The organism is Microbacterium sp. C23T (assembly GCF_053345975.1).
In genome coordinates, this window is the sequence record NZ_JBKFBD010000006.1 from 1 (window position 1) to 113,953 (window position 113,953).

Here is a 113,953-nt window from a genome sequence, read left to right on the forward strand (position 1 = left end):
CTGTACGAGAACGGCACCCTCATCGCCACGAAGCTGCTCGACGCGAACTCTCCCAAGGCACAGCTGGCGACGGTCGACGTGTCGGGCAAGCCCAACGGCACCTTCGTGTACACCGGCGAGCTGAGCAACGCGAAGGGCACCACCGCGACCACCTCGGTCACGGTGAAGGTGAAGGATGCCGCCGCCGCGATCGGCGGCTGACCCTTCCGTCGCACAGCGCCCGGCCCCGCGAGGGGCCGGGCGCTGTGCCGTTCTCTTGCGATTCGGGCTACTTGAGGACCCGGCCACTCACCGCCAGCGTCAGGCGGCGCGGCATGACGCCGGCCGCCCACGCGCTGACCGCATTGGCGCGGCCGGAGACCACGCTCGGCGGCACGACGTCACGGTCGAGCTTGCGGAGGGTCAGCTCGACGACCTGCGCGGGCGTCTTGAACCGGCCGACCGCGGCATCGGCGCCGGTGACGTCGAAGAACTCGGTGCGCGTCGCACCGGGGCTCATCGCGATCACGCCCAGCCCCGACCCCTTCGTCTCGTATGCGAGGGCTTCGGTGAAGCTCAGCACGAAGGCCTTCGTCGCACCGTAGACCGCCATGTTCGGGCAGGGCTGGTAGGCGCCGGTGCTCGCGATGCCGATGAGCGCACCGCGGCCGTCGGCGACCATCTCGGGAAGCACCTCGCGTGTGATGGCCACGAGCGCCGAGACGTTGACCTGCACCATCTCGCCGATGCGCGCGGCATCCGCCTGTGCGAACGACCCCTTCATGCCGAACCCGGCGTTGCTGACGAGGCTCTGCACCCGGATGCCCCGCTCGTCGAGCTCGCGCCGAAGCACCGCGGCGGCGTCCGGCCGCGTGAGGTCGAGGGCGATCGGCGTCGCCCGCACGCCGTGATCACGGGCGAGGCGATCGGCGAGCTCGCGCAGCCGGTCCTCACGGCGCGCGACGAGCACGACGTCCGCGCCGCGCGCGGCGAACTGCGTCGCGTATTCGGCCCCCAGGCCCGAGCTCGCGCCGGTGATGAGCGCGGTGGTTCCGCGATAGTCCCTGGTCATGTCAGCAGGTTAGGCACCGACCGCGCTCGCGGATAGACCGCGGATGCTCTCCCCGCCCCGGCGGGTCGAGGCATCCATGGTCCTGCGGGTCAGGCGCCCTTGAGGCGCTCTGCGAGGTAGTCGTGCAGGGCGTCGAGCGGAACGCGCTCCTGGCCCATCGTGTCGCGGTCGCGCACGGTGACGGCGCGGTCGTCGAGCGAGTCGAAGTCGACCGTGACGCAGAACGGTGTGCCGATCTCGTCCTGGCGACGGTAGCGGCGGCCGATGGCGCCGGCGTCGTCGAAGTCGATGTTCCAGTCGCCGCGCAGTTGCTCCGCGACCTCACGGGCGATCGGCGAGAGCTGCTCGTTGCGCGACAGCGGGAGCACCGCGACCTTCACGGGCGCCAGGCGCGGGTCGAGCTTGAGCACCGTGCGGGTGTCGGTGCCGCCCTTCGCGTTCGGCGCCTCCTCCTCGTGGTACGCGTCGACGAGGAAGGCCATCATCGCGCGGGTGAGACCGAACGAGGGCTCGATGACGTACGGGATGTACTTCTCGCCCGAGGCCTGGTCGAAGTAGGTCAGCGACTGGCCCGACGCCTCCGAGTGCGAGGTCAGGTCGTAGTCTGTGCGGTTGGCGACGCCCATGAGCTCGCCCCACTCCTTGCCGGCGAAGCCGAAGCGGTACTCGACGTCGATGGTGCCGTCGGAGTAGTGGGCACGGTCCTCTTCGGGCACGTCGAACCGGCGCATGTTGTCGGGGTCGATGCCGAGGCCGATGAACCAGTCCCAGCACTCGTCGACCCAGTGCTCGAACCACTCCTGCGCGTCGGCGGGCGGCACGAAGTACTCGATCTCCATCTGCTCGAACTCGCGCGTGCGGAAGATGAAGTTTCCGGGGGTGATCTCGTTGCGGAACGCCTTGCCGACCTGGCCGATGCCGAACGGCGGCTTCTTGCGGCTCGCGGTGAGCACGTTCGAGAAGTTCACGAAGATGCCCTGCGCCGTCTCGGGGCGCAGGAAGTGCAGGCCCGACTCGTCGTCGACGACGCCGAGATAGGTCTTCACGAGGCCCGAGAACGCCTTGGGCTCGGTGTACTGGCCCTTCGTGCCGCAGTTGGGGCAGGGGATGTCGGCGAGGCCGTTCTCCGCCGGGCGGCCCTTGCGCGCCTCGAAGTCCTCGAGGAGGTTGTCTGCGCGGAAGCGCTTGTGGCACTGCAGGCACTCGACCAGCGGGTCGGTGAAGGTCGCGACGTGACCGGATGCCTCCCACACGCGCTTGGGCAGGATGATCGACGAGTCGAGGCCGACCATGTCGCCGCGGCCGCGCACGAACGTCTGCCACCACTGGCGACGGATGTTCTCCTTGAGCTCCGTGCCGAGGGGGCCGTAGTCCCATGCCGACCGGGATCCGCCGTAGATCTCACCCGCTTGGAACACGAACCCGCGGTGACGGGCGAGGGCGATGACTTTGTCGAGGCGAGACTGCTCGGCCACGGTGGCTCCAATGGTCGGGAGGGGATGCACGAGAGTGCGAGAAGCCGCTGACCGCGGCATCCGTCGATTCTAGTCGTGGTGTGCCGAGGGGCCGGCCTCGCCGTCCGCGCTCTTGAACGCGCGGTCCCACTCCTGCAGCTCCTTGCGGCGGCCGATGAGGCCGTCGAGCGACACCTGGAAGTGCAGCCCCCGGCGGGCGTTGACCTGCTTGATGTTCTCGACGAGCTCGGTCGAGAACGAGGTCAGCGCGGTGCGCACCTCGCGGACGCGGTCGACCGGGTCGTCCCACAGGTCGGGGTGCTGCAGGATGTCGAGCAGATAGTCGCGGTCGAGGGCCGCCGTGAGCTTGCGCAGCGTCTCGCCGTACTCGACGGCGGCCGTGGCGCGCTGCCCCTCCTCGCCCTTGCGGTCGAGGCGTTCGAAGAGCTCCGTCGTGTTGTTCGCGACGGTCACGATCTCGCTCGCGACCTCGGTCGCGTCGCGATTTCCGGATGCCCCGGCCGCCGCGTACTCGCCGCTCAGCGCCCGCAAGCGCCCGACGAGAGGGCGCACGGCGTCGGGAAGCGGCGCGTGGTGGCCGGGGGTGCCGCGGCGACCGCGCCGGCGGAGCACCGCCCAGAGCGCACCGCCCGCCGCGACGAGCACGACGAGACCCAGAGCGCCGCCGACGATGAGGCCGCCGTCGACGCCGCCGCTCGGCCCGGAGCCGGCAGGGGTGGCGGCGACCACGCGCTGCACGGTCTCAGTGAGCGCGGCATCCAAAGAACCCGCCGATGCCTCAGCCTCGTTCGCGATCCGCATCGCCTCGCCCTTGGGGAGCACGTTCGACCCGGCGACCAGATCCCCGCCCACCGCAACGATGACGGTGTCATAGGTCGGCGCCCCGGGGTCTGCCGGAGCGGCGAGGTCCCGCAGGATCTCGGTGCTCGAGCCCTCCAGCGCGGCGTTCGACGAGAAGACGGCGACGGCCACCGACGAGTCGCCGATCTGCTGATCCAGCTTCGCCTCGAGCGCCGCCGAGTCGGGAATCTCAGGCGAGACGTACACATTGCCCTGCGCGAGGGCTGTGGCCGCCTCGTCGATGTACCCCTCGGCGTCAGCGAGCGTCAGCATCCGTCCGCCGTTCAGAAGTTGTTGATCACGGACGCGAAGACGAGGTCGATCTTCGCGGCGTCGGACGCGTCGAACCACTGGCCGCCGGTCGCCTCGGCGATGCGCTGCAGCGCGCCGGTGTCGGCGCCTTCGCCGTACGCGATCGGGAAGATGCGCACCGGCGCCTCGTCGCCGCCCTCCTTGGAAGCGGCGCCGATCTTCGCGACGAGCGAGTCCAGCGAGATCTCGGAGTCGGTGTCCTGGCCGTCCGACAGCAGCACGATCGCGTTGATGCGCCCGGGCTGCGCCCGCGCGACCATCTCGTCGTAGGCCGCGGCGATCGCGTCGTACAGCGGCGTGCCGTCGCGGTGCGCGAAGCGCAGGTCGTCGAGCGATGAGTCCACGGACTCCCGGTCGCTCGCGAGCGGAGACACGTCGCGCAGCACGACGATGTTCTTCCCGGCCTCCGACTCGACGCCGGTGGTGAACGCCCACACGCCGACCTCGTCGGAGGAGCGGAAGTGGCCGAGGGTCGCCTGCGCGCCCTGGATCGCCCCGTCGAGCTTCGAGCGGCCGTCGCCGATCGCCTCGTCCATCGAGCCCGAGATGTCGATCACCTCGAGCACCGACGACGGCTTGCGGATCTGCGTCCACTGGTCGATCGCGGCCGACACCACGTCGACGGCCGGCTTCGGCAGCGTGACCGCAGGACCGGCGGGGTCGACGCCGTACTCGGCCGTGAAGAGGTCGCCCAGCGGCGCCGAGGCATCCAGCGGGCGGAAGCCGTACTCGGGCAGGATCTTCTGCGCCGCATCCGTCTGCAGGAAGGCCGCGAACGCCGCGCCCGCCTCGGCCTGCTCAGGCGTCACCCAGTCGGCGCCGAGCACGGTGATCGGGTTGTCGGACCACATCGAGCCGCCCGACGGGTACACCGCGACCAGCTTCTCCTTCGGCGGCGTCAGCGTTTCACCAGGCTGCACCGTGTGCGAGTCGGGGTTCCCCTGGTTGTAGTTGAGCAGCGAGGTCTCTTCGAGCGCCACCGCCGAGACGTACCCCGAGCCGCCGGCGCCGTTCTGGGTCTCGTCGTAGAGCCGCGTCAGCACCTTGCCGGTGGTGTCGCCGTAGTGGATGACGCACTCCTCGAACACGCGCGAGAACTCGGCCGCGGCGGCCACGTCGGCAGCGGTGAGGTCGGCGTTCTTGCCGGATGCCTCGTACGACTGCATCAGGATCGCCGAGAGCCCGGTCGTCGACGTGTTGGGATTCGTCTTCGAGATCTTGAACGAGCCCCACAGCGGCTTGCCGACGCTCGCCCAGCCCGCGGGGTCCTGGCAGAGCGCCTCGAAGTCGGCGATGCCGATCGGCGACGCCGGGTAGCCGAGCGCGTTCGCCATCGTCTCGGGCACGCCGAACACGACCGGCGTGTGCGTGAACGATTCGGGCTCGCCGACGAGGGAGGCGGATGCTGCGGCCGCGACGCGATCGGTCCACACCGTCGACGCGGGCGACCACATCGTGGGCCAGCGGCGCGTGTCGTCGTCGGGCCAGTCGCCGCCCGCCGTGAGGAACCGGGTCGCGTCGCCCGACGAGACGTTGATCGGATGCACGGTCGCGCATTCGGCGAGCTGCTCGTGCTGCGACGACTCCTTGAACGCGTCGGCCAGCGCGTCGAGCATGTTGACCTTCTCGGACGAGGTCGCCACGACGACGCTCGTGCAGCCGTCGTCGGCGAAGTCGCCGCCGCCCGACTCCTCGACCACGGGATCGGCGCCGAAGCAGCCGGTCAGCGCGATGGCCGAGGCGATCAGCACCGCCGCGCCCGTGAGCAGACGCGGTCGGATCCAGGCGAGGGGCGAGCTGTCGGCGGGCGAGCGCCGGCTTCGTGCGGGCATGGCAGAAGCCTAAGGCTCCCGGCCGCGGGCGCACAGACGAGCGGCACCTCCCCGGCCGCGCAGCCGCGGCATACCCTGGTCGCGTGGATCGGAGGTCGCGATGACCGAGCCCGCTCCGAGACGTCCCGGTCGCCTCTCACGGTGGCTCGCGGTCGCCCTGCTCGCGCTCCTCGCGCTGCCCGGGTGCACCGGCATGGCCCCGCACGAGGACGAGCTGTACGCCTCGGCGCGACAGGCGAACCTGCTCTTCAAGGAAGCCGTCGCCGCGCTGCTCGTCCACATCTCGGACGGCACCTGGCAGGTGCAGGAGTACGGGGACCTCCCCGTCGACTGCCGGGACGGCTACGCCTTCTCGCTGCACCGCACCACGTACGAGGGCTGGACGACCGACACCGACGCGCCGACGACGGCGGATCGCCTCGGCGAATGGCTGACCGCCCGAGGCTGGACGACGAGGCCACCCGCGCAGCACGCCGACGGTGAGGTCGTGGTCGAGGCGTCCGATCCCTCGCTGGACGTCGCGACGCTCACGATCGAGATCCGCGGCGGCGCGGGCAGGGCGGACGCGATCGGCGTGGGCGCCACGAGCACCTGCTTCAACGGCGATCCCGCGGAGCTGACCGCGATCCTCTACCCCGGGTGGCCCGACCATCCCGTCGCGCACTTGCCGCTGCCCGTCGGCGAGCTCGCCGGGGCGACGCCGATCTTCGGCTTCACCGAGGATGGTGAGCCGCGGTGACGTCGGGGGTCACACCTCCCGCAGCGCGTCGCGCCCGATCTCGGCGACGGAGGTGTGCCCCGAAAGCCCGAGGGTGATGTCGAGCTCGGCCAGCACGTTGCGCACCACCTCGCGCACGCCGGCCTCGCCCGCAACGCCGAGGCCGTAGGAGTAGGGACGCCCGAGCGCGACCGCCGTCGCGCCGAGAGCGAGCGCGATGAACACGTCGGAGCCCTGCCGCACGCCGGAGTCGAAGACGATCGGCACACGTCCGGCGACGCGCTCGGCGATCGTGGGCAGCACCTCGAGGGTCGGCACGGACTGGTCGATCTGACGCCCGCCGTGGTTCGAGATCCAGATACCGTCGACGCCGGCATCGAGCGCCCGGATCGCGTCGTCGGGATGCACGATGCCTTTCAGGATGATCGGCAGCGACGTCCACTGCCGGGCCTTCGACAGGTCGTCCCACGTGAGCGCCGGCGTCGAGAACACGTCGAGGAACGTCTCCACCGCAGCGCGCGGCAGCGGCGACCGCAGATTCTCGCGCACGCTGCTCGTGCCCGTGAGGGCTGCGCCCTTGCGCGCGATCCGCACCCCCGCCGCCACCGCTTGCGGGGTGACCTTGACCGGCGGCGGAGGCGGGGCGGCAGCATCCATCGCCGTTCCGGTCGCTGAGCCTGCCGAAGCGCGCTCGCGCACCAGCTGCTGGAAGACGGGGTCGCTCGTGTACTGCGCGATGCCCATCGCACGCGTGAACGGCAGGTACGCCAGGTCGAGATCGCGCGTGCGCCATCCGAGGAGGTGGGTGTCGAGCGTCACGACGACGGCTTCGCAACCGGATGCCTCGGCCCGGCCGAGCAGCGACGCGTTGAGCTCGTCGGACGCCGACCAGTACAGCTGAAACAGCCGCGAGCCGTCGGGCGCGGCATCGGCCACCGCCTCCATCGGGAAGGAGGCCTGGTTCGACAGCGTGTACGGGACGCCGAGCGAGGCCGCCGCCCGCGCCACCGCGAGGTCGGCGTCGGCGTGGGCCATCTCCATGACCCCGAGCGGGGCGAGCAGGAGCGGCGTGGGCCGCCGCACGCCGAAGAGGTCGATCGACAGGTCGCGCGACGACACGTCCCGCAGCGGCCGCGGCCACACCTGCCAGCGGCCGAAGGCGGCGCGGTTCGCGGCGACGGTGCGCTCCGCACCCGCTCCCCCGGCGATGTACGCGAACGCCTCGGCGCTCAGCGCCTTGCGTGCCACGGCCTCGAGGGCGTCGGTGTCGACCGGCACGCGAGGCCGGGTGCCGCTGATGCCGGCGCGGTAGATGTCGGACTGGGTCCAACGCGAGATGCCGCGCGACGCGGCGGCGGGGTCGTCGGGAGCGGCGCTGCGCTGAGCCATGCGGCCCAGCCTACGCACGACCGCGTGCGCGCCGAGCCCGCCGCCGACACGGTCCGTATACGCATCGGCGGCGGGGGTTTGGGAAAGCGCTCGCCGGGAACCCTAGGGCACCGGCCGCCGGCGGCGCAAGGTGTGCAGGTCAACTCGTAAAAACGTTTCACGAAGTTCTTGCCACTCGGCACGACGCCGTGCCAGACTGCGAGCGACCGAGTGCGGGAAACGCTTTCCGCGGTCGGGACAACAAATCGGACCGCGGCACCAGCGCGGTCCACACCGGACAGGGCTCGAGTCCGTACGCGCCCGGTTCACGACGACGGATGCCGCGATGCCGCGGCGTGCGCCGTCATCCTTTGCCGATGCTGACAACAGGAGGAACCGTGCCCCACGTGTCCGCACGCGCCGACGGCGCGACGCGACCCGCAGAACACGCCCCCGCGGCCCGCGCACCCCGCCGCGGGCTTCGACTCACCGCGATCGCCGGCGCCACCGCCGTGGTCGCGGCTCTCATCACCGCGACCCCCGCCGCGGCGTTGCTCCCCCCGGCCGACGACGGCGCCTGGCGCTTCGACTTCGGCACCGCGACGAGCGCCGTCGCCGAGGGCTGGCAGCAGGTGCGCACGACATCGCTCTACACCGCCGACGCCGGCTGGGGCATCACCGTGCCCGAGGGCGTGACGCTCTTCGACCGCGACCGCAGCACCGACGGCTCCCCCACCGGCCCGATGGAGGACGACTTCGTCGCCGGCACGAACTGGGGCTTCCAGCTCGACGGCCTGCCCGAGGGCGACTACGAGGTCACCGTGACCATCGGCGACGGCCTGAGCACGGCATCCGGCACCAACGCCACCGTGACCCTCGAGGGCGTCGCGCAGACCCGCATGACCTCGGCGCGCGGCCTCAACACGACCGCGACCTTCACCACTTCCGTCACCGACGGCCAGCTCACGGTGGGCTTCACCGGCTCGGGTCTCGGTGCCTACATCAACGGCCTGGTCGTCGCGCCGATCGTTCCCGACGCGCCGACGGGCCTCGCCACGACCCGCGTCGCCTGGAACGGCGTCGACCTCGCATGGACCGCCGTCGACGGCGCGACGACGTACCAGGTGCTGCGCGCGCCCGTCGCGAACGACACCGCCGGCGAGTTCGCGCAGATCGCCGAGACCACCGACCCCTCCTACAGCGACACCTCCGTCGCCGAGGGCGCTTCGTACGCCTACGCGGTCGTCGCCGTGGACGACGACGGCGTGGCCTCCGCCCCGTCGGCCGAGGTGCGGTCGGGCGTCATCCCCGAGCTCGTCGCGCCGGCCGCCCCGGCCGACCTCGCTGTGGCGCAGGTCACGCGCGACGCGGTCGTGCTCTCGTGGTCGGCCGTCGCGAACGGCGACGAGTACGTCGTCGAGCGCGCGGGCGCCGATGGCGTCTTCTCCGCGCTCGCGACCGTCACGACGCCGGGATACACGGATGCTGCCGACACGGCGCAGCAGTGGATCTACCGCGTCACCGCCCGCAACCAGGCGGGCTCCTCGCCGGCCTCGGCCGCCGTCACCTCGAACGTGTACACCGCTCCCGCACCGCTTCCCGCCGACGATGTCGTGACGTTCGACTTCGGCCCGGGCCAGGTGGCCGACGGCGCGCTGTCGGTGACGTCGGCGACGGCGTACAACCCGGAGTGGGGCTACGGATTCTCGACTGCGCCCACCTCGGCGACGCCCGATGTCGACCGCGGCGGCTCCGACGCGCTGCGCGGCGACTTCGTCGCCGCGGCCGGCTCGACCTTCGAGGTCGACCTCGGCGCCGGCGACTACTCCGTGCGCCTGGTCTCGGGCGACGCCCAGGCGGCGACCACGACCACCGTGACGGCCGAGAGCATCGCGAAGGTGCTGGCGAACCCGCAGGCCGCGGGCGCGTTCCTCGACATGTCGTTCACGATCGCCCTCGTCGACGGCACGCTGACGCTGCAGTTCGCAGGCGACGCGCCCGCCGTCAACGCACTGACGATCACGCGCCTGCCGGCACGTGTCGCCGGCGCCATCTCGACGGCGTTCCTCACCGGCGACTCGACCGTGCAGACCTACGACCCGATCGCGTACGCGCCGCAGGCCGGCTGGGGTCAGATGATCGACCGGTTCTTCGCCGACGACATCGCCTTCCAGAACAACGCCATCGGCGGCCGCTCGTCCAAGAACTTCATCACGCAGGGCCGTCTCGACGAGGTGCTGCGCAGCATCCGTCCCGGCGACTACCTCTTCGTGCAGTTCGGGCACAACGACGCCACCCAGGGTGTCGACGACCGCTACGCGAGCCCCGCGGACTACAAGGAGTATCTGCGGGTCTACGTCGACGGCGCGCGCCAGCGCGGCGCGACCCCGATCCTCGTCACGCCGGTCTCGCGGCGGAGCTTCGACGCGGCCACCGGCATCTTCAACGTGAGCTTCCCCGAGTACGTCGACAAGATGAAGGAGCTCGCCGCCGAGGAGGACGTGCTGCTGGTCGACCTGTCGGCATCCAGCCGCGCGTACCTGAACGAGATCGGGCCGGAGGCGGCGAAGGCCGTGTTCCTGCACGTCGATCCGGGCATCTTCGCGAACCGGCCCGCCGGCATCGTGGACGACACGCACTTCCAGGAGTACGGCGCGATCCAGATGGCGCGACTCATCGCGCAGGATGTCGCGCGACTGGACTCGCCGCTCGCGGCGAAGGTCTCCGACATCGCACCGCCCGCCGACGTTCCCGCGGCTCCGCAGAACGTCGTGGCCGGCGCGATCAGCAACGGCGGCGCGACGCTGCAGTGGGATGCCTCGCCGACGGCCGACATCTACAAGATCTACCGTCAGGCGGTGGCCGACACGGCCCCCGAGTGGACGCTCGTGGGCATGGTGACGCAGACGAGCTCGATCGTGCAGGGTCTCGCCGAGGGCACCGGCTACCGGTACCGCGTCGTCGCGGTGAACGGCCGCGGCGAGTCCGCGCCGAGCACCGCCGTGACCTTCACGACGAAGCAGGCGGTGTATAAGTACGACTTCCAGCTGGCGGGCAACCCCCTGATGGCGGGGTACACCGAGGTGAACCCGAACACGGCGTACACGGCCGAGCGCGGGTACGGCTTCCTCAACACCCTGGCCGCGAACGCCGGCCGTGACCGCGGCGCCGCGACGGGCTCGAACGACCTCGTGCGCGACTTCGTGCTCCCGGGCGACAGCTCGACCTTCGCCCTGGACGTCCCGAACGGCACCTACTCGGTGAAGACCTACTCGGGCGACTGGATCGGATCGACGCGCACGAGCTTCCGCATCGAAGGCAAGGAGGCGGGCACCGGCAACGCCGGCGCCGGCAGCGTCAACTCGACCCTGCGCGGACCGTACCTCGTCACCGACGGGCAGCTCAACGTCGAGGCGTACGGCGCCGCCGCGGGCACGCGCCTCAACGGCCTGGAGATCACGCCGATCCTCCTCGGGCCGGTGGGCCTCGAGGTCGTCGATGTGAACGCCGACCCGGCAGCGCCCAGCGTCTCGCTGGCGTGGGATGCCGAGCCCGGCCTCACCTGGAACGTCTACCGGAAGTCGCCGTTCGACGCCAAGCCGGTCCTCGTCGCGGCGGTGAGCGAGCCCGCATTCGTCGACACGACGGCTCGCGTCGGGCTCGACTACGCGTACCACGTGACCGCGGTCGACCAGACGAAGCTCGAGTCGGTGCCGTCGGCCACGGTCGAGGTCTCGTTCGTCGACGCCGACGTGACGCCGCCCGCGGCACCGTCGGGACTCGCGGTCGAGAGCATCGAGAAGCGCTCGGTGGAGTTCTCGTGGGCGCAGCCGCTGGGTGCGCTGTACTACCTGGTGTTCCGCTCCGAGGTCGAGGGCGAGCGCGGCGAGCTGATCGGCGTGGCCGACGCGAGCCGCTACACCGACACCGACGTGCTCACCACGATCCCGTACTTCTACACGGTGGTCGCGGTGAACGCGGGCGGCGCCGGCGCTGCGTCCGCGCAGCTCGGCACCGAGGCGGTGACGGTGCTGCAGCGGCAGGCCGAGTACCTCGATCGCGCCCCGGCGGCGGTGTCGACGGATGCCGGGAACCTGGTGTCGTGGCGCATGCTCGGCACCGATCCCGACAGCGTCGCGTTCCACGTCTACCGTGACGGGAAGCGGGTCACGACGGCGCCGATCACGGACTCGACCAACTATCTCGACGAGGCCGGGGGCGCAGCATCCGTCTACTTCATCACCAAGGTGCTGGACGGCGTGGAGACGACTGAGACGGAGTCCTTCGGCATGCAGACCGGTGCGTACCGGTCGGTGCCGCTCGACAAGCCGGCCGACGCCTACAGCAAGGACGGCCAGCCGTACACCTACTCCGCCAACGACACCAGCGTGGGCGACGTGGACGGCGACGGCCAGTACGAGCTGCTGGTGAAGTGGGACCCGTCCAACGCGAAGGACAACTCGCAGGCCGGGTACACCGGCAACGTGTACCTCGACGCCTACCGGCTCGACGGCACGCGGCTGTGGCGCATCGACCTGGGCGTGAACATCCGGGCCGGCGCGCACTACACGCAGTTCCAGGTGTACGACTACGACGGCGACGGACGTGCCGAGGTCATCATGAAGACCGGCGACGGCACGATCGACGGCGTCGGCCAGCCGATCGGCAACGCCGGCGCCGACTACCGCAACAGCTCGGGCTACGTGCTCACAGGCCCCGAGTACCTCACGGTGTTCAACGGCCTGACCGGCGCCGCGATCGACACGGTGGACTACGTGCCGGCCCGCGGTGACGTCGGAGCGTGGGGCGATGCCTACGGCAACCGCGTCGACCGGTTCCTGGCCGCGACGGCATACCTCGACGGCGAGCACCCGAGCGCGGTCTTCAGCCGTGGGTACTACACCCGCGCGGTGATGGCGGCGTACGACTTCGACGGCTCGAAGCTCACCCAGCGGTGGGTGCTCGACTCGAACGAGGACGGCAACGAGGGCTTCTACGGGATGGGCAACCACAATCTGTCGGTGGCCGACGTGGACGGCGACTCGAAGGACGAGATCGTCTACGGCTCGGCGACGGTCGACGACGACGGGCAGCTGCTCTACTCGACCGGCCTCGGCCACGGGGACGCGATCCACGTGTCGGACCTCGTGCCCTCGAACCCGGGCCTGGAGGTCTTCGCGGCCCACGAGGACATGGCCAACTCCGGCAACGTGGGCGCCACGATGCGCGACGCCCGCACCGGCGAGGTGCTGTGGTCGATCCCCGCGGTGAAGGACACCGGCCGCGCGGCGTCGGGCGACATCGATCCCCGCTACGAAGGGGCCGAGGGATGGGCCATCGGCGGCGACGCCGCGTGGAACTCTCCGGTCGGCCAGCTGAAGTCCTCCACGGGGGAGCTGATCGGCGAGAAGATCCCGGCGGCGAACTTCCTCGCGTGGTTCGACGGCGACCCGCTCCGCGAGATCGTCGACCACGAATGGAACGCGACCACGTCCCAGGGCGTGCCGACGATCGCCAAGTGGAACTGGGAGACCGAGTCCGCCGACGTGATCGTGAAGGGCGACGGCGCCCGGTCGAACAACTCTACGAAGGGAACGCCCAACCTGCAGGCCGACCTGTTCGGCGACTGGCGTGAGGAGATCGCGTGGCGCTCGGCGGACTCGAGCGAGCTGCGGATCTACTCGACCACCGACGAGACCGACCTGCGCATCCGCACGCTGATGCACGACCCGGTCTACCGCCTGTCGGTGGCATGGCAGAACACCGGCTACAACCAGCCGCCGCAGACGTCGTTCTTCCTGGGCGACGGCATGACCGAGCCGCCGGCACCGCGCATCGCCGTCACCGGCGACCCCTCGGGCGCGACGGACACCACGGCGCCGGTGCTGTCGGGGCTGCCCGCGGACGGCACGCTGCTGCCCAGCACGGGCACGTTCCCGGTGGGGGTGAGCGCGGACGACCCGGAGTCGGGCGTGCGCAACCTCGACATCGCGTTCGACGGCGCGCCGGTCGCACCAGGCCAGGTCATCGCTCTAGCCGACAAGGTGGGCGTGCACACGCTCACCGTCAACGCGGTGAACCACGACGGCCTCGTCACGGCCGCGTCGGTGCAGCTGCTGGTGTTCGACGACGAAGGCGCCACGGCCAAGCCCGGCCGCGGTGCGCTGTCGACGAACTCCGGCTGGGAGGACGGCCTGCACGACGGCACGTTCACGGTGTCGATGAACCTCTGGTCGGGGGTCAACGGCGCGGTGTACAAGCTGTACGAGAACGGCACCCTCATCGCCACGAAGCTGCTCGACGCGAACTCTCCCAAGGCACAGCTGGCGACGGTCGACGTGTCGGGCAAGCCCAACGGCACCTACGTGTACACCGGCGAGCTGAGCAACGCGAAGGGCACCACCGCGACCACCTCGGTCACGGTGAAGGTGAAGGATGCCGCACCCGCGGCGCCCGTCCTCTCCCACGACAACTGGGACAAGGACGGCAACTACACCGTCACCGCCAACCTGTGGTGGGGCACCAACGCCACCACCTACCGGCTGTTCGAGAACGGCACGGTGATCGACCAGCAGTCGCTCACCGCGGCCTCCCCGAACGCGCAGCAGGCGAAGACCGCCGTCGCGGGACGCGTCCCCGGCACGTACACCTACGTCGCCGAGTTCGCCAACGCCGCCGGAGCCACCAACTCCACAGCGATCACGGTCACCGTGAAGTAGCGGGACACCGCGAATGCGGCCGGTCGCCTTCGGGCGGCCGGCCGCTTCGCGTTGCCGGCCGCGTGACCCGGGGTCAGCCGCCGAAGCCGCACCAGGCGGCGACCCACGTCAGGATGCGCCCGCGCATCTCCTCGCCGACGAACAGCTCGACCGAACCGGACTCGCCCTCGAGCTCGACGGCCAGGTCGAAGATCGTGCCGCGCTTGTCCTCCTGGACGGCGTGCGGGTCGCATCGGAAGGGCACGATCGGGATCTGCACCACGATCGGCGCCACGTCCCCCTCGGCGACCTCGATGTCGAGCGTGTGAACCTCCTCCGAGGTGGCTCCGGCGAAGTCGATCAGGTTCGTGCGTCCGATGCCCTCGATCGTCACCGCCCCGTCGCCGGTCGGGCTGACCGTGAGCTCGAGCGCCGCAGGCGCGCCGGGTGCGGAGGGCTCGAAGCCGGTGAAGGCGAGGGCGGCAGCATCCGTCACCCTCTCGAGCAGGCACTCGCGGGCGTGGAGCTCCGCGAGGAACCCGAGGGGATCGGGAGCGGATGCCGTCACCTCGGTCGACGCGGCGTCACCGGTCAGCTCGAGCACGACGTGGGCCTCGCCGTGGTCGGGCGCGGTGCAGTCGACGGGCGGCAGCTGCACGCGGATGTCGACGGTGCCCCCGGGCGGCACGGTGCTGACGCGACCGGCGATCACGCGGATCGCGGGGCCGTCGAATCGCGCGTCTTCGACGCGGACCTCTCCGACCGTGAGCGGCGCATCGCCGCCGTTCTCGAGATGCACCTGGGCCTGGCGGCCGGCGACGTCCGAGCGCAGCTGCTGGAGCTCGACGGCGACTCCGGCGGGCAGCGTCAGCTCGGACTCGGGGCTCTCGGGCGACGCGGCGCACCCGGTCAGCGCCAGCGCACCCGCGAGCGCGACCACCCCGAGGCGGGGACGCGGTCGCGCCGGGGTCCGCATCGGCCTACCGCGTCAGCGTCTCGCGCGCGACGGTGAAGTCCTCGAGCGCCACCGGGTCGATGTCGACGCCCAGCCCGTGGCCGATCGGCACGCGTACGTGCCCGTCCTCGAGCACGGCGGGCTCGGTGACGATGTCGCGCGTGTAGAAGCGGCTCGAGGCCGAGACGTCGCCCGGCAGCGTGAAGCCCGGGAGCGCGGCGAGGGCCGCGTTGGCGGCACGGCCGATGCCGGTCTCGAGCATGCCGCCGCACCACACCGGCACGCCCGCCGAGAGGCACCGGTCGTGGATCTTCAGCGCCTCGAGATACCCGCCGACCCGACCGGCCTTGATGTTGATGACGGATGCCGAGCCCAGCGCGAGCGCGTCGGCCGCGGCCTTGTCGGACACGATGGACTCGTCGAGGCAGACGGGGGTGCGGAGGCGGCGAGCGAGCGTCGCGTGGTCGACGAGGTCGTCCTCCTGCAGCGGCTGCTCGATGAGGAGCAGGTCGAAGCGGTCGAGCTCGGCGAGGGTGTCGGCATCCGCCATCGTGAAGGCGGAGTTCGCGTCGACCTGCAGCGGGATCGCACCGAACGCATCGCGCACGGCGGCCGTGTCGCCGACATCGCGGCCGGGTTTGATCTTGATCTTGATGCGCACGTAGCCCTCGTCGAGATAGTCGCGCACGGTCTCGACGAGCGCGGCGGGATCGCGCTGGATGCCGACCGACACCCCGCTCGGCACACGGTCGCGCACGGCCCCGGCGTACTCGGCGAAGCTGCGCCCCTCTGCGCGCAGCGCCGCATCGAGCACGGCGAGCTCGAGTCCGGCCTTGGCCATGCGATGGCCCTTGAAGGGCTCGAGCACACCCGCGACCTCCTCGGGCGCGAGGCGCTCCCGGTCGAGGAGTGCCGGCGCGAGGAAGCGCAGCGCGACGTCCCACGCGCCCTGCGTGTACTCGCTCGAGTACAGCGGATCGGCCTGCGTGACGACTTCGCCCCAGCCGTCGCCGTCAGCGGTGAGCGCCCGCACGACGATGACCTCGCGCACCGTCTCGGTGCCGAACGATGTGGTGAACGGAGCGACGAGCGGCAGGTGCAGCACTCGCAGCTCGAATCCTTCGAGGGTGACGGATGCCGCCGGCCGGGCGATGGGCATGCGCTCAGCGTACGCCCGGCCGGCGACGGAGCGAGGCGGTCAGTGCGCGAAGCGCGCGGCCTGGACGTCTCGGAGGACCGGGACGTACGTGGACCGGGCGACCCGCGGCCGCCGACGACGCGGTTCTGCCGGCGCCGTGTGGTGCGCCGTTCCCCGCAGCGCGTCGCTCATAGCGACGATCAGGGTCTCGATGTGCTCGCGCATGATTCCTCCTCGTTCCCCTGAGAAGAGCCCGCGGTGCCGCCGGTGATACGTCTGTCTATCTGTCCGTCACGCTACGCCCGGGGTCCGACATCGGCCCCGGCGCCGGCCTGCGAAACACGGGGATCCCGCGGGAATCGGCCGGGCACGCGGCATCCGTCCGATTCCCACGGGATCTCCGATTCCTGCGGAGCCGATCCGGAGGTCAGGCGGGGAGCTCGGCGAAGGCGCGCACGGGGAAGGTGCCGAAGCCCTCGACGGCGGGCGGCGCCGCGGTGAACCGCGCGCCGCGCGGCGGCAGCGAACCGAGGTTCGTGAGGTGCTCGACGACGTGCACGCCGGCGCCGAGCAGCAGCGAGTGCGCAGGCCGCTCGCCGCCCGACTCGGTGTCGTCGATGTTCACCGAGTCGATGCCGACGAGCACCGCCCCGGCGTCGATGAGCCACTGGGAAGCCTCGCCCGTGAGGAACGGCGCCCCGGCTCCGTACTCCGGCTGCCCGAACCAGCGGTCCCAGCCGGTGTGCAGCAGGACGGCCGCGCCACGCACGTCGCGATCGGCGAGCGTGGTGGAACGGATGCCTCGGCGCGAGGCATCCCACGCGTCCTCGAGGTGGAACACTTCGGCGCGCAGGCCCACCAGCGACGACAGGTCGAGGCCCGCCAGGTCGCTGCCGTCGGCGTAGCGGTGGAACGGCGAGTCGAGGTAGGTGCCGGTGTTGCCGATCATGTGGATGACGTCCATCGCGAACTCCGTGCCCGGCGCGTACCGGGCGCGCGAGTCCTCGCGGGTGAGGTGGGGCGTGATCGTGGGCGCGGGAAGGCCGGGGTAGGTCACGAGCCCGGCGCGGATCGGGTGGCTGAGATCCACCACACGCGTTCCGCCGGCGGCCGGGGAGGCGGCATCCACTCCCCTGCTGCCGCGGTGCGGCTCCTCGACGATGCGCAGGCCCCGTAGTTCCACCTCGTCGACGAGGGCCAGCCCGAGGTGCGCGATCAGCAGCTGCGCGATCCCGTCCTCCGTGGCGTCTCGGCTCGGAAGGTCGAGCCGGAACCCCGTGCCGGCGAGGCCACCGCCGTTGGCGAAGCGGATGTCGAAGTCGAAGTGGGCGCGGTACTCGGGCATGCGGTCAGCGTAGGGGCGCAGCATCCGTCTCCCACGGCTGGATTCGGAGAATGGCAGGCGACTCCCGTCAGACGGCAGGAATGCTCCGGCTACTCAGGGACGGACGAGCAGGTACCCGCGCGCGTCGTCGAAGCCGCCGATGACGAGGCCCTCGGCCAGGTGCCCGACGAGCTGCTCGCGCACGCGCGTGCGCCAGACCGCGGCATCCACCGGCGTCTCACGGCGGAGGGTCTCGATGTCGTGCGGGATCTCGACCGAGGCGACCACGCGCTCGTCTTCGGGGGTGGGCACCGGCGGCGCGGCGAGCGCCCACGAGACCATGATGCGGTCGGTCTCGTCGCCGCGGTTGACACCGTCGTCCATCGGGCCGTAGTGGTTCACGAGGTATTCGGTGACCCGCGTGCCCAGCACGCGGAGGTTGAAGTGGGCGTTGCGGGCGACGAGCGGGTCGAACGTCCACGTGATGTGGCCGACGCCCCGCGCGAGGCCCCACTCCTGCTGGTGCCGTTTCAGCACGCGGCCGAGCCCCTGCGCCTGGTGGTCGGGGAGGACGCCGGTGATGTGACTGTGCATCGAGCGCGCGGCGGGCTCCGCGAAGAACGCGACGGATGCCCCGACCATGCGCTCCTCGTCGTACAGGCCGACGGCGTAATTGCCGGCGTGGGCGAGCGCGCGCAGCAGGTTCGGCGGCATGCCGCCCCGGTCGCCGCCCCACACCTCGGCGAGCACAGCCGATGCGCGGTGGACCTCTTCGACGGTGTCGAGGAAGCGGATGTCGATGCCGGGCGGCGTCGCGGTCTCGGCCATGTGCTCACGGTACTCCGCCGCTCGGGCGTTTCGTCTCGCTCGTTCCTCGCACGCTCGACGACGGGGCGGGGGCGGAGCCCGGTGCCCGCAGCCCCAGATAGCCTGAACTGATGGGCACGGGTGACGAGGATGCGAGAAGAAGACTCACCCGGATGCCTCGCCAGGGCGCCATCGTGGCGGTCCTGGCGATCGCGGGCCTCGCGTCCTCCTTCATGTTCACGCTCGTCGTGCCCATCCAGTCGAAGCTGCCCGAGCTCCTGAACGCGAGCCGCGACGACACCGCGTGGGTCGTGACCTCGACCCTTCTCGCTGCCGCGGTGATGACCCCGATCGCCGGACGTCTCGGCGACATGTACGGCAAGCGCCGCATCGTGCTCGTGCTGCTGGCGCTGCTGGTCGCCGGATCGGTGATCGCCGCCGCCTCCCCCGGCATCGTCGGCGTGATCATCGGCCGCACCCTCCAGGGCGCCGTGACCGGCGTGATCCCGCTCGGCATCTCGATCCTGCGCGACGTGCTGCACGAAGACCGGGTGGACTCGGCCATCGCCCTCATCAGTGCGACGCTCGGCGTGGGCGGTGCTCTGGGGCTCCCGATCAGCGCGTTCATCACCGAGCGCAGCGACTGGCACGTGCTGTTCTGGGTCGCCGCCGGCCTCGGCGCGATCGTGTTCGCCCTCGTGCTGTGGATCGTGCCGGTGAGCGCCCTGCGCACGGGAGGGAAGTTCGACTACCTCGGCGCGGCCGGCCTCGCGATCGGCCTCGTCGGCGTGCTCCTCGCGGTGTCGCGGGGCAACGAGTGGGGCTGGACCTCCCCCGTGGTGCTCGCGTGCGGCCTCGGCGGCCTCGCCGTGCTGCTGCTGTGGGGCTGGTACGAACTGCGCATCACGGACCCGCTGCTCGACCTCCGCGTCGCGGCGCGGCGGCCCGTGCTGCTCACCAACCTCGCCTCGATCGCGTTCGGCTTCTCGCTGTTCGCGTCGAACGTGATCTACCCGCAGATGCTCGAGCTGCCGACCGCGGCAGGCGGGTTCGGCCTGTCGCTCGTGGCCGCGAGCCTCATCGTGATGCCGGCAGGTCTCGTGATGATGGTGCTCTCGCCCTTCTCGGGGCAGCTCGCGCGCACGGTCGGGCCGAAGCTGCTCCTCGTCGTCGGCGCCATCTCGCTCGTCATCACCTACGGATTCACCCTGCTGTTCGCGAGCGAGGTGTGGCAGATCCTCGTGGCGAACATCGGCATCGGCTTCGGTATCGGCTTCGGCTACGCGGCGATGCCGATGCTCATCATGCGCTCAGTGCCGCAGTCCGAGACGGGCGCGTCGAACGGCCTCAACGCGCTGTTCCGCTCGCTCGGCACCAGCACCGCCGCCGCCGTGATCGGCGCGGTGCTCGCGACGTTCGCGGTGGAGGTCGACGGTGTGCCGGTGCCCGATCCGGCGGCGTTCCACATCTCGTTCCTGCTCGGCGGCGGGGCCGCGCTCGTCGCGCTGCTGGTCGCGCTGTTCATCCCGCGCCACCACGCGCCCCAGGAGCGGCATCCGTCCCTCCCGGAGTGATCCGGGTCGCTCCGCCTCACCTGAGGAGCAGCACCTCGTCCTCAAATGAGGACCTGAGCCGATATGCGGAGCCAAACCGGCCGAACGCTCCTCAACTCGGCACAGGTCCTCAACTGAGGACCGACGTCTCGGCGACGGGGCGAGCGGGCGGGGGTCAGCCGCGCAGCCGCGCGAGCCTCGAAGAGCCCGGCGCCAGCCGCTCCGCCACGGCCACCGCCGACACGATCGCGCTCTCGTGGGAGTCGGCGTCGGCGGTGTACAGCCCCGCGAGCGACACCCCGTGCCGCCCCTGCAGCGGGCGCAGCCGTCGCTGCGCGTCGAAGTACTCGGTGTCGATGAGGCCGTGACGGTAGGTCGCGGTCGCGTAGAGCGGCTGCGGCAGCTCAGCGTCGTACGTCACCCAGCTCTTGAACACGTCGACCCCGCGCGAGGGGTTCCAGATCAAGAGCGAGCTGTGCGCAGCATCCGTCCGCACGTTCACGACCGACCACGCGCGCTCGTCGCGCGGCATCAGCCGCCGGTCGCCGTGGATCGCGATCGTCGTGTCGAAGTACCCGAAGCGCGCGAGCTGCGAGGTCACCTCGGCGAACTCCGGCAGCGGCGCCAGCAGATCGTGCGCCGTGCGCGCGTCGCACGCGAACACGAGATGGTCGAACGGATGCTGCGCCCCGGCCGCCTCGACGAGCAGCGTGCCGTCGGCATCCCGCGTGACGGAATCGACCGGCGCGCCCGTGCGCAGGCTCGCGCGCTCGAGCGAGGCGACGAGGGCGTCGACGTAGACGCGGAGCCCGCCGGGGATCTCGCTCTGCTCGGGCGGCGTCAGCCCGCGCGGGAGGTTCGCGCCCAAGTAGTACAGCGCGTTGTATGCGGCGAACCGGCGGAAGTCGGAGAGGTCGACGCACCAGAACGCGAGCAGCAGCGGGGAGAGGAAGTCGTCGACGAACGCCTTCGGCAGCCGCTCGCGCTCGACGTACTCCGCGATCGTCACGGTCGTGTCGTGCTCGGCGAGGAACGCGGGCAGGCGCGACAGGAACGCCCGGAAGCGCACCAGGTGGACGATCGCGCGCGGCGTGAGCGACGCCCACACCGGCTGGCCGCCCCGGAACGGCGGCATCGCGACCGGCCGCGTGCCGTCGACCTGCGTCACCGTCAACGTCGCCGGGTACGTCGTGCGGGGCACCTCGAGCTCGTCGAGCAGCCGGTTGAACGCCGCGTACGCGGCGCTGCGCGCGAAGAACTGGAACCCGGCGTCGACACGGAGCGCCCGGCCGTCGACTTCGATGTCGACCGTGTGCGCGTGACCGCCGAGACGGTCGTCCTTCTCGAACAGCGTGACGTCGTGGTCCTGCTCGAGCAGCCATGCGGCCGCGAGTCCCGCGGCGCCGCCGCCGATGATGCCGATCCGCATGTGCGTGCCGTTCTGTGAGCCCCCGCTCAGACTAGGGCGTTCGCCCCTGGGGCTATCGCGCCCGCGCACCCCGTCGCTAGCCTGACGTCAACCGGGGGCGACGGGAGCGGGCGATGGACGGACGTGAGCAGGGCTTTCAGGGGGACGACGCGACGCGGGGAGATCGCAAGCCCGAGCAGGTACCGGTCGGCCCGCCCGACGGGGCCACGGCCGCCGCGGATGCCACCCGAACCGGCACGGTAGCCGCCGCGAGCGGCACGGATGCCGCGGGCACCACCGCGCCGGAGGACGGCGCCGACCACGACACCCGGTTCTTCGGGCAGCCCTGGGCCCTCGCGCACATCTTCGGCGTGGAGATGTGGGAGCGGTTCAGCTTCTACGGCATGCAGGGGATCCTGCTCATCTACATGTACTACTCGGTCGCCGACGGTGGCCTGGGCATCCCGGAGGCGACGGCGACCGGCATCGTCGGCGCCTACGGCGGCACCGTGTACCTCTCGACGATCCTGGGCGCCTGGGTCGCTGACCGGCTGCTCGGCTCGGAGCGGGTGCTCTTCTTCAGCGCGTGGGTCATCATGGCGGGCCACATCGCCCTCGCGCTGCTCCCGAGCGTGTGGGGGCTGGGCGTCGGCCTCATCCTCGTCGCCGTCGGCTCGGGCGGGCTGAAGGCCAACGCGACCGCCGTCGTCGGCACGCTCTACTCCCCGAAGGATCCGCGCCGAGACGCCGGGTTCTCCCTCTTCTATCTCGGCATCAACCTCGGTGCGTTCCTCGGCCCGCTCGTGACCGGGTTCCTGCAGAGCAACGTCGGGTTCCACTGGGGATTCGGGGTCGCGGCGATCGGCATGGCGATCGGCCTCATCCAGTACTCGTTCGGACGCAAGCAGTTGCCGGCGTCGTCACGGGTGGTCGCGAACCCGCTCCCCTCGAACCGCCGGGGCATGATGATCGGCATCGGCATCGCGGGGCTGCTGCTTATCGTGGTGCTCGTACTCACCGGGGTCATCCGCGCCGATAACCTCGCCGGCGTCGTGATCCTCGTCACTCTTGCCGCTGCCATCGCCTACTTCTGCGTGATCATCTCGTCGCGCGCGATCAGCGGCGACGACCGCTCGCGCGTCATCGGGTTCATCCCGCTCTTCATCGTCAACGTCGGCTTCTGGTCGTTGTACCAGCAGCAGTTCACGGTGCTGACGATCTACTCCGACAAGCAGCTGGACCGCACGATCTTCGGCTGGGAGATGCCGGTGTCGTGGGTGAACTCGATCAACCCGATCTTCGTCATCATCCTGTCGGGCGTCTTCGCCGCCATCTGGACGAAGCTCGGCAACCGCGCCCCGTCGGCGCCCGTGAAGTTCTCGCTCGGCGCGATGATCATGGGCGTCGCATTCCTGCTCTTCCTGCCGTGGGCGAACGGCGCGCCGAACTCGACCCCGCTCCTGGCCATCGTGATGATCCTCTTCGTGTTCACGATCGCCGAGCTGTTCATCTCTCCTCCGGGTCTTTCGGTGACCACGAAGCTCGCACCCGAGCGGTTCCACACCCAGATGGTGGCGTTGTACTTCCTCTCGATCGCGCTCGGCACCGCGATCGCCGGCTGGCTCGCCCAGTTCTACGACCCGACGAACGAGATCCCGTACTTCACGCTCCTCGGCGGCATCGCCATCGTGCTGGGCCTCGCCCTGCTCGCCGCGGTCAAGCCGGTGCTGAAGCTGATGCGCGGCGTGCGCTGAGAATCACGGATGCTGCGGCCCGCGGCATCCTGGACCCACGCCGTCCGGCCACTGTCAGTCCGAGATGAGGGTGCCGCCGTCGATCACGATGTTCTGACCGCTCACGAACGCGCCGGCGGGCGACGCCAGCCAAACGACGGCGCCGGCGACCTCCGCCGGCGTCCCGAAGCGGCCGAGCGGCGTCTTCGCGAGGCGCACGAGGGCGGCGGACGGGTCGTCGGTGATCGGCCGCGCGAAGTCCGTCGCGATGACGCCGGGCGAGATCGCGTTCGCCCGGATGCCGCGTGAGCCCCACTGCACGGCCAGATTGCGGGCGAGCTGGGCATTCGCGGCCTTCGTGACGCCGTAGCCCGACAACAGCCGGTTGCCGCGCAGGCCCGAGAGGCTCGACATCACGATGAAGGCTCCTCCGCCGCCCTCGGCCACGACCGGCAGCGCGAGGTCGGCCAGCTGTGCGACTGAGCGCACGTGGAGGTCGAACATGCGGTCGAGCCGCTCGATGGCGTCGGCGTCCGGGTCGTCGAGCGCGGCGCCGGCGTTCGCGACGACGGTGTCGAGCCGCCCGAATAGCCGCACCACGGTGTCGACGACACCGGCGAGAGCCGCGGCATCCGTCACATCGCACGCGACGCCGATCGCATCGGCGCCCTGGCCGACGAGGTCCGCCGCGGCGCGCTCGGGCTCCGACGACGCCAGACCCGCGAGCACCACGCGCGCACCCGCTGCGGCGAGCGCCTCGGCAGCCGCGCGCCCGATGCCGGTCGCGGCCCCCGTGACCACGGCGACCTGACCCGCGCACGAGAAGAGCCGCGCGGGTGCGAGCGGCGAGGATTCCATGTGCTCATCCTCGCGCGCGAGGCGCCGGCGCGGGTTCGGGGATTCCGATGCGCGGCATCAGCGGATGCCGGTTCCCGCCGCCGTCACGGCGGGCTAGCGTCGCGTCCATGACCAGGTATCCGGGGCTCCAAGGACGCACGATCGTCGTCACCGGGGCGGGAGGCGGCCAGGGCGCCGCAGAGGCGCGCGTACTCGCGGAAGCGGGAGCACGCGTCATCGCCACGGATGTGATGGATGCCGGCACCGCCGTTACTTCGAGCGTCGAGTACCGGCGGCTGGACGTGTCGGACGAGCGAGACTGGACGGCTCTCGCCGCCTCCCTGGCGGAAGTGCTCGACGGCGAACCTCTCCGCGGTCTCGTGAACAACGCCGGCATCACGCATCGTGCGCGGCTCGGCGCCGTCGAGCGTGCGGATTGGGACCGGGTGCTCGCGGTCAACCTCACCGGGCCCATGCTCGGCATTCAGGCGCTCGCGCCGCTCATGGGCCTGGGCTCGTCGATCGTCAACATCGGCTCGTCGGCGGCGCTCAATGCGCACTACCCCGTGGCGTACACGACGTCGAAATGGGGGCTTCGCGGCCTCACCCATGTCGCGGCGACGGAACTCGGGGCGCGAGGCATCCGTGTCAACGTCGTGCACCCCGGCTTCATCGAGACGCCCATGACCGCGAACGCACCCGAGGCGATGCGCGCGGCGCAGCTCGCCCTGACCCCGCTGGACAGGCTCGGGCAGGCGGACGAGGTCGCCGAGGCGGTCGCGTTCCTGCTGTCGGACGCCGCGTCGTATCTCACCGGAGCGGAGATCCCCGTCGACGGCGGTGCGACGTCGTCGGCCGGGGCCAAGTTCATGGCCGACCGCATCGCGGGCCGCTGACTTCGACCGCCACAACTCCTCAGAATCGGCGCCGCCTGCCCAGAACCGGCGCCAGGGCCCGTCCGCCGCTCGGATCTGAGGAGTTTTGGCGACGTCCGCCCGGTCAGGACCCGAGCGGGGTGCGGCCCTTCGCCCGGGCGGCACGCTCGGCGCCCGCGAGGATCTCCGAGTTGAAGAACTCCTGCTGCAGGATCACCGCGCCGTCCTGCACGCGGATCAGGTGCACGAACGACTGCGGGTAGGGCTCACCGAGGAACCGCGCCTCGTCGACCATCCGGCTCGTCACGAAGAAGAGACCGGGGTCGACGCAGTCGTGGATCACGAGGTCGGTGTGCACGACGCTCTCGAACATGCCGGCGTTCGCGTGGGTGTTGGCGACGATGTCGTCGCGGCCCTCCCACCGCGTCTTGGGCAGCTCGGACGGCGCGAACGGCAGCTCCTTCACGCCGTCCGGGTGCCACAGGGCGATCCGCTCGGCCGGGTTGTCGAGGTTCGAGGTGAAGAACGCCTCGACCACCGCACGGTTCGCGGCGCGGAGCGCGGCGTCCGCGCCGGTCACCGCGCGACTTCCTCGACCCGCGCGGCGTCCAGCTGCTCGACGAGCTTGCGGGCGCCGCGGACGGCGATCGCGACGCTCATGAGCGTCGGGTTCATCGCGTTCGCGGTCGGGATCGTCCCGTTGCCGCCGACGACGAGGCCGTCCACCCCCCAGACGCGCGACCACGGATCGGCGACCGAGGTGCCGTCGTCGGCCTCGCCGACGCGGTAGGTGCCCATGTAGTGCAGGCTCGAGCCGTTCGGCAGCAGCCGCGGCTCGGCCACGAACCGGCCGAGTGCCCGCCCAGCGCGGCGCAGCCGCTCTGTCGCAGCGGCGATCTCGGCGTCCTCGGCGTCCGTGAGCGCGTACTCGATCGTCATGTTCGGGAAGCCGCGGTAGTCGGGCTCATCGTCGTCGAAGGTGACGGCGTCCTCGTACCGCGGGCGCTTGCGCATGCCGTAGCCCATGTTGACGTAGCCCCACTTGTTGCCGGCCGCAGGGTGCGAGGGGTCGAGCTCGAAAGGCGGGTTCTCGGCGTACATGACCTGCAGGGCGAAGGGGTGGTCGGGCTCCGAGAACGGGATGCGATTGACCGCCGCGACAGGGTCGGCGGGATTGTGCGCCCGCCGCGCGAGCTCGTCCTCCAGGTCTGCCTCGGTCGCGAACCGGCTGATCTTCTCGGCGTCGATCGCCACCGTCGAGATGACGACGGGATGCTCGGTGAGGTAGTGGCCGAGGGCGGAAGGACGGATGCCGGAGGCCCACAGCAGCTGCGGAGTGCGGAAGGCGTCCGCGGCGACGACGACGGCGTCGGCCTCGAACGTGTAGGTCTCGTGCGTGCGCAGGTCCTCGACCGTCACGCCCGTGACCCGATCCCTGTCGCGCTCGATCCGTCGCACGAGCGACAGGTCGCGCAGCTCGAAGCGCTCCGCCAGCGGTGAGGCGGGGTCGATGAGCGGGCCGAGCACGACGTCGGCTCCGGCCCAGCGCATCGAGCCGTCGGGCTGGGGGTCGCCGGCCACGGGGAGCGTGCTCGGGCGGTAGCCCTCCGGCAGCTCGGCCGCGAACTCCTCCTCCAGGAGCGAGCGGATGCCGCCGCCCACGGCGGAGTCGGCGAACGCCGCACTCTGCACGTGCAGCAGGTCACCGGCGGCGGAGATGAGGTCGTCCCATTCGGCGTCGGCGATGAAGGGGATCTTCTCGCTGAACGCCGGCGATGGCGTCGCGCACGTCCAATGGGCCCCCTGGCCGCCGACGTTCGTCGCGGCGGCCGCCGCGGGGAAAGTGGCGGCGCGCGCGGATCCCGGCCCGCCGAAGTCGAGGAGGTGCGTCCCCTGCCGGGCCGTGAACATGCCCTCGACGACGACACCGGCGGGGATGCCGAGGCTCTCGCGGAACGCGCCGGACTGCGGCCCCTGCGACATCTCGCGGGCACGGGCCTTCTTGTCGGGGTCGGCGATGTTGCGGACGCTCTCCCCGGGGATCGCGGTGAGCTGCGGACCCGCCTCGAACATCACGACGCGCGCGTCGGGGCTGGTCTCGAGGATGACGCGGGCGTACGCGGAGCCGATCGGGCCGGAGCCGACGATGGCGACGGTGGGGGTGGACGACATGGGAGTACCTCTTCTGGTCACGCGGTGAGGGGTTCGGAACGGGGTGCCGGTGCGGGCTCGGACTCGTCCGAGAGGCGACCGGCAGGAAGGAGTACGGCGGCGACGACGCCGGCGGCGTAGGTGACGGCGAGCGCCGCGAACACGGGAGCGAAGACGCCGCTGTAGATCCCGGCGACCTGGTTCTGCACCACCGCGGACGCGTCGTGGACGAACTGTGGCGTCAGGGTCGCGGCATCGAGCGACGACGGGAGCAGCGCCGCGACGCCGAAGCCGATCACACCGCCGATGATCGCGGTCGCGACGGTCGAGCCGACCTGGCGCACCAGGTTCACCGTCGCCGTCATGCTGCCGGTGTCGCGACGCGGCGCCGCGCTCTGCACGACCGCGATGACGAGACTCATGAAGGCGCCGGTCCCGACCCCGACGACGGCCATGAGGATCATCGGCACCCACAGCGGCAGTCCCACCGGAAGGACCGACATGGCGAACAGCCCGGCGGCGCTCAGCGCGGTGCCCGCGATGCAGTAGACGCGGTAGTGGCCGGTGCGGCTCACGAGCCACCCGGTCGCGAGATTGCTCACCAGCATCCCGAACACGGTCGCGATGGGCACGAGACCCGACACCGTCGCGCTCGTGCGGTAGGCCATCTGGATGTACGTGGGCAGATACGCCGTGATCGAGAACAGGCCGATGCCGATGATGGCCGACAGCACTGTGCCGACCGCGATGGTCCGGTCGGCGAAGAGCCGCAGCGGAACCAGCGGTTCGGGCGCCCGCAGCTCGATGAGGAAGAACGCGGCGAACGCCATGCCCGCCACGACGAAGGCGACGACGGATGCTGCAGCCAGCGCGGGATCGCCGATCCACGTCACCGCGAGCACCAGAGCGACCATCGCGATCGCAAACGAGACGGAGCCGCCGACATCGAACCGGCGCCGGCCGAAGCCGGGCAGATGAGGCACGGCGACGAGCGCGAGCAGGAGCGCGGCGACGCCGAACGGGATGTTGATCCAGAACACCCAGGACCAGCCCCAGTAGTCCGTGATGAGCCCGCCGAGCACGGGGCCGACGAGGATCGCGACGGGGAAGGCGGCGCCGATGATCGCGAGATACCGGGGCCGCTCGCGCGGGGTGGTGACACGGGCCACGATCGTCTGCGACATCAGGTGCAGGCCCGCCGAGCTCATGCCCTGCACGACCCGCGCGGCGATCAGCTGCGGCATGTCCTGCGCGAAGCCGCACGCGAGCGACGCGACGAGGAACAGCACCAGGGACACCAGGAACACGGCGCGCGGTCCCACCGCGTCGCCGAGCTTGCCGAGCACCGGCAGAAGGACGGTGCTCGCCAGCGTGTAGCCGACGACGACCCACCCCATCTGGGCGAGGGCGCCGAGTTCTCCTGCGACGGTCGCGAGGGAGGTCGACACGATCGTGTGGTCGAGGGCTCCGAGGATCGCGACCGTCAGAAGGGAGACGATCAGGAGGCGAAGCCTCCACGGTGACATGCTCATACGCGTTCTGGCCCGTACGACCGGGCGATCGACGCGACGGGGTGTGCCCCTGGGCGGCCTCGCCACAGGGAACGGGCCCACGCGGGCCCCGACGTCACTGTCGATTCTAGCCATGCTTTAGTCGAAAAACAACTAAAGAATCAAGAACGCTGCCTTGCACGGGTGCGGGGGCGCGCCGCGGGGAGTGCGGGCGCGGGCACCGCCGCGCCCACGGTCCCGACGAGCTCGCCGATGCCCTCGACGGTCATGCGCACTTCGTCGCCCTCGCGCAGAGCGGGGATCGTCGAGCCCCTGCCCCACAGCTCGCCGAGGCACCCGCCGTTGCCGACCGTGCCGCTGCCGAGCACGTCCCCCGGGACGACCCGGGAGTTGCGCGAGGCGTACGCGACCAGCTCGGCGAACGGCCAGCCCATGTTCGACACGAGGTCCTCGCCGACGAGCTCGCCGTTGATGCGCACCTCGGCGCGGATCGCGAGGAAGCCGTCGGCGTCGACGTACTGCTCCAGTTCGTCGGCCGTCACGATCCACGGACCGAGACTGGTGCCGAAGTCCTTGCCCTTCGCCGGCCCGAGGCGCACCTTCATCTCGCGCGACTGGATGTCGCGCGCCGACCAGTCGTTCATGATCGTGTAGCCGAAGATGCGCGGGGCGGCGTCCGCCGCCGTCAGGTTCGCCGCGCCGACCCCGGGCGCGTTGCCGACGACGACCGCGACCTCGAGCTCGAAGTCGAGGCGCTCGGTGACCGGCGGGGCCACAGGCTCGTCCGGGCCGAGGATCGTGTGCGGGTTCGTGAAGTAGAACGTCGGCGCCTGGTACCACTGGGGCACGACCTCGCTCGTGCCGTCTACCGACGCGCTCACCCCCTCGACATGCTCCTCGAACGCGACGAAATCACGGACGGATGCCGGGACCACCGGCGCCAGCAGCCGCACGTCGGCGAGCGCCGTGCCGGGTTCACCCTTCACCCGGCCGAACGCGGCGTGCGCAGCATCCAACCCCCCGGCGAGGATGTCGGCGACGGTCTGACCGTCGGGGAACGCGACGACGCGATCGCCGATGACGAACCCCTCGACAGGCTCGGGGACCGCGGAGCCGGCCGAGGCGCCGTCGAGCCAGCGTGCGATCCTCATGCGGAGACCTTCGTGCGCAGCAGCTCGTCGGCGTTGCCGGCGAGGATGCGGTCGGTGATCTCGGCCGGGAGGTCGGCCGAACGCACGAACGTCACCGGGTCGTCGAGTCCCATGTCGAATGGGAAGTCGCTGCCGAGCACGACGCGCGAGCCCCCGGCGACCTCGACGAGGTGGCGCACGGCGATGGGGTCGTGCACGACGGTGTCGAACCACAGCTTCTTCAGGTAGCTCGACGGCTCGTGCGCGCAGCGCCGCGCCTCGGGACGCACCCGCCACGCCCGGTCGGAACGGCCGATCGCGAATGGCAGGTAGCCGCCGCCGTGGGCGACGACGATCTTGAGCCCCGGGTGCCGGTCGAGCACACCCGCGAAGATGAGGTGCGAGAGGGCGACGGCGTTCTCGGTCGGCTGTCCGACCGTGTTCGAGAGGTAGAAGCGATCGAGGCGCTCGTCGAGACTGCATCCGAACGGGTGCAGGAAGATCACGCAGCCGAGCTCGGCGGCGCGCGCCCAGAACGGCTCGAGCCGCTCGTCCGACAGCTCGACGTCTCCGGCGAACGACGAGATCTCGACACCCGCCAGGCCCCGGCCGAGCACGGCATCGTCGAGGTACTCGACGAGGTGCGCCGGGTGCTGCAGCGGCACGACGCCGAGGCCGACGAGGCGGTCGGGCGCCTGGGCGACGTGCTCGGCGATGAGCCGGTTCGTCTCCCCCGCGATCCACCCCGACAGTCCCTCGTTCGCCCACGGGTAGAAGTGGTTCGGCGAGACGCTGACCCACTGCCGGTCGACGCCCTGCTCGTCCATCGCGGCCAGTCGGGCGTTGACGTCGGTGAGCTTCGGGATCCGGGCGCCGATCATGGCGCCCGACGCCTGCAGGCTCTCGACGCCGTTGCGCCGGCGCTCGAGATCGGCGGCCGCGGCGACTTCCTCAGGCGCGCGGCGCTCGACCTCGGCGTGCAGCGCGGGCAGCAGCAGATGCGCGTGGACGTCGGTGATCATGCGGGCACCGCCATCTGGTGGGCGACGCCGAACATGAGACCGGCGACGTCGGAGTCCCGCACGCCGTCGAGCTGCCACTGGCCGAGCTGGACGGATGCCTCGACCACGGCCTTCGCGCGCGGCAGCCGGCGCGCGTGGAACTCGTCCCACAGCGCCGCGTCGACGGCGTCGCGTCCGGCGAGCAGCTCGGTGAGCACCAGCGCGTCCTCGAGGCCCTGCGCCGCGCCCTGCGCGATCGTCGGAGGGCACGAGTGCGCGGCGTCGCCGATGAGCACGACGCGACCGCGGTTCCACGGTCCCTCGACGATGTGCTTCGTGAACCACGTGTAGTTCGCGTGCGCCCCGCCCTCGAGGTCAGCGCGGATCGAGTTCCACGGGCCGTCGTAGGCACGCGACTCCTCGAGCATGATGCGGGTGGCGTCCTCGTCGGAGATGTCGAAGCGGTCCTGCGCCTTCTCGACGAGGAAGGCGTACATCGTGTCGTCGCCCGTCGGGGTGTAGCCGGCGATGTAGACCGGACCGCCGTAGTACAGCTCGCTGCGGACGACCTCGGCGGGCCGCGAGACGAACGAGCGCCAGATGCCCATGCCGGTCGGCTCGGGCTTGGTCTCGATGCCGATGAGCCCGCGGACGGCGGAGTTCAGGCCGTCGGCGCCGATCAGCAGGTCGTACGTGCCGGCGGAGGCGCCGTCGACGAAGACCTCGACGCCGTCGCCGCTCTGCTCGAGGCCCGTGACCTTGGCGCCGAAGCGGACGTTCGCACCCGCCTTCTGCGCGTGGTCGAGGAGGATGCGAGCCAGTGCGGGCCGCGGCATCCCCATCGCCGCCGGATAGTCGGGTCCGCCGGTCTTGACGTCCGGAAGCTCGGCGACGATCGGCGCACCCGGCCCGGGCGCGCGCAGGTTGAGCCCCTCGAAGGGGTAGCCGGCGGCGCGGATGTCGTCCCACGCGCCGAGTGCGTCGAACACGCGCAGGGCGTTGCCCTGCAGCGAGATGCCGGACCCGAGCGCGCTGAGCTCGGGCTTCGCCTCGAAGACGTCGACCTCGACGCCGGCCTTGGCGAGCTGGATGGCGGCGGCGAGTCCACTGACGCCGCTTCCGGCGATCGCGACCTTGTTCACTGCGGTCATGTCAGAACCTCTCTGTTCTTTGTGTCTTCGGGGTTTAGAGAATCGCGACGGGGTTGATCGGCGAGCCGACCGCCCCCGTGATCGGCAGAGGTGCCGCCGACAGCAGGAAGTCCCAGCGCCCGCGCGCCGCGCACGCGTCGGCGAGGGCGTCGAGATTCCACATCTCGCCGATCGTGAGTCCCATGTTCGGGATCACGACCTGGTGCAGCGGCTGGAAGGCCGGCGCGTCGAACTCGTTGGGTCTCACCTCGAAGCCCCACGTGTCGGTGGCGATCGCGGCGATCTCGGTGCGGTGCAGCCACCCGGCCGTGGTGAGCGACAGACCCGGCGCCGGGCCGCCGGCGTATTCGCCCCAGCCGTCGCGGCGGGTGCGGGCGTACTGCCCCGTGCGCACCAGCACGATGTCGCCGCGGCCGACCCGGCTCGAGGCGCCCTGCGCGGCGATGGTCGCCTCGAGGTCAGCGACGGTGATGGCGTAGCCGTCCTCGAGTTCGCCGGTCTCGGGTCGCAGGTGGCGGCCGACGTCGAGGAGGACACCTCGAGAGACGATGACGGATGCCGCGTGCTCGATGCCCGTGACGAGGTCGCCGTCGCTCGTGACGACGTCGCCCGCGCGCCGGCCGTTCCAGGCGTTGCCGTGGTCGAAGATGTGGCCGAGTCCGTCCCACTGGGTGGAGCACTGCAGCGGCATCGCGATCACGTCGTCGGCGCCGCCGATGCCGTGGGGGAAGCCCTGGTTGCCGCGCTCGGCGTCGGTGCCGGTGTCGGTCATGGTGTGCACCGGGTTGGTGCGCCGGCGCCACCCCTTCTGCGGGCCGTTCGTGTCGAACGCCTGCGCGAGCGAGACGACCTCGCCGTCCTGCACGAGGGCGGCGGCCTCGACGCGCTTCGCGGCATCGATGAAGTTGAGCGTGCCGAGCACGTCGTCCTGACCCCAGCGGCCCCAGTTGCGGAATGCCTCGGCGCGCGCGGCGATCTCGGCTGCGGGGTTCTGGCGGTCGAGGTCCGCGGGGCTCTCGCTCGGCGCGCTCATACCGCCGGTCCTTCCGCGAGGCAGCGGACGACCTGGGTGCCCAGGCCCGAGATGGAGCCGGTCATGACGTCGCCGTCCTGGAGGAACCTCTTCCAGTGCTGGCCGTTGCCGGGAGGGCTCCCCGTGAGGAGCAGGTCACCGGGCAGCAGGGTCGTCGTCTGCGACGCGGCGGAGATGAGCGCCGGGATGTCGAAGAGGAGGTCGCTCGTGGAGCCGTTCTGCATCGTGTCGCCGTTGAGATCGAGTCGCACCGTGAGGTCCTCCCCCGTGACGAACGGCGCCGGCACCAGGAAGGGACCGGTCGGGAGGAAGCCAGGGGCGTTCTTGGAGCGGAACCAGTCCGTGCCGATCTCCTTCATGTCCTTGCGGAACACGAGATCGCGCGTGGTGACATCGTTGACGATCGTGTAGCCGGCGACGTGATGCAGCGCATCCTCGCGGGAGACGCGGAACGCCTCGGTGCCGATCACGACGGCGAGCTCGAGCTCCCAGTCGTGCACCTCGCTGTAGCCGGGCAGCACGAGCGGCACGTCGTCGCCGACGACGACGGTCGGCAGTCCGAGGAAGAAGTACGGCTCGCCGTTCGCACGGCGGTCGTCCATCATCTTGGCAGCGAACTCGCGTGCCTCCTCGGGCGAGCGGGACGGGTCCTGCGTGAGGCCCGCCACGACCAGCTCGATGACGTGCTCGCGATAGTTCGCGCCCGCCTGCACCACCTGCCGCGGCTCGACCGGGGCGGTGAGCACGACGTCGGCCAGCGGCATCCACTCCCCGTCTTCTGCGGCCAGGGCGCGGAGGCGGTCCCAATCGGGGTGCGCCAGGAAGGCGTTGAGGCCGGCGGCGCCGAGCTGGTCGTCGGAGACCGCGCGGATGCGGTCGCCGGCGACGAGCCCGAGACGCACGGAATCGCCGTCGCGGAAGCGAGCGAGGGCGAAGGGGGCGGTCAGTCCGTGTGACGACGTCGTCATGTTCTCTCCAGATCCGTGGTTCGGAACGTGGTGCGAGGGTGGGGACGCCCGCGGCATCCCCACCCTCGAGCCTGTCAGCCCTGGCCGTGCTTGGCGTACGGGTTCAGCAGGGCGTCCTTGATCTCGTCCGGAACGCCCTCCTCCGTCGCCGACGGGCCGTCGGCGGGCGGGAAGGACTCCGTCATCGACATCGGCATGGCGCTGTTGCGGTAGAAGTTGTTCGACCCCTGCGACGGCTTCCACGTGTTGGCCTCCCAGTCGGGCACGTAGTTGCGGTAGCCGCCGGTGTTGAGCTCGATCCGCAGGCTCGAGGGCTCGCGGTAGTAGAGGAAGTTCTGCTCGCCGATGCCGTGGATCGACGGGCCGTACTCGATCGGGTAGCCGTTCTCGCCGAGGACGTCGGCCGCGATGAGCAGCTCCTCGCGGGTGTCGACCCAGAAGGCGTAGTGGTTCACGCGGCCGGCGCGGGTCGAGCCGTCGAGGACGACGCCGAGGTCGTGCGACTTCTCGTTGGTCGTGAGCACCGAGAACACCGAGATCGGCGCCTCGTCGAGCTGCGTGCGCGCCATGAAGCGGAAGCCGAGCACGTCGACGTACCACTGGACGAACGCGTCGACGTCGCTGGTCGCGATCGTGACGTGGTCGAGCTGGCGCGGGGCGCCTGCGACCTTGCTGCGACGCGAGGGGCGGTCGGGGTAGATCGACGCGGCGTCGCCCTCGGTGTCGTGGTGGCGTGTGACGTCCCAGTGCAGGGTCAGCGTGTGGCCCCACGGGCCGGTGAACTGGTAGGAACGGCCGATCTTGTGGACGTCGATCCACTCGCCCTGGATGCCGGCGGCCTCGACGCGCTTGGCGGCCTCCTCCAGCGCCTCGGGGCTCGAGGTGCGCCACGCGGCGGTCACGAGACCCGGCTCGTCGCCCGGCACGACCACGACCGAGTAGGCGTAGTAGTCGCCCCAGCAGCGGAGGTAGACGGCGCCGTCGACGCGGTCGACGACGGTGAGGCCGACCTGGTTGACGTAGAAGTCGACGGATGCCTCGACATCCGGCGACGTGATGGCCACATACGACAGATGTGACAGAAGCTTGATCATCTTCGATCCCTTTCGGTGAGTCATCGGGGTGATCCCGTCAACCACTTTCGCCGAACTCGGGCATATCGAGGAATCCCATATCGGCTATCCCTCGGATCACCGACGTTTATGCGGGGGACGCGGCACGGAGCGCCGCGGCGAGCGCCGTGTCATGGCGCAGCTCCGCAAGATCGGAGGGTCGCTCGGCCGTGCGCACCGCCGAGATCGCGCGGCGCAGGGCGACGCGCTCGGAGCTCTCGAAGAGCGCGGGGAGGATGCCTCGACCCGCGGCATCCGTGATGGCCACGACCGTGTCGAGATCGGCGTCGACCTCGACGCGCGTCGGGGCGATCGAGGTGATCCGCACGCGGCCGGGGGACGGTGCGCCCGGCTGCACGGCGGCGACGATCGACACGGCGGAGCCCTGCTCGGATTCGAAGAGAGCGAGCACGCGCCCGCCCCACGATTCGGTCGTCCGCGGCGCGAGCGGAGCGCCCACGATGACCCGCGCCCACCCGATCCCGTCGCGCAACGCCGGACCGAGCGTGCGCGCGGGCGCATGGCACTCGACGACGAGCGCGCCGGGAGCCGGGAGCTCCTCGATCGACACGCCCGCTGCGGCGACCATGTCGGCGCGGAGCAGCGGGCGCTCCACGATCACGGGGGTGGCACCGGCGAGCGAGGCGAGAGCATCGAGGGCCTCGATCGGGACGACGGCAGGCTGCGCGACGACGACCGCCGCCGCGCCGGCGGCGATCGCGTCCGAGGCGGCCACCCACCACGCGTCGGCCCCGGGGACGACGACGAGGGCGCCCTCGACGTCACGGCTCGCGACTGCGCTCTCGGGCAGCTCGGCCACCGCGACGCGGTACGCGTCGAGGTCGGTGCGAACGGGCGTCGTCATGCTGCGGCTCCGATCAGCTCCGCCGCGGCGTCCGCCAGCCCCAGGGCGTAGCGGGCGTCGTCGAGCAGTTCGTCGTACTCCACCGGCAGGCCGGCGTCGAGCAGCTCCGCGAGGGCGCGCCACTCCGCGACGTATCCGTCGGCGGGATCGTGTGCGTAGATCGTGTCGCGGCCGTCCGCCGCGCGCACGCGCACCCGCGCTCCGCCGGCGTGCACGAACGGGGGCGGGAAGCTGACGTCGAGCCGATCGGAAGCTGTCGCGACGGCGATGCGCCAGAGCGTGTCGGCGCCCTCCGGGAGCATCACCGTCGTGAGCTGGACCGGGACCCCGCCGGCCACGAAGCCGACCGCGTACCCGAGCGGGGGCAGCGCCCGCGCGAAGACGACGCGCTCGAAGCGCGGGACGAGATCGCGCACGAGCGGCAGATCGTGGATCGCGAGTCCGGTGAGAAGCTGACGCACGACGCCCGCCGCCACCTCTGGGCGCGTGAGGTCGGGCCCGCCCCGCCCGCCCGCCGCGACGGGCAGCTCGGTGACGAGCTGGTGATACCGCGTGTTGGGCGCCAGCGCGAGCGTGACGGAGATCGAGATGACCGGCCCGCCCGACGCCGTGAGGTGATGCTTGGCCCGGCCCCACGCCGGGTCGAAGTAGTGGTTCGTGCCGACGATGAGCGGCACGCCGGCGCGGCGGCACGCCTCGACGGCCTCTTCCGCCTCGGCGACGGTCGTGCCGATCGGCTTCTCGCAGAACACCGCGCGCTTGCCCGCGGCGACGGCCGCGATGATCTGCGCCGCATGCTGGGCGGGCGGGCTGCAGATCGCGACGACGTCCGCCTCGGGATCCGCCATGATGGCCTCGGCGCCCGTCGACGATCGGGCACCCCCGCGCGCCGCGAGTGCGGCCGCCCGGCCGCTGCCCCCGTCGGCGACGTGCACGACGCGGAAGGCGTCGCTCAGGCGCGCGAGGGTCGGAAGATGCAGTGCCGCCACTCCGGGACCCGCACCGATGATGCCCACACCACGAGCCATGGACGCCTCCTTACTTCGGCTGGAAGCGTACCTAAGTGTGAAGTCGTTTGACTATAGGTGTCACGATTTCCGTGTCTCGTGCGCGGTGTTATGTAAGAATCGACCATGGCCAGAGAGTCCACCCTGCGGTTCGGCGCACAGACCGACGAGATGACGAGCCTTCTCCGCATCGTCAACATGGTTCGCACCGGCGAGGCCGCGACCCGCCCCGAGATCGGCCGGGTGACCGGTCTCGGCCGCGGCGTCGTGACGCAGCGCGTCGACCACGCGATCGAGATGGGCTACCTCGCCGACGGCGAGTTCGGCCCCTCGTCGGGCGGCCGCGCACCGCGCACCCTCCGCTTCCGCGGCGACGCCGGACGCATCGTCGTCTGCGCCCTCGGCGCGCTCCACATCCACGTCGGCGTCGCACTCCTCGACGGCGACGTCATCGATCAGGAGCATTCGCCGTGGGACATCGCCCGCGGTCCCGCGGAGACGCTCGACAAGGCCCTGAGCATGATCGACGAGGTGCTCGCGCGCACCCCGGACGTGCCGGTCTGGGGCATCGGCGTGGGCGTGCCCGGCCCGGTGGACTTCGACAGCGGTCGCCCGGTCGCACCGCCGATCATGCCCGGCTGGAACGGCTTCGATGTGCGGCGCCGCTTCGAGCAGCGCTACGACGCCCCGGTGTGGGTCGACAACGATGTGAACCTGCTCACGTTCGGGGAGCGCGCCCGCCGCGACGACGACCGCCTCGATCTGATCTACTGCAAGATGGGCTCCGGCATCGGCGCCGGACTCCTCTCGCACGGGCGCATCCATCGCGGCGTCAACGGCGCGGCCGGCGACATCGGCCACGTGCGGGTGCGCGATTCGGATGCCCTCTGCCGCTGCGGCAAGATCGGATGCCTCGAAGCCGTCGCCGGCGGGTGGGCGATGATCCGCGACGCCCTCGCCGAGATCGAGGCCGGCGCCACGGGTGTGCTCGCCACCGCCGTCGCCGACGGGGAGGAGCTCACGCCCGAGCTCATCTCGATCGCGGCCGAGAACGGCGACGCGCTCGCGATCCGGCTCGTGCAGCGCTCGGCCCGCGTCGTCGGCGAGTCGATCGCCGCGCTCGTCAACATGTTCAACCCGTCGGTCATCGTGATCGGCGGCGCCATGGCCGGCGCCGGAGAGCTGCTGCTGGCCGAGGTGCGTCAGCGCGTCTACGAGCTGTCGCTCCCCCTCGCCACGCGCGACCTGACGATCGCGCAGTCCGTCAACGACCGGCGCGAGCCGCTGCGCGGCGGTGTCGAGATGGTGCGCGAGCAGCTCTTCGAGGTCACCTTCCCCCGCTGGTTCGGCGACGGGCGGCCCACGGTCGTGGCGATCCGCGGTGCGCTCGAAGCAGTGGCGTAGGACTCTCGTCATCGCCGGAAACTTCTTATAGAAATCGACAAAAGCGTGTAGCTTCCTGTCTGAAGCCGGCTCTGCCGGTGCCGACACAAGGGAGTGAACACGATGGCGTTGCCGCTGCTGCTGGACGATGCGCTCGTCGCGACGGATTCGGGCTTCGCCCTGCACATGAGCCTGCCGTGGATCCGGTCGATGCCCCTCGCCGCCGTGACCGACATCGCGGTGAAGGTCGACGGGACCCCCGTCTCCGTCACGGTCCGGCTCGATGAGCGCGAGGTCGAACCCGACGCCCTCCAGGCTGAGCAGGGCTGGTGGTTCATCCAGGACCGGCTCGAACTGCGCGGCGAACGGATGCTGCCTCCCGGCGCCCACGACATCTCGGTGTCGTTCGTGCTCGTAGTGCCGTATCTCCAGGCCGGGCCGTCAGGGCCGCTCGCCCTGCCGTTCCGCGCCGAACGGCCGCTCGTCGTCGGGGACGCAGCATCCACTCGCCCGCACTCGACCGCCGCGCCGGCGACGGTCCACGAGCCGGCGCGTGCGCCGCACGACGAGGTTCCCGGCGAGTGGACCGTCTCGGCCAGTGCGTTCAACTGGACGCCCGAGGTGATCCGCGCCGAACGGACGGCCGACGACATCGCGATCGGCGTCGTCGCGGACGGCGTCGCATCGACCATCGAGATCGAGGCGGGTCAGGTGTGGCGCTCGTTCCCCGCGCCGACGGGCGCAGAGGTGGATGCGTTCCGCGAGCGTCTGGCCGCGGAGGGCGGCGCCGTGACGATCGTCGGAGCGAGCCTCGACGACTGGATCTCGCCGACGCGCCGACGCACCGAGCGGGAGCGGCTCGCGTTCCTCGTGCCGCAGCTGCGGGCGGCCGCACGGCTCGGCGCGCGCGGCGTGCGCGTGCCGTTCGGTCAGGCGGGGCCCGAGCTCCTGCGCCTCGCCCAGCCGGTCCTGCACGAGTTGGACGTGGTGCTCTACGAGGAGATCCAGGGCCAGCAGACGCTCGACCAGCCCGCGGTCGCGGCCAACTTGGAGCTGCTGCAGGGGCTCGATGATCCCCGCATCCGCGTGCTCGTCGACATCAGCCTGCTCATGCCCTCGCTGCCGCCGTCGTACCTCGACGAGCTCCGCCGGGGCGGCGTCGACGACGAGCTGGTGCACCGCCTCGAGACCGAATGGCGCGCGCCCGAGACCCACCAGGCGGTGATCGCCACGCTCCGGGAGGGACGCGTGCCGCCCGCCGTCCACACGCTCTTCATGAATCTGCTCGTGCGGTTCGGTCGGTCGGACGTCGCCGACCTCGAGCCGCTGCTGCCGCTCACCGCCGGCGTGCACCTCAAGTTCTGGGATCTCGACGACGCCGACGACCGCGTCTCCGCGCCGATCGCGGACATCGGAGCGGCCCTGCGTCGCACCGGCTTCACCGGCACCCTCACCAGCGAGTGGGGCGGCCACGAGTGGCTCGACACCGATCCGGCGGCGACGACCCGCGCGCACCTCGCGCTTGCGCAGCGCGCACTGTCGGCCGTGGGCACGGCCCGCTGACCGCGGGTCGCTCGACGACGCGAAGGGGCCGGACGCGACGCGTCCGGCCCCTTCGTCGTCCCGCGACTCAGCCCTCGTGGTTGTAGTACGGCCACGGCAGGAAGCGCCGCTCACCACGACGATCCGGGCCATCGAGCGTGATCTCGCCGATCGCCGCCCACTCGACGCCCCGCGGGAACATGCGGATGAACTCGATGCGGCGGAACGTGTCGATGTCGTGGCCGATCGTGATGGTGAACGACCGGCCGGTGCCGTACTCGTTGATCCAGGCGATCGGCTGATCCGTGTTCATGCCGGGGAGCGCAGCGATGCCCTCCGGCGGGATCTCCACCGGGTAGTGCGACATCGGCCACATCGGGGCCTTCTCGTACGACTCGAGGTCGTCGTACGTCGTGAGGAGCACCTGTGCGCCCTCGGCGATCTCGACGCCGGTGAGGATGTCGTCGCCGGTGACCGTCCACCGGGCGCTGATGCCCTCGGTGATCGCGTGCCGCGGCTCGACCGTGTCGAGCTGCGCCTCGCCCCACGGCCGGGGCCGCAGTCCCCCGGCGACGGTGAGGCGGGAGCCGCGCATGACGTTGTACTCGTCGGGGTAGCCCCAGTCGTCCTCCTGCGCGGCGGACCCGTGGAACCACACGATGCCCTTGCCGTCGTCATGGACGAACTTCAGGAGCGCAGCATCCGTCTCCGCTCCGAAGCCGACCGCCTTCTCGTGGTAGCCGTCGCGACCTTCGAACACGACGATGACGACGTCGTACTTGTCGATGATGTCGGCGCCGAGTCCGCGTGGATCCTCGACGATGCGGACCCGGAAGCGCCCGGTGTCTTCGAGCAGGGTCGTGAGCCACTGGTTGTGCTGGCGGAAGCTGCGGAACTCGTTGTCGTGCTCGCGGGTCATGTGACCCGACAGGATGAGCGCGTTCAGGACATCGGTCATGCGGAACACTCCTTCGTGCAGGGCGTGCGAAGGCACGCCGAAGGACGCCCCGGCGGACCCGGGGCGCTTCGGGTCGAGGCCTAGTCGGCCTTGGTGGAGAAGGCGGCGTCGAAGGCGGCCGCGGGCGGGGTGATGGCGTTGAGCTTGCGAACGAACGCGATGGCCTCCGGGGCGCCCTGCAGGCGGTCCATGCCGGCGTCCTCCCACTCCACGGAGGTCGGGCCGTCGTAGCCGATCGCGTTGAGCGCGCGGAACAGCGGCTCCCACGGCACCTGGCCGTGCGCGGTCGACACGAACGTCCAGCCGCGGCGGGGGTTGGCCCAGGCCAGGTGCGAGCCGAGCACGCCGTTGCGGCCGTCGAGGTTGGTGATCGACTCCTTCACGTGCACGTGGAAGATGTGGTCGGCGAAGTCGAGCACGAACGCCACCGGGTCCAGCTGCTGCCACATGAAGTGCGAGGGGTCGAAGTTGATGCCGAAGCTCTTGCGGTGCCCGATCGCGTCGAGCGTGGCCTTGGCCGTCCAGTAGTCGTACGCGATCTCCGACGGGTGCACCTCGAGAGCGAAACGCACGCCGACCTCTTCGAACACGTCGAGGATGGGGTGGAACCGGTCGGCGAAGTCCTGGTAGCCGGCAGCGATCCACTCGTCCGACGCCGGCGGGAACATCGCCACCGCTTTCCAGATCGACGACCCGGTGAAGCCGGTGACGGTCTTCACGCCGAGCTTCGCCGCGAACCGCGCGGTCAGCTTCAGCTCCTCGGCCGCACGCTGTCGCACGCCCTCCGGTTCACCGTCGCCCCACACCCGGTCGTTCAGGATGTCGCGGTGACGCTCGTCGATCGGGTCGTCGCACACCGCCTGCCCTGCCAGGTGGTTCGAGATCGTCCACACCTTGAGGCCGTTGCGCTCCAGGATGTCCAGGCGCGACTGCACATACGCGTCGTCGTCCCAGCGGGACACGTCGATGTGGTCACCCCAGCACGCGATCTCGAGACCGTCATAGCCCCACTCCCCCGCAAGCCGTGCCACCTCCTCGAACGGCAGATCGGCCCACTGGCCGGTGAACAGGGTGATCGGACGAGGCATTGCTATCCCTTCACGGTGACGTCGGCATTGACGGAGACCCAGACGGAGTCGTGGGCCGAGCTCTCCTCGACGGCGGCGAGCACCCGTTGCACCGACAGCCCCTCGTCGAACGAAGGGTGCGGGTCGGTGCCCTCTGCGATCGCCGTCACCAGGTCCACGACCTGGTGACTGAACCCGTGCTCATAGCCCAGCATGTGTCCGGCCGGCCACCACGCCGCGACATACGGATGCGACGCTTCCGTCACGAGAATCCGCGTGAAGCCCTGTGTCGACTCCGGCGCGGTCCGGTCGTAGAACCAGAGCGTGTTGAGATCCTCGAGGTCGAAGCGCAGCGCGCCCTTGTCTCCCGACACCTCGATCGACAGGTCGTTCTTGCGCCCGGTCGCGAACCGCGACGCCTCGAACGACACCAGTGCCCCCGACTCGAGGCGGCCGGTGAACATCGCGACGTCGTCGACCGTGACCTCGCCGTACCCCTCGGCTGCGGTGCCGGAGAGACCGGAGCCCGATCCCTGCAGCGGCCGCTGCTTCACGATGGTGTCGACGACGCCGGAGACGGCGGTCACGTCGAGTCCGGTCACGAACTGCGTCATGTCGATGATGTGCGCGCCGATGTCGCCCAGCGCGCCGGAGCCGGCGTGCTCCTTCTGCAGACGCCAGGCGAGCGGCATCTCGGGATCGACCAGCCAGTCCTGGCGATACGCCGCGCGCACATGCGCGATCTTGCCGACGGCGCCCTGCGCGATGAGGTCGCGCAGGAGCGTCACGGCGGGCACGCGGCGGTAGGTGAATCCGACCATCGACCGCACGCCACGCGCGGCGGCGCGGGACGCGGCCTCGGCCATCGCCTCGGCCTCCTCGACGCTGTTGGCCAACGGCTTCTCGCACAGCACGTGCTTGCCGGCCTCGAGCGCCGCGATCGCGATCTCGGCGTGCGAGTCGCCCGGCGTCACGATGTCGACGATGTCGATGTCGTCGCGCGCGATCACCTCGCGCCAATCGGTCGCCGACTCCGCCCAGCCCCACTGGGCAGCAGCATCCGCCACCGCCTTCGCATTGCGGCCGACGATCACGGCCATCTCGACATCGTCGGGCAGCGAGAACACGTGCGGCGCCTGCCGCCAGCCCACCGAGTGCGCGGCGCCCATGAAGCCGTAGCCGATCATGGCCACGCGGAGCGTCATGCGAGCACGACCTCACGCTCGACCGGCACGCGGTTGGTGACGTACCGGCCGGGGCCGCCGTCGACGCCCGGCATGATCTGCATGTAGAGCAGGCGCATCGTGAGGACGACCTCGACGGTGAGCTTCTCACCAGGCTCCGGCGCCCGGCCGAGGTGGATCAGCACGTCAGGTCGATCGGCGACGAACCAGAGCGTCTCCCATTGCTCGGGGAGCTCCTCGACGCGATACTCGCGTCCGTTGAGCGCGAAGCGGAGGTTCTCGGTCGGGATCTCGACACCGTTGACGGATGCCGCGACCCCGTCGACCGCCGAGAGCCAGAGGCTCCGGTACCAGGGCAGTTGCACCGAGACGGCGAGACCGTCGTCCGTGCGGCGGACGTCTTTGTCGGCGAAGAGGGAATTGTGCGTGGCCATGGCTGTTCCTCAGGCGTAGGTGTCGGTGAAGTGCTCATGCGGCACGGGCGGTGCCGGCTCGAGCGTCTGCACGGTCTGCGGGCTGTACGGGTGGTTCGTCGACGCCACGGGCTCGTCGGCCGGCGGCATGAAGACGGGCTTGCCGTCGTCCCCGAAGTACATGAGATCGAGGTCGAACGCGCCCTGGTTCTTGAGGCCGAAGCTGACCCAGTTCTCCTCGAAGGGCGCGCGCGCCAGCTCGTAGCAGCGGAACTTCCAGATCTTCCACACGCCGTCCTGCTTGAGGAAGTCGATCGCGTACTTGCACCACACCCAGTGCGCCCAGACCTTCTTGCCGAGCACTTCCTCCGGCGAGTACATGTCGGGGAACGCCTCGGCGACCTTCGGGTCGGTCAGACCCGACTCGGTGCCGGCCATCAGCCAGACGCCCTTGGCGGTCTGCCCGTCTCCGGCGACCTCGATCACCGGAGTCGTGGTGGCGTGGAGGATGAGCTTGCCGACCGGGGTGGGCCGGTCGCGGTGGTAGCGCGTCACGCTCTCCCACGTCGTGTACTGGCCGGCGTTCGTGTAGCGGGCACGGATGCCCTCGGTGCCCTCTTTGACCCAGAGCGGAATGATGTGCTCGTCCTGGAAGGCGTTGTGCAGGTACATGTACCGGTTGAACAGGTTCTCGACCTGTCCGCGGTCCTCTGCCCGCTGGGCGAGCCTCGTCGCGACCTGCACCTGCTGTCGCAGGCCCGCGATCTCAGCCTGCAGCTCGCTGACGGATGCCTCGGCCACGGTGTCAGACACGGGCGGCCTCCTTCGCGGCGACGGTGTCTTCGATCGCACGACGCATGAGCGTGTGCTGCTTCTTGACGAGGTCGATGGGGTCGGCCTCACCGAGGTCGGAGAATGCGTGGCCCTCCCACTCGCTCGAGAGGTAGCCCTGGTAGCCGCCCTCGACGAATTGCCGCACGATGCGCGGGATGTCCATCGCGGGCTCCTCGCCGTCGGCGCCGATGTCGTAGAACTTCGCGTGCACGTGGAAGATCTGCGGCATGATGTCGAGCCACTCCTCCGGCGGCACGAGCCCGTGCATGTTGAAGGCGAGCCGCGTGAACGGACCGAAGGTGAGCGGGTCGACGCCCTCCCCTGTCAGGTAGTCCTCGAACTTCTGGTTGCGCACGTGCATGGGGGTCGGCTCGTGCCAGATCTCCTCCATGACCGGGAAGTGCTTCTCGTCCATGCCCATCTGGCCGAGGGTGCGCAGCAGCGTCGGGGACAGGCTGTGCATCGTCGACGAGAAGTCCGCCGTGAAGCCGAGGCGCTCGCTCTCGAGATCCGCGTAGACCTCGCGGATCTCGAGCACCTTCTGCTCGTTCGGGCCCGAGGGCGCGTGGATCTCGTAACCGAGGTACTGGTCGTACTGCTCGGCGAGCGGCAGGAGCCGTCGCAGCAGCTCCTTCCCCGCGGAGCGGATCACGATCTTCTTGAAGCCGAGCGTGTGCGCGGTCTTGAGCTGCCGTGCGAAGAAGTCGTGCTCCTCGTCCGGTGTCATGTCGCGGTCCTTGCGACGGCCCATGTCGAGGTTCGTGCCCACCGCGCTCGCTTCGAGGCCGTACTTCTCGAGCGACGCGAACCACAGCTTCACGAAGTCCTGATCGACGTCGGGATAGGTGCGCAGCAGCTGCGCGATGTTGAACTCGACGCCAGGCCCGATGCCGTTCTCAGCGACGGCGGCGATGAGCGTCTCGGGTGTGTAGAGCCCGGCCGCGAACTCGCTCGTCATCGAGTAGAGGGTGGTGCCCAGCTTGATGCCGGTGCCAGCGATTCCGTCGCTCATGCGTGTGCTCCTTCGGTGGTCGGCAGCCAGGCGGCGAGCTGACGGCGTGCCTCCGCAGCATCCGTCACCATCCGGCTCCCCGCGTTGGTCGCGGCCGAGCGCTGCACGGCCTGCTCACCGGCGATGATGTCGAAGGGCGACTGCCAGTGGTTCCAGTGCCAGCCCTCGTACTCGCTCGAGATGGCGCCGTTGTAGCCGTTCTCCGCCAGCAGGGTCACGAGGTCGCGCACCGGCACCGAGGGCTCTTCGCCCGACTCGTCGATGCCGAAGAACTTGCCGTGCACGTGCTTGATCCACGGCATGATCTCGAGCCAGTCGTCCACGCGTGCGGGGCCGAACAGGCCGGTGCCGTTGATGCCGAAGTCGATGCCGAGGTCGGGGCGGCCGTTCTGCGCCGCGAGGCCGATGAAACGACCGAAACGCTGGCCGTGGTCGGCCTGATCGGCCGGCGGCCCCTGCTCGTAGAACTCGTCCCACAGGTCGACGACCTTGCCGAGGAGCTCCTCGGAGGCGCCGCGGCGGCGGTAGGCCTCGAGCAGCGACGGCGCGAAGCCGCTGACGGTCGCGCCCCAGTCCATCGTGAAGCCGAGGAAGGGCGAACCGACCTTCTCGTAGCGGTCGCGCAGCGCCAGGATGCGCGGGTGCGAGGCGTACTGGTCGGCGTGCACCTCGAGCGCGAGCGTCACGCCGTACTCCTCGGCGATGGGCGCGAGCGCCTCCATCGAGTCGGGCTCGATCGAGATCTGCACGCGGGCGATCGGGAAGCCGAGCTTGGCCGCCGCCGCGATCTGCCGGCGCATGTACTCCAGCAGTTCGTCCTGGGTCAGCAGGCGATCGCGGTGGATGCCGATGTCGGCGTTCACGGCGAGCGAGGTGGTGACGAGACCGGTCTCGTCGACGAGGTCGCGGAACCAGCCGGCGAAGCGGTCGTCGATCTCGGGGAAGCCGCGGAAGCTCGAGAAGCCGATGATCTCGAGGCCCGGGCCGTAGCCGTCGGCGGCGACCTTGCGGATGAGGCCCTCGAGGTCGTACTCGCGGCCGTGGAAGGCGCGCGTGAAGCTGTAGAGCGTGACGCCCTGGATGGGCGAGCCGAGCGATCCCTGCCGACGGGCGGGGATCGAGGGAGGAGGAACAGTCATGCCGCCACCGCCTTTCGTGCGGTCATGGTCTTGTCGTCGTGCTCCTCGATGTGGAGCACCTCGTTCTCGCCGATGACGATGTAGGGGATGTAGAGGACGAGGCCGACCTCGACCTTGTGCTCGCCGTCGCCGGCGAGCTCGAGGTCGCCCGAGAGCACAGCGGAGTCGGTCGGGAACCACCAGTCCTGGGTGTTCGGCACGAGCTCGTCGAACGTGAAGGTCTGGCCGTTCATCCCCCAGCGGAGGGAATCGGCCGGCACCTCGACGCCGTCGACGGTGAGCGTGGCGCGGCCGATGCACGAAGCGGGCAGAGCGCGGTACCACGGCAAGCGAACCTCGACTGAGACGCGGGCGCCGTCGGTCGTGAGCGTTCCCTGCTCGATGATGCGATCGGGGATCACAGAGTCCTCCTTGACACTTAAATCTTGTTTCTACACTCTAATGTCTGAATTAGACATAAGCAAGCGATCAGCGCGGTTCGAGTCCGGACGCGCGGTAGATGTCGTCGACGATCTTCATCGTCCCCACGGCGCGGTCGGCGTCGAGGATGCTCGGAGAGCCCTCGCGCAGCACCGTCGCGAGATGCTCGAGTTGACCCACGTAGCTCGACTCGCCCTCGACGGCCCGCGCTTCAGCGAGCACCTCATCGTCCGCGGTGACCTGCAGCACCGCCCCCCATTGGGGAACGATGACGCTCGTCGCATCCAGCGTCGCGTCCGACCCCTGGACCCGCAGCGACATACTGCCCTTGCCTTTGCCGAGGAAGGACGCGCGAAGGCGCGCGGGCGCGCCGCCCGGCAGCTCGAGCAACGCGTCGGTCTGCAGGTCCACGCGAGGATCTGCCTCGGAGACGACGGATGCCGACGACACGACGCGCGGCTCACCCCACGCGGCGCGCAGCAGATCGGCGGCGTAGCACCCCACGTCCATCACGGCGCCTCCCGCGAGGTCGCCGTCGAGCCGGATGTTGCCGGGCTTCACGACGAAGTCGGGGATGCTGAAGTCGATGTCGACCTGCTCGACCGTTCCGAGCATGCCCGACCCCATCACCTCGAGCAGCCGCTGCGTGAACCCGTGCAGGCGATAGTGGAAGCCCACGAAGGCACGTCGTCCGGCCGCGTCGGCCGCATCCGCGATGGCGCGGGCGCCCGCCTCGTTGGCAGAGAGGGGCTTCTCGCAGAGAACGTGTTTGCCCGCTTCGAGGGCCCGGGTCGCCCACTGCGCATGGAAGGCGGGCGGCAGCGCGACGTAGACGAGATCGACGTCGGGGTGCGCCAGGATCGCGTCGTAGTCGCCGGACTCCGGAACATCGAGAAGGTCGGCGAACGCCCGAGCCCGCTCGGGGTCACGCGCGCCGACGGCGACGACGCGCACGTCCGGCACCTGGTGGGCCGGCTCGACCATCGCGCGCTCGGCGATACCGCCCGCGCCGAGGATGCCTACGCGCAGAGCGGAGTCGCCCGCGCCGCCTGACACCGTCATCGCCCGCCCCCTCCTGTCGTCATGCGGGACGACGGCACGCGCGCGGCGATCGCCCGTGCGCCGCTCACCGCGAGCGCGACCGACGTCAGCGTGGGGTTGCACGCCGTCGCGGTCGGGATGACGCCGTTGCCTGCGACGAACAGCCCGGGCACGCCCCATACCTCGCTGTCGGGGCCGCAGACGCTCTGGCCGTCGTCGGTCTCACCCATGCGCGTGGTCCCCTGGTAGTGCAGCGAGGCGCCGAGGGGCATCGTGAAGGGCCGGTCGCCGATCGGCTCGCCGACGGCCTTCGCGAGCTCGACGATCTCTTCCCGCGCCCGGTCGAGCACGGCGTGGTCGCGATCGGTGAGTGTGTAGTGCAGCCGCATCGCCGGCATCCCGTAGGAGTCCTTCTCGGTGTCGGAGAACTCGACGCGGTCGTCCCACTGCAGGTCCTTGGCGCAGAACAGGCCGAGCCCGACGATCGATCCGGGGATCACGGGGTCGTCGTCCGCGAGCGGCACCGGCGAGGCGTCGAGCTGCATGATCTGCCCGTGGAACGGCATCTCGTCCGTGAACGGCACCCAGCTGACCCCGCTCTGCTCGGAGAGGGCTCCGGATGCTGCGATCCCGTCCTCTGCGGGCGTCTCGACGTCGCGCAACCGCGAGGCGTAGACCACCTGCGTCTGGTCGTTGAGCATGCGGCCCAGTGCGGCGGGCCGCACCCCCGATGCCCACAGCACCTGCGGCGTGCGCAGCGCGTCCGCGGCGACCACGACGGCGCGGGCGCGCACCTCATACACCTCACGGGTGCGGAGGTCGCGCACCGCGACGCCGACGGCGCGGCCGTCCTCGACGATCACGCGAATGACGAGCGACTCGTCGAAGAGCGAGAAGTTCGGATTGCCACGCGTGACGTCGCCGAGAACCACGTCGGACCCCGACCACACCAGCCGCCCGTCCTCGCGCCGGTGCACGGCGAGCGGCATGCGCTGCACGCGCGCCGCTTCCTCGCGGCCGTCGTCGACGACGGCCGCGAGCCGGTCGCGCACGAGCGCGGTGAACGGCGCCGCGTCGAAGGCATCCGTCGTCACGCCTAGCAGGCGGTCACCCTCGTCAAGCAGCGCATCGAGGTCGGGAACGAACGCGATGCGCTCGCTGCCGCCGGGCCTCGGGCATGCGCCCGTCCAATGGGCAGCCATGCCGCCGACGTTGCTCGAGAACGCCGCGACCGGCAGACCGTCCTCGCCGTCGGCCTGATAGCCGTCGGCGAGGAGGTAGGTCCCTGGTCGGGCCCGCCGCATGCCGGAAGTGACGGCGCCGGGATTGTTCACGGTCGCCTCGCCCGCACCTGGGCCCTCCGACCGCCGCTGCGCCTCGGCCCGGACCTCGGGGTCCTCGATGTTCTTGACGTGCGCCCCGGCGGGGTCGGACACGGTCGGTCCGACTTCGAACATCGCGATCGAGGCATCCGGCGCCTCCTCGCTGAGGATGCGGGCGTACGCGGCGCCCGCAGGACCGCTGCCGACGATCGCGACGTCGACCGACTCCGGGTACCGACTCATGCCGAGGCCGCCAGCTCGCGGATGAGGGCGACGGATGCTGCCGACTCCTGTGTCGGGTAGTACTCGAGCCCGATCGGGCCGTCGTAACCGGCAGAGCGGAGGATGCCGAGCCGCTCGGCCCAGTCGAGGGACCCGGCGCCGGGCTCGCCGCGGCCTGGCGCGTCGGCCAGCTGCACGTACTTCACGAGGTCGCCCGCGTTGGCGAGCTCGGCGGCCATGTCCTCGCCCTCGACGGCCGAGTGGTAAATGTCGTACAGCACGCCGAACTGCGGGGACGCGACGCCGCGGGCGACGTAGACGGCCTCGGCGGTGCGGTCCAGGAGCGAGCCGGGGTGGTCGACGCGCACGTTGACCGGCTCGAGCACGAGCGTGATGCCGGATCCGTCGATCTGTGCAATGGCCTTCTGGTAGATCTCGATGAGCTTGTCGAGCTGCACCTGACGCTTCCAGCCGCCGAAACCCGTGCCGCTGCCGACGACGATGCGGGGGCAGCCGAGGTCGGCGGCGATCGCGACGCCCTCGTCGAGCTTGCGGAAGAACTCCGAGTGGTCCCACGGCGGGATCATGAACTGCGTGCGGGGCTCCGCGAGCTGGGCGGTCAGCTGCGTGCCGGTCTCTTCGAGCGCGGCCTTGAGTGCCGGCAGATCCTTGGGCGTCGCCGGGGCGTCCACTCCGGTGGGGCCCCACATCTCGACGGCGTCGAATCCCTCCGCCGCGGCCGCGCGCACGCGGTCGTGGTAGTCGCCGGCCTCCGTGAAGAGGAGTTCGATGTTGGGTGCGAGCTGATACATGGGTGAGCCTTCTCTCGGTCCCCGAGCGCGTCGAGGGGTCAGAACATCGGGTGGTCGTGGACGGCATGCACGGGGACCTGCTGCAGCACGTCCCAGTGCTCGACGATCCGGCCGTCCTCGAATCGGTAGATGTCCGCGACCGCGGCGTCCGCAGCGCCGGGTCGGGAGGCTTTCACGTGCACCATGGCGAGGTCGCCGTCCACGAGGATGCGCTGGATCTCGAACGTCGCATCGGGCGATCCGTCGAACTTCGGGGTGAGCATCTCGATGGCAGCGGCCGGACCGTCGCCGATGGTGGGGTTGTGCTGGATGTAGTCGTCCGAGACGAGGAAGGCGAACGCATCCGCCACACGCTTCTGCGTGTAGAAGAGGTCGACGAACGTCTCGAACGGCGCGCGATTGTCGGCGCCCACGACGGACCGGCCTCTCAGCCCTTCAGGCCGCCGGCGAAGCCCTGGATGAACTTCTTCTGGGCGAACATGTAGAAGAGCAGGATCGGGATCATCGAGATGATCACGACGGCGAAGATCTTGTTCCACGCCGACACGAGGCCGCCGACGTACGTGTACATCGCGACGGGCAACGTCTGGGTCGTCGAGCCGCCCAGGAAGATCAGCGAGTTGAAGAAGTCGTTCCAGACGATGAGACCCGCGAGGATCGCGACCGTGCCGGTGGCCGGCGCCATGAGCGGGAGCACCACCCGGAAGAACGCCTGCGTCGGCGAGGCTCCGTCGATGACGGCCGCTTCTTCGTACTCGGTCGTGAGGCCGCGGAAGAAGCTGGCGTAGAGGAAGACCGACAACGGCAGCAGGATGCCGATCCACAGCAGGATCATGCCGATCGCGTTGCCGGTGAGGCCCACTGTGCGCGCCCCGATGTAGAGCGGCACGGTGCCGAGCTGCGCCGGCAGGATGATCGCGATGAGCACCAGGTAGAACGTCAGGTTCGTCCAGGCGCGGGTGCGCCGCGTGATGACGTAGGCGGCGACCGAGCCGAACAGCACCAGCCCGAAGATGGCGCCCGCCGTGATGATCGCACTGTTGAGGATCGCCATCGGGATGCTGTTGCGTCCGCCGGTGGTCAGGACCTCGATGAACGCGTTGAAGTCGAGCGACTGCGGCGGCGCCATCGCGCTCGTCGTCAGCGCCTCCTGGTCGGTCTTGAACGCGGTGGCGATCAGGAAATAGAAGGGCAGCAGCCCGATGATCGTGATGATCCAGATGAGGACTTCCCGCACCGCGGTGAGCTTGGTGTAGCGGAACATGTCAGGCCTTTCGGGCGGCGTCGCGGTCGCGCGTCGCGTACTGCTGGAGGATCGCGAAGACGAGGATGATGAGGGTCAGCACGAGCGCGAGCGCCGAGCCGAAGCCGAACTGGCCGAGCGAGAACGCCTGCTTGTACACCTGGGTGGCGAGGGTCTCAGTGGCGCCGGCCGGACCGCCGGCCGTGAGCGCGAGGATCTGGTCGAAGATCCGCAGGCCCTGGATGATGCCGAGCGTCGTCGCGATCGCGATGGAGGGACGGATGCCCGGGACCGTCACGTGCCAGAACCGCTTGAAGACGCCGGCACCGTCGAGCGCGGCCGCTTCTTCGAGCTCGACCGGCACCGAGGCGAGGCCGGCCAGGTAGATCACCATGACGAAGCCGGTCTGCTGCCAGACGACCGTGAGCAGGATCGCCCAGATCGACCAGGTGGGATCCGCGAGCCAGACCTTCTGCATCTCCTCGAGGCCGATCGCGGCGAGGAAGCCGTTGAGCGGGCCGTTGAACTGGAAGATGAACTTCCAGACGTACGCGACGGCGAGCGGGCTCAGCACGACGGGCATGAAGAGCAGCGTCCGCAGGATGTAGCGGGTCTTCAGCGTGCGGTTGATGGCCAGGGCGAAGCCGAGGCCGAGGATGTTCGTGAGGATGACCGAGCCGAACGCCAGGAACAGCGTGTTGATCACGGCGCCGACCATGAGCGGGTCGTTGAAGATCCGCACGAAGTTGTCGAGGCCGATGAACTCCCAGTCACCGAGGCCGGTCCAGTTCGTGAAGGCGAAGAAGCCTCCCGTCAGGGTGGCCACATAGTGCACCGCGATGACGAGGATGATGGCCGGAAGGGCCCACCACCAGTGCCCGTAGCTGATCAGCGGGCGGCGGCCGCCGCGGGGGCGCGGCGTGCGTCGGGCTTCGGGTGGCACCGTGAGGGTGCGCGTCGCGTCTCGCTCGATCGTCACTGTCATCTACTCTCTGACCTCGTCGTCATGCGCCCCTTCACCGGCGGCGTCACAGCCACTATCACACACTTGTGTCGGAAGCACACATTAGTTCTGGCAATACCGGATATAAGTGGTTCGGGACCTCGCGGCAGGCCGTTCGTCGCGCAGGATGAGGAACGTGGCCGAGTCATCGTCGAGCGCGCCCGAGGGCCTCTCCTTCCTGTGGCAGAACTTCGTCGACCCGCCGGACCAGGCGCGCCCGCGCGCCTGGTGGCACTGGATGGACGGCAACATCGATCCCGCGGGCATCGTGCGGGATCTGACCTGGCTGCACGATGTCGGTGTGCGGGGTGTGCAGCTCTTCGACGGCGGTATGGGGGTTCCGCTCGTCGTACCCGAACCGGTGCGGCCGGGAACGGATGCCTGGCACGAGGCGATCCAGACGACGTCGCACACGGCGGCCGACCTCGGCCTCGAACTCGCGGTCGCGACGTCATCGGGCTGGAGCGCCTCGGGCGGTCCTTGGGTGGAGCCCGGCGACGCCATGAAGAAGCTGGTGTGGTCGGAGTGCGTCATCGACGGGGGCGAGCGCCGCGCCGTCGAGCTCCCGCCACTGCCGGCGGTCGCCGGCACGTTCCAGGACTCCCCGCGCCCCGGCGCGGACTCCCGCGAGCCGTGGGCGGTGGACTGGCGCGTGGTCGCGCTGCCGGCCGCGCCGGCGCAGGAGGTGCTGCGGCCCGACCGGGTGCACGGCTCCGCGCCCGTCGCCGATGTGGACCGACTCGTCGACGGCTCGTTCGACGGTGCCGTCTCGCTCCCCCGGGATCCCGACGCGTGGTCCTCGGCGTGGCTCGAACTCGACTTCGATGAGCCCGTGACGGTCAGCTCGGTCACGCTCGGCCTCCCCGGGCCGCGCGGGTTCGGTGCCGCGCCACCGCCCGAGGCGGTGCTGCAGGTGAGCGAGGACGGCGTCGTGCACCGCGACGTCGTCATGCTGCCCGCCACGACGGTGCCGGCGAGATCGGCGACCTTCGCCCCGGTCACGGGTCGCCGCTTCCGGCTCGTGCTGTCGGGCGCGAGCGCCGCCCAGGTCCTCCCGCCCGTCGCCGACGGCGTGCGGCTGCCGCCGGTGCTCCGCCGCAGCGACGCCTTCCTCGTCTCCGAGTTCGCGCTGCGCACCGGCGCCCGCGTGAACCAGGCCGAGGTGAAGGCCGGCTTCGGCGTCGTCCCGGACTACTACGCGATAGACACGACTCCCGCACCGGTCCCCACGGCTTCTCCACTCGCCGCTGACGCGTCGAGCGGAGCCTCCGGCCGCGTGGGCCCAGCTGCATCCCCGGCTCCGTCCGAGATCCACGACCTCACCGCCCACGTCGATGGTGACCGCCTCACCTGGGACGCGCCGCCCGGCCACTGGCGGGTGCTGAGGATCGGGGCGTCGCTCACCGGCCAGACCAACGGACCGGCACTGCCGGACGCGACCGGCCTCGAGGTGGACAAGCTCGACGGCCGCCGCGTCGCGGCGTACCTCGAGCGGCATCTCGAGCGGTTCGCCCCCGGTCGGTACGACGCCCTGCTCAGCGACAGCATCGAGGCCGGGGCGCAGAATTGGACCGACGGGATCCTCGAGCGCTTCCGCGAGCTGCGGGGCTACGACCCGACGCCGTGGCTGCCGACGCTCGCGGGCTATCTCGTGGGCGGGGCCGAGGCATCCGATCGATTCCTCTACGACTACCGGCGGACGCTGTCGGAGCTGCTCGCGACCGAGTATTACGGAACCCTCTCCGCCGAGGCGCACCGCCGCGGCATGACGTACTACGCGGAGGCGCTCGAGGACGGGCGGCCGCAGCTCGGCGACGACCTGGCGATGCGGGCGCACGCCGATGTGCCGATGGGCGCCATGTGGACGTTCGATCCCGAAGCCGGTCCGCGGCCGACGTATGTCGCCGACCTCAAGGGCGCAGCATCCGTCGCGCATGTCCACGGCAGGCGGTGGACGGGCGCCGAGGCGTTCACGAGCTTCGACCGCCCGTGGGCCTCGTCGCCGCGGAGCCTCAAGCACGTCGCCGACCTGCAGCTCGCGCTCGGCGTGACGCGCTTCTGCATCCACACGTCGCCGCACCAGCCGGTCGCTGCGCCGCCGCCCGGCATCGCACTCGCGCCGTTCCTCGGGCAGGCGTTCACCGCGAACGAGACCTGGGCGCAGATGGCGCGCCCGTGGATCGACTACCTCGCCCGGTGCTCGGCCGTGCTCTCGTCCGGCGAGCCGGCGGTCGACATCGCCGTCTTCGTCGGCGAGGAGGCGCCGGTGACGGGCCTCTACGACGCCGGCTTCGACACGACCGTGCCGGAGGGCTTCGACTTCGACTACGTCGGCGCGGACGCGCTGGCGCTGCTGCGGGTGGAGGACGGGGAGCTCGTCGCGCGCGGCGCACGCTACCGGGTACTCCACCTCGGCGGCTCGAGTCGGCGCCTGACGAACGAGAGACTGCGCCGGATCGCCGCGCTGCTCGATGCGGGAGCGACCGTTGTGGGCGCACGGCCCGAGCAGTCGCCGTCCCTTGCCGACGCCGATGACGAGTTCGCGCGGCTGTGCGACGAGATCTGGGTCCACCCGCGCGCCCGCGGCCGGGTCGTGGCCACGACGAGTCTCGGCGAAGCTCTGGGCACGCTGGGGATCACGCCGCACCTCGAGGTCGTCGGCGCGCGGCTGCGCACCATCGCGCGGGTCGTCGACGGGGAGCGCGTCACATTCCTCGCCAATCCGACCGCCGAGGCGGTGACCGCACGGATCATCGTGCCCGCCGAGGTGGCGGCACTCAGCGCGTGGGACCCGGTCGCACTCCGCACCGCGCCACTGGTCGACGTCGGCGCGGGCGGTGACCGCCGGTCGTTCGAGATCGCGCTGGCGCCGTTCGGCTCGGTGTTCGTCGTGCCGGGTGGCCACGGACCGACGGCGGCCAGGGGGACCGTCGACCGTCGAACGATCGAGGGAGCGTGGACGCTGGAGTTTCCCGGCCGTCCGCCGGTCGCGCTGCCCGACGGACCACGGCTGTGGACCGATATCGACGACGGGGCACGGGCGTTCTCGGGAACGGCGGTCTATCGCACGCGGTTCACGCTGACCCGGCAACCGGACGACGGACGGATCACGCTCGAGCTCGGGCGCGTCGGCGACATCGCCCGGGTGGTCCTCAACGGCGTCGAATGCGGGATCGCGTGGACGGAGCCGTTCCGCGTCGACGTGACCGCGGCGGTGCGGGCGGGCGACAACGCGCTCGAGGTCGAGATCGCGAATCCGTGGCGCAATCGACTCATCGCCGAGGCATCCGTCCCCACCGGCGAGATCTTCGCCCCGATGACGGAAGTGTTCGAGACGGACGCCGCGCCGCTGGCCGCAGGCCTTACGGGGCCGGTGGCCCTACTTCTCGAGATCACCCACTGACCTGGGCGAAATCGCGGATCACCGAAGCAATTGCCGCACATAAGCATCGCTAATGTCAGAAACCTACATATCGTGCGACGCTTGATGTGCGGCCCCGAGGCCGAGCCAGCAACCCGAGCTGGCGACAACGAAGTCACGAAAGGGTCGAAATGCCACAGCACACAGCCTCCCGGCCTCTCCGGTGGTCGCTTCTCGCGGCTCCCGTCGCCGGAGTCCTCATCCTCGCCGGCTGTTCCGGCGGCGGCGACAGCGGCGGAGACTCCGGCGACTCCGCCGACAAGGGGTTCACGCTCATGGTCGCCGAGGCGAACGACGCGGACAACTATTACGAGCAGCTCACCGACATGTACACCAAGGAGACCGGCGTTCCGGTCGAGGTGATCCCGTACCCGTCAGACGCGTACAACACGCAGGTCACCACACAGCTCCAGGCCGGCAACGCCGCCGACATGATGATCCTCGCACCGGGCACCGGCCAGCCGATCTCGGTGGTCACGCTCGCCGAGGCGGGCTTCCTCGAGCCGCTGGACGACACCAGCGCGGGCATCATCCCCGCGGGGAGCGAAGCGCAGTACACCGTCGACGACAAGGTGTACGGCCAGCCCACCGCGCTCGCCCCGGTCGGCCTCATCTACAACTCCGCCGGCGCCGAAGAGGTCGGCATCGACGAGTACCCGGCGACCTACGACGACCTGCTGGCCGCCTGCAAGACGGCCCGCGACGGCGGTAAGACCTTCACGGTCCTCGCCGGCGGCGTGCCGTTCAACACCGGCCTGTTCGCCCAGCTCATCTCGGCCACCCGCGTCTACGAGGGCACCCCGGACTGGAACGAGCAGCGGGCCGCCGGCGACGTGACCTTCGCCGACAGCGACGGCTGGCAGCAGACGCTCAACGACATCGTCGAGCTCAACGACACCGGCTGCTTCCAGGACGGCGCCGCGGGCGGGACGTTCGACAACATCACCGCCGGCATCGGCGGCGGCACGGCTCTGACCGCAGCGACGCCCGGTTCGGCCGCGGCCTCGATCGGCGGCGCCACCGGCCTCGACATCACGGTCCAGGCCTTCCCGCCGGCGGATGGGCAGGAGCCCTTCACGCTCGCCTCGGCGAACTACGCGTGGGCCATCAACGCCAAGTCCGACGATGCGGTGAAGACCTCCGCGCAGGACTTCCTCGACTGGGCCGCGCAGCCGGAGCAGGCCAAGACGTATGCCGATCTGGCGGGCTACGTGCCGATCACCGGCGTGACCGCCGACGACCTGCTCCCGAGCTACGCGCCGATCGGCGACCTGCTCGAGTCGGGCGCCTACACGGGTCTGCCGAACGCCAGCTGGCCGAACCCCGCCGTCTACGACGCGCTCGGCGTCGGGGTGCAGGGCCTCCTGACCGGCCAGAAGACGGTCGACCAGGTGCTCGCCGACATGGACGCGGCGTGGGGCAACTGACCCGCTGAAACCGCAGTGAACGATGCCGCCCGGGGGCCCCGCGCCCCGGGCGGCATCGTCATGGTTCCCGACCGATATCTCAGCCGTACGCGACCCCGCGTGCCGCGACCCCCGAAGGAGCACGACGTGAACCGATCCGCCCGCGTGCGGCGGCTGCTCGCCGAGATGACCCCGGCCGAGAAGCTCGGCCAGCTGCAGATCGTGTTCCGTCCGCGGCACGACGATGCCGCGGAGCTCATCCGGGGGGGCCTCGGCTCGATCTTCTGGCCCCGCTCGGCGGCGGCGACCAACGCGCTGCAGCGGGTCGCGGTCGAAGAGACGCGCCTCGGCATCCCCGTGCTCGTGGGACTCGACGTCATCCACGGCCAGCGCACGATCGCGCCCGTCCCGCTTGCGCAGGCCGCGACCTTCGACCCTTCGCTCGTCGAGGAGCTCGCCGCGCTCGCGGCCGCCGAAGCGCGCTCGGGCGGTGTCACGTGGACCTTCTCCCCCATGGTGGACGTGTCACACGATCCGCGCTGGGGCCGCGTCGTGGAGGGGTTCGGCGAGGACGTCCATCTCACCGCTGTCATGGGCCGCGCGATGGTGCGCGGCTACCAGGGCGACGACCTCGCCACCCCACAAGCGATCGCCGCGACCGCGAAGCACTTCGTCGCCTACGGTCAGCCCGAGGGCGGCCGCGACTACAACACGGTCGACGTGTCGGAGCACCGGCTGCGCAACACGTATCTCGAACCGTTCCGCGCGGTCGTCGACGAAGGCGCGGCCTCGGTGATGGCGTCGTTCAACACCGTCGCCGGCGTGCCGATGCACGCCAACCGGCGGCTGATGACCGGGGTGCTGAAGGACGAGTGGGGGTTCCCCGGCGTCGTCGTCGGTGATGCCGAGGGCGTGCGCAATCTGCTTCCGCACGGCATCGCCGAGGATCTGACGGATGCCGCGTCCCAGGCGTTCCGCGCGGGGCTCGACATCGAGATGGGCGGTGCCCCTTCGGAGGTGGCCGACACCCTGCTCTCAGCGATCGACCCCGCGCGCCTCGACGACGCCGTCGCCCGCGTGCTCGCACTCAAGGAGTCGCTCGGTCTCTTCGACTCTCCGTACGCGAGCGAGCCGAACGAGCTCACCGCCCCGACCGGCGCGGGGCGAGCGCTCGTGCGGCGCGCCGCCGCGGGGTCGTCGGTGCTGCTCAGGAACGACGGGACACTGCCGCTCTCCGCGCCCGCGCGCGTGCTGCTGACGGGCCCTTACGCCGACTCGACCGATCACCTCGGCGCCTGGACGCAGTCCTTCGGCGCGCATGCAGGGACCATCGCCGGCGAGTTCGCCGCGCGACGACCCGACGTCGATCTGCGGGTCGTCCCCGGCGTCGACTTCCTCGGCGAGGACGCAACCGGCATCGCCGACGCCGTCGCGGCCGCGCGGGCGAGCGACGTCGTCGTGGTGCTCGTCGGTGAGCCCAGCGCGCTGTCGGGCGAGGCCGCCTCCCGCAGCGACCTGCGCCTGCCGGGCCACCAGGAACAGCTGATCCGCGAGATCGCCGCCACCGGCGTTCCGTTCGCCGTCGTCCTCGAGACGGGACGCCCGCTGGTCGTCTCGGACTGGATCGACCTCGCGGGGACGGTCGTCGTCGCCTGGCATGGCGGCACCGAGGCCGCGGCCGCGATCGTCGACGTGCTGCTGGGTGACGCCGATCCCGCCGGACGCCTGCCGATGTCCTGGCCGCGGTCGGTCGGGCAGATCCCGATCCACTACGCGCACGAGAACACCGGTCGCCCCGCGACGAGCGGCGGATCGCTCACCACCGAGACCGCCGACATCGGCCTGCACGGCCCCGCGAACGTTCAGGACAAGTACACCTCGAAGTACCTCGATCTCGAGCTCGGCCCGGAGTTCCCCTTCGGCTACGGCTCGGGCTACGCGACGTTCACGCGCGCGCCGGCAACACTGTCCGCGGCCTCGATCAGCGGCGCCGAGCTCGACGCCGGCGCGATGCTGTCGCTGTCGGTCGAGGTCGCCAACACGTCGGCGCGCGCCGGCGACGAGGTCCTGCAGGTCTACGTCGAGGACGTCGTGGCCAGCGTCGCTCCGCCGGTCCGGCGGCTCGTCGCGTTCGAGCGCAGGACCATCGAGCCCGGCCGCACCACGGTGTTCGCCTTCGAGATCGGCCGCGATCAGCTCGGCTTCTGGGCTGTGGATGCTGCGCCCCCGGCGTTCGTCGTGGAGCCCGGCCTCTTCCGCCTGCACATCGGCGCCACACTCGCCTCGACCCAGGCCGTCGAGCTGCGGGTCGTCTGAGTCAGCGGAGCGGCCGGTACCGGAAGTCGCGGAACCGCACCGTCCCCGCGCCGGCCGCGTAGAGCGCCGGACGCAGGCTCAGCAGGTCGCCCATGGTGTTGGCGTGGTACCCCGATGTCTCGTAGCGGATCGCGTGACGCACCCACTCCCCGCCGGGCTCGCGGTACCAGCCCGTGACGATGTGCTCGTCGTTGCGGATCCGCAGCTGCAGACGACGCGCCTCGGGCGCCGGCTCGCGCCAGTGCGTGACGTGCCCGCCCGAGTAGCTCCGCATCCGATCCCCGTCGATCCCCATGCCGCAGAACAGCCGGTCGTTGAAGAAGAGGAGCAGCCCGCCCTCGGCCCCGTCGATCTCGACGTCGACCTCGACCTCGTAGGAGTGGTCGCCGACGACGAGCGCGAGCGGCGACGTGTCGCCCGGCCCCGTTCCCTTGCCCGCGAGCACCAGACCGTCGTCGAGCGTGAGACGCGCGGCCTCCCCCGGGGAGGGGGCATGGAAGGTCCACCGCTCACCGAGACGCAGATCGGCGAAGTCGTCGTCGAACCCGCGGGACGGGGAGGGGACGGATGCCTCGGCCGGGGCATCCAGCTCGCCTCCGATGTCATCCAGAGCGGCGGCCGGCCAGCCGTCCTCCGTCCACGCGATGGGCTCGAGCAGGATCTGGCGACCGAGCGTGCGATAGCCGTTCTCGTACCCGTGCGAGACCATCCACCAGCTGCCTTCGCCGGTGGAGAGGATCGTCGCGTGTCCGCGCGACCACCATTTCTCGGAGGCGTCCTCGGTGCGGGCGACGGGGTTGTGCGGACTGTTCTGCCACGGCCCATGGACCGAGCGGGACCGCGCGACGATGACCATGTGCCCCGTCGGCGGGCCGCCGGTACCGCCGACGGCGCTCACGAGATAGAACCACTCGCCGCGGCGGAAGAGCTTCGGGCCTTCGAGCGCGTACGCCTCGGTGATCCACTCGTCGGGGTAGCGCCAGCCGTCATAGACCTGCTCCAGCTCGCCGACGGTCGCAAGGCCGTCGTCCGTCAGGGCGATGCGGCGGATGCCGTTGACGAAGAGGTACCGCTTGCCATCCTCGCCGACGACGTGACCCGGGTCGATCGCCCACCGGATGCCCAGGTCGATCGGGTCCGACCACGGGCCTTCCATCGAGTCGGCGTGGATGACGAAGATCGCGGGCGCGTCGAGTGCCGACCAGGGCGCGGGGATGAACGGGATGTAGATGAAGAAGCGTCCGTCCACCTCGGCGATGTCGACGGCGAACGTGCTGCCGAGCGGCTCGGCGAGCGCCGAGCCGGCGTAGGTCCAGTTCACGAGGTCGGGCGACCGATAGAGCAGGAGCCCCGGTGCCGACTCGAACGACGAGTACGTCATCCAGTACTCGTCGCCCACCTTGATGACAGCGGGGTCGGGGCGGTCTCCGCCGAGGACGGGGTTGATGAAGGTGGGCCGCTCAGCCACAGGTCGCACTCCTCGCCACATCGCGCTGCGCAGCGATGATCCTGTCTTCGAGGTCGTCGGTCTCGTCGCCCAGGCCATGGGCGTCGATGTACTCGACGGTCGCGGCGAGGCCCTGCTCGACCGTCACCGATGGGATGAACTCGGGGATGTCGCGCTGCACCTTCTCCGCGCTGAAGAGCATGTTGTGGGCGAACACGCTCGTCGCGAAGAGGAAACGCTGCCGGTCGACCGTCTCGAGCACGTGCGCGGGCACGCCGACCTGCTCGACCTCGCGTCCCACGACGCGCATCGCGGCCGCGTGGAACTCCTCCCACGTCGTGTGCCGCGGGTGCACGAGGTGGTACGTCTGACCGACGCAGTGCTCCTTGCCCAGCGCCCCGACGAACGCGAGCGCGGCGTCGTCGACGTGGAGGAGGTGGTGCGTCGCGCGCCCGTCGCCGACTTTGATGATGGGCTTGCCGGCGCGCATCCGTGACACCCAGGTGCTGTCGATCCCGATCTGACGCAGCGCGCGGCGTGGGCCGTACGTCGTCGAGGGGCGCATGATCGTCACGGGGAACCCCGAACCGTAGTGGGCCTCGAGCAGCACGCGCTCGGCGTCGGCCTTCGCCGCGGCGTAGGGCACGGACGGCCTCGCGGGGTGGTCTTCGGTCACGGGCAGCCAGTCGAAACGCTCGCCGAGCACCGTCACCGTCGAGGTGTGGACGACGTGCCCGACGTCACGGAACGCGCGGATGCTCGACAGCACGTCGGCCGGCGTGAACGCGATCACGTCGATCGCTGCGTCGAACCGGCCCGCCTGGACCGCGGACTCGAACCGCTCCTCGTCGTGGCGGTCGACGACGATCGTCTCGACGCCGTCCGGGGGCGCCGCGGTCGCGCCGCGGTTGACGCAGGTGACATCGTGCCCCTCGTCCAGGAGCCGCCGCACGATGCTCGTGCTGATGTTGCCGGTTCCCCCGACCACGACGACCTTCACGACCGCGCCCCCGCGGCGAAACGCAGAGCGAGGCGGGCGAAGAAGTCCGCGAACAGCAGCCGGGTGTCGATGGTGTCGAACAGGGTCAGCGGCCGGGGCGAAGGATGCGGCCGATAGGTGCCGTCGTCGGCGATCCAGGGAGCATCGACGACGCGGAAAGAGCTCGACTCCGTCGCACCCGTGCTGATCAGCACCGGCGGGCTGTCGCCCATCGGCCAGATCGCCCCGATCTTCGCGAAGTCGGGCGGGTTGTCGAAGCAGCTGTAGAGCCAGGCGCCGAACTCGCCGGCGGCCTGGAGTTCGCGCTCCAGCTCCGCGATCGACATCAGGCACTGGCGGTAGACGTGCTGCGGCACCTGCGAGATGCGGATGCCCGACTCGTTGAAGACGAACTGGGCCGCTGCGACGTCGAGCATGAGGTTGTACTCCCACGCGCCGTTCGGATGCGCGCCGCCGCCGATCCAGACGAGCTCGGCCCGGTCCACGAGGGACGGGTCGGCGCGCAGCGCCGAGGCGATGTGGGTGAGCGGGCCGCCGGCGGCGATCACGAGCGGCAGCGGGTCGGCCCGCAGCGACTCCTCGAGGATGACGCGGGCGCCGTCGGTGGGCGCGGTGAGCTCGGCGAACGGCACTTGAACGTCGTCCGAGACAGGGGGCGGATCGGCGATGCCCAGGCGACGCATCAGCTCCCGCGCGGCGTCGCGGGCGGGGCTCCCGTCGGGGTACGGCATCCCTTCCATCGCGATCGAGGTGCAGGTCACGCCGACGACCGGCGCAGCCTCGGAGAGGAAGTGGTGGGCGAGTGCGAGCAGCCCGTCGGGGTCGCCCGCGAAGTCGTTGTCGACGATCACGCGCGCCCGCGCTGTCACGGGGATGCGCCGGTACGCGCGCCACGAAGACTCGGTGTGACTCATCGCTTCCTCACGGGACTCGGAGCAGGGTGACGCGCGCGGCCCCGACGCGATCCACCGGGACGACCTGAAGACGCTCGTCCCCATTGAGGACGCGACCGGGTGCGATCCGGCCCTCGTCGAGGAGCAGCTCGACGACGGCGTCGACCTCCACCGATCCCTGCGGTGCGGCGAAGTCGAGCTTCACGCCCTGGCCGATGACGATGAGTTCGTCCTCGGCCACGGCGAAGATCAGCGCGAACGGCCGGTGCTCGCCCGGCGTCGGGACGGGCTCACGCGGGAGCGTCTCGTCGGGGACCGGCAGCGCCTCGTCGGGAAGCTGCACGCCTACGTCGAGCAGGAAGTCGCGGACGATGTCGCTCAGCCCGCGGCCGCTCACGGTGAGGTCTCCGACCGTGGCCTCGGCCGGAGGGGCACCCTGCTCCACCACGACGGCGCCGATGCGCCGGGCCCGCTGGGCCTCGGCGATCTCCGGCTCGAAGGCGGTGAGGTGCGCGAGCATCGCGGCGACCTGGCCATCGGGGTTGGCTCCGTCGAAGCCGAATCCCGACCAGCCGACCGCCCGATAGGTTCCGATGGCGCGGGCGAGTTCTCCCGCGCGCAGTCTGCTCTCCGGCACGAAGAACGGCTGCGAACCGGTCGCGTAGGTCCGCATCGCCGCATCGGCGTCGTCCACGTAGATGTCGGGGCCGACGAGCGAGAGGGAGGGTGCCGCCGCGCGCCACACGTCGATGACGCGACTCGAGGGTCCGCCGCTCGGCCACTCACCCGGCTCATCCTGTCCGGGCTGCGGCCCCAGCCACGCGTTGGCGTACATCGGAATCCGTTTGACGGCCTGACCGCGCTCGGCGAGGTGCTGCACGTACGACGCGATCGACCACGCCATGAAGATCTCGTCGGCGCCCGAGCCGTCACCGAACACGTCGCCCCACGTACCCGCCTCACGCCGGCCGGCCTCCGCCCAGAGCGTGCGGAGCAGTGACCCCTCCTCGCCCTCGCGGGCGACGGCGATCAGCGGGGCCGGCACGTCGCGACGCCAGGCCTCCTCGGCGAGCTCGCTCCGGTCGCGGCTGTCGCGCAGGATCCCCGACTCGTTCTCGACTTGGACCAGCGCGACGACATCGGTGCGGTCGACCTCGGCGAGGTGTGTGATGAAGGCTTCGAACGCGGTGGCATCGGCATCGCGGAGCGCCTCGCTGAAGACCGAGAGCACGGGCGTCGGCATGACACCGGAATAGTGGAAGGCGCTCCCCCGGGTCTTGGCGTGCACCACGGCGCGCGGGAAGCGGGTCTGGTCCGCCCGCACCCACCGCGGCGCGTACGTCGACGTCGCGTTCTTGAACGCGCCGAACCACAGCAGCACGAGCTGCAGTCCCCGGCTGCGGGCTTCCTCGATCATCGTGTCCACGAGCGCGAAGTCGAACTCGCCGTCGCGCGGCTCGGTCAGCGCCCAGCTGACCGGCGCGAGCACGGTGTTCGCGTGCAGGTCCCGCGCGTGGGCGAACGACTGACGGATGGATGCCGTCGACGAGCTCGACGAGTTGTGCACCTGGCCGCCCAGCAGAAGACGGAGCTCGCCGTCCTTGCGCAGACGCAGGTCTTCCCCGAACGACCAGGCCGAGCGATCGCCGGCGCTCACTCCGCCCCGCCGATCCAGTCCGCGATCGCGTCGACCGTCGGGAGGGCCGTCGGGTCGGCGGGCTCGTTGATGTGGCCGTGGTCGGCGCCGGCCTCCAGGCGGAGGGTGACGTCGATCCCCGCAGCATCCAACTGCCGTGCGAAAGCCTCACCCGACGGACGCAGATCGTCGGATTCGCACACCAGCACGAACGTCCGCGGGAAGCCGTCGACCGGCCCGAGAGCGGCGAAGGCGTGCGGATCGTCGAGCGCCTCGACGGACCCCGCGAAGTTTAGTGCGAGGGCACCGTGCGGGGAGTCGGGATCGAGTTCCGCCGAAGCCGCCGGGCCGTTCGGGTGCACGACCGGGTAGACGAGCACGAGCCCGTCGGGCACCCGATCGCCGGAGTCCCGCAGCCGTGCGACGGCGCCCGCGGTCAGGTTGCCGCCCGCGCTGGCTCCACCGAGGTAAACGCTGTCTGTGCCGAACAGCTCCTCCGCGCGCGCGACGGCGTGACGCCAGGCGGCGAGCACGTCGTCCGAGGGATCGGGGAAGTGCACGTCTCCGAGACACTTGACGTAGTCGACCGCGAGCACCGGGATGCCGCGGGCCGCGAGTTCGAGCGCGACCCAGTGCGACTCCGGCATGTCGAGGTGGCCGCCGATGAACGCGCCGCCGTGCACCCACACCAGGGCGCGACCGGATGCCTCGGCCGAGGCATCCGTGTACAGCCGCGCCGGCACCGCGCGGGCATCCCCGTCGATCGAGACGTCGCGCGTCTCGACGTTCGCGAGGCGGGGGAAGCGGCGCTTCAGCGACTCCGTGTCGATGTCGGGGCGCGGGTCGGCCGGCTCGCCGTGCTCGCGGAACATCCGGAGCACTTCGGAGAGCGGCAGCGTGCGGACGTCGACCTCGGTGTCAGACATGGGCCGCCTGCACCGCGCGCATCGAGGCACGGATGAGGTCGTGCTGCCTGCGGACGAGCAGCAGCGGGTCGACCTCGCCGAGCTCGGCGAACGCGTGCCCCTCCCACTCGCTCGACCAGTAGCCGCGATAGCCGCCCTCGACGAAGACGCGGACGAGCTCCGGGTAGTCGATGGCGGGCTCCTGCCCGTTCTCGTCGATGTCGTAGAACTTCGCGTGAACGTGCTTGATCTGCGGCATGATGTCGGCCCACTCGCGCGGGTCGACGTGGCCGTGCATGTTGAAGGCGAGGTGCGCGAACGAGCCGAGACGGCCCGGGTCGAAGTCGCGGGACTTCAGGTAGCCGATGAACTCCTGCTGCCGCTCCTGCATCGTCGCGTCGGTGGCCCAGATGCGCTGCAGCTCGGCGAGCGCGTCGTCATCCAGGCCCGCGCGCTGCACGGCGCGCAGCAGCGTCGGCGACATGCTGTGCATCGTCGACGAGAAGTCCGCGACGAACCCGAGCAGCGGCGAGTCGAGCTCGGCGTAGGTGTCGCGCACCTTCAGGATCGGCTCGGCGTTCGGCCCCATCGGCGCGTGGATCTCGTACGCCAGCTGCAGGTCGAGGCGCTCCGCCACCGGCAGCAGCCGGCGCAGCAGCTCGGGCTTCGCAGACTGGATGCGCACCAGCGGGAACCCGAGCTTCTTCGCCCCCTGGAACATGAGCTCGCTGAACTCGAACTCCTCGTCCGGCGTCATGTCGCGGTCGCGCCGGCGGCCCATGTCGAGGTTCGCGCCGAACGAGCTCGCGTCGAAGCCGTGCTTGTCGAACGCGGCGCGCCACTGCGCGACGAACTCGTCCGACACGACCGGATAGGTCGGCAGCACCTGCGACGCGACGATCTCGATGCCCGGGCCGATCCCGAGCTCGGCGACGCGGTCGAGCAGTCCATCGAAGTCGTACCAGCCCGCGCGGAACTCGGCGCTCGCCGAGTACAGCGTGAGGCCGAGCTTGAAGGGGTCGGCCTCCGCCGCGGGCGGCGGAGGCGCGATGTCGGTCGCGGTCGCCAGGGGCGCAGCATCCGTGTCCGTCACTGTCAGTGTGAAGGACTGGCGCACGATGTTCGGCACGTACATGCCGGGTCCGCCGTCCTGGCCGGGTGCGATCTGCATGTACGGCAGCCGCAGCTCGCCGAAGATCTCGACCCGGTGCTGCTCGCCGAGCGCGACGGGCTGGTCGAGACGTGCGACGAGGAGCGGATGCTGCTGCAGGAACCAGAGTGTCTCGCTCTGCTGCGACAGCTCGGCGATGGCGTAGCGCGTGCCGTCGATCTCGAAGGCCAGGTCGTCCGTCCCGATCTCGACCCCGTCGACGGTGAGGCGGAGCGTCGAGACGGACGAGAGCCACAGGCTCCGGTACCAGGGGATGGTGAGCTTCAGTGCGAGGCCGTCCGGGTGCGGGCGGAGGCTGTCTTCGGCGATGAGTCCGTTGGGCATGGTTCTCTCCGGTTTCGGGCGGTTCGTCAGAGGGTGGAGGCGATGGAGCGGATGAGCGAGTGCTGGCGGCGCACCTGCTCGATCGAGCGCCAGGGGATGCGGTCACCCTCGTACTCGCTCGAGAGGTAGCCCGTGTAGCCGGCGTCCTTCAGGGCGCGGAGCACCGGCTCCCACGGGATCTGCTGGTCTTCGAGGTTCTCGTCGATGTCGTGGAACTTCGCCTGGATGAAGACGACGTACTTCGCGATGTCGGCGATGTCGGCGGGGTCGACCGCGATGCCGTCGAGGAACGCCGGGCGGCGGCCGGGCAGCTCTCCGGGCTTCAGCGGGATGGGCCGGTCCTGGAAGATGCCGGTGTCGAGCAGCAGCCCGAAGTGCTTCGTCCCGGTGCGCTCGATGAGGCCGATGTAGTCGTCGACGACCTCGTGCTTGATGGGCGTCGGCGAGTGGATCTCGGGGCAGATGACGACGTCGAGTTCGGCCGCGAGGTCGAGCGAGCGCTCGACGGACTCGGTCCAGATGGGGTGCGGGATGAGGTCGCTCGAGACGACGCCGATCTTGGGCCGCACGAAGCGGAAGCCGAGGCGCTTGGCCAGCCGCAGGTCGCGCTGCAGCATCGCGGCTCCCTCGGCGGCTGTCAGATCGCGCGCGTTCGCGCCGCTCGAGTGCAGGCGCGTGTCGATCCACGAGCCGTAGTTCGTCGGCTCGAGGGAGTACTTGTCGAGCAGTGCGAACCAGCGGTCGATCCACTCGGTCGTGGGCTCGGGGTACCGCTCGATGTGGCCCTCGCCGAGGATCTCGACACCGGTCGCGCCGACGTCCGCCACAGCGGCGAGCGCCGTCTCGAGGTCCATCACCGTGCCGAAGTCGGTCATGAAGCTGTAGAGGCTCACGCCGTACTTGAAGGGGCCGCCCTCCTCCGAGGAGGTCAGGGTGATGTGTCGCGAGACCTCGTACGTCGAGGGCTGGTGCTCCTGGGGGATGTACGACATGCGCAGGCGCAGCTGGATCGAGACCTCGTGCATGCCCTCGGGCAGGCCGCCCGGGTGCGGCACCGTCACGATCGCGGCTTCCTCGAGGGGCCAGCGCACGCCCTCCGAGTCCCACAGCTCCTGCAGCGAGTAGGTGCGACCGGCGAAGGTCCAGAGCGGCACGTCGGCGGGGACGTCGATGAGGTTCCCGACCCGTACCGCGACGCCGTCGATGAGGGATGCGGCCATGCCGCGGTACGACGGCATGCGCAGACGGAACTGGAAGCCGGTGGTCTCACCCCCTTCGCGCACATTGCGGAAGCCGACGGACTGGATGAGATCTCTCTCGAGAAGCATCGATGCTCGCTCTCTGGGTCGGGACCGCGCTGTCGCGGGCCGGGAGTCCCTTCGAGAGTAACAGCGTTAGGCATGATTTAGACATAAGTAAGTCTGATGTGCGCATAATCGCGACACCGTTCGCGCATCGTTGCGAACGATGCCACCTCCCCGCCACATAGATTGCACGGATACACTGGGCCGAGGCATCCCGAACCCGGAGGAGCACACCGTCGTGTCCGATCAACCGCTGCTCTCCCGGCTCGATCTGAACCTCCTGGTCGCCCTCGACGCGCTGCTCACCGAGCGGAGTGTGACGCGCGCGGCCGAGCGGCTGCACCTGAGCCAGCCCGCGCTGAGCGCCTCGCTCGCCCGGCTCCGAACCCACTTCAACGACCAGATCCTCGCCCGCCGCGGCAACACCTACGAGCTCACTCCGCTCGCTCTGCGCCTCACCGAGCACACGACGACGGCTCTCGAGGCCGCGCGCCGCGTGTTCGAGAGCCAGGCGACGTGGAGTCCGAGGGACTCGACCCGCGAATTCTCGATCTACGGCTCCGACTACGGCTTCGCCACCATCGGCAGCGAGGTGTCGCGCCTCGCGGCGGAGGCCGCACCCGGCGTGCGCTTCCGCTTCATGCTGCACAACCCGGCCATCGTCGACGACGCCCTCAACCGGCTGCGCTCCGCTGACGGCATGGTGATCCCGCACGGCTACCTCGTCGACCTCCCCTACGCCGATCTCTGGCGGGACGGCTGGGTGGTCGTGGCCTCCGAGTCGAACGAGCAGGTCGGCGACGAGCTCACGATGGACGTGCTGGGCGCACTGCCGTGGGTCTTCACCTACCAGTCGCGCACGGCCTTCACCTCGGCGGCCCGGCAGCTGCAGCAGCTCGGCATCGAGCCGCACATCGAGGCGGTCGTCGAGAGCTTCCTCGCGCTGCCGCACTTCATCGCCGGCACCAACCGCCTCGGCCTGATCCAGGCGGGCCTCGCCCATGTCGCCGAATCCGTCCCGGGCGTGCGCACGCTGGAAGCCCCTTTCGACGCGACGCCCGTCGTCAACGCCCTGTGGTGGCACCCCGTCCACGGCCGTGACCCCGAGCACGCCTGGATGCGCGGCATCTTCGAGCAGGCCGCGGCATCCGTGTCGAAGCGCCCGGCGTCCGTCGTGAGTCAGCCCGCCTGAGCGCCACGCTGCCGGCGGGACCTCAGGCGTTCCGACGCGCCGCCAGTCCGGCTCCCACCGCGGTGAGGCCGGCGGCGAGCAGCACGACCACGCCCGACACCGCCATGTTCGCCGTCGGCCCGTAGGTCGCGGTGAGCTGGCCACCGGCCCACGAGCCGCCTGCGATCCCGACGTTGAAGAGCACCACGATGGACGCGCTCGCGAGGTCGCGGAGGCGATCGGATGCTGCGCGCATGAGCGCCGTCTGGATCAGCGGGAACATCGCGCCGGTGCCGGCACCCCAGAGAGCCAGGGCGACGACCACGACGAACGTCGCGTGCGGCGCCGCGGCGAGGGCCGCGAAGGCGCCGACGAACACCAGCAGCGTCGCGGTGAGCGCCGTCCGCGGGAAGCGATCGGCGAGGCTGCCGGCCACCGCCACCCCGATCATGCCCGCCGCGCCGAACACGAAGAGCAGTGCGCTCGCCCAGCCGTCGGCGATGCCGGCCGAATCGGCGAGGTAGGGCCGGATGTAGACGAACGAGAGGAACTGCGCGAGGCCGATCAAGAGCCCCGCGATCCCGAAGGCGGCCAGCGGCGGGAGGGAGCGATCGTGACGCAGCGGCGCGCGCTCGCCCGCGGCCACGGGCTCGACCACCGACCGCGGAAGCCGACGGAGGACGACGGCGGCGAGCAGCAGCATCCCGATCCCCATCACCGCGAACGAGACGCGCCAGCTCGTCAGCTGCGCGAGAGCCGTCGCGACGGGGAGGCCCAGCACCGTCGCCGCCGTGCCCCCGCCGGTGACGAGCGCGAGCCCGCGCCCGAGCTGCGCACCCGACAGCAGCGACGACGCGTACACGATGACGATCGCCCAGAACACGCCGTGGGCCACGGCGGCGACGGCCCGCGTCGCGAACGCGAACTCGTACGTCGGCGCGAAGGCCGTCGCGACGTTGGCCAGGGCGAACACGGCGAGCGAGACGGCGACCACGATGCGGCGGTCGATCCGCCGCGTCGCCCGCGTGAGCGGGATGCTCGTGGCGATCACCACGATCGCCCACACCGAGACGAGCAGTCCGATGCGCAGCGGATCGACCCCGAAGTCGCGGGCCATCTCGGGCATGAGCCCGGCCGGCAGCGACTCGGCGGTGACGGTGACGAAGACCCCCAGCGAGAGGAGCAGCAGCGCCCCCAGCGGGAAGCGCGAGACGGAGGTGGCGGGGAGGGTGACGGATGCCGTGGACGAGGTCATGCAGCGAGGCTAAACTTTGACATCAATGTCAATGTCAAGCTTTCGCGCGACACGAATCGACACGGAGGGCATCGCGGCATGAAGATCGGCGAACTGTCGCAGCGCACCGGCATCCCCGCACGGATGCTGCGGTATTACGAGGAGCAGGGGCTCTTGGCGTCCGAGCGCTCGGCGAACGGCTACCGCGCGTACGACGAGGCCGACGTGGAGCGCGCCACGCGCGCCCGTGGCCTCGTTCAGGCGGGGCTGTCGACGCGCCTCGCGAAGGTCGTGCTCGACGTCGAGCGGCAGTGCGCGCTGGCGCAGCCGACGTGCTCGCGCGAGCTCGCCGAGATGCTCGCGACCGAGCTGTCGGCGCTCGACGACCGCCTGGCGTGCCTCACCAAGAGCCGTGACGCCGTCGCACGGTATCTCACCCTCACCCGCAACGGCGATCTGGTCGGCGCCGCGTAGCCCGCACCCGCCCTGGGCTACGGCTCGAGCGTGAGGGACGCGGCGATCGGCACGATCTCCTCGCGCAGCGCCATGATCTCGCGCACGTGCTCCTGAAGGCGCTCGTCCTCCGAGAGCTCGGGCGTCCACTGCGGGACCGGCTGGGCGACGCCGTCGGCGCCGGGCACGACGAACACGCTGAGGCACTGGGTCGTGAGCGTGCGGTCCTCGGGCGTGCGCGGGTCGGCGGTCCACACCCGCGTGCTGACGTGCATGCTGTGCCGGCTCGTGTAGACGATGCGCGCGTCGACGTCGACGAGGTGCCCGATCACGACCGGCGCGAGGAAGTGGATGCCGCCCGAGTAGACGCCGATCGCCGCACTCGCGTCGTCGCCGTCCTTCGCCCAGGCCGCAGCGACGGCGTAGCCGGCCTCGTCTATCCAGCGCATGACCGTGCCGCCGTGCGCCTTGCCGCCGAAGTTCACCACACCGGGCGGCGCGAGGAACTTCAGCGTGGTGCGCGGGGCCGTGGAGGCATCGGTGTAGTCCTCCTCGAGCATGAGGCGCTTGATCTCGGCGCGGGACTCGATGCGCTCGAGGGCCCCTTCGGCCAGCTTGTGGTCGGAGCGGCTCACCGGCGTCCACGCCGGAACCGCGGTGGGCCGCCCGTCGGCGCCCTTCGCCACGAAGACGAGGATGCACGTCGTCGCCGGCGTGTACAGGCGCTCGTTCACGTCGGTCGACGAGACGGTGACGACCACGTGCATGCTCGTGCGGCCGGTGTAGACGATGCGGGCCTGCACCTCGATGAGGCTTCCCGGCGCGATGGGCCGCCGATGGCGGACGTTCCCGACGTACGCGGTGACGCAGTACGCACCCGCCCAGCCGACGGCGCAGGCGTAGCCGGCCTTGTCGATCCACTCCATGACGCTGCCCGCCGCGACCGAACGGCCTCCCGCGGCGGTGTCGGCGGGGACGGCCATGAAGCGCATGGTGATGCGGTCGTCGCGGGCCGCTGCCCGGACCCCGGAGACGGTGCTCATGCCGTCAGGGTACGTCCGCGGCATCCGCCTGTCCCGTGCATGTCGCGCGCGATGGGCTCAAGAAGCGCCGATCCTTCGCACAGGGCAGAATCGAACAATGGCCGCCTCCCCGCACCTGAATCCCGACCACGCCTGCCTCATCGTCCACGGCAGCGACCAGCCGGGGATCGTGGCGGCGGTCTCGGCGATGATCACGCGCATCGGCGGCAACATCGTCGCGTTCGACCAGTACTCCGACAACCCCGAGGGCGGCGCGTACTTCCAGCGGGTCGTGTTCCACCGGCCGGGCTTCGCGGCCGACCGCCCGCACATCGAGGCCGAGATCGCCGAGACCCTCGCCGGCTTCGACCTGGAGTGGTCGCTCACCGACCAGTCCGTGCCCAAGCGCATGGCGATCCTGTCGTCGAAGCAGGACCACTGCCTCCTCGACCTGCTGTGGCGGCACCGCCGCGGCGACCTGCCGGTGACCGTGCCGATGGTGATCTCGAACCACACCGCCTCCGCCGAGGACGTGCGCTCGTTCGGCGTGCCGTTCTTCCACGTGCCCGGCGTCGCCGGTCCCGACAAGTCCGCATCCGAGGCGAAGATCCTCGAGCTCCTGCGCGGGAACGTGGATTTCGTGGTGCTGGCCCGGTACATGCAGATCCTGTCGGGCGACTTCCTCAAGGAGCTCGGGGTGCCGGTGATCAACATCCACCACTCGTTCCTGCCAGCCTTCATCGGCGCCGAGCCGTACAAGAAGGCCAAGGAGCGCGGCGTCAAGCTCATCGGCGCAACCTCGCACTACGTCACGGACGACCTCGACGAGGGCCCGATCATCGAGCAGGACACCGTCCGGGTGACCCACGCGGACTCCGCCGCCGAACTCGCCCGTCGGGGCGCCGACGTCGAGCGCCAGGTGCTCTCCCGCGCCGTGCTGTGGCACGCCGAGGACCGCGTCATCCGCCACGGGAACCACACGATCGTCTTCTGACACGGATGCCGCGGCCCGCGGCATCCGTCCCGTCAGACGAGGCGCAGCTCGGCGTCGATGGCGGTGGCGGTCTGCGTGAGCGCGGGCAGATGCCGCTCGAGGACGTGCTCGACGCTGTCGCGGGTGGCGCTGGTCGAGACGTTGACCGCGGCCACGACGTCGCCGCGGCGATCGCGCAGCGGCACGGCCACCGAGCGCAGGCCCGGCTCGAGCTCGCCGTCGACGAGGGCCCAGCCCTGTGCGCGCACGCGGTCGAGCTCGGCGCGCAGCTCTGCCGAGTCGGTCACGGTGCGCTCGGTGAGGGACGGGAGGACGGATGCTGCGAGCAGCCCGTCGCTCGCGGCATCCGGCAGCCCGGCCAGCAGCACGCGCCCCATCGACGTCGCGAAGGCGGGGAACCGGGTGCCGATCGTGATGCGCACGCTCATGATGCGCCGCGTCGGGACGCGCGCGATGTAGACGATGTCGCCGCCGTCGAGCACGGCAGCCGAGACGCTCTCGTCGACATCGCGTGAGAGCCGCTCGAGGTGCGGCTGCACGATCTCGGGGATCGAGAGGGCGGAGAGGTAGCTGAACCCGAGCTCGAGCACGCGCGGGGTGAGCGCGAACGTCCGGCCGACGGCGCTGCCGGTCCCTGAGCCGGTCGAAGGGCGGACGTAGCCCAGTTCCTCGAGGGTGCGCAGGAACCGCCCCGCGGCCGCGCGCGTGATGCCGGCGCGGCGCGCCACCTCGCTCAGCGTCAGCTCGGGGTGCTCCGCGTCGAACGCCCGGATGACCGCGAGCCCGCGCACGAGGGACTGGATGGTGTCGTTGGTGCGGGCCGCGTCGTCGGTCACCGGCTCACCCTATCCGCCGCGCCGCCCCGCCCTGCCGGGGTGTGGCGCAACTGCTGCAGTTCCCTGCACCTGCTGCGCCACGCGACGCAGCAGGTGCCGGAATCTGCAGCAGTCGTGTCACGCGTAGCTCCGGTTCAGCGCTCGAGAACGACGGCGAGGCCCTGACCCACGCCGATGCAGATCGCCGCGACCGCGACCCCGCCGCCGCGGCGGGCGAGCTCGTGCGCGGCGTGGCCGATGATGCGGCCGCCCGAGGCGCCGAGCGGGTGGCCGATCGCGAGCGCGCCGCCGTGGATGTTGAGCTTGTCGGGGTCGAGCTCGGGCCAGCCCGCCAGGCACGCCAGCGACTGCGACGCGAACGCCTCGTTGAGCTCGACGAAGTCCACGTCGGCCCACGTGCGGCCGGCGCGCGCGAGCGCCTTGTTCGCGGCCTCGATCGGCGCGATCGGGAACTGGTCGGGGTCGACGCCGTGCGCGGCGCGTCCGGTGATGCGGGCCAGCGGCTCCGTGGGCAGCACGCCCTCGCGGCCGAGCAGCACCGCCGAGGCGCCGTCGTTGATGGGCGAGGAGTTGCCGGCCGTGACGCTGCCCTCGCCGTCCGCCGCGAACAGTGCCTTGAGCCCGGCGAGCTTCTCGACCGACGTGTCGTCGCGGATGCCCTCGTCGCGGGCGAGCTCGACGCCGGGCACCTGGACGGTCTCGGAGTCGTAGACGCCCGCGGCCCACGCCTCGGCGGCGAGCCGGTGCGACCGCACGGCGAACTCGTCCTGCTGCTCGCGCGTGATCCCCCACTCGCGGGCGATCAGCTCGGCGGACTCGCCGTTGGAGATGGTCCAGTGCTTGGGCAGCTTCGGGTTGGTCATGCGCCACCCGATCGCCGTGTTCCAGAGCGTCTGGTTGCCGACGCTGGGCCACGGCCGCGGCGACTTCTCGACGACGTACGGGGCGCGGCTCATCGACTCGACGCCGCCAGCCAGCACGACGTCCACGTCGCCCGCCTCGATGGCACGCGAGCCCTGGATGACAGCCTCGACCGACGACGCGCACAGCCGGTTCACCGTCACGCCGGTCACCGTGGTCGGGAACCCGGCGAGCAGCGCGCCCATGCGAGCGACGTTGCGGTTGTCTTCCCCGGCCTGGTTCGCGTCGCCGAAGATCACGTCGTCGATGCGGGCGGGGTCGAGGCCGGTGCGCTCGATGGTCGCCTTCATGACGACCGCGGCAAGGTCGTCGGGGCGCACGCCCGACAGGGCGCCGCCGGCGCGGCCGAACGGCGTGCGGACGGCGTCGTACACGTAGGTGGTCATGTCATTCACCTTCCCGGATGCTGCGGGTCGAGGCATCCGTGAATTCCAGTCCTGTGAGCTCGGAGAGGAGCTCGACGGTGTTGTCGCCGAAGGCCTCGCGCACCGCGAAGCCGTCGGGCGTGACGTCGAAGACCGCGTGGTCGGTGTAGACGCGCGTGACGCAGCCGACGCCGGTGAGCGGGTAGGTGCACGCGTCGACGAGCTTCGACTCACCGGTCTTGGTGAGGAGGTCGGTCATCACATAGACGTTCTTGGCACCGATGGCGAGGTCCATCGCACCGCCGACGGCGGGGATGGCGCCGGGCGCTCCGGTGGACCAGTTCGCCAGGTCGCCGCCCTGCGACACCTGGAACGCGCCGAGCACGCACACGTCGAGGTGCCCGCCGCGCATCATGCCGAACGAGTCGGCGTGGTGGAAGTACGCGGCGCCCGCCAGGGCCGTGACGGGCTGCTTGCCGGCGTTGATGAGGTCGGGGTCGATCTCGCCGGCGACGGGCGACGGGCCCATGCCGAGCATGCCGTTCTCGGTGTGCAGGATGATCTCCTGGTCCTCGGGCAGGTAGTCGGCGACGAGGGTCGGCGCTCCGATGCCGAGGTTGACGTACGACCCCTCGGGGATGTCCTGTGCGATGCGCGCCGCGAGCTTCTCGCGGGAGATGCGCGTCGCCGTCGTTGCGGTCTCGGTCACTGGTCGATCTCCGTTCCGGATGCTGCGGCGCCGGCGAGCGGGCGCCCCTCGATGTCCACTCCCCCGACGAACGCGCCGGCGTCGAGCCACCCGCGCTCGCCCACCGCGACGACGCGGTCGACGAAGATGCCGGGCGTCACGACGGTCTCGGGGTCGAGCGAGCCGAGCGGGACGAGCTCGTCGACCTGCACGATCGTGGTGGTCGCGGCGGCGGCCATGATCGGCCCGAAGTTGCGCGCGGTCTCGCGGTACACGAGGTTGCCCCACCGGTCGGCGCGGTAGGCGCTCACGAGGGCGTAGTCGGCCTTGATCGGGTACTCGAGCGCGTAGGAGCGGCCGTCGATCTCGCGGATCTCCTTGCCCTCGGCGAGCTGTGTGCCCACGCCGGTCGGCGAGAAGAACGCGCCGATGCCGGCGCCCGCCGCGCGGATGCGCTCGGCGAGGTTGCCCTGCGGCACGAGCTCGAGCTCGATCTCGCCCGCACGGTAGAGCCCGTCGAACACCCAGGAGTCGTGCTGACGCGGGAAGGAGCAGAGGATCTTGCGCACCCGCTTCTTCGCGAGCAGGGCCGCGAGCCCGACGTCGCCGTTGCCCGCGTTGTTGTTGATGATCGTCAGGTCGTTCGCACCCTGCGCGATGAGCGCGTCGATGAGCTCGACGGGCTGCCCGGCGCGGCCGAAGCCGCCGATCATGATGGTCGCCCCGTCACGGATGCCGGCCACGGCCTCCTCGACGGAGCCCACGGTCTTGTCGATCACGAACCGCCTCCTTGCTTGTTCGCTGTGCGAACACATGTACGCTCTGCGACCAGTGTACGCGCGATGACGACATTTCGGAAGCCTCGAGCCGCAGCATCCGTCGCGCCTAGGTGGGTTTGGGGCGCACCACACCCGCTTGGGGCGCACTCCGCACGCCCCGAACGCGAGCCCCGTGCCCCGACCCGGAAAAGCGGGGCCGGCGCCCCGACCCCGGAAAGGGGACCGGCTACTCGGCCTCGGCGAACACGTCCTTCGCGATGCGGAACGCGGTGTTGGCGGCGGGGACGCCGCAGTACAGGCCCGCCTGGAGGATCACTTCCTTGATCTCGTCGACACTGAGTCCGTTGCGGAGCGCGGCGCGCAGGTGCATCGCGAGCTCCTCGTGGTGCCCGAGTGCGATGAGCGCCGTGAGCACCGCGACCGACCGCGACCGGCGGTCGAGGCCGGGGCGCGACCAGACGTCGCCCCACGCGACGCGGGTGATGAAGTCCTGGAAGTCCGCGGTCAGCTCGGTCGTTCCCGCGATCGCGCGATCGACGTGGGCGTCCGACAGCACCTCGCGGCGTACGACCATGCCCTGGTCGTAGCGCGCCTCGTCGGTGAGGCCCTCGCCGTCCGGCCGGCTCACGCGGCACGCTCCGCGGCGACCGTGTGGAAGAAGTCGAGCAGCACCGCCGCCGTCGCCGCCGGGGAGTCCGCGGGCGCCAGGTGCGAGGCATCCGGGATCCCGATCGCCTCGCCGTTCTGAACACCCGCGGCGGTCTCGCGAGCGGATGCCTCGGGCGTGACCGCGTCGTGATCGCCCCACACCGCGAGCACCGGCGTGGCGATCTCGCCCAGCCGATCGCGCACGTCGAAGACCGCGAGCGCGTCGCAGCAGCGGGCGTAGCTCTCGTCGTGGGTGTTCTGCAGCACGTGGAGCAGGCGCCCGGTGAGGTCGGGATCGCGCTCGATCGACCCGGGCGCGAACCACCGCTGCGCGGAGCCGATGATGAGGCTCGACGTGCTCTGGGCGCGCACCTGCGCCGCACGCTCGTGCCAGCCTTCGGGGGTGCCGATCTTCGCGCCCGAGCACAGGATCGCCGCGGCGTCGATGCGGTCGCCGTGGCGCAGCAGCAGCTCGAATCCGACGGCGCCTCCGAGCGAGACCCCGGCGTAGAGGAACGGCCCGTCGACCGCGTCGGCGACCGCGTCGGCGAGCTCGGCGATCGTGAAGCCCTCGGTCGACGCCGGCGCGGCGCCGTGGCCCGGCAGATCCCACGCCACGACGCGGTAGTGCTCGGCGAGCGCGGGGATCACGCGGTCCCACAGCAGCGTCGACGTGCCCAGCGACGGCCCGAGCACGAGCAGGGGCGCGGCGTCAGGGCCGACGGGGTCGGTGAGGGAGATGGCGGGGACGGTCACGCGTCCTCCTCTGCGGTGCGTGCGGCGGCCTCGTCGACGAAGCGGCCGGCGAGTCCGGTGTAGCGGGCGGGGTCGAGCAGGTCGGCGACGAACGCCTCGGGGGTCGCTCCGGCCCCTGCGGCGAGGGCGGCGACGTCGGGCGACGCCGCCAGGAGCCGGGCGAGGTCGCCGCCAGCGGCGGCCGCGGTCACGAGCTCCGACACGCGTGCGGCTCCCAGCACGGGCCCGAGCACGATCGAGAGGCGCTCCGAGACGATGAGCCCGCCCGTCGCGGCGAGGTTGCGGGCGACAGCATCGGTGTCGACGTGGAGCCCCGCGACGAGTGCGGCCGCGTGGGCGGTCGCTCCGAGCGCGAGGCGCAGGAGCTCGCGCAGCGTCGGCCACTCCGCGTGCCACGCGCCGTCGGGGCGCTCGTCGGCGGCGAGGGCCGACGCGAGATGCAGCGTCGCGCCGAGCTGGGGTGCGCGGAGCGCGGCCGAGCGGATGAGAACGGATGCTGCGGGGTTGCGCTTCTGCGGCATCGCCGACGATCCGCCGCCGGCGCCCTCCGCGAGTTCGCCGATCTCGGTGCGGCTGAGGGTCGCGACGTCGGTGGCGATCTTGCCGACGGCGTCGATCGCCTGCACCAGGGCGTCGCCCAGCTCGGTGACGGGCCAGCGGCTCGTGTGCCAGGGGGCTCCGGGCGCCGCGAGTCCGAGCTCGTGCGCGAAGGCGGCGGGCAGCGCGGCGGCCGCCTCCGTCCCGGCGATCTCGACGAACGATGCCAGCGTTCCTGCGGCGCCGCCGAGCTGCGCGGGCAGCTGGTGCTGCATGTCGTCGACGCGTGCCCTCGCGCGCTCGACACCCCGCAGCCAGCCGGCCGCGCGCACGCCGACGGTCGTGGGCACGGCGTGCTGCGTCAGCGTGCGCGCCGCCGCGACCTCGTCGCGCCGCGACCGGGCCAGCGAACGCAGCGACACCTCGGCGTGCACGAGCGCGGCGACGATCCGGCTCGTCGCCGCCCGGGCGACCACCATCGCCGCGGTGTCGACGATGTCCTGGCTGGTCGCACCGCGGTGCACCCAGACCCGCGCCTCGACGCCGACGCGATCCTTGAGCCGCCCGACGAGCGGGATCACCGGGTTGCCGCCGGCGACGGCCGCGGCGGCCAGCGCCGTGCCGTCGACACCGTGGTCGCGGCATCCGCGGAGCGCGCCCTGCCAGCCGAACTCCGTCTCGATCTCGTCGATCGCCTCATCGGGCGCGAGGCCGATCTCGCGGTACGCCCGTGCCAGCGCCACCTCGGCCGTGACGAGGGCGTCGAGGTACGCGGCATCCGTCACCGTCTCGTCATGACCGACGGTCACGGGCGAGAGCAGGCCCCCATCGAGTGCGGGCCGGTCACGGTCAGAAGGCAAGGAACACGGTCTCCTTCTCGCCCTGCAGGTGGAGGTCGTGGTGCAGGTTGCCGTCCGGCAGGCGCGTCGCGATGAGCGTAGCGCGCTCGTCGGCGTCGAGCGAGGACAGGAGCGCGTCGGACGCGAGGAGCTCCTCGTGCTCGGGCAGGTAGATGCGCGTCACGAGCTTGTCGGGAAGACCGCGTGCGAACACGATAACCGAGTAGAACGGCGCGCCGTCGTCGATCGGGCCGGGGTTGCGGGTCCAGAACTCGTAGCGGCCGACGTCGGTCGTGGCCGCCCGGCCGAAGCCCGTGAACGAGTGGTCGTCGCGGCGGAAGGCGCCGTGGGCGCGCGGGATGCGGCCGTCCTCGTCGGCGCTCCAGATCTCGATGACCGCGTCGGGGATCGGGTTGCCGGCGCCGTCGAAGACGGTACCGCCGAGCACGACCGCACCCGGGCTGTGCGGGAACACCACCTGGTGCTTCTTCTCGTAGTCGAGGCCGAAGGCGAAGAACGGGCCGACGGTCTGCCCCCCGGTGGCCTCGTGGGTCTTCGGGCCGAGGTCGCGGGCGGTGCCGGCCATCAGTGCTCTCCTTCTTCGGGCTCGAACCAGGTCGCGTCGGGGCCGTCGACGACGATGTCGAAGCGGTAGCCCATCGAGAACTCGGGCACCGACAGGTCGTGGTCGTACAGCCCGATGAGGCGGTCGCGGTCCTTCTGACGCCAGATGGTGTTGTAGATCGGGTCGAGCGGGAACAGCGGGTCGCCCGGGAAGTACATCTGCGTCACGAGGCGCTGCGTGAAGCCCGAGCCGAAGATCGAGAAGTGGATGTGTGCCGGCCGCCACGCGTTGACGTGGTTCTTCCACGGGTACGCACCGGGCTTGATCGTCGTGAACTTGTAGTACCCGTCGTCGTCGGTGACGATGCGGCCGGCGCCGGTGAAGTTCGAGTCGAGCGGGGCGGGATGCTGATCCCGCTGGTGGATGTAGCGGCCCGCGGCGTTCGCCTGCCAGATCTCGACGAGCTGGTTGGGGACCGGACGCCCCCACGAGTCGAGCACGCGGCCCTCGACGGTCATGCGCTCGCCCTGGGGCTCGCCGATGTGCTGCAGCGTCAGGTCGGACTCGATGGCCGCGACGTCGCGCTGGCCGAAGGCCGGCGACCACAGCTCGATCGTCTCGGGGTCGACGAGCTTCGGGTTCTTGGTGGGGTGGCGCAGCAGGCTCGACCGGTACGGCGGGAAGTCGTGCAGGCTCATGTTGAGCCGCTCCCCCGCCGCCTCACGCCGTGCGGCGGCGGCGTGGTAGTCGACGATCTCCTGCGTGATCTCGCGCTGAGTGAGCTGGTCGGGCGAGGCCAGCAGCGACTCAGGGGCCGCCGCCGTCTGCTCGAGCACCACCGACGACGAGAACGCCTCCTCGCCCTGGGCAGCGGTCTGGGCCTGTGTCATGAGGTCTCCTTCGACGACTCGGGTCGTCCCAGGGTCGCACCCTCGCGCGGACTCGCCGCCGTGGATTCCCGCTCAGTGGGAATCATGGATGCTGCGACCCGCCGCATCCATCCCCCGTCAGGTGCTCCGGAGGTCGTGGTGGAGGTCCTTCGCGGCCTGCACGACGAGAGGCCCGAGGCGCCGCTCGTCGGCGCGCGCGAGGTGCACGACGAGCCCGAGCGCGACCGGCGGCAAACCCTCGACGCGCGGGAGCGCGGCGGCGACCGAGACGTTGCCGAGGGTCATCTCCTCGCGGGTCGTCGCGTACCCGAGGGCCCGCGTGCGCGCGATGTCGGCGCGGAGCTCCTGCTCCGTCACGATGGAGTTGACGGTCTCGCGCTCGAGCGGAGCCTCGAAGTACTGCCGGAGCCACCCCTCGTCGCGCGTCGCGAGCAGCGCCTTGCCGACGCCCGTCGTGTGGAGCGGCCCGCGCCCGCCCATGCGGCTCAGCGTCGGGATCGACTGACGTCCCGTGAGGCGGCCGACGTACAGCGCGGTCGTCGTGGCGGGCGTCGCGCCGTCGAGCACCGCGAGGTGCACGTTCTCGCCGGTCGCCTCGTACAGCCGCACCATGTGGGGCAGCGCCGTCTCGCGCAGGCGCAGCGACAGCGGCGACAGCTCGCCGAGCTCCCACAGCCGCGGACCGATCGCGTAGGTGTGCCCGGGTCCTCGGGTGAGGAGCCCCTCGGCCACGAGCGTTGCGAGCAGGCGGTGCAGCGTCGACGACGCGAGCCCCGTGCGCGCCGCGAGCGTGGTCGCCGTGACCGCCGGCTCGTCGTCGGTGAAGCAGCCGAGCACCCGCAGCGTGCGCTCGAGCACGCCTTCGCCCTCCGCCATGGATCCTCCTCGTGCGACGTTACCCGCCCTGCGCTGCGGGGCAGCCTTGAGCCTCACCGGAATGGCAGAGTGGGCGCATGGCCAACTCGCCCTCCGGCGACTCGATGACCGACCGCATCGTGCGGGTGCTCGAGACGTTCACCGCCGAGCGTTCGATGCAGTCGGCGGCAGAGATCGGCCGCCGCGCGGGGCTGCCGTCGTCGACCGCGCACCGGATCGTCGACGAGCTCGTCGGCGCCGGCCTGCTGGAACGCGACGAGGACCGCCGCGTGCACCTCGGCATGCGCCTGTGGGAGCTCGCGCTCCGCGGCTCGACCGCACTGCGCCTCCGCCAGGCCGCGCTCCCCCACATGGAAGAGGTGCAGGCGCGCATCCGCGAGCACACGCAGCTCGCCGTGCTCGAGCAGGACGAGGCCCTCTTCCTCGAGCGCCTCTCCCACCCCGACGCCGGCGCCAATATCACCCGCATCGCCGGTCGACTGCCGCTGCACGCCTCGTCGTCGGGCCTCGTCCTGCTCGCTCATGCGCCGTCCGTCCTGCGCGAGCGTGTGCTCGCCGGCGGGCTCCGAGCCCTCGCTCCAGAGACGGTGACGGATGCTGCGCGCCTCCGCCGCTTCATCGCCGAGGTGCGCCGCGCCGGCGTGGTGGTGGCGCCCGGATCGATCGAGGCCGTGTCGACCGGCGTGGCCGTGCCGATCCACGACGCGGGCGAGGTCGTCGCCGCACTGTCGGTCGTGCTGCCGCGCGAGACCGACCCGGCGGCCGCGATCCAGGCGCTGCGCGAGGCCGCCGCCGGGATCGAGGCCGACCTGCGGGCCGACCGCCGCTGACTCCTCCCGGCGCCTCCGCGCTCCTCATTTGAGGTTCGGGGCCGAGCTGAGGAGCGAACCCGGCTCTCCCCTCCTCAACTCGGCTGAGATCCTCAACTAAGGATGCCGCGGCGGTCCCGATGAACGGGAATCTCGACGCACACCGCGCACGACGGGGTCACACTGGGCCGAGGCATCCGTTCCCGAACGTCGAAGGAGACGTCCATGTCCACGATCCGCACTCGCGTCGCCATCATCGGCGCCGGCCCGGCCGGACTCCTGCTGTCGCACCTGCTGGGGATCGCCGGCATCGAGTCGGTCGTCATCGACCAGCGCTCGCGCGAAGAGATCGAGACGACGATCCGCGCCGGGATCCTCGAGCAGGGCACCGTCGAGGTGCTCGACTCGTCAGGCGCGTCGAGCCGTGTGCGCACCGTCGGCAACCGCCACGACGGCATCGAGCTGCGCTTCGCCGGCGCCGGCCACCGCATCGACTTCGCCGACCTCGTCGGCCGGGGCGTCTGGCTGTACCCGCAGCACGAGGCCCTCAAGGACCTCATCGCGGTGCGCCTCGGCAAGGGCCAGGACCTCCGCTTCGGCGTGACCGCGCTGCGCGTCGAGGACGCGGCATCCGATCGCCCCCGCGTCATCGCGACCGACGCAGACGGCGCGCCCCTCGAGATCGACGCCGAGTTCGTCGTCGGCGCCGACGGCTCGCGCAGCGTCGCGCGCCAGGCGGTCACTGGTTCGTCGACCGGCGGATACTTCCGCGAGTACCCGTTCGCGTGGTTCGGGATCCTGTGCGAGGCGCCGCCGAGCGCCGACGAGCTCATCTACAGCAACTCGCCCGACGGCTTCGCGCTCATCAGCCAGCGCAGCGCCACGGTGCAGCGCATGTACTTCCAGTGCGACCCGAACGCCGACCCGAACGCCCTCAGCGAGGAGCAGCTCTGGGAGGAGCTGCAGAAGCGCGTGCCCGGCACGACGCTCAAGGAGGGCCCGATCTTCCAGCGCGACGTGCTGCGGTTCCGCAGCTTCGTCGCGCACGAGCTGCTGCACGGGCGCGTCGCACTGATCGGCGACGCCGCGCACACCGTGCCGCCGACCGGCGCGAAGGGCATGAACCTCGCCGTCGCCGACGTGCTCGTGCTCGAGCGGGCGCTGCGCGCCCTCCTCCTCGACAACGATGAGCGCCTCATCGAGGCGTTCCCCGAGAAGGCGCTGCACCGCATCTGGAAGGCCCAGCACTTCTCGTGGTGGATGACCAACATGCTCCACGTCGCGCCCGACGCGTCGGACTTCGACCGCCTGCGCCAGCTCGGCGAGCTGCAGTCGGTCGTGGAGTCGGAGGCCGGCCGCCGCTTCCTCGCCGAGGCGTACACCGGCTGGCCGCTCGAGGGCCTCGCCTGACGGGAGCTTGCGTCGCCGGCATTGCCGCTGAACGGGAATGACCGGATGCTGCGGCTCCCGCCTCGGCTATAGTCCGGTGCCTATGGCCTCACCGTCGCGGACCGCACCGCCCGAGCCGTCGCGGACGGCATCGGTGGCGATGCTCCTCGCGGCCGTGTGCCTGGTCGCGATGAACATGCGGCCCGCGATCACGGGGCTCGGGCCGCTCCTCGACCAGATCGGCGCCGACACCGGCATGTCGGTCTCGGCGCTGGGCCTGCTCGCCGCGGTGCCGCTCGTCGCGTGGGCGCTGTTCTCGCCGCTCGCGCACGACCTGAGCCGCCGGTTCGGGCAGCCGCGCGTGCTGCTGTGGTCGCTGCTGGTGCTTCTCGCCGGCACCCTCGTGCGCTCGATCCCCGGCCCGGTGGTGAGCCTGTGGATCGGCACGGCGATCATCGGCATCGGGATCGCCATCATCAACGTGCTCATGCCCGCCGTGGTCAAGCGGGAGTTCTCGGGCCACGTCCCTGCGGTGACCGCGGCCTACACCGCGCTGCTCGCGGGCCTCGGCGCCGTCTCGTCGGGCGTGGTCGTGCCGATCTCGCACATCGAGCTCGGCGGCGATCCGGCAGGGTGGCGCTTCGCCCTCCTCGTCACGGGGGCCGCGCTCCTGCCGTTCGCGATCGTCGCGTGGTGGTGGGCGCACCGTGGCGCCGCCCGCGCCCACGATCGCGCCTCGGCACCGCGCGGACGCACGGGCATCTGGCGCGACCCGATCGCCTGGCTCGTCGCCGCCTACATGGGCCTCCAGGCATCCATGTTCTATATGTTCGTGACCTGGCTCGCGCCGCTGTCGATGTCGATCGGACGCTCCGAGGTCGTCGCCGGCATCGACGTCATGGTCTACCAGCTGTTCTCGCTCGCCGGCTGCCTGCTGCTGCCGCTCGCGCTGCGCGGCGGCCTCGAGAGGTGGGCGCCCGCGCTCATCCCATCGCTCGCGATCGTCGGCGTCGCCGGCCTGATGATCGCGCCCGACGGCGTGCTGGTGTGGGGCTCGCTCATCGGCCTCACCGGCGGCGCGACGCTCGCGATGTCGCTCACGCTCATGGCCCAGCGCGCCCGCGACCACGACACCTCGGCGGCCCTGTCGGGGATGTCGCAGTCCGTCGGCTACGTCATCGCCGCTCTCGGCCCCGTCGCCTTCGGCGCCCTGCACAGCCTCACCGGCGGCTGGACGGCATCGCTCGCGCTCGTGCTCGTCGTGCTCGTCGCCTTGACGGCGGTCGGGGTGTTCGCCGGACGCGACCGCTACGTCCTCGACCGCCGCTGAGCTCCGCCGCCGCCGTTCAGGTGGCGCAACACGCGGGATCGACGCGCCCACCCCGCGCGTCGTGACCCACGAACGCTGGACGGATGCCGCGGCCCGCGCTCACTCCCCGGGGAAGGCGAGCGTCCGCAGCAGCGTGGCGAGCGTCGCGCGGTCTGACACCGAGAGGTCGGCGTGCACGCGCTCTTCGGCCGCCCGGGCCGACTCGCGCGCCTGGCCGACGAGTGCGCGGCCGGCGTCCGTCGCGACGACGACGTTGGCGCGCCGGTCGGCCGGATCAGGTTTGCGGTCGACGAGGCCGCGCGACTGCAGCTCGTCGACGAGGCTCACGACCTGACTCGGGTCGAGCCGGAGGAACTCGGCGAGCTCGCGCTGCGAGGGCCGCGCCTCTCCCGACGTCAGCACCAGCACGGAGTACGAGCGTGCCTTCAGCCCGTGTTCGGCCAGGGCGGCGTTGCCCGCGGCGAGCGCGATGGCATTCGCGCGCGCGAGCAGGAAGCTCACGTCGTCGGTCAGCGCCGACGCCCGCAGCCCCTGGGGGGCGATGGTGTCAGCGGCCTTCGGCATGCCCACGATGCTAGTCCAATTCATGGATGAACGGAATGATTGACTTTCTCAACAGTTGGGTCTTCAATGGATCCGACACGAAGGAGTTCACGCATGTCATCGCACGCACCGCTCGAGGGCAAGGTCGCCATCGTCACGGGCTCTGGCCGCGGCCTCGGCCTCGCCTACGCCCAGGAACTCGCCCGCCAAGGCGCCGCCGTCGTGATCAACGACGTCGACGAGGCCACGGCCGCCGAAGCCGTCGCCACGATCGAGGCGGAAGGCGGACGCGCCGTTGCGGTCGCCCTGCCGGTCGGGCCGACCGAGACCGCGAAGCAGCTCGTGCAGACCGCCGTCGACACGTTCGGACGCCTCGACATCCTCGTCACCAACGCCGGCGTCCTCCGCGACACGGTGCTGTGGAAGATGAGCGACGACGACTTCGACACCGTGATCAACGTGCACCTGCGCGGCACCTTCACCTGCGTGCGCGAGGCGGCGACCTGGATGCGCGAGAACGAGGTCGCGGGCCGCATCATCTGCATCGGCTCCCCCACCGGCCAGCGCGGCAACTTCGGCCAGACCAACTACGCCGCCGCCAAGGCCGGCATCGTCGGCATGGTGCGCACCTGGGCGCTCGAGCTCAAGCGGGCCGGCATCACCGCGAACGCGGTCATCCCCGTCGCCGCGACCGCGATGACCGCGACCGTGCCGTACTTCGCCGCCGCCGTCGAGGCCGATGCGGCGGGCGAGCCGATGCCCGCGTTCTTCCGCCACGACCTCGGGTTCGGCACGTCGGACGACGTCGCCGGGCTCATCGCGTATCTCGCATCGGATGCTGCCGCCGCCGTCACCGGTCAGGCCATCGGCATCGGCGGCGACAGGCTGCAGGTGTGGTCGCACCCCGAGGCGGTCTCGACCGCCTACAGCGACGGCGGATGGTCGTACGACGACCTCGCGTCCGGTTTCGCCGACGCCGCGGGGCCGCTCCAGTCCGTGGGCGAGAAGTTCCCGCCCCTCCCCGAAGAGCTGCAGCGCCCGGCCGCCGGCTGAGGATCGACATGACCCGCTATGAACCCGCGATCGACCTCGACGCGATCACCGCGATCGACGTGCACGTGCACATCGAGGTCGACCACCACGGGCACTCGTCGCTGCCCGACGATCTGCGCGACGCGGCGGCGAAGTACTTCAGCACCGACGGGCCCGACCCGGACCTCGACGGCGTGGCCGCGTACTACCGCGAGCGGAAGATGGCGGCCGTCGTGTTCACGGTCGACGCGCGCACGAACTTCGGGCACGCGCCGATCTCGAGCGCCGACATCGCCGAGGGCGCCGCCCGCAACAACGACGTGCTGATCCCGTTCGGCTCGGTCGACCCGCTCTCGCCGACTGCGGTCTCGGACGCCCGTCGCCTCATCGAGGACCACGGCGTCCGGGGCTTCAAGTTCCACCCCACGGTGCAGGGCTTCGACCCGTCCGACCCGGCGTACTCATCGCTGTACGAGACCCTGCAGGACGCCGGCGTCGTCGCGCTCTTCCACACCGGCCAGACCGGCATCGGCGCGGGCCTGCCGGGCGGGCGCGGCCTGCTGCTGGGCTTGTCGAACCCGATGCTGCTCGACCCGGTCGCGGCCCGCTTCCCCGAGCTGCAGATCATCATGGCCCATCCGTCGGTGCCCTGGCAGGACGAAGCCCTGTCGGTCGCGACGCACAAGCACAACACGTGGATCGACCTCTCCGGCTGGAGCCCGAAGTACTTCCCCGAGTCGCTCGTGCGGGCCGCGAACTCGTACCTCAAGCGCCGCGTGCTGTTCGGCTCGGACTTCCCGCTGCTCACCCCCGACCGCTGGATGAGGGATGCCGAGACCGCCGGCTCCTTCAAGCCCGAGGTCATGCCCGGCATCCTGAAGGACAACGCGGTGCGGCTGCTGGGACTGGCAGGCTGATATGCCCGCACTCGAGGCGGATGCGACGTTCGGGTTCGACCCGTACGCGATCGCGGCCGCGCACCTCAGCCCCGCTGCGCGGGCGGCGCTCGGGCGTCTTCAGCAGACGCTGGAGCGCAGCATCCGTCCCCTCCTCGCCGAGGCGTGGGAGACGGCGACCATGCCGCCCGAGGTGCTCGACGCGCTCATCCCCCTCGACCTCATGCAGCCGGAGGGGGTGGATGCTGCGGAGGCGGCCTCGTCCATGTACTCGGGCTTCCGCAACTATGTGCTGGCGCGCACCGACGTGTCGGTCGCGACGCTGTACAACGCGCAGTCGGGGCTCTTCCGCACCGCGATCGCGCTGGGCGGATCCTCCGCGCAGGCGGAGGAGCTCGACCCGCGCGTGCGGAGCTTCGAGCTGAAGGGCGTCTTCGCGCTCACCGAGCCCGAGCACGGGTCCGACATCGCCGGCGGACTCGCCACCACTGCGCGCCGTGAGGGCGGGGCGTGGGTGATCGACGGCCGGAAGAAGTGGATCGGCGGGGCCGCGGCATCCGATGTGCTCGTCGTGTTCGCCCGCGACGTCGACGACCACGCCGTCAAGGCCTTCCTCGTGCCGACCGACGCGACAGGCGTCCGGCTCGAGGCGATCGGCGGCAAGGTCGCGCTGCGCCCCATGCAGAACGCGCTGATCACCCTCGACGGCGCGCGCGTGACCGAGGCGGAGCGCCTCCAGAACGTGAACGGCTGGCGCGACGTGGCGCGGATCCTCCGCGCGATGCGCTCGGACGTGGCCTGGATCGCCGCCGGACTTCAGGCGGGCGCGCTCGATGCGACGGTGCGGTACGTCCGCGAGCGGCATCAGTTCGAGCGGCCCATCGGCGGTTTCCAGCTCGTGCAGGAGAAGCTCGCCCGCATGCTCGGCAACACCGTGGCGTCGCTGGCGCTGGTCGTGCAATTGTCAGCCCGTCAGGATCAGGGCGAATGCGCCGACGAGAACTCCGCGCTCGCCAAGCTGCAGACCGCTCGCCTCGCGCGCGAGACCGTCGCCCTCGGCCGTGAGGTGCTCGGCGGCAACGGCATCCTGCTCGAGCACGACGTCGCCCGGTTCTTCGCCGATGCGGAGGCCGTGTACTCGTACGAGGGCACGCACGAGATCAACGCCCTCATCGTCGGCCGCGCCCTCACGGGCGCCTCGGCATTCACCTGAACCGCCCCATCGAAGGAGAACCACATGACCACCACCGTCGACTACGCCGACGTCGCCGGCCTCGCCGGCACCGATCTCGGCTGGACCGAGTGGCTCGAGGTCACGCAGGAGCGCGTGAACCTCTTCGCCGACGCCACCGACGACCACCAGTGGATCCACGTCGACCCCGAGCGCGCGGCCGACGGCCCGTTCGGCGGCGCCATCGCGCACGGCTTCCTGTCGCTGTCGCTCACCGTGAAGTTCTGGTCGGAGCTGTTCGACGTCACCGGCGTGCGCACGCGCGTCAACTACGGCCTCGACAAGGTGCGGTTCGTGTCGCCGGTCAAGGTGGGCGCACGTGTGCGCGGAGGCGCGGTCATCGCCGAGGTCACCGAGGTCGCGGGCGGCTACCAGTTCGCCGTCGACCAGACCATCGAGATCGAGGGCGGCGGCAAGCCCGCCGTCGTCGCCCGCGGGCTGTACCGCTTCTACGCCTGACCCGGCCTCGCAGGCCGCATCCTCGAGGGAGAGGACACCGCAACGATGCACCAGGGGATCGGGTTCTGGCTGGCCAAACGGCGCCTGAAGGACCCCGAGAAGATCGCCGTCGTCTTCGGCGACGCCGAGCTCACGTATCGCGAGCTGGCGGACGCCGCCGACCGGGTGGCCGCCGCGCTCTGGCACCGTGGCATCCGCCGCGGCGACGCCGTGGCGTACATCGGCGAGAACAGCCCGCAGTTCCTGCAGGTCATGTTCGGCACCGCGCAGCTCGGGGCGGTGTTCGTGCCGGTCAACACCCGCCTGGCGGCCCCCGAGGTGCAGCACGTGCTCGTCGACGCCGGGGCGCGGGCCGTCGTGCTCGACCCGGAGTTCCTCGAGCGGGCGATGCCGGGCGTCGAGGCTGGCCGGATCGCGCACGTCATCGTCACCGGTGAAGGCCTGCCCGAGCACCCCGGCCTCGCGCGGCTCACCGCAGAGGCGCCGGGCGGGCACACCATGGCCGAGGTCGCGCTCGAGGATCCGGCGGCCATCATCTACACCTCCGGCACCACCGGGCGCCCGAAGGGAGCTGTGCTCACCCACGGCAACCTCACGTGGGTCGCGCTCAACTGCATCGTGGATTACGACGTCGTCTCGACCGACGTGTCGCTCATGATCTCGCCGCTCTTCCATGTGGCCTCGCTCGGCATGGGCGCGCTGCCGGTGCTGCTGAAGGGCGCGACGCTCGTGCTCGAGAAGGGCTTCGAGCCTGGCCGCGCCCTCGCCCTCATCCAGGAGCGCGGGATCACGATGCTCAGCGGCGTGCCCACGACGTACCAGCTGATGGCCGACCATGCGGCGTGGGCATCCACCGACCTGTCGACCCTGCGCAAGCTCACGTGCGGCGGATCGGCCGTGCCCACCCGTATCCTCAACGCGTACGAGGAGCGCGGGCTGTCGTTCTCGCAGGGCTACGGCATGACCGAGACCTCGCCCGGCGCGACGTCGCTCTCACCCACGATGACCCGCGAGAAGCAGGGCAGCGTGGGCCTGCCGCACTTCTTCACCGAGGTGCGCATCACCGACGAGCACGGCGACGTCGTGCCGCGCGGCACGGTGGGCGAGATCGAGGTCGCGGGCCCCAACGTCTTCCTCGGGTACCACGGGCTGCCGGAGGCGACAGCTGCCGCGTTCAGCCCCGACGGGTGGTTCCGCTCGGGCGACCTCGGCTATCTCGACGCCGACGGCTACCTGTACATCTCCGACCGCCTGAAGGACATGATCATCTCGGGCGGCGAGAACATCTACCCGGCCGAGGTGGAGAACCTCATCGCCGACATCGAGGGCATCTCCGGCGTCGCCGTCGTGGGTGTGCCCGACGAGCGCTGGGGCGAGGTGCCGTGGGCGGTCGTCACGCTCCGGGAGGGGGCCGAGGTCGACACCGAGATCGTCCGCGCGCACCTCGACGGCCTGCTCGCCCGCTACAAGCTGCCCAAGAACGTCGTGGTCGTCGAGGACCTGCCCCGCACGGCATCCGGCAAAGTCCGCAAGGCCGAACTCCGCGCCCGCTACGGAGAGAGCCGATGACGCACGAACCGCCGGTCCCGTCACTCGAGCGCGCGTTCGAGGTCGCTGCGGACCTCGGCCCGCTCGAGGACCACGGCATGACGCGCGCCGGCCACCGCCGCATCATCCCGGTGGTCGGCGGCACGATCACCGGCGAATTCACCGGCACGATCCTCTCCGGCGGCGCCGACTGGCAGACCGTGCGCGCCGACGGGTCGATCGAGGTCGACGGCCGCTACAGCGTGCTCGGCGACGACGGGTCCCTCCTCTACATCCGCGCCCAGGGGGTGCGCAGCGGCGATCCGGCGGTGCTCGAGGCGCTGCTGCGGGGCGACGACGTGGATCCCGGCGACTACTACTTCCGCGCCGCGCTCACGCTCGAGTGCGCCGCGCACCCCGAGTTCGAGCGCGCGGTGTACCTCGCGTCGTACATCCGCGAGGCGAACCGCGTGCGCTACGTCGCGTACCGCGTCACCTGACCCCGCGCTCGCGCCCCAGACCCGAGTCCCCGCCGCCACTCGCCCCGGCGAGCCATCACCCCACGACCAGGTGAACTCCGCGCGCACCACCACACACCCTTCAGCAGGTCAACCGCGCTTCTACAGGCGGCCCCGGGGGATCGCAGTCCTGAGGAACCCCGGTTGACCTGTTGAAGCAGGGGTGGAAGCGCGAACGGCGAGCGGCGGAGATGGATGCTGCGACCCGCTGCGGGGCATCCCGTCAGGCCACGAGGCCGGCGAAGTCGCGCACCGCGGGGAAGGCGAACTCGCGGTGCCGCCGCGTGAAGAGCTCGAACGAACGGTCCGCCGGCCAGTCGTCGCCCATGTACTGGCGCGGAAGGCGCGGGTCGGCGCGCAGCAGGGCCAGCCAGTCGGCGACCAGCAGCGTGCGCCCGGTGACGGCGGGGAGGTCGGATGCTGCATCCTCACGCTCCCAGTGCGCGATGAACTCCTCGTGGGCGGCCCGGATGCCCTCGATGTCCCAGGCGACGCGGACGGCCTCCGCCATCGGGAACCCGTCGAGCTCCGTCGCCGAGAATCCGCTGACCGAGCCGGCCGGCAGATCGGGGATGATGGCCCCGAGCGCGGCCGCGAGATCCACTGCCCCCGGCGCGATCCAGAGGCCGTCGCGCAGCACGGCGAAGCCGGACCAGGTGAGCGCCGCCCGCAGCCGGTGGCGCAGGTCTCGCAGGTGCTCCGGCACGCTGAAGGTCACCAGAGTCCAGCCCTCGCCCTGAGGCTCGAACGGAGCCGGACCGTTGACACGACCGGATGCCTCGCGCAGGACCTCGCTGCCGTGCCCCGTGAGTTCGAACCCGATCTCGCGACCCAGGCGACGCCGCTCCAGCATCCCGCTCTCGACCATGCGGTCGAGGTTGGTCCGCACCGCCGACGCCGTGACGCCGGCGCTCTCGAGGACGCCGATCAGCACGCTCGCGCGCAACGGCTCGAAGTAGCGGTCGCACACGAACTCGCCGAAGAACGCCAGCAGCAGCTGACGCGGCTTGCGGGTGAGGACCGACGCGTCCGCGGAGGCGATGACGCTCACGCGGCCTCCGGGCGGACGGCCTCGCCGCGCTTGGCGCGCTGGATCTGCTCGTAGACGTGGGTGCGCAGCTCCGTGAACCGGGGCAGCGATCGTGTCGTGATCTGGTCGCGCTCGGGGGCGAGGTCGATCACGAGGTCCTCCTGCACCCACGTCGGCGACTTCGACAGCACGATGACCCGCTCGCCGAGGTACACGGACTCGTCGATGTCGTGCGTGACGAACAGGATCGACATGCCGCGCTCGCGGTGCAGAGCCCGCACGAGGTCTTCGAGGTCGGCGCGCGTCTGCGCGTCGACGGCCGCGAACGGCTCATCCATGATGAGCACCTCCGGCTGGTACGCCACCGCGCGCGCGATGGCCACGCGCTGCTGCATGCCGCCCGACAGCTGCCACGGGTAGCTGCCCTTCGCGTGATCGAGGCCGACGGCCGCGAGCGCGTCGTCGACCAGCCGGTCGCGCTCGGCGCGCGCGAGCTTCTTGTGCTTCAGCGGCAGCTCGACATTTCCGCGCACGGTCAGCCAGGGGTACAGGCTGCGGCCGTACTCCTGGAACACGAGTGCCATGTTCGGCGGCGGTGCGGTGACGCGGCGCCCGCCGAGTTCCACGACGCCCGAGGTCGGTTTGAGCAGGCCCGCGATGCACTTCAGGAGCGTCGTCTTGCCGCACCCGGAGGGGCCTACGATGCACACCAGCTCACCGGCATTCATCCGGAATCCGATGTCGCCGATGGCCTCGACGCTGCCGGTCGACGATTCGTAGACCTTGCGCAGGTGCTCGACGTTCAAGAGCGTCTGTGCTGTCCGAAGCGAGTCAGGCACGCTCCACCTCCTTGATTCCGTGATACCAGCGCAGCACGCGTCTTTCGACGAGACCGAAGATCGCCGCGAGCAGGATACCGATGAGCCCCAGCAGCAGGATGCCGCTCCACATCTCGGCGATGAGGTAATTGCGCTGGAAGAAGACGATCTGATAACCGAGGCCTGACGACGCGTACGCCAGCTCGGAGATCACCATGAGGATCAAGGCGATCGAGAGCGACTGCCGCACGCCCGCCATGATGCGCGGGCTGGCGGCGGGGAGCACGAGGTAGCGCAGGCGCTCCAGGGAGGTCAGCGCGAACGACCGCGCGGTCTCCGTCATCACCGAGTCGGTGGCGCGCACGCCCTCGATGGTGTTGAGCAGGATCGGCCATACCGAGCCCACGACGATGACCACGATCTTCATCGCGTCGGTGGGACCCATCAGCACCACCACGATCGGCAGGAGCACCGGAGGGGGCACGGCGCGGAAGAACTCCAACATCGGCTCGAGCATCTCGCGGAGCCACCGGTTGAGGCCGATGACCGTGCCGGCGACGATGCCGACCACGATCGAGACGACGATGCCGATGGCGAGCCGGCCGAGACTGGGCAGCACATCGGTCACGAAGGCAGGGCCGATCCACGTCTCGACGAAGGCGTCGAGGATCTCCATCGGCGCCGGGAAGAACTTCGCGGGCGCGAGCGTCGCCCAGATGCCCCAGATCACCAGCAGGACGAGGGGCAGGCCGATCGCGTAGAGCGTGTTCTCGCCGATCTTCGCCCAGACGCTCGGCCGGCGGCGCGGGGTCACGACGGTGCTCGTGTAGAGGGTCACAGGATTTCCTCCCCTCGCACCGACTGGTGCCACGCGAGCGAGCGGCGCTCGATCGCGCGGAAGATGAGGTTGATGATGAGCCCGAGCAGACCCGTGACGATGACGAGGGCGTACACGGCCGGCCAATCGCCCGCAGACTGCGCGAAGACGATCTCTCGACCGAGCCCGGGGTTGCCGATGAACATCTCGGCGGTGATCGCGAGGATCAGCGCGACCGCGGCCGCGAGGCGGAGGCCCGTCATGAGGTACGGCAGCGCCGTCGGGAAGACCAGGTTGACGATGCGCGACCCCCGCGACAGCCCGAAGCTGCGCGCCGTGTCGCGGGCGACCGTGTCGACGTCGGCGACGCCGTAGAGGACCTGGATGAACACCTGCCAGAAGCTGGCGTAGACGATGATCACGAGCGCGGATTCGATCCGCAGGCCGAACATGAGGATCGCGAGAGGGATGAGCGCCACCGACGGAATCGGTCGCAGGAACTCCACGGTCGTGTGGGTCGCCCGGCGGAGGAACGGGACGAGCCCGATGACGGTGCCGAGCACGGTCGCCAGCACGGTGGCGATCACGAGGCCGATGCCCCAGGCGGTCATCGTGCGCCCGACGTTGCGCCAGAACTCGAGGTCGCGCATCTGCTGGCCGAGCTCGGCGAGCGTCGTGGTCGCCGACGGGAAGTAGCGCGGATCGACCATCCCCAGCGTCGGCAGCAGCTGCCAGGTGAGCAGGAACCCGAGGATTCCCGCGACGCCCAGCGCGACCTTGCGCAGCGTGCGCAGCTGCCGTGGGCTCCGCGGGGCGCGGGCGGGCACGGCTTCGGCGGTGGCCATGAGGCTCCGATCAGGAGGGGGCAGGAGGGTGCGCGAGAGGGGGACGGATGCCTCGGGGCCGAGGCATCCGCTCCCATCACGTCGTGCGGCTACCGCTGCTGGAGCAGGCGGTCGTAGTCGGGCTCGGCATCGATGTAGGCGAACTCGACGGCGAGTGCACCGAGGTCCTCGATACCGGCGCCGGCGAGATCCCACGTGAAGGTGGGGAGCGTGATGCCCGCCGCGGCCTCCTCCGGGATGTCGAGGTTGGTCGCGATCGCGGCGCGGACGGCGTCCTCATTGTCAGCCGCCCAGTCCAGCGCCTCGGCCATCGCCTCGGAGTACGCCGTCACGAGGTCGGGATCCTCGTCGATGAGCGCCTGCGTCGTGATGTTCGTGAGCACCGAGAGCCCAGGGATCGTGGCCTGGTACGGCTGCACGACCGACACACCGCCGCCACCGACGACCATCGCGCGGAACGGGTCGGGCGCCCACGCGGCGTCCATGGTGCCCGCCTCGAGCTGCGCCGGAACGTCCGGGAAGGCGACCTCGACGAACTCGATCGTCGAGGGGTCGCCGCCGTCGTCCTGGACGGCCTTGCGGATCGTCAGGTCGCCGGCGGCGCCGATGGTGTTCACCGACACCTTCTTGCCGGCGAGATCCGCCGGCCGGGTGATGCCGGAATCGCCCAGCGCGACCACCGCGTTGACGTCGGTCCCGTCGGCGAGGCTGTTCGCGTAATTGCCGACGATCACGACGCCGAGGTCCTGCTGGTCGGCGCGGATCGGACCGAACGGCTGGCCGATGGCGAATTGAATGTCGCCGCTGAGCAGCGCGGGGATCGCGTTCGCACCGCCCTGGGCGGGCACGACCTCGATCTCGAGGCCGTGCTCCTCGAAGATGCCCTCGTCGATGGCCGCCCACAGCGCGCCGGTCTCGGCGATGGGCAGCGCGGCGACGCGGACGGCGGTGAGCTCGCCCGAGCCGCCGGCGTCGCCGGTCGAGGTGGAGGTGGACTCGGGGTCGGCGGCGGAATCGGTGCAGCCGCTCAGGGCGAGCGCGGCGGCGGCGAGAACGCCGAGCGTGACAAGACTCTTCTTCATTGACGGGCCTCTCGTGACGGTGCGGGGGATGCCGGCGGCCGCGGTTCCGTCCAACGGGACTCGGAGTCCTCACCGCGGCGTGCCGGACACAAGTCATCGTCCGCCAGACGCGCATCATTGTCAACTGTTTTGTGACGCCCGTCACGATTTTATTGAACCATGGCCCGCGGCATCCGTTCATCGGAAGGACCTCTGCAGCCGGGACTCGCAGCGCCGGAGGATGGCAGAGCATCGCCAACCATTGGCTATTGCCATTACCTATGGCCATAGGTAATCTGACATCACTCCCCGCGGTGCGAAGGCGCCCGCGCCGAGGAAAGGACCTCGATCAGTGGCACACCAGACTCCCGTCTCCCCGCAGGCCGCAGCTCTCGTCGACGGCTTCTCGCTCGAGATGACCGGCAAGGACATCGCCGGACTCGAAGAGGCGCGCGACATGATCCCGCAGGGGACGAAGATCAACGTGACGTTCCTCGGCAACGAGGACCTCGAGATGCGCGTCGCCGCGGCGAAGGCGGTCAAGGAGATGGGCTTCGTGCCGGTCCCCCACCTCTCGGCCCGCCGGCTGCGGTCGCAGGCCGAGCTCGAGGAGTTCCTCGGCCGGCTGCAGGAGGTCGGTGCCACCGAGCACGTGTTCGCCGTCGGCGGCGACCCGGCCGAGCCCGAGGGCCCGTACCCGGACTCGCTCACCGTGATCCGCTCGGGCGTGCTGCAGAAGTTCGGGGTGCGCGAGGTCTCGATCGCCGGATACCCGGAGGGTCACCCCGACATCTCCGACGACGTGCTGTGGAGTCACCTCGACGAGAAGGCGCTCGCGCTCGCGCAGCAGGGAATGGATGCCGTGATCCTGACCCAGTTCGCGTTCGACACCGATCCCGTCATGACGTGGATCGACTCGGTGCGCGCCCGCGGGATCGACGCGCCGATCCGCATCGGCACGCCCGGCCCCGCCGGCATCAAGCGGCTGCTGGGGTTCGCCCGCCGCTTCGGCATCGGCGCGAACGCCATGATCGTGAAGAAGTACGGGTTCTCGCTCACGAACCTCATGGGCACCGCCGGACCCGACCGCTTCGTGTCGGACCTCGCCACCTTGCTCTCCGACGACCCGAAGTCGGGCGACGTGAAGCTGCACTTCTACACGTTCGGGGGCCTCGCCGCGACCTCGCAGTGGGCGCGCGAGTTCGTCGCCGCGCAGTCGTCCGGGGCGCGCCGATGACGACCCACCTCGATGTGCGACGCGATCATGCGTGCCTGATCGTGCACGGCCCCGACCGCTCGGGCATCGTCGCCGCGGTGACGGCGCTGGTGGCCCGCAACGAGGGCAACATCGTGACGCTCGACCAGTACTCCGACAATCCCGAGGGCGGTGAGTTCTTCCAGCGCGTGGTGTTCCACCGCCCCGACCTGCAGGCCGCCCTGCCGGCTATCGAGGCCGACCTCGACGACACGCTCGGGCCCCTCGGCATGGAATGGCGGATCACCGACCAGTCCATCCCCAAGCGCATGGCGATCCTCGCCTCGACGAGCGACCACTGCCTGCTCGAGCTGCTGTGGCGCCACCGCCGCGGGGAGCTCCCCGTCACCATCCCGATGGTGATCTCGAATCACACCAACACCGCGGAGGACGTCCGCAGCTTCGGCATCCCGTTCTTCCACGTGCCGTCGCAGGGACCCGACAAGTCCGCCGCCGAGGCGAAGATCGTCGAGCTGCTCAAGGGCAACGTCGACTTCGTCGTGCTGGCCCGCTACATGCAGATCCTCTCCGACTCGTTCCTCGAGAACGTCGGGGTTCCGGTGATCAACATCCACCACTCGTTCCTGCCCGCGTTCATCGGCGCGGCGCCGTACCGCAAGGCGAAGGAACGGGGCGTCAAGCTCATCGGCGCGACCAGCCACTACGTCACCGAGGACCTCGACGAGGGCCCGATCATCGAGCAGGACGTCGCCCGCGTCACCCACGCGATGACCGCGGCCGACCTGCAGGCCCGCGGCGCGTACGTCGAGCGCGCGGTGCTCTCCCGCGCGGTGCAGTGGCACGCCGAAGACCGCGTCATCCGACACGGCAACCACACCATCGTCTTCACCTGATCGAACGGATGCCTCGCGCCGAGGCATCCGTCATCCCCGAACTCCATCCCACGAACAGAGAGGTTCCCCATGGCGAAGAATCTGCAGGAGCTGCTCGACGCGCAGAACGCCGTCGAGATGCTGCGCAACTCGCAGATCGGCTCGTACATCTACCCGGTGGTCCCCGCGGACTTCCAGAACTGGATCAAGGAGCAGCGCGCCTGGCGCGACACGGCCGTGCTCTACGACCAGTCGCACCACATGGACAACGTGTTCCTGAAGGGCTCGGACGCGATCCGCCTGATCTCCGACACGGCTATCAACTCGGTGGCGACCTTCCCGGTGAACCGCGCCAAGCAGTACGTGCCGACGACCGCGTCGGGACACGTCATCGGCGACGGCATCCTCTTCCACGAGGCGGAGGACGAGTACGTCTACGTCGGCCGCGCGCCCGCGTCGAACTGGCTGCTGTACCACGGCGAGACCGGCGGGTACTCGAACCTCGACATCACTGTCGACCGCCGCTCGCCGTCGCGCCCGTACGGCGACGCGGTGAGCCGCCGGTACTACCGGTTCCAGATCCAGGGCCCGGCGGCGTGGAACGTCATCGAGAAGCTCAACGGCGGACCGCTCGAGCAGCTGAAGTTCTTCAGCATGTCCGAGATGCAGATCGGCGGCGCGAACGTGCGGACGCTCCGCCATGGCATGGCCGGCGCCCCCGGCCTCGAGGTGTGGGGCCCGTACGAGGACCACCACCGCGTGCGCGACCTCATCGTCGAGGCGGGCGCCGAGTTCGGGCTCGTCCCGGTCGGCTCGCGGGCGTACCCGTCGAACACGCTGGAGTCGGGCTGGATCCCCTCGCCGCTGCCCGCCATCTACTCCGGCGAGGCCGAGCGCGGCTACCGCGAGTGGCTCGGCGTCGACAGCTACGAGGCGACCGGCACCCTCGCCGGCTCGTTCGTGTCGGATGACATCTCGGACTACTACCTGACCCCGTGGGAGCTCGGCTACGGCTCGTTCGTGAAGTTCGACCACGACTTCATCGGCCGCGACGCCCTGGAGCAGATCGACCCCGCCACGCAGCGCCGCAAGGTCACGCTCGCCTGGAACGCCGAGGACGTCACGAAGATCTTCGCGTCGCTCTTCGACACCGAGGGCGAGAGTTACAAGTTCTTCGACCTGCCCCTGGCGAACTACGGCTCGGCGAACTACGACGCGGTGACCGATGCCGACGGCAACAACGTCGGATTCTCGATGTTCACCGGCTACAGCGCGAACGAGAAGCGCGCGCTGTCGCTGGCGACGGTCAACCCCGATGTGCCCGAGGGCGCCGAGGTGACGGTCGTGTGGGGAGAGCCGAACGGCGGCACCACGAAGGCCTCCGTCGAGCCGCACCAGCAGCTCGAGGTCCGCGCGGTCGTCTCGCCCGTGCCGTACTCGACGGTCGCCCGCCAGACCTATCACGGCGGCTGGCGCACGCAGTACCAGCCGGCCTGACCGACCACCGCACCACCGCTGAGACCCCAGCCGGCGGACGAGACCGTGGGTGAAACCCCGCGGTCTCGTCCGTCGACTGGGGTCTCACCGTCTTCGGCCCGCTACCCTCGGGCGAGGAAGGAGAGCATCCGATGAGTCTGCGCTACGCACTGCTGGCGATCCTGCGGGTCGGCCCGCTGTCGGGCTACGACCTGCAGAAGCAGTTCCACCAGTCGGTCGGCCACGTATGGCACGCGCCCGACTCCCAGATCTATCCCGAGCTGCGCAAGATGGAGGAGCTCGGCCTCATCGAGGGCGAGGAGCAGACGCGCGGCGAGCGCGGCACGCGGCGGATGTACCACGTGACGGATGCCGGTGAGCAGGCCTTCCTCGACTGGATGGGCTCTCCGCTCGACTACCAACGCGTGCGTGATCCCGCCCACCTGCGCGCGGCCTACCTCGAGGCCGCGACCCCCGCGGACGCGCGCACATTTCTCGAACGGCACATCGCCCAGTGGCAGGGCGAGCTGGCGCAGTGGGAGGGCGAGCTCGAACGCATCGACGCGGTCGCCAACCCCATGCTGGTCCGGCGCCTCGAGGTGACGGCCGACGCCGACCGCGAGCGCACCATCGCCTACAAGCGCTTCGCGTACGAGGGTCTCGTCGAGCGCGCCCAGGGCGAGATCGCCTGGGCCCGCCGCGGCCTGGACCTCGTCGACCGCCTCGAGCCCTGAGCCGCGGCCTGCGCGGGGCCGCGATCTCGGTCGCCCGGCGTGAACGCCGCATCCCCCGGGCAGATGAGTCGGCCCGGGGGATGCGGCGCGAGGGTCAGGGCTTGCCGGGCGCCTTCTTCACCTTCTGTGTCTCTGCGGACAGCAGCGTCTGGGAGACGCGGTCCTCCGCCGACACGGTCACCCGCACCCGGAGCTGCGCACCGACGAGATCGGCCGTGGGGGCGAACGACGCGTGCGTGGCCGCGGGGATCGGCGAGCCGTCCGCGATCCACTGGTACGCGACCACGGCGCCCGTCGGGGCGTCGACCTGAGCGGTCACCTGCTCGCCGACGCGGGGCGTGCCGGCCACCTGGGGCGTCGTCGCCGTCACCGTCTCGGTCGTCCCGAAGTCGAGCCACGTGCCCTCGAGCTCCGTGTAGCCCTGAGGCCGCTCATCCCAGTCGCACACGCCCGACGGGAACGTCGCGAGCAGTCGCGCCCACTGCGCATCGCTCATCGCGGGGTAGTCGCCGCGCACCGGCTGCGTCAGCGCGCACTTCAGGCCGTCTGCGATCAGCGGCATGCCCGCTTCCGCCCGCGGCTGCGAGTGGTAGGGGTACAGCGTGTTGCACACCGTCGACGGATCGTCGTAGTCGAGCGGCTCGGCGATGAACGCCATCTGCGCGTCGAAGCAGCCGTCGACGAGGTCCGCCGGCCGCGCGGCCACGGTGCGGGCACGGTCGCCCGGGCCGCCCGCCGCCACGATCGCATCCAGCCAGTCCTCGAGCTTGTCGAGTGCGGCCACGCGCATCTGGTTGGTGTTCGCGCCGATGTTCGCGCCCGTCCAATTGACGTGCGTGCCGGCGTCGCCGTGGGCCGCGATCATGCGCTCCCGGATGATCGCCGACCGGTAGCGTTCGTGGAAGTCCCCCGTCGGGTCGGTGTAGTTGCGGATCTCGATCACCGGCGTCCACGCGAGCCCGCCCGTCATCATGTTGATGCGTCCGGTCGCGTACGCCCGTTCGATCGCCTCGACGCTCGCCTCCGACCGCGCCGCCGTGCGGTTGCCGTCGATGCCCATGCCGCCGACCTGCTCGTTCAGCGAGACGAACTGCTCGACGCTGATCGCACGGCTCTGCACGGCGTTCCATCCGTATTGGACACCGACGTTGTCGGGTTCCACGCGCAGGCCGCGGCCCTCGGCATCCGTCCCGTAGACGTTCTTGACCATGTCCGCGATGGTGCAGCGGAGGCCGCCAGGATTCGCCGGCGACCACCGGTCGGCGACCGGGATCGCCCCGTTGCAGCCGCGGTTCGGGTCGTCGACGCCGTCGAACAGCGTGAAGCCGTTGCACGTGCCGGGAACCGCGTGTCCGGTGACCGCGATCTTCTGGGCGTTGGTCCAGCCGGCGCCGGTGGGCGAGTTCCAGTAGCTGGTCAGGCCGCGGCAGTCGTGGCCGCCGATCGTGGTCGACCGTTCGTCGGGGTAGCCGATCTCACCGAGGAGGCCGTCGAGGATGCTGGGGTAGTTGTTGGCCAGCAGCAGCTGCTGCATCGTGCCCGCCGATCCGCCGGAGCCGATCGTGTAGTCGATGGGGCCGAGCTGCTCGACCACGTGCTCCTTGACCATCATCGCGGTCTCAGCGCTCGTGACGTCGTTGCAGTTCTGCGCGTAGACGTTGAACGTCGCCGATGCGACGGCGTACCCGCGGCTGAGGAAGAGGTCGTTCTGCACTCCGCCCGTGCTGGTGCCCTGCCAGTAGCCGACGCCGCACGCACCGCCGAAGGTGTAGACGAGCTTGCCGTTCCAGCCGGGGGTCGTCGTCCACGGCGCCGGCTCGGGGGCACCCGGCACGTGGAGAACGGCGGTCTCGTACACGCCGCGGTTGATGGTGCCGCGCTCGATGCGCACGACGTACGGGACCGAGGTGCCGTCGACGGTCGTCGTCGCCAGGTTCGCCGGGGTGGACCCGTCGGTCGGGTAGTTCGCGAACTGCCCGGCCGTCGTGCGGTAGCGATAGGTCACCGAGGCGGATGCGACGTGGCAGTCCTCGTCCACCGGCCCGAGATTCCACGCGGATCCGGAAGCCGTGCAGTACATCGGATGCTGCGGCCCGGAGAACACCGGACCCGTGATGGGGTGATTCTCGACCTCGAGCGCCGCCTGCACCTGACCGTTCTTCTTGGTGACCTGGATCTCGCTGACACCCAGCGGGAGGCCTTCGACCAGCCCGATCAGGCGCCCGTCGACCGGATGGAATGCCTCGGTCACGTCGACGCCGGCGGAGACGACGCGGAAGTCATCGCGGGCGCCGGCCACCGAGACCAGCGCGTCGCCGCCCGAGACGCTGTCCGCGCGACCCGATTCGATCTGGATCGTGACCGGCTGAGCGGCGTTGACCGCGGTCGGCAGGGACAAGCCGGCGAGGATCAGACCCGCCGAGGCGAGCACCCCCATCGCGAGCGGCCCTGTTCTGGATCTCTTCATTGCACCCTCCGTCGACGTCGTTGTCACGGCGGCAGCATCGGCGCTGCCTCCTACGCGACAGAGTAGAAGTAGTCGTGACGCTCGTCAACGAAAGATCAAGTATTGGCCTCCATGGGCATCCTTCGCCGCGTCACGAGCTCGACGAGGCCGGCGTCGATCTCCCCGACGACGGCACGGAAGCGGTCTTCTGCCGCATCACCGAGGTCGTTGTATCGCTGCGCCCACGCGCGCCGGGTCGCCACTCGGGGCCAGTCGGCCGGCACGAGCTCGGCCGGCATGCCGGTGTCGAGGAGGCGGAAGGACTGCCAGCCGAGCATGAGGCGCATGCGCTCGGCGAACGCCACGACGGGCCCGCCCGGAGGCGACGACACGATGGCCGCGGCGAACCGCCGGTACTCGGCCGCGATGTCATCGAGGTTCCACGCCGATTGCGCTCCCCCGGCCACCGTCGTCTCCAAGGTCGCCCGCATGACCGTGACATCGCCCACGCCCAGGTCGCGCAATTCGGACATCGCCGCGGCGGCGCGGTCACGCGGCGAGACCCACACGCCGTCGTACAACGGGGCGAACCCGAGCCAGCGGAGCCGCGAACGCGCGAGGTGGCGGGAGGACCGCTCGGACTCCGGGATCGAGAACGCGAGCACAGTCCACAGGCCGTCCCACGCCGGCTCGACCAGCCCGAACGACTCCAGCCAGGCGGCCTCTTCGTCGACGACCGCCAGGGCTCGAGGCGCCAGGCGGTGGGTGGTCCGCCGGCCCGCGCGCTCGGCCTCCAGCAGCTCGCCGCGCACCATGCGCGCCAGCGTCGCGCGCGCCGCGGCCTCCTTGAGGCCGAGGTCGGTGAGGGCCGTCAGCAGCGCCCCCGTCGGGAGCGCCGGCTCGACCCCCCACCAGTAGTCGCCGAAGACGGTGAGCACTTGTCGAACGGGCGATACCCGGCGGAACTCGGGCGAGCCGGCACCGTCCTCGGCGAGAGTCATGCGTGACATCATCCCACCGGCGCCGATGGGATGACGTCGCGGCGGGTCAGTGGGCCATCGAGGCGAGCACCTCCGGGTCGAGGGTCGCGATCGAGCGGGTGTCCTGGAAGGCGCGGACGCCCTCGATGCCCTGCTCGCGGCCGAAGCCCGACTGCTTCATGCCGCCGAACGGGGCGCGCAGGTCGAGGCGGGTCGCGCCGTGGTCGTTCACCCACACGTAGCCGCACTCCAGCTGCGAGCCGACGCGCTGCGCCGCGTCGGGCGACGCCGTCCACACCGAGCCGCACAGGCCGCCCCACGTGTCGTTGGCGAGGCGCACGGCCTCGGCCTCGTCGTCGAACGGGATGATCGGGATCACCGGGCCGAACTGCTCCTGCGTCACCACGCGCAGCTCGAGCGACGGGTCGACGACGATCGCGGGTCGCACGAAGTTGCCGCCGGCCAGATCGCCGCCCGGCAGTTCGCCGAACTCGCGGACGTCGGCGCCGGCATCCTTCGCCTCCTGGATGATCTCGTCGACGAACGCCTTCTGCGCCGGCTGGTGCAGCGGCCCCATCGTTGTGCCCTCGTCGAGGCCGTAGCCGAGCTTCGCCGCCTCGAGGCGGGCGGACAGCCCGGCGACGAGCTCGTCGGCACGCGACCGGTGCACGAAGACGCGCTTGGCGTTCATGCAGATCTGGCCCGTCGTGTCGTAGATCGCCGCGTACAGGCGGTCGAGGTGGGCGTCGTCGAGGATCGCGTCGTCGAGGAACACCGCCGCATCGTTGCCACCCAGTTCGAGGGTCACGCGGGTGAGGGTCTTCGACGCCATCTCCATGATCCGCTTGCCGCCGCTGACCGATCCGGTGAAGCAGACCTTGGCGATGTCGGGGCTCTGGATGAGGCCGGCCATGTCCTGGTCGCGCCCGGTCACGACGTTGAGCACGCCGGGCGGCAGCTTCTCGGCCACACGCTGCACCACGCGGGTCGTCGCGAGCGGCGCCGAGGGCGGCGGCTTCACGATCGCAGTATTGCCGGCCAGCAGGGCGTGCGGGAGCGCGGCACCGAGGATCGCGATCGGCCAGTTGAAGGGCACGATCACGGTCACGACGCCGAGCGGCTGGTACGTCACGTCGGTCGACACCGGGATCGCACCGGGGATCGGCGGCAGCGTCTTGGACGCGTCGACCTCGTCGGCGAGCATGAGCGCGAGGTTCCAGCGGATCTCGAACACGAGCGCGTCGATCCACGCCTCCATGCGGATCTTGCCGTTCTCCTGTGAGAGGACAGCGGCGTCCGCGTCGCGGTCGTCGGCGATCCCGGCGATCGCCTCGGCCATCGCAGCCGCGCGCTCCTGCGGCGTGAGCGCCGCCCACGCCGGGAAGGCCGCCTTCGCCGCGGCGACGGCATCCTTCACATCCGACTCCGTCGCGGCCGCCGCCTCACCCACGACCGCACCCGGCTTGCCGGGATCGGGGATCGTCAGCACGTCCTCGGTGAACCGCTCCTCACCTCCGATGAACAGGCCCGTCCGGACCGAAGTCCCCATCGCCGTCTCGCCCATGGAACGCCCACCTCTCCGTGTTGCCCAACGTGGATCCGCCTCGGGTCGGCGCGGATCGACACCTCTCCCAGCGTGCCTCTCCCATGCGCGTGAATCAAGATTGTCGACGATTTTCGCGCGAATTTCGTATGAGATTCTTCGCGTTGAACGGCTTCGCGCGAGATAGTGTCAGTGCACGGACGAAGGCGCCGAAGGAGGTTGGCCGAGATGACGGATGCTGCAGTGCTGAGCGACGACGAGACGATCGAGCGTCCCGACCTGACACAGGTGATCCGCGAGGCGATCCTCGACGCGCAGTTCGCACCGCATCAGCGTCTCATCGAGGCCGATCTCAGCGAGCGCTACGGCGCTTCGCGGGCCTCCGTGCGCACGGCACTGCTGAACCTCGCCGGCGAAGGGCTCGTCGAGCGCCTGCCCAACCGCGGCGCACGGGTGCGGGCGATCACGGTCGACGAGGCGATCGAGATCGTCGAGGTGCGCATCGGCCTCGAGACCCTCTGCGCGCGCAAGGCCGCCGAGAACCTCTCCCCCAGCGACGCCGACGAGCTCCGGGCGCTGCGCGCCGACATCGAGGCCGCGATCGGATCGGGCGACCTCATGGCGTACTCGCGCCTGAACCAGGAGCTCGACCGCCGCATCCGCGACCTCAGCCACCACGGCACGGCGACCCAGCTGCTCGAGCGCCTGCGCGCGCAGTCCGCGCGGCACCAGTTCCGGCTCGCCTTCCACCCGGGGCGAGCCGCGACGTCGGCGCCGGAGCACATCGCGATCATCGACGCGATCCTCGCGAAGGACCCCGACGCCGCCGAGGCCGCGACCCGCGCCCACCTGTCGGGCATCGTCGAGGTCCTCCACGGCATGGAGTGAGCCCCATCCGCGCTCAGCGCACACGAGAAACCACGAACGCGCCGAGACACCACGGCAGGCGTGGTTCCTGAGCGCGAACGCGGTTTCTCGGCGCCCGAAGGGGGCGGACGGATGCCTCCGCCCGCCCCCTCGCAGGGCTCTGGTCACTGACCCCAGGACTCGGCCGGGGCGTAGCCCTTGCCGTTGTACTTCTGCACCTGCACGGTCGAGACGGCGGGCTGGCCGTCCTCGGTCGTGTCGACGCTGGAGCCCTCGAGCATGAGCGGTGCGACATAGTCCTTGATGCTGCGCAGCTGCGTCATGAAGTCGTCGCGCGTCGGCTCGGTCATCTTCGCGAAGACCTGCTCCAGCGTCGCGCCGACCTGGTACGACCAGACGCAGTGCGGGAACGCGGGGACGTCCGAGTAGTTCGCGTACTCCTTCAGTGCGCTGAGGAACGCGCCGCCGTCCTCGCTCTCGGCGAAGGTCGGCGCGGCCGCGGCCTGCGCGAACGCCACCGTGTAGACGCCGGGGAACGCCGCCGCCCCACCGGGCTCGAGGATCGCGGACGGGCTCGACGTGTTCGACGGGAGGAACCAGCTGGGCAGCCAGCCGAGCTCCTGCGTCTTCTGCAGCGACGAGATGACGAGCGGCGTGATCGACATGGCGTTGAAGAACACGTCGGCGCCCGAGCCGGCGAGCTCGGTCAGCTGCGCGTCGACCGAGGTGTCGGTGGCCTCGTACGTGAGCTCCTTGACGATCTCGATGTTGTCGGCGCCCTCGATGCCCTTCTTGAAGCCCTCGACGTAGCCCTCGCCGTAGTCGTCGTTCTGCGAGAGGATCGCGACCGTGTGGTCGTCGCTCGAGCTCGCCAGCAGCTTGCCGAAGGCCTCGCCCTCGTTCTGGTAGATCGGCACGAAGCCGAGCGACCACGGGCTCTCCTGCTGGTCGCTGAAGATCGGGTCGCCCGACATGATCAGCGCCTGCGGCACCTCGTCGGCGATCGCGGCCTCGCGCCACGCGCGGTTGGTGGGCGTGCCGAGACCCGCGGTCATCGCGAAGACGCTGCTCTTCAGCTGGTCGTAGTTCGCCTTGGCCTTCTGCGGGTCGTACTCGTCGTCGAGCGCCGTGATCTCGACCTTGCGGGTCTTGCCGTCGCCGAACTCGACGCCGCCGTCGGCGTTCTTGGCCCCGAAGTAGGCGGTGATGCCGGCGACGGTGCACGTGCCGGGACCGGCGGTCGGACCCGACAGCGGGGTCGTGATGCCGAGTGTGATCGAGGTGTCGGTGATGCCGGGGCTCGCCTGCGCCGTCCCGTCGCCGGTCTCGTTGGGCGTGCCGCCGCCGCGAGAGCAGCCGGCGGCGAGGACGGCGACGATGCCGATCCCGGCGACGACCGAGGCGACGCGCAACTTCCTGCGGTTCGTGCTCATGGGTCCTGCCTCTCTGTGTGGGTTATGACTGCGTCGGTGAAGGTGGGGGTGGGTCCGTGACGGCCGCGGTGTCTGCGGCGGCGGTCTTGGCGGAGACGGATGCTGCAGCATCCGTCCGTCCGGAAGGCCCGGTCGCGCCGCCTCGTGGGGCGCCGTCATCGCGGCGCCGGCGCCGCCACAGCCGCGGCAGCGACACCAGGCCGCCGGGGAGGATGAAGAGCACCACCAGGAGGATCGCGCCCTGGAGCATGGCGGTGATGTTGGGGTCGATGAGGTTCGTGATCTGCGGCAGCAGCACGTACCAGACACCGCCGAGGAGCGAGCCGATGATGCTGCCGGCACCGCCGATGACCATCGCGGCGAGCAGCTCGATCGAGTGGCCGAAGTGCAGCGTCTCGGGCGACGTGTACTGGATCACGACCATATAGAGGAAGCCGCTCACGCCTCCGATGAGCGAGGCGATCGTGAACGCCAGCACCTTGTAGCGGTAGGGCGAGACGCCCATGGATGCGGCGACCGCCTCGTTGCCCTTCACGATGGCGAAGGCGCGACCGTACTTGCCCCGCACGAGATTGCGCGTCAGCAGGAACGTGATGCCCCCGATGAGGATCACGATGTACAGCTGCCACTGGTCGTCGTAGAGGCCGGTCCACTCCGGCGCGCTCGAGAAGCGGGCCGAGGTGCCCTGGGATCCGCCGGTGAACTCCGACAGGCGCTTCGCGAGCGGAAGGCCCACGAGCGGGAGTGCGATCGTCACCATGGCGATCGCGAGGCCGCCGAGGCGCGCCGCGGCGAGCGCGACGAGGAGCCCGAACACGGCGGGCACGATGCACGCGAGGACGAACACGAGGACGATGTTCCAGTCCTGGTTGACGCCGTACGCCGTGACGTACGCGCCGACCCCGACGAAGAAGATCTGTCCCAGTGAGACCTGGCCGGTGTAGCCCATCACGACGTTGAGGCCGAGCACGGCGACGGCGAAGACGCCGATGCGCGCGATCGTCTGGTTGGCGAACTCGGGGAGGATCAGCGGCCCGACGACGAGCAGCACGACGACGAGGCCGACCCCCGCCCACTTCACCCAGGGGCGCGTCCAGAACTCCGCGGTCGAAGGCATCAGACGCGCACCACCGCTTTCCGGCCGAACAGGCCCTGTGGCCGCACGATGAGCACGACGAAGATGAGGATGAAGGGCACCGCGATCTTGAGGTCGTGCCCGATGAAGGGGACGTAGACGGCGGCGAGGTTCTCGAGCACGCCGATGAGCCACGCCGCCACGACGACGCCGATCGGGCTCGACAGGCCGCCGAGGATGCAGGCGGCGAGCGCATAGACGAGCGCGCCGTCCATCATCCCGGGGGTGAGGGTCAGCTGCGGCGCGACGAGCACGCCGGCGACGGCGCCCAGCACCGCGGCGAGGCCCCAGCCGACCATGAGGTTGCGACCGACGTTGATGCCCGAGAACGCGGCGGAGCCCGGATTGATCGCGACCGCCCGCAGCGCCAGCCCGAGCTTGGTGCCGAGGAACAGCGCCTGCAGCAGCAGCATGATCACGACGATGACGATGATCGTGCCGAGCGAGCGGACGCTGATCACGGCTCCCCCGATCTTGATCGTCTCCAGGGGGAACAGCGATGGGAAGAGCCGGTTGTTGTACGTCCAGATCCAGGCGCACAGTCCGGTGATGAAGGTCAGCAGGCCGATCGTCACGACGACGGCGGTGTCGGGGTCGCCGCGCTCGAACCGGCGGATGAGGTAGCGCTCGATGAGCGCGCCCAGGAAGAACGACGCCACGATCGCGCCGAGGATCGCGAGCACGATCGGCACGCCGAAGCCGTTGAGGGCCCACGCGATGTACGCCGACAGCACCGCCATGCCGCCCTGCGCGAAGTTGATGAGGCCGGTCGCCTGATTGACGAGCACGATCGCGAGGGCGAGTGCCGCGTAGATCGACCCGGTCGAGAGGCCGTCGATCACGAGCTGGATGAAGGTGCCCACCGTCAGCCTCCCAGGTACGCGCGGCGGATCTCGTCCATGCCCTTGAGCTCCGCGGTCGAGCCGGTCAGGACATTGCGGCCCGTCTCCAGCACGGTCGCGCTGTCGACGAGGGTGAAGGCGAGGTTGGCGTTCTGCTCGACGACGAGCATCGCGATGCCCGACTCGGCGCGCAGGCGCCCGATCGCCTGGTAGACGGTCTTGGCGGTGCCCGGTGCGAGACCGAGGGATGCCTCGTCCAGCAGCAGCAGGCGCGGCCGGGCCATGATCGCCCGGGCGATGGCGAGCATCTGCTGCTCGCCCCCCGACAGCGCAGACCCGTTCGAGCGGATGCGGTCCTTGAGCTGCGGGAACAGCTCGAGGCAGTAGTCGACGTCGGCCCGGATCGCCTTGGCGTCCTTGCGGCGATACGCGCCCACGCGGAGGTTCTCGCGCACCGTGAGGTCGGACAGCGTGCCGCGGCCTTCGGGCACGTGCGCGATCCCGAGCGCGGCGACCTGGTCGGGCCGGAGGCCCTTGAGGTCCTTGCCGTCGAACCGGATGGTGCCGGTCGAGCGGACGGTGCCCGACACCGCGCGCAGCGTCGTGGTCTTGCCGGCGCCGTTCGCGCCGAGGATGCCGACGGCACCGCCGTCGGGGACCGTGAGCGAGACGCCCTCGAGCACCTGCACGCGACCGTAGAACGCGCGCACGTCGGCGAGCTCAAGCAGCGTCATCGACCGCGTCCTTTCCGAGGTACGCCTCGACCACGCGCGGGTCGGACTGCGCGTCGGCGGCCGAGCCCTCCATCAGCTTGCGGCCGTGGTCGAGCACGACGACGCGGTCGGTGAGGGCGGAGATGAGGCCCATGTTGTGCTCGACGATGACGACGGTGATGTCGTCGTCGCGGACGCGCCGCACGGTCTCGATGAGCTGCTCGACCTCCGAGTGCGGGAGTCCCGCCGCCGGCTCGTCGAGCAGCAGCAGCCGCGGCTTCATGAGCAGGGCGCGGCACAGCTCGACGCCCTTGTGCAGTCCGTGCGACAGCTCGTCGGCCCGCGTGCGCGCGGCCCAGCCGAGGCCGTGACCCTCGAGGAGATCGAGCGCCTCCTGCCGGAGCGCCTTCTCGGAGCGGGTCGTGCGGGGCAGGCGCAGCGACCACTCCGCCGGTCCGCCCGGCAGTCGGCTGTGCGCGCCGAGCAGCACGTTCTCGAGCACGGTCTCGCGCAGCTGCAGGGCGGGGTGCTGGAACGTGCGCGCCAGGCCGTGCCGCGCGAGGGTCGCGGGCGGAGAGCCGAGCACCTCGTCGTCGTCGATCGTGATCGAGCCGGCGCTCGGGCGGTAGTGGCCGCTCACGCAGTTGAAGAGCGAGGTCTTGCCGGCGCCGTTCGGACCGACGAGGCCGAAGATCTGGCCGGGCTCGACGGTGAAGGTCACGTCCTCGAGCACCTTGACGCCGCCGAACTGCAGGCTCACGTCGCGGACTGCGAGCCGAGCGCCCATGGCCCCACCTTTCGCGTCGTCGCGTGGTCGTGGTCGTTCGAGGAGTCGAGTCCTCCCCGTGCTTGGGAAACTACGGATTCGCGGCGAGATTGTCAACGATTTTGGTGCGAAGTTCCGCGACCGTGATCTTCGACACGATGCTGTCCCGCGAGGCGCAGGGGTGCAGCATCCGTTTCCATTCAACGGAATCACCCTGTCGAGGCGGTCCGGAGCGCTCTTACGCTGACCGCAGCTTCCCCAACCCCGAAGGAGGGTCGACGATGACCACGATGACGGACACCCAGACCGAGTCGCTCGCCCAGGCGATCGACCGCGCCGGCAGCCCCGTGGAGCTGCTGCGCAACCAGAACTGGCCTGCGTTCACGTTCCCGGTGGCGCCGGAGTTCACGAACTGGCGCGACGAGCAGCGGGCATGGAACACGTCGGTGGCGCTCATGGACCAGTCGCACCACATGACGCAGCTGTTCCTCGACGGCGCCGACCTCATCCCGCTGCTGAGCTCGATCTCGCCCAACACGTTCGCGACGTTCCGGCCAGGGGTCGCCAAGCAGCTCATCTCGGTCAACCAGGACGGCTACCTCATCGGCGACGGCATCCTCTTCTACAACTCCGAGGGTCCTGAGGGCCTGGTGCTCATCGGGCACCACATCCTCATCGACTGGGTGCGCTTCAACATCGAGAAGGCGGAGGCGCTCGGCAAGGACGTGCGCTACCGGCTCGAGGCGAACTCGCACATGCGCCAGGGTCCGCCGACGTTCTACCGGTACGAGCTGCAGGGACCGCACGCCGACCTCGTGATGGAGAAGGTGTTCGGCGGGCCGGTGCCCGAGATCAAGTTCTTCCACATCGGCGACGTCGAGATCGCCGGACGCCCGGTGAAGGCGCTGCGCCACGGCATGGCCGGGCAGCCCGGGTTCGAGTTCTACGGCCCGTGGGAGGACAGCGAGGCCGTGCTCGAGGCGCTGATGGAGGCGGGTGAGGAGTACGGCATCCGCCGGGTCGGGGCGAAGGCGTACTCGTCGTCGCCGCTCGAGTCCGGCTGGGTGCCGACGCCGTTCCCCGCCGTCTTCGACGACGACTTCGCGGAGTACCGCGCGTGGCTGCCGGCGGCGCGCATCGGCTCGGTGGGCGGCTCGCTGTACTCGACCGACATCCACGACTTCTACATGACGCCGTTCGACATCGGCCTCGGCCGCTCGGTGCGATTCGACCACGACTTCCACGGGCGCGCGGCGCTCGAGAAGCACGCCGAGAACCAGCGCCGCCGCAAGGTCACGCTGATCTGGAACGCCGACGACGTCGCCGCGGTCGTGCGCTCGCAGCTCGAGCCCGGCACGCCCGCCAAGTACCTCGACTTCCCGAAGGCGCGGTACGGGCTCTACCAGATGGACGAGATCCTGAAGGACGGCGAGCGCGTGGGGATCTCGACGGATGCCGGGTACGTGGCGTACGACCAGCTCTACATGTCGCTCGCGACCCTGGACGCCGGCATCCGCGACGGCGAAGAGGTCGAAGTGGTGTGGGGCGAGGACCCGATCTCGCGCAAGGACGGCGTCGACGCCGATCACCGCCAGGTGCGCATCCGCGCGACGGTCGCGCCCGCGCCGTACCACGACTACGCCCGGACGGTGTATCGCCAGAACGCATCCTGACGCGCCGGGACGCGGCATTCTTGCACCAAAATCGTTGACAATCCCGGCCCGACTTCGTACGGTCCCTTACACCGGGGCCACCTCGCTCGGCTGACGCCCCGCCATCCCGCCGAGAGGGGGCGGAGCGTGACCGACAGACCGGTCGGCCGTGACGGGGTGTTCGAGCGGGCGCTCGAGCTGCTCGAGTGCTTCACGGCCGACGAGCCGATCCTCTCGGCGGCCGAGATCGCGCAGCGGACGGGGCTCGCGGTGTCGTCCGTGCACCGGCTGCTCGCGAAGCTGCTCACGGCGGGCTTCGTCGACAAGGTGCATCCCCAGCGGTACGCGGTCGGGCTGCGGCTCTGGAAGGTCGGAGAGCTGAGCCCGGTCCTGCTCGAATTGCGTGAGACCGCGCTTCCGCTGATGCTCCGGCTGTACGAGGCGACGGGCGAGAACGTCCAGCTGGCCGTGCTCGACGGGCGGACCCCGCAGACGGGGCGGGCGCTCTACATCGCCCGCGCCGTGGGCGTGTCGTCGTCACCCACGCTCACCCGGATCGGCGGGGCGTTCCCGCTGCACACGACCGGGGTCGGCAAGGCGCTGCTCGCCGCTCAGGACGCTGACTGGCTCGCCGCCTACATCCGCGGCGGGCTCGCACCGGAGACCCGGTTCTCGCTGACGACGGGCAGCGAGCTGGTCCGTGATCTCGAGCGATCACGGGCTCGCGGCTACGCCGTCACCCGCGAGGAGATGAGCCTCGGAACCGCCTCGGTCGCGGTCGCCTTCGACCGGGTCGCGCACCTTCCCGCCGCCGCGATCGGGGTCGTCACCGAGGTCCATCGATTCCGCGAGCGCGAGCTGAGCGCGATGGTGGCGGCATCCGCCCACCAGCTGCACGCCCTGCTCAGCGAGCGATTCGACCGCTGACACCCGCGGAGAGCGGACTTTCTCACTGGGTGCGAATCTGCGGGATGCCGCCACAAGCCCGGTCCTAGATTGACGCCAAAGGTGGCGACAATCCCAGATCGCCACCGATCCCCACTCAATGAGGAGTAGCAAATGCGCAGGATGAGATACGCGGTCGCGACCGTGGCCGCTGCCGCGCTCGTCGCATCGACGGCGACGGGT

At 70.7% G+C, this 113,953-nt stretch carries 100 protein-coding genes and 1 pseudogene (1 of these 101 cut by a window edge); 31 read left to right on the top strand and 70 right to left on the bottom strand.

Features of this window, described 5'->3' with window-relative positions; genetic code table 11:
• A pseudogene (locus ACLBXX_RS04770) lies at window positions 1-201 on the top strand (hypothetical protein); the annotation flags it as partial.
• Between the two features lie 67 nt (window positions 202-268).
• On the opposite strand, the gene ACLBXX_RS04775 reads toward ACLBXX_RS04770, so the two are convergent.
• The 4 genes from ACLBXX_RS04775 to ACLBXX_RS04790 all read right to left on the bottom strand — a co-directional run bounded on the left by ACLBXX_RS04775 (window position 269) and on the right by ACLBXX_RS04790 (window position 5,510).
• The gene (locus tag ACLBXX_RS04775; RefSeq protein WP_447657045.1) at window positions 269-1,051 is read right to left on the bottom strand and encodes an SDR family NAD(P)-dependent oxidoreductase; all 783 of its coding nucleotides are present in this window, start codon (window positions 1,049-1,051) and stop codon (window positions 269-271) included.
• A gap of 89 nt (window positions 1,052-1,140) precedes the next feature.
• Window positions 1,141-2,526, bottom strand: a complete 1,386-nt coding sequence (locus ACLBXX_RS04780; protein ID WP_447657046.1) for a glycine--tRNA ligase — start codon at window positions 2,524-2,526, stop codon at window positions 1,141-1,143.
• Between the two features lie 69 nt (window positions 2,527-2,595).
• A complete protein-coding gene (locus ACLBXX_RS04785; RefSeq protein ID WP_447657047.1) occupies window positions 2,596-3,639 on the bottom strand; it encodes a hypothetical protein in 1,044 nt (347 codons plus the stop codon).
• 11 nt (window positions 3,640-3,650) lie between these two features.
• Window positions 3,651-5,510: a substrate-binding domain-containing protein gene (locus tag ACLBXX_RS04790; RefSeq protein ID WP_447657048.1), complete on the bottom strand. Its 1,860-nt coding sequence runs from the start codon at window positions 5,508-5,510 to the stop codon at window positions 3,651-3,653.
• Window positions 5,511-5,610: 100 nt separating this feature from the next.
• Between ACLBXX_RS04790 and ACLBXX_RS04795 the strand changes: the two genes are divergently transcribed.
• Window positions 5,611-6,249 (top strand): hypothetical protein, encoded by a 639-nt coding sequence (locus ACLBXX_RS04795; RefSeq protein WP_447657049.1) that lies wholly within the window; start codon window positions 5,611-5,613, stop codon window positions 6,247-6,249.
• A 9-nt stretch (window positions 6,250-6,258) separates the two neighbouring features.
• Here the strand turns inward: ACLBXX_RS04795 and ACLBXX_RS04800 are convergent, their stop codons facing one another.
• Window positions 6,259-7,617 carry an alpha-hydroxy-acid oxidizing protein gene (locus ACLBXX_RS04800; protein ID WP_447657050.1) on the bottom strand — a complete coding sequence of 453 codons (1,359 nt, stop codon included), beginning with the start codon at window positions 7,615-7,617 and terminating at the stop codon, window positions 6,259-6,261.
• Window positions 7,618-8,003: 386 nt separating this feature from the next.
• On the opposite strand from ACLBXX_RS04800, the gene ACLBXX_RS04805 reads away from it, so the two are divergent.
• Entirely contained in the window at window positions 8,004-14,315 is a 6,312-nt protein-coding gene (locus ACLBXX_RS04805; RefSeq protein ID WP_447657189.1) for a rhamnogalacturonan lyase family protein, read from the top strand.
• Window positions 14,316-14,388: 73 nt separating this feature from the next.
• Here ACLBXX_RS04805 and ACLBXX_RS04810 read toward each other — a convergent pair whose 3' ends face one another.
• From ACLBXX_RS04810 to ACLBXX_RS04830, 5 genes are all read right to left on the bottom strand, one after another.
• The gene (locus tag ACLBXX_RS04810; protein WP_447657051.1) at window positions 14,389-15,270 is read right to left on the bottom strand and encodes a hypothetical protein; all 882 of its coding nucleotides are present in this window, start codon (window positions 15,268-15,270) and stop codon (window positions 14,389-14,391) included.
• 4 nt (window positions 15,271-15,274) lie between these two features.
• Window positions 15,275-16,408 carry an o-succinylbenzoate synthase gene (menC, locus tag ACLBXX_RS04815; protein WP_447657052.1) on the bottom strand — a complete coding sequence of 378 codons (1,134 nt, stop codon included), beginning with the start codon at window positions 16,406-16,408 and terminating at the stop codon, window positions 15,275-15,277.
• 39 nt (window positions 16,409-16,447) lie between these two features.
• Window positions 16,448-16,612, bottom strand: a complete 165-nt coding sequence (locus tag ACLBXX_RS04820; RefSeq protein ID WP_447657053.1) for a hypothetical protein — start codon at window positions 16,610-16,612, stop codon at window positions 16,448-16,450.
• Window positions 16,613-16,814: 202 nt separating this feature from the next.
• Entirely contained in the window at window positions 16,815-17,732 is a 918-nt protein-coding gene (locus ACLBXX_RS04825; protein ID WP_447657054.1) for a cyclase family protein, read from the bottom strand.
• A 93-nt stretch (window positions 17,733-17,825) separates the two neighbouring features.
• Window positions 17,826-18,539 carry a GNAT family N-acetyltransferase gene (locus tag ACLBXX_RS04830; RefSeq protein WP_447657055.1) on the bottom strand — a complete coding sequence of 238 codons (714 nt, stop codon included), beginning with the start codon at window positions 18,537-18,539 and terminating at the stop codon, window positions 17,826-17,828.
• A gap of 152 nt (window positions 18,540-18,691) precedes the next feature.
• Between ACLBXX_RS04830 and ACLBXX_RS04835 the strand changes: the two genes are divergently transcribed.
• Window positions 18,692-20,092 (top strand): MFS transporter, encoded by a 1,401-nt coding sequence (locus tag ACLBXX_RS04835; RefSeq protein WP_447657056.1) that lies wholly within the window; start codon window positions 18,692-18,694, stop codon window positions 20,090-20,092.
• 154 nt (window positions 20,093-20,246) lie between these two features.
• Here the strand turns inward: ACLBXX_RS04835 and ACLBXX_RS04840 are convergent, their stop codons facing one another.
• Complete coding sequence (locus tag ACLBXX_RS04840; RefSeq protein WP_447657057.1) at window positions 20,247-21,500, bottom strand: FAD-dependent oxidoreductase; 1,254 nt, start codon at window positions 21,498-21,500, stop codon at window positions 20,247-20,249.
• 113 nt (window positions 21,501-21,613) lie between these two features.
• Here ACLBXX_RS04840 and ACLBXX_RS04845 point away from each other — a divergent pair, with 113 nt between their 5' ends.
• Complete coding sequence (locus tag ACLBXX_RS04845) at window positions 21,614-23,233, top strand: peptide MFS transporter (protein WP_447657058.1); 1,620 nt, start codon at window positions 21,614-21,616, stop codon at window positions 23,231-23,233.
• Window positions 23,234-23,287: 54 nt separating this feature from the next.
• Here ACLBXX_RS04845 and ACLBXX_RS04850 read toward each other — a convergent pair whose 3' ends face one another.
• A complete protein-coding gene (locus ACLBXX_RS04850) occupies window positions 23,288-24,070 on the bottom strand; it encodes an SDR family NAD(P)-dependent oxidoreductase (protein WP_447657059.1) in 783 nt (260 codons plus the stop codon).
• Between the two features lie 107 nt (window positions 24,071-24,177).
• Between ACLBXX_RS04850 and ACLBXX_RS04855 the strand changes: the two genes are divergently transcribed.
• Window positions 24,178-24,945, top strand: a complete 768-nt coding sequence (locus ACLBXX_RS04855; protein ID WP_447657060.1) for an SDR family NAD(P)-dependent oxidoreductase — start codon at window positions 24,178-24,180, stop codon at window positions 24,943-24,945.
• A 103-nt stretch (window positions 24,946-25,048) separates the two neighbouring features.
• Here the strand turns inward: ACLBXX_RS04855 and ACLBXX_RS04860 are convergent, their stop codons facing one another.
• The 11 genes from ACLBXX_RS04860 to ACLBXX_RS04910 all read right to left on the bottom strand — a co-directional run bounded on the left by ACLBXX_RS04860 (window position 25,049) and on the right by ACLBXX_RS04910 (window position 36,874).
• Window positions 25,049-25,504 (bottom strand): nuclear transport factor 2 family protein, encoded by a 456-nt coding sequence (locus tag ACLBXX_RS04860; RefSeq protein WP_447657061.1) that lies wholly within the window; start codon window positions 25,502-25,504, stop codon window positions 25,049-25,051.
• On the bottom strand, window positions 25,501-27,096 hold the full coding sequence (locus ACLBXX_RS04865; protein ID WP_447657062.1) for a GMC oxidoreductase: 1,596 nt from the start codon (window positions 27,094-27,096) through the stop codon (window positions 25,501-25,503). The genes ACLBXX_RS04860 and ACLBXX_RS04865 overlap by 4 nt, the downstream gene beginning before the upstream one ends.
• Before the next feature lie 17 nt (window positions 27,097-27,113).
• Window positions 27,114-28,601 carry an MFS transporter gene (locus ACLBXX_RS04870; protein WP_447657063.1) on the bottom strand — a complete coding sequence of 496 codons (1,488 nt, stop codon included), beginning with the start codon at window positions 28,599-28,601 and terminating at the stop codon, window positions 27,114-27,116.
• A gap of 146 nt (window positions 28,602-28,747) precedes the next feature.
• A complete protein-coding gene (locus ACLBXX_RS04875) occupies window positions 28,748-29,737 on the bottom strand; it encodes a fumarylacetoacetate hydrolase family protein (protein ID WP_447657064.1) in 990 nt (329 codons plus the stop codon).
• Window positions 29,734-30,738: an amidohydrolase family protein gene (locus tag ACLBXX_RS04880; protein ID WP_447657065.1), complete on the bottom strand. Its 1,005-nt coding sequence runs from the start codon at window positions 30,736-30,738 to the stop codon at window positions 29,734-29,736. Before ACLBXX_RS04880 ends, ACLBXX_RS04875 begins: the two co-directional genes overlap by 4 nt.
• Window positions 30,735-31,868 (bottom strand): FAD-dependent oxidoreductase, encoded by a 1,134-nt coding sequence (locus ACLBXX_RS04885; protein ID WP_447657066.1) that lies wholly within the window; start codon window positions 31,866-31,868, stop codon window positions 30,735-30,737. The genes ACLBXX_RS04880 and ACLBXX_RS04885 overlap by 4 nt, the downstream gene beginning before the upstream one ends.
• Window positions 31,869-31,902: 34 nt before the next feature.
• Window positions 31,903-32,901 (bottom strand): cyclase family protein, encoded by a 999-nt coding sequence (locus ACLBXX_RS04890; RefSeq protein ID WP_447657067.1) that lies wholly within the window; start codon window positions 32,899-32,901, stop codon window positions 31,903-31,905.
• Complete coding sequence (locus ACLBXX_RS04895; protein ID WP_447657068.1) at window positions 32,898-33,869, bottom strand: fumarylacetoacetate hydrolase family protein; 972 nt, start codon at window positions 33,867-33,869, stop codon at window positions 32,898-32,900. Before ACLBXX_RS04895 ends, ACLBXX_RS04890 begins: the two co-directional genes overlap by 4 nt.
• Window positions 33,870-33,943: 74 nt before the next feature.
• Window positions 33,944-34,963, bottom strand: a complete 1,020-nt coding sequence (locus tag ACLBXX_RS04900) for a VOC family protein (RefSeq protein ID WP_447657069.1) — start codon at window positions 34,961-34,963, stop codon at window positions 33,944-33,946.
• 106 nt (window positions 34,964-35,069) lie between these two features.
• Entirely contained in the window at window positions 35,070-35,846 is a 777-nt protein-coding gene (locus ACLBXX_RS04905; RefSeq protein ID WP_447657070.1) for a hypothetical protein, read from the bottom strand.
• Window positions 35,843-36,874 (bottom strand): Gfo/Idh/MocA family oxidoreductase, encoded by a 1,032-nt coding sequence (locus tag ACLBXX_RS04910; RefSeq protein ID WP_447657071.1) that lies wholly within the window; start codon window positions 36,872-36,874, stop codon window positions 35,843-35,845. Before ACLBXX_RS04910 ends, ACLBXX_RS04905 begins: the two co-directional genes overlap by 4 nt.
• Window positions 36,875-36,979: 105 nt before the next feature.
• On the opposite strand from ACLBXX_RS04910, the gene ACLBXX_RS04915 reads away from it, so the two are divergent.
• A complete protein-coding gene (locus tag ACLBXX_RS04915; protein WP_447657072.1) occupies window positions 36,980-38,257 on the top strand; it encodes an ROK family protein in 1,278 nt (425 codons plus the stop codon).
• A 102-nt stretch (window positions 38,258-38,359) separates the two neighbouring features.
• Window positions 38,360-39,799: a hypothetical protein gene (locus tag ACLBXX_RS04920; RefSeq protein WP_447657073.1), complete on the top strand. Its 1,440-nt coding sequence runs from the start codon at window positions 38,360-38,362 to the stop codon at window positions 39,797-39,799.
• 67 nt (window positions 39,800-39,866) lie between these two features.
• Here the strand turns inward: ACLBXX_RS04920 and ACLBXX_RS04925 are convergent, their stop codons facing one another.
• The 14 genes from ACLBXX_RS04925 to ACLBXX_RS04990 form a co-directional block, all read right to left on the bottom strand.
• On the bottom strand, window positions 39,867-40,736 hold the full coding sequence (locus ACLBXX_RS04925; RefSeq protein WP_447657074.1) for a ThuA domain-containing protein: 870 nt from the start codon (window positions 40,734-40,736) through the stop codon (window positions 39,867-39,869).
• A gap of 80 nt (window positions 40,737-40,816) precedes the next feature.
• Window positions 40,817-41,824 (bottom strand): sugar phosphate isomerase/epimerase family protein, encoded by a 1,008-nt coding sequence (locus ACLBXX_RS04930; protein ID WP_447657075.1) that lies wholly within the window; start codon window positions 41,822-41,824, stop codon window positions 40,817-40,819.
• 2 nt (window positions 41,825-41,826) lie between these two features.
• Complete coding sequence (locus ACLBXX_RS04935; RefSeq protein WP_447657076.1) at window positions 41,827-43,008, bottom strand: Gfo/Idh/MocA family protein; 1,182 nt, start codon at window positions 43,006-43,008, stop codon at window positions 41,827-41,829.
• On the bottom strand, window positions 43,005-43,421 hold the full coding sequence (locus tag ACLBXX_RS04940; RefSeq protein ID WP_447657077.1) for a C-glycoside deglycosidase beta subunit domain-containing protein: 417 nt from the start codon (window positions 43,419-43,421) through the stop codon (window positions 43,005-43,007). The genes ACLBXX_RS04935 and ACLBXX_RS04940 overlap by 4 nt, the downstream gene beginning before the upstream one ends.
• 9 nt (window positions 43,422-43,430) lie before the next feature.
• A complete protein-coding gene (locus ACLBXX_RS04945; protein WP_447657078.1) occupies window positions 43,431-44,213 on the bottom strand; it encodes a nuclear transport factor 2 family protein in 783 nt (260 codons plus the stop codon).
• Window positions 44,206-45,246: a sugar phosphate isomerase/epimerase family protein gene (locus tag ACLBXX_RS04950; RefSeq protein ID WP_447657079.1), complete on the bottom strand. Its 1,041-nt coding sequence runs from the start codon at window positions 45,244-45,246 to the stop codon at window positions 44,206-44,208. The genes ACLBXX_RS04945 and ACLBXX_RS04950 overlap by 8 nt, the downstream gene beginning before the upstream one ends.
• The gene (locus ACLBXX_RS04955) at window positions 45,243-46,385 is read right to left on the bottom strand and encodes a sugar phosphate isomerase/epimerase family protein (RefSeq protein ID WP_447657080.1); all 1,143 of its coding nucleotides are present in this window, start codon (window positions 46,383-46,385) and stop codon (window positions 45,243-45,245) included. The genes ACLBXX_RS04950 and ACLBXX_RS04955 overlap by 4 nt, the downstream gene beginning before the upstream one ends.
• Complete coding sequence (locus tag ACLBXX_RS04960) at window positions 46,382-46,786, bottom strand: C-glycoside deglycosidase beta subunit domain-containing protein (RefSeq protein ID WP_447657081.1); 405 nt, start codon at window positions 46,784-46,786, stop codon at window positions 46,382-46,384. The genes ACLBXX_RS04955 and ACLBXX_RS04960 overlap by 4 nt, the downstream gene beginning before the upstream one ends.
• Window positions 46,787-46,853: 67 nt before the next feature.
• Window positions 46,854-47,867, bottom strand: coding sequence for a Gfo/Idh/MocA family protein (locus ACLBXX_RS04965; protein ID WP_447657082.1), 1,014 nt, complete (start codon window positions 47,865-47,867; stop codon window positions 46,854-46,856).
• On the bottom strand, window positions 47,864-49,411 hold the full coding sequence (locus ACLBXX_RS04970; RefSeq protein WP_447657083.1) for a GMC oxidoreductase: 1,548 nt from the start codon (window positions 49,409-49,411) through the stop codon (window positions 47,864-47,866). Before ACLBXX_RS04970 ends, ACLBXX_RS04965 begins: the two co-directional genes overlap by 4 nt.
• Complete coding sequence (locus tag ACLBXX_RS04975; RefSeq protein ID WP_447657084.1) at window positions 49,408-50,202, bottom strand: TIM barrel protein; 795 nt, start codon at window positions 50,200-50,202, stop codon at window positions 49,408-49,410. Before ACLBXX_RS04975 ends, ACLBXX_RS04970 begins: the two co-directional genes overlap by 4 nt.
• Before the next feature lie 38 nt (window positions 50,203-50,240).
• Window positions 50,241-50,615, bottom strand: coding sequence for a nuclear transport factor 2 family protein (locus ACLBXX_RS04980; protein WP_447657085.1), 375 nt, complete (start codon window positions 50,613-50,615; stop codon window positions 50,241-50,243).
• 14 nt (window positions 50,616-50,629) lie between these two features.
• Complete coding sequence (locus ACLBXX_RS04985; RefSeq protein WP_376011494.1) at window positions 50,630-51,466, bottom strand: carbohydrate ABC transporter permease; 837 nt, start codon at window positions 51,464-51,466, stop codon at window positions 50,630-50,632.
• A 1-nt stretch (window position 51,467) separates the two neighbouring features.
• The gene (locus ACLBXX_RS04990) at window positions 51,468-52,430 is read right to left on the bottom strand and encodes a carbohydrate ABC transporter permease (RefSeq protein WP_109210315.1); all 963 of its coding nucleotides are present in this window, start codon (window positions 52,428-52,430) and stop codon (window positions 51,468-51,470) included.
• 154 nt (window positions 52,431-52,584) lie between these two features.
• On the opposite strand from ACLBXX_RS04990, the gene ACLBXX_RS04995 reads away from it, so the two are divergent.
• From ACLBXX_RS04995 to ACLBXX_RS05005, 3 genes are all read left to right on the top strand, one after another.
• A complete protein-coding gene (locus ACLBXX_RS04995) occupies window positions 52,585-55,851 on the top strand; it encodes a glycosyl hydrolase (protein WP_447657086.1) in 3,267 nt (1,088 codons plus the stop codon).
• A 149-nt stretch (window positions 55,852-56,000) separates the two neighbouring features.
• Window positions 56,001-57,296 (top strand): extracellular solute-binding protein, encoded by a 1,296-nt coding sequence (locus ACLBXX_RS05000; protein WP_447657087.1) that lies wholly within the window; start codon window positions 56,001-56,003, stop codon window positions 57,294-57,296.
• A 126-nt stretch (window positions 57,297-57,422) separates the two neighbouring features.
• Window positions 57,423-59,591, top strand: a complete 2,169-nt coding sequence (locus ACLBXX_RS05005; protein ID WP_447657088.1) for a glycoside hydrolase family 3 N-terminal domain-containing protein — start codon at window positions 57,423-57,425, stop codon at window positions 59,589-59,591.
• A gap of 1 nt (window position 59,592) precedes the next feature.
• Here ACLBXX_RS05005 and ACLBXX_RS05010 read toward each other — a convergent pair whose 3' ends face one another.
• From ACLBXX_RS05010 to ACLBXX_RS05040, 7 genes are read right to left on the bottom strand one after another with little or no spacing between them, the layout of a single operon-like run.
• A complete protein-coding gene (locus tag ACLBXX_RS05010) occupies window positions 59,593-61,059 on the bottom strand; it encodes a family 43 glycosylhydrolase (protein WP_447657089.1) in 1,467 nt (488 codons plus the stop codon).
• Entirely contained in the window at window positions 61,052-62,038 is a 987-nt protein-coding gene (locus tag ACLBXX_RS05015; RefSeq protein WP_447657090.1) for an NAD-dependent epimerase/dehydratase family protein, read from the bottom strand. Before ACLBXX_RS05015 ends, ACLBXX_RS05010 begins: the two co-directional genes overlap by 8 nt.
• Complete coding sequence (locus tag ACLBXX_RS05020; RefSeq protein WP_447657091.1) at window positions 62,035-62,952, bottom strand: nucleoside hydrolase; 918 nt, start codon at window positions 62,950-62,952, stop codon at window positions 62,035-62,037. The genes ACLBXX_RS05015 and ACLBXX_RS05020 overlap by 4 nt, the downstream gene beginning before the upstream one ends.
• A gap of 7 nt (window positions 62,953-62,959) precedes the next feature.
• Window positions 62,960-64,588 (bottom strand): DUF5597 domain-containing protein, encoded by a 1,629-nt coding sequence (locus ACLBXX_RS05025; RefSeq protein WP_447657092.1) that lies wholly within the window; start codon window positions 64,586-64,588, stop codon window positions 62,960-62,962.
• On the bottom strand, window positions 64,585-65,493 hold the full coding sequence (locus ACLBXX_RS05030; RefSeq protein ID WP_447657093.1) for an alpha/beta hydrolase: 909 nt from the start codon (window positions 65,491-65,493) through the stop codon (window positions 64,585-64,587). The genes ACLBXX_RS05025 and ACLBXX_RS05030 overlap by 4 nt, the downstream gene beginning before the upstream one ends.
• Window positions 65,486-66,967 (bottom strand): C-glycoside deglycosidase beta subunit domain-containing protein, encoded by a 1,482-nt coding sequence (locus ACLBXX_RS05035; protein WP_447657094.1) that lies wholly within the window; start codon window positions 66,965-66,967, stop codon window positions 65,486-65,488. The genes ACLBXX_RS05030 and ACLBXX_RS05035 overlap by 8 nt, the downstream gene beginning before the upstream one ends.
• 26 nt (window positions 66,968-66,993) lie before the next feature.
• Window positions 66,994-68,295 (bottom strand): C-glycoside deglycosidase beta subunit domain-containing protein, encoded by a 1,302-nt coding sequence (locus ACLBXX_RS05040; protein WP_447657095.1) that lies wholly within the window; start codon window positions 68,293-68,295, stop codon window positions 66,994-66,996.
• Window positions 68,296-68,509: 214 nt separating this feature from the next.
• Between ACLBXX_RS05040 and ACLBXX_RS05045 the strand changes: the two genes are divergently transcribed.
• Complete coding sequence (locus tag ACLBXX_RS05045) at window positions 68,510-69,463, top strand: LysR family transcriptional regulator (RefSeq protein ID WP_447657096.1); 954 nt, start codon at window positions 68,510-68,512, stop codon at window positions 69,461-69,463.
• 22 nt (window positions 69,464-69,485) lie between these two features.
• Here ACLBXX_RS05045 and ACLBXX_RS05050 read toward each other — a convergent pair whose 3' ends face one another.
• Entirely contained in the window at window positions 69,486-70,697 is a 1,212-nt protein-coding gene (locus ACLBXX_RS05050) for an MFS transporter (protein ID WP_447657097.1), read from the bottom strand.
• Window positions 70,698-70,775: 78 nt separating this feature from the next.
• Here ACLBXX_RS05050 and ACLBXX_RS05055 point away from each other — a divergent pair, with 78 nt between their 5' ends.
• Complete coding sequence (locus ACLBXX_RS05055; protein ID WP_045298636.1) at window positions 70,776-71,150, top strand: MerR family transcriptional regulator; 375 nt, start codon at window positions 70,776-70,778, stop codon at window positions 71,148-71,150.
• 17 nt (window positions 71,151-71,167) lie between these two features.
• Here the strand turns inward: ACLBXX_RS05055 and ACLBXX_RS05060 are convergent, their stop codons facing one another.
• On the bottom strand, window positions 71,168-72,172 hold the full coding sequence (locus ACLBXX_RS05060; RefSeq protein ID WP_447657098.1) for an acyl-CoA thioesterase: 1,005 nt from the start codon (window positions 72,170-72,172) through the stop codon (window positions 71,168-71,170).
• 97 nt (window positions 72,173-72,269) lie between these two features.
• Between ACLBXX_RS05060 and purU (ACLBXX_RS05065) the strand changes: the two genes are divergently transcribed.
• A complete protein-coding gene (purU, locus tag ACLBXX_RS05065) occupies window positions 72,270-73,145 on the top strand; it encodes a formyltetrahydrofolate deformylase (RefSeq protein WP_447657099.1) in 876 nt (291 codons plus the stop codon).
• A gap of 32 nt (window positions 73,146-73,177) precedes the next feature.
• On the opposite strand, the gene ACLBXX_RS05070 is transcribed toward purU (ACLBXX_RS05065), so the two are convergent.
• From ACLBXX_RS05070 to ACLBXX_RS05115, 10 genes are all read right to left on the bottom strand, one after another.
• Window positions 73,178-73,981, bottom strand: coding sequence for an IclR family transcriptional regulator domain-containing protein (locus ACLBXX_RS05070; RefSeq protein ID WP_447657100.1), 804 nt, complete (start codon window positions 73,979-73,981; stop codon window positions 73,178-73,180).
• 134 nt (window positions 73,982-74,115) lie between these two features.
• The gene (locus ACLBXX_RS05075; RefSeq protein ID WP_447657101.1) at window positions 74,116-75,288 is read right to left on the bottom strand and encodes a thiolase family protein; all 1,173 of its coding nucleotides are present in this window, start codon (window positions 75,286-75,288) and stop codon (window positions 74,116-74,118) included.
• Between the two features lies 1 nt (window position 75,289).
• On the bottom strand, window positions 75,290-75,976 hold the full coding sequence (locus ACLBXX_RS05080) for a 3-oxoacid CoA-transferase subunit B (protein WP_447657102.1): 687 nt from the start codon (window positions 75,974-75,976) through the stop codon (window positions 75,290-75,292).
• Window positions 75,973-76,734 carry a 3-oxoacid CoA-transferase subunit A gene (locus ACLBXX_RS05085; protein WP_447657103.1) on the bottom strand — a complete coding sequence of 254 codons (762 nt, stop codon included), beginning with the start codon at window positions 76,732-76,734 and terminating at the stop codon, window positions 75,973-75,975. The genes ACLBXX_RS05080 and ACLBXX_RS05085 overlap by 4 nt, the downstream gene beginning before the upstream one ends.
• Window positions 76,735-76,960: 226 nt before the next feature.
• A complete protein-coding gene (pcaC, locus tag ACLBXX_RS05090; protein ID WP_447657104.1) occupies window positions 76,961-77,362 on the bottom strand; it encodes a 4-carboxymuconolactone decarboxylase in 402 nt (133 codons plus the stop codon).
• Window positions 77,359-78,138, bottom strand: coding sequence for an alpha/beta fold hydrolase (locus ACLBXX_RS05095; protein WP_447657105.1), 780 nt, complete (start codon window positions 78,136-78,138; stop codon window positions 77,359-77,361). The genes pcaC and ACLBXX_RS05095 overlap by 4 nt, the downstream gene beginning before the upstream one ends.
• Window positions 78,135-79,535, bottom strand: a complete 1,401-nt coding sequence (locus ACLBXX_RS05100) for a lyase family protein (protein WP_447657106.1) — start codon at window positions 79,533-79,535, stop codon at window positions 78,135-78,137. Before ACLBXX_RS05100 ends, ACLBXX_RS05095 begins: the two co-directional genes overlap by 4 nt.
• Window positions 79,525-80,100: a protocatechuate 3,4-dioxygenase subunit alpha gene (gene pcaG / locus ACLBXX_RS05105; protein WP_447657107.1), complete on the bottom strand. Its 576-nt coding sequence runs from the start codon at window positions 80,098-80,100 to the stop codon at window positions 79,525-79,527. The genes ACLBXX_RS05100 and pcaG overlap by 11 nt, the downstream gene beginning before the upstream one ends.
• Window positions 80,100-80,969 (bottom strand): protocatechuate 3,4-dioxygenase subunit beta, encoded by an 870-nt coding sequence (gene pcaH, locus ACLBXX_RS05110; protein ID WP_447657108.1) that lies wholly within the window; start codon window positions 80,967-80,969, stop codon window positions 80,100-80,102. The genes pcaG and pcaH overlap by 1 nt, the downstream gene beginning before the upstream one ends.
• A gap of 117 nt (window positions 80,970-81,086) precedes the next feature.
• The gene (locus ACLBXX_RS05115) at window positions 81,087-81,845 is read right to left on the bottom strand and encodes an IclR family transcriptional regulator (RefSeq protein ID WP_447657109.1); all 759 of its coding nucleotides are present in this window, start codon (window positions 81,843-81,845) and stop codon (window positions 81,087-81,089) included.
• Window positions 81,846-81,922: 77 nt separating this feature from the next.
• On the opposite strand from ACLBXX_RS05115, the gene ACLBXX_RS05120 reads away from it, so the two are divergent.
• The 3 genes from ACLBXX_RS05120 (at window position 81,923) to ACLBXX_RS05130 (ending at window position 85,373) form a co-directional block, all read left to right on the top strand.
• Window positions 81,923-82,675 carry an IclR family transcriptional regulator gene (locus ACLBXX_RS05120; RefSeq protein WP_447657110.1) on the top strand — a complete coding sequence of 251 codons (753 nt, stop codon included), beginning with the start codon at window positions 81,923-81,925 and terminating at the stop codon, window positions 82,673-82,675.
• 204 nt (window positions 82,676-82,879) lie between these two features.
• The gene (locus ACLBXX_RS05125) at window positions 82,880-84,064 is read left to right on the top strand and encodes a 4-hydroxybenzoate 3-monooxygenase (protein ID WP_447657111.1); all 1,185 of its coding nucleotides are present in this window, start codon (window positions 82,880-82,882) and stop codon (window positions 84,062-84,064) included.
• Window positions 84,065-84,146: 82 nt separating this feature from the next.
• Window positions 84,147-85,373, top strand: a complete 1,227-nt coding sequence (locus ACLBXX_RS05130; protein WP_447657112.1) for an MFS transporter — start codon at window positions 84,147-84,149, stop codon at window positions 85,371-85,373.
• 99 nt (window positions 85,374-85,472) lie between these two features.
• On the opposite strand, the gene ACLBXX_RS05135 is transcribed toward ACLBXX_RS05130, so the two are convergent.
• Window positions 85,473-85,937 (bottom strand): MarR family winged helix-turn-helix transcriptional regulator, encoded by a 465-nt coding sequence (locus ACLBXX_RS05135; protein WP_447657113.1) that lies wholly within the window; start codon window positions 85,935-85,937, stop codon window positions 85,473-85,475.
• A gap of 93 nt (window positions 85,938-86,030) precedes the next feature.
• Here ACLBXX_RS05135 and ACLBXX_RS05140 point away from each other — a divergent pair, with 93 nt between their 5' ends.
• From ACLBXX_RS05140 to ACLBXX_RS05165, 6 genes are read left to right on the top strand one after another with little or no spacing between them, the layout of a single operon-like run.
• Window positions 86,031-86,969 (top strand): SDR family NAD(P)-dependent oxidoreductase, encoded by a 939-nt coding sequence (locus ACLBXX_RS05140; RefSeq protein WP_447657114.1) that lies wholly within the window; start codon window positions 86,031-86,033, stop codon window positions 86,967-86,969.
• 8 nt (window positions 86,970-86,977) lie between these two features.
• Entirely contained in the window at window positions 86,978-87,865 is an 888-nt protein-coding gene (locus ACLBXX_RS05145) for an amidohydrolase family protein (RefSeq protein ID WP_447657115.1), read from the top strand.
• 1 nt (window position 87,866) lies between these two features.
• Window positions 87,867-89,057 (top strand): acyl-CoA dehydrogenase family protein, encoded by a 1,191-nt coding sequence (locus ACLBXX_RS05150; protein ID WP_447657116.1) that lies wholly within the window; start codon window positions 87,867-87,869, stop codon window positions 89,055-89,057.
• 24 nt (window positions 89,058-89,081) lie between these two features.
• Entirely contained in the window at window positions 89,082-89,534 is a 453-nt protein-coding gene (locus ACLBXX_RS05155; protein ID WP_447657117.1) for a MaoC family dehydratase, read from the top strand.
• Between the two features lie 45 nt (window positions 89,535-89,579).
• A complete protein-coding gene (locus tag ACLBXX_RS05160) occupies window positions 89,580-91,103 on the top strand; it encodes an acyl-CoA synthetase (RefSeq protein WP_447657118.1) in 1,524 nt (507 codons plus the stop codon).
• On the top strand, window positions 91,100-91,561 hold the full coding sequence (locus ACLBXX_RS05165; protein ID WP_447657119.1) for a DUF3237 family protein: 462 nt from the start codon (window positions 91,100-91,102) through the stop codon (window positions 91,559-91,561). Before ACLBXX_RS05160 ends, ACLBXX_RS05165 begins: the two co-directional genes overlap by 4 nt.
• A 241-nt stretch (window positions 91,562-91,802) precedes the next feature.
• Here the strand turns inward: ACLBXX_RS05165 and ACLBXX_RS05170 are convergent, their stop codons facing one another.
• From ACLBXX_RS05170 to ACLBXX_RS05190, 5 genes are all read right to left on the bottom strand, one after another.
• Window positions 91,803-92,630 carry a PaaX family transcriptional regulator gene (locus ACLBXX_RS05170; protein ID WP_447657120.1) on the bottom strand — a complete coding sequence of 276 codons (828 nt, stop codon included), beginning with the start codon at window positions 92,628-92,630 and terminating at the stop codon, window positions 91,803-91,805.
• Window positions 92,627-93,448: an ABC transporter ATP-binding protein gene (locus ACLBXX_RS05175; RefSeq protein WP_447657121.1), complete on the bottom strand. Its 822-nt coding sequence runs from the start codon at window positions 93,446-93,448 to the stop codon at window positions 92,627-92,629. Before ACLBXX_RS05175 ends, ACLBXX_RS05170 begins: the two co-directional genes overlap by 4 nt.
• Complete coding sequence (locus tag ACLBXX_RS05180; protein ID WP_447657122.1) at window positions 93,441-94,265, bottom strand: ABC transporter permease; 825 nt, start codon at window positions 94,263-94,265, stop codon at window positions 93,441-93,443. Before ACLBXX_RS05180 ends, ACLBXX_RS05175 begins: the two co-directional genes overlap by 8 nt.
• On the bottom strand, window positions 94,262-95,089 hold the full coding sequence (locus ACLBXX_RS05185; protein ID WP_447657123.1) for an ABC transporter permease: 828 nt from the start codon (window positions 95,087-95,089) through the stop codon (window positions 94,262-94,264). Before ACLBXX_RS05185 ends, ACLBXX_RS05180 begins: the two co-directional genes overlap by 4 nt.
• A gap of 89 nt (window positions 95,090-95,178) precedes the next feature.
• A complete protein-coding gene (locus ACLBXX_RS05190) occupies window positions 95,179-96,171 on the bottom strand; it encodes an ABC transporter substrate-binding protein (protein ID WP_447657124.1) in 993 nt (330 codons plus the stop codon).
• A 394-nt stretch (window positions 96,172-96,565) separates the two neighbouring features.
• Here ACLBXX_RS05190 and ACLBXX_RS05195 point away from each other — a divergent pair, with 394 nt between their 5' ends.
• From ACLBXX_RS05195 to ACLBXX_RS05210, 4 genes are all read left to right on the top strand, one after another.
• Window positions 96,566-97,387, top strand: a complete 822-nt coding sequence (locus tag ACLBXX_RS05195; protein WP_447657191.1) for a methylenetetrahydrofolate reductase — start codon at window positions 96,566-96,568, stop codon at window positions 97,385-97,387.
• Window positions 97,384-98,259, top strand: a complete 876-nt coding sequence (gene purU, locus ACLBXX_RS05200; protein ID WP_387141738.1) for a formyltetrahydrofolate deformylase — start codon at window positions 97,384-97,386, stop codon at window positions 98,257-98,259. The genes ACLBXX_RS05195 and purU (ACLBXX_RS05200) overlap by 4 nt, the downstream gene beginning before the upstream one ends.
• A 69-nt stretch (window positions 98,260-98,328) precedes the next feature.
• Window positions 98,329-99,735, top strand: coding sequence for a vanillate/3-O-methylgallate O-demethylase (gene ligM, locus ACLBXX_RS05205; RefSeq protein WP_447657125.1), 1,407 nt, complete (start codon window positions 98,329-98,331; stop codon window positions 99,733-99,735).
• 131 nt (window positions 99,736-99,866) lie between these two features.
• Window positions 99,867-100,448, top strand: a complete 582-nt coding sequence (locus ACLBXX_RS05210) for a PadR family transcriptional regulator (protein ID WP_447657126.1) — start codon at window positions 99,867-99,869, stop codon at window positions 100,446-100,448.
• A 94-nt stretch (window positions 100,449-100,542) separates the two neighbouring features.
• Here the strand turns inward: ACLBXX_RS05210 and ACLBXX_RS05215 are convergent, their stop codons facing one another.
• The 3 genes from ACLBXX_RS05215 to ACLBXX_RS05225 form a co-directional block, all read right to left on the bottom strand.
• Window positions 100,543-102,915 carry a DUF6351 family protein gene (locus tag ACLBXX_RS05215; RefSeq protein WP_447657127.1) on the bottom strand — a complete coding sequence of 791 codons (2,373 nt, stop codon included), beginning with the start codon at window positions 102,913-102,915 and terminating at the stop codon, window positions 100,543-100,545.
• A gap of 95 nt (window positions 102,916-103,010) precedes the next feature.
• Entirely contained in the window at window positions 103,011-103,895 is an 885-nt protein-coding gene (locus ACLBXX_RS05220) for a PaaX family transcriptional regulator (protein ID WP_447657128.1), read from the bottom strand.
• A 46-nt stretch (window positions 103,896-103,941) separates the two neighbouring features.
• Window positions 103,942-105,423 (bottom strand): aldehyde dehydrogenase family protein, encoded by a 1,482-nt coding sequence (locus ACLBXX_RS05225; RefSeq protein ID WP_447657129.1) that lies wholly within the window; start codon window positions 105,421-105,423, stop codon window positions 103,942-103,944.
• Between the two features lie 222 nt (window positions 105,424-105,645).
• On the opposite strand from ACLBXX_RS05225, the gene ACLBXX_RS05230 reads away from it, so the two are divergent.
• Window positions 105,646-106,305 (top strand): GntR family transcriptional regulator, encoded by a 660-nt coding sequence (locus ACLBXX_RS05230; RefSeq protein ID WP_447657130.1) that lies wholly within the window; start codon window positions 105,646-105,648, stop codon window positions 106,303-106,305.
• A gap of 143 nt (window positions 106,306-106,448) precedes the next feature.
• On the opposite strand, the gene ACLBXX_RS05235 is transcribed toward ACLBXX_RS05230, so the two are convergent.
• From ACLBXX_RS05235 to ACLBXX_RS05255, 5 genes are read right to left on the bottom strand one after another with little or no spacing between them, the layout of a single operon-like run.
• Window positions 106,449-107,717, bottom strand: a complete 1,269-nt coding sequence (locus ACLBXX_RS05235) for an ABC transporter substrate-binding protein (RefSeq protein ID WP_447657131.1) — start codon at window positions 107,715-107,717, stop codon at window positions 106,449-106,451.
• A gap of 22 nt (window positions 107,718-107,739) precedes the next feature.
• Window positions 107,740-108,834 (bottom strand): branched-chain amino acid ABC transporter permease, encoded by a 1,095-nt coding sequence (locus tag ACLBXX_RS05240; RefSeq protein ID WP_387141762.1) that lies wholly within the window; start codon window positions 108,832-108,834, stop codon window positions 107,740-107,742.
• Window positions 108,834-109,715 carry a branched-chain amino acid ABC transporter permease gene (locus tag ACLBXX_RS05245; RefSeq protein ID WP_310286436.1) on the bottom strand — a complete coding sequence of 294 codons (882 nt, stop codon included), beginning with the start codon at window positions 109,713-109,715 and terminating at the stop codon, window positions 108,834-108,836. The genes ACLBXX_RS05240 and ACLBXX_RS05245 overlap by 1 nt, the downstream gene beginning before the upstream one ends.
• A gap of 2 nt (window positions 109,716-109,717) precedes the next feature.
• Window positions 109,718-110,428 carry an ABC transporter ATP-binding protein gene (locus ACLBXX_RS05250; protein WP_387141766.1) on the bottom strand — a complete coding sequence of 237 codons (711 nt, stop codon included), beginning with the start codon at window positions 110,426-110,428 and terminating at the stop codon, window positions 109,718-109,720.
• Entirely contained in the window at window positions 110,415-111,194 is a 780-nt protein-coding gene (locus tag ACLBXX_RS05255) for an ABC transporter ATP-binding protein (protein ID WP_387141769.1), read from the bottom strand. Before ACLBXX_RS05255 ends, ACLBXX_RS05250 begins: the two co-directional genes overlap by 14 nt.
• 260 nt (window positions 111,195-111,454) lie before the next feature.
• Here ACLBXX_RS05255 and ACLBXX_RS05260 point away from each other — a divergent pair, with 260 nt between their 5' ends.
• From ACLBXX_RS05260 to ACLBXX_RS05270, 3 genes are all read left to right on the top strand, one after another.
• Window positions 111,455-112,846, top strand: a complete 1,392-nt coding sequence (locus ACLBXX_RS05260) for an aminomethyl transferase family protein (RefSeq protein WP_447657132.1) — start codon at window positions 111,455-111,457, stop codon at window positions 112,844-112,846.
• A gap of 126 nt (window positions 112,847-112,972) precedes the next feature.
• Window positions 112,973-113,752 (top strand): IclR family transcriptional regulator, encoded by a 780-nt coding sequence (locus ACLBXX_RS05265; RefSeq protein ID WP_447657133.1) that lies wholly within the window; start codon window positions 112,973-112,975, stop codon window positions 113,750-113,752.
• A 132-nt stretch (window positions 113,753-113,884) separates the two neighbouring features.
• On the top strand, window positions 113,885-113,953 hold the 5' end (the start) of the coding sequence (locus ACLBXX_RS05270) for a hypothetical protein (protein ID WP_447657134.1). 2,142 nt of this gene lie beyond the right edge of the window; 69 of the gene's 2,211 nt are visible here — the first part of the coding sequence; the start codon lies at window positions 113,885-113,887; its stop codon lies off the right edge, out of view.

What these genes read in the sequence shown, in the direction of transcription:
- ACLBXX_RS04775 (WP_447657045.1), bottom strand. Translation starts at nt 1,051, where the DNA reads ATGACCAGGGACTATCGCGGAACCACCGCGCTCATCACCGGCGCGAGC.
- ACLBXX_RS04785 (WP_447657047.1), bottom strand. Translation starts at nt 3,639, where the DNA reads ATGCTGACGCTCGCTGACGCCGAGGGGTACATCGACGAGGCGGCCACA.
- ACLBXX_RS04790 (WP_447657048.1), bottom strand. Translation starts at nt 5,510, where the DNA reads ATGCCCGCACGAAGCCGGCGCTCGCCCGCCGACAGCTCGCCCCTCGCC.
- ACLBXX_RS04795 (WP_447657049.1), top strand. Translation starts at nt 5,611, where the DNA reads ATGACCGAGCCCGCTCCGAGACGTCCCGGTCGCCTCTCACGGTGGCTC.
- ACLBXX_RS04800 (WP_447657050.1), bottom strand. Translation starts at nt 7,617, where the DNA reads ATGGCTCAGCGCAGCGCCGCTCCCGACGACCCCGCCGCCGCGTCGCGC.
- ACLBXX_RS04810 (WP_447657051.1), bottom strand. Translation starts at nt 15,270, where the DNA reads ATGCGGACCCCGGCGCGACCGCGTCCCCGCCTCGGGGTGGTCGCGCTC.
- menC (WP_447657052.1), bottom strand. Translation starts at nt 16,408, where the DNA reads ATGCCCATCGCCCGGCCGGCGGCATCCGTCACCCTCGAAGGATTCGAG.
- ACLBXX_RS04820 (WP_447657053.1), bottom strand. Translation starts at nt 16,612, where the DNA reads ATGCGCGAGCACATCGAGACCCTGATCGTCGCTATGAGCGACGCGCTG.
- ACLBXX_RS04825 (WP_447657054.1), bottom strand. Translation starts at nt 17,732, where the DNA reads ATGCCCGAGTACCGCGCCCACTTCGACTTCGACATCCGCTTCGCCAAC.
- ACLBXX_RS04830 (WP_447657055.1), bottom strand. Translation starts at nt 18,539, where the DNA reads ATGGCCGAGACCGCGACGCCGCCCGGCATCGACATCCGCTTCCTCGAC.
- ACLBXX_RS04835 (WP_447657056.1), top strand. Translation starts at nt 18,692, where the DNA reads ATGCCTCGCCAGGGCGCCATCGTGGCGGTCCTGGCGATCGCGGGCCTC.
- ACLBXX_RS04840 (WP_447657057.1), bottom strand. Translation starts at nt 21,500, where the DNA reads ATGCGGATCGGCATCATCGGCGGCGGCGCCGCGGGACTCGCGGCCGCA.
- ACLBXX_RS04845 (WP_447657058.1), top strand. Translation starts at nt 21,614, where the DNA reads ATGGACGGACGTGAGCAGGGCTTTCAGGGGGACGACGCGACGCGGGGA.
- ACLBXX_RS04850 (WP_447657059.1), bottom strand. Translation starts at nt 24,070, where the DNA reads ATGGAATCCTCGCCGCTCGCACCCGCGCGGCTCTTCTCGTGCGCGGGT.
- ACLBXX_RS04855 (WP_447657060.1), top strand. Translation starts at nt 24,178, where the DNA reads ATGACCAGGTATCCGGGGCTCCAAGGACGCACGATCGTCGTCACCGGG.
- ACLBXX_RS04865 (WP_447657062.1), bottom strand. Translation starts at nt 27,096, where the DNA reads ATGTCGTCCACCCCCACCGTCGCCATCGTCGGCTCCGGCCCGATCGGC.
- ACLBXX_RS04870 (WP_447657063.1), bottom strand. Translation starts at nt 28,601, where the DNA reads ATGTCACCGTGGAGGCTTCGCCTCCTGATCGTCTCCCTTCTGACGGTC.
- ACLBXX_RS04875 (WP_447657064.1), bottom strand. Translation starts at nt 29,737, where the DNA reads ATGAGGATCGCACGCTGGCTCGACGGCGCCTCGGCCGGCTCCGCGGTC.
- ACLBXX_RS04880 (WP_447657065.1), bottom strand. Translation starts at nt 30,738, where the DNA reads ATGATCACCGACGTCCACGCGCATCTGCTGCTGCCCGCGCTGCACGCC.
- ACLBXX_RS04885 (WP_447657066.1), bottom strand. Translation starts at nt 31,868, where the DNA reads ATGACCGCAGTGAACAAGGTCGCGATCGCCGGAAGCGGCGTCAGTGGA.
- ACLBXX_RS04890 (WP_447657067.1), bottom strand. Translation starts at nt 32,901, where the DNA reads ATGAGCGCGCCGAGCGAGAGCCCCGCGGACCTCGACCGCCAGAACCCC.
- ACLBXX_RS04895 (WP_447657068.1), bottom strand. Translation starts at nt 33,869, where the DNA reads ATGACGACGTCGTCACACGGACTGACCGCCCCCTTCGCCCTCGCTCGC.
- ACLBXX_RS04900 (WP_447657069.1), bottom strand. Translation starts at nt 34,963, where the DNA reads ATGATCAAGCTTCTGTCACATCTGTCGTATGTGGCCATCACGTCGCCG.
- ACLBXX_RS04905 (WP_447657070.1), bottom strand. Translation starts at nt 35,846, where the DNA reads ATGACGACGCCCGTTCGCACCGACCTCGACGCGTACCGCGTCGCGGTG.
- ACLBXX_RS04910 (WP_447657071.1), bottom strand. Translation starts at nt 36,874, where the DNA reads ATGGCTCGTGGTGTGGGCATCATCGGTGCGGGTCCCGGAGTGGCGGCA.
- ACLBXX_RS04915 (WP_447657072.1), top strand. Translation starts at nt 36,980, where the DNA reads ATGGCCAGAGAGTCCACCCTGCGGTTCGGCGCACAGACCGACGAGATG.
- ACLBXX_RS04920 (WP_447657073.1), top strand. Translation starts at nt 38,360, where the DNA reads ATGGCGTTGCCGCTGCTGCTGGACGATGCGCTCGTCGCGACGGATTCG.
- ACLBXX_RS04925 (WP_447657074.1), bottom strand. Translation starts at nt 40,736, where the DNA reads ATGACCGATGTCCTGAACGCGCTCATCCTGTCGGGTCACATGACCCGC.
- ACLBXX_RS04930 (WP_447657075.1), bottom strand. Translation starts at nt 41,824, where the DNA reads ATGCCTCGTCCGATCACCCTGTTCACCGGCCAGTGGGCCGATCTGCCG.
- ACLBXX_RS04935 (WP_447657076.1), bottom strand. Translation starts at nt 43,008, where the DNA reads ATGACGCTCCGCGTGGCCATGATCGGCTACGGCTTCATGGGCGCCGCG.
- ACLBXX_RS04940 (WP_447657077.1), bottom strand. Translation starts at nt 43,421, where the DNA reads ATGGCCACGCACAATTCCCTCTTCGCCGACAAAGACGTCCGCCGCACG.
- ACLBXX_RS04950 (WP_447657079.1), bottom strand. Translation starts at nt 45,246, where the DNA reads ATGAGCGACGGAATCGCTGGCACCGGCATCAAGCTGGGCACCACCCTC.
- ACLBXX_RS04955 (WP_447657080.1), bottom strand. Translation starts at nt 46,385, where the DNA reads ATGACTGTTCCTCCTCCCTCGATCCCCGCCCGTCGGCAGGGATCGCTC.
- ACLBXX_RS04965 (WP_447657082.1), bottom strand. Translation starts at nt 47,867, where the DNA reads ATGACGGTGTCAGGCGGCGCGGGCGACTCCGCTCTGCGCGTAGGCATC.
- ACLBXX_RS04970 (WP_447657083.1), bottom strand. Translation starts at nt 49,411, where the DNA reads ATGAGTCGGTACCCGGAGTCGGTCGACGTCGCGATCGTCGGCAGCGGT.
- ACLBXX_RS04975 (WP_447657084.1), bottom strand. Translation starts at nt 50,202, where the DNA reads ATGTATCAGCTCGCACCCAACATCGAACTCCTCTTCACGGAGGCCGGC.
- ACLBXX_RS04985 (WP_376011494.1), bottom strand. Translation starts at nt 51,466, where the DNA reads ATGTTCCGCTACACCAAGCTCACCGCGGTGCGGGAAGTCCTCATCTGG.
- ACLBXX_RS04990 (WP_109210315.1), bottom strand. Translation starts at nt 52,430, where the DNA reads ATGACAGTGACGATCGAGCGAGACGCGACGCGCACCCTCACGGTGCCA.
- ACLBXX_RS05000 (WP_447657087.1), top strand. Translation starts at nt 56,001, where the DNA reads ATGCCACAGCACACAGCCTCCCGGCCTCTCCGGTGGTCGCTTCTCGCG.
- ACLBXX_RS05020 (WP_447657091.1), bottom strand. Translation starts at nt 62,952, where the DNA reads ATGAGTCACACCGAGTCTTCGTGGCGCGCGTACCGGCGCATCCCCGTG.
- ACLBXX_RS05030 (WP_447657093.1), bottom strand. Translation starts at nt 65,493, where the DNA reads ATGTCTGACACCGAGGTCGACGTCCGCACGCTGCCGCTCTCCGAAGTG.
- ACLBXX_RS05035 (WP_447657094.1), bottom strand. Translation starts at nt 66,967, where the DNA reads ATGCCCAACGGACTCATCGCCGAAGACAGCCTCCGCCCGCACCCGGAC.
- ACLBXX_RS05040 (WP_447657095.1), bottom strand. Translation starts at nt 68,295, where the DNA reads ATGCTTCTCGAGAGAGATCTCATCCAGTCCGTCGGCTTCCGCAATGTG.
- ACLBXX_RS05050 (WP_447657097.1), bottom strand. Translation starts at nt 70,697, where the DNA reads ATGACCTCGTCCACGGCATCCGTCACCCTCCCCGCCACCTCCGTCTCG.
- ACLBXX_RS05055 (WP_045298636.1), top strand. Translation starts at nt 70,776, where the DNA reads ATGAAGATCGGCGAACTGTCGCAGCGCACCGGCATCCCCGCACGGATG.
- ACLBXX_RS05060 (WP_447657098.1), bottom strand. Translation starts at nt 72,172, where the DNA reads ATGAGCACCGTCTCCGGGGTCCGGGCAGCGGCCCGCGACGACCGCATC.
- purU (WP_447657099.1), top strand. Translation starts at nt 72,270, where the DNA reads ATGGCCGCCTCCCCGCACCTGAATCCCGACCACGCCTGCCTCATCGTC.
- ACLBXX_RS05075 (WP_447657101.1), bottom strand. Translation starts at nt 75,288, where the DNA reads ATGACCACCTACGTGTACGACGCCGTCCGCACGCCGTTCGGCCGCGCC.
- pcaG (WP_447657107.1), bottom strand. Translation starts at nt 80,100, where the DNA reads ATGGCCGGCACCGCCCGCGACCTCGGCCCGAAGACCCACGAGGCCACC.
- pcaH (WP_447657108.1), bottom strand. Translation starts at nt 80,969, where the DNA reads ATGACACAGGCCCAGACCGCTGCCCAGGGCGAGGAGGCGTTCTCGTCG.
- ACLBXX_RS05115 (WP_447657109.1), bottom strand. Translation starts at nt 81,845, where the DNA reads ATGGCGGAGGGCGAAGGCGTGCTCGAGCGCACGCTGCGGGTGCTCGGC.
- ACLBXX_RS05120 (WP_447657110.1), top strand. Translation starts at nt 81,923, where the DNA reads ATGGCCAACTCGCCCTCCGGCGACTCGATGACCGACCGCATCGTGCGG.
- ACLBXX_RS05125 (WP_447657111.1), top strand. Translation starts at nt 82,880, where the DNA reads ATGTCCACGATCCGCACTCGCGTCGCCATCATCGGCGCCGGCCCGGCC.
- ACLBXX_RS05130 (WP_447657112.1), top strand. Translation starts at nt 84,147, where the DNA reads ATGGCCTCACCGTCGCGGACCGCACCGCCCGAGCCGTCGCGGACGGCA.
- ACLBXX_RS05135 (WP_447657113.1), bottom strand. Translation starts at nt 85,937, where the DNA reads ATGCCGAAGGCCGCTGACACCATCGCCCCCCAGGGGCTGCGGGCGTCG.
- ACLBXX_RS05140 (WP_447657114.1), top strand. Translation starts at nt 86,031, where the DNA reads ATGTCATCGCACGCACCGCTCGAGGGCAAGGTCGCCATCGTCACGGGC.
- ACLBXX_RS05145 (WP_447657115.1), top strand. Translation starts at nt 86,978, where the DNA reads ATGACCCGCTATGAACCCGCGATCGACCTCGACGCGATCACCGCGATC.
- ACLBXX_RS05150 (WP_447657116.1), top strand. Translation starts at nt 87,867, where the DNA reads ATGCCCGCACTCGAGGCGGATGCGACGTTCGGGTTCGACCCGTACGCG.
- ACLBXX_RS05155 (WP_447657117.1), top strand. Translation starts at nt 89,082, where the DNA reads ATGACCACCACCGTCGACTACGCCGACGTCGCCGGCCTCGCCGGCACC.
- ACLBXX_RS05160 (WP_447657118.1), top strand. Translation starts at nt 89,580, where the DNA reads ATGCACCAGGGGATCGGGTTCTGGCTGGCCAAACGGCGCCTGAAGGAC.
- ACLBXX_RS05165 (WP_447657119.1), top strand. Translation starts at nt 91,100, where the DNA reads ATGACGCACGAACCGCCGGTCCCGTCACTCGAGCGCGCGTTCGAGGTC.
- ACLBXX_RS05185 (WP_447657123.1), bottom strand. Translation starts at nt 95,089, where the DNA reads ATGGCCACCGCCGAAGCCGTGCCCGCCCGCGCCCCGCGGAGCCCACGG.
- ACLBXX_RS05190 (WP_447657124.1), bottom strand. Translation starts at nt 96,171, where the DNA reads ATGAAGAAGAGTCTTGTCACGCTCGGCGTTCTCGCCGCCGCCGCGCTC.
- ACLBXX_RS05195 (WP_447657191.1), top strand. Translation starts at nt 96,566, where the DNA reads ATGACCGGCAAGGACATCGCCGGACTCGAAGAGGCGCGCGACATGATC.
- purU (WP_387141738.1), top strand. Translation starts at nt 97,384, where the DNA reads ATGACGACCCACCTCGATGTGCGACGCGATCATGCGTGCCTGATCGTG.
- ligM (WP_447657125.1), top strand. Translation starts at nt 98,329, where the DNA reads ATGGCGAAGAATCTGCAGGAGCTGCTCGACGCGCAGAACGCCGTCGAG.
- ACLBXX_RS05210 (WP_447657126.1), top strand. Translation starts at nt 99,867, where the DNA reads ATGAGTCTGCGCTACGCACTGCTGGCGATCCTGCGGGTCGGCCCGCTG.
- ACLBXX_RS05215 (WP_447657127.1), bottom strand. Translation starts at nt 102,915, where the DNA reads ATGAAGAGATCCAGAACAGGGCCGCTCGCGATGGGGGTGCTCGCCTCG.
- ACLBXX_RS05220 (WP_447657128.1), bottom strand. Translation starts at nt 103,895, where the DNA reads ATGACTCTCGCCGAGGACGGTGCCGGCTCGCCCGAGTTCCGCCGGGTA.
- ACLBXX_RS05225 (WP_447657129.1), bottom strand. Translation starts at nt 105,423, where the DNA reads ATGGGGACTTCGGTCCGGACGGGCCTGTTCATCGGAGGTGAGGAGCGG.
- ACLBXX_RS05230 (WP_447657130.1), top strand. Translation starts at nt 105,646, where the DNA reads ATGACGGATGCTGCAGTGCTGAGCGACGACGAGACGATCGAGCGTCCC.
- ACLBXX_RS05235 (WP_447657131.1), bottom strand. Translation starts at nt 107,717, where the DNA reads ATGAGCACGAACCGCAGGAAGTTGCGCGTCGCCTCGGTCGTCGCCGGG.
- ACLBXX_RS05240 (WP_387141762.1), bottom strand. Translation starts at nt 108,834, where the DNA reads ATGCCTTCGACCGCGGAGTTCTGGACGCGCCCCTGGGTGAAGTGGGCG.
- ACLBXX_RS05250 (WP_387141766.1), bottom strand. Translation starts at nt 110,428, where the DNA reads ATGACGCTGCTTGAGCTCGCCGACGTGCGCGCGTTCTACGGTCGCGTG.
- ACLBXX_RS05255 (WP_387141769.1), bottom strand. Translation starts at nt 111,194, where the DNA reads ATGGGCGCTCGGCTCGCAGTCCGCGACGTGAGCCTGCAGTTCGGCGGC.
- ACLBXX_RS05260 (WP_447657132.1), top strand. Translation starts at nt 111,455, where the DNA reads ATGACCACGATGACGGACACCCAGACCGAGTCGCTCGCCCAGGCGATC.